Source organism: Luteimonas sp. S4-F44, assembly GCF_022637415.1.
Lineage (GTDB): Bacteria > Pseudomonadota > Gammaproteobacteria > Xanthomonadales > Xanthomonadaceae > Luteimonas.
On record NZ_CP093340.1, the window covers coordinates 963,747 to 1,075,389 of the forward strand.

The 111,643-nt window shown below is 68.9% G+C and carries 112 protein-coding genes and 1 pseudogene (2 of these 113 only partly in view); 81 read left to right on the forward strand and 32 right to left on the reverse strand.

What is annotated here, in order from left to right; all coding sequences use genetic code 11:
- The 30 genes from tuf to MNO14_RS04510 all read left to right on the forward strand — a co-directional run.
- A protein-coding gene (gene tuf, locus MNO14_RS04365; protein ID WP_241945543.1) for an elongation factor Tu crosses the window boundary here: on the forward strand, positions 1–377 show its end. It extends 814 nt beyond the left edge of the window; only the last 377 of its 1,191 coding nucleotides appear in the window; its start codon lies off the left edge, out of view; its stop codon occupies positions 375–377.
- A 448-nt stretch (positions 378–825) separates the two neighbouring features.
- Positions 826–1,137: a 30S ribosomal protein S10 gene (gene rpsJ / locus MNO14_RS04370; protein WP_047137645.1), complete on the forward strand. Its 312-nt coding sequence runs from the start codon at positions 826–828 to the stop codon at positions 1,135–1,137.
- A gap of 11 nt (positions 1,138–1,148) precedes the next feature.
- Positions 1,149–1,802 (forward strand): 50S ribosomal protein L3, encoded by a 654-nt coding sequence (gene rplC / locus MNO14_RS04375; RefSeq protein ID WP_241945547.1) that lies wholly within the window; start codon positions 1,149–1,151, stop codon positions 1,800–1,802.
- Between the two features lie 11 nt (positions 1,803–1,813).
- Positions 1,814–2,419 (forward strand): 50S ribosomal protein L4, encoded by a 606-nt coding sequence (rplD, locus tag MNO14_RS04380; protein ID WP_241945548.1) that lies wholly within the window; start codon positions 1,814–1,816, stop codon positions 2,417–2,419.
- Positions 2,416–2,715, forward strand: coding sequence for a 50S ribosomal protein L23 (gene rplW / locus MNO14_RS04385; protein WP_241945549.1), 300 nt, complete (start codon positions 2,416–2,418; stop codon positions 2,713–2,715). Before rplD ends, rplW begins: the two co-directional genes overlap by 4 nt.
- A 10-nt stretch (positions 2,716–2,725) precedes the next feature.
- Positions 2,726–3,553, forward strand: a complete 828-nt coding sequence (gene rplB / locus MNO14_RS04390; RefSeq protein ID WP_241945550.1) for a 50S ribosomal protein L2 — start codon at positions 2,726–2,728, stop codon at positions 3,551–3,553.
- 6 nt (positions 3,554–3,559) lie between these two features.
- Positions 3,560–3,832 (forward strand): 30S ribosomal protein S19, encoded by a 273-nt coding sequence (rpsS, locus tag MNO14_RS04395; RefSeq protein ID WP_047137640.1) that lies wholly within the window; start codon positions 3,560–3,562, stop codon positions 3,830–3,832.
- A gap of 10 nt (positions 3,833–3,842) precedes the next feature.
- A complete protein-coding gene (gene rplV, locus MNO14_RS04400; RefSeq protein WP_047137639.1) occupies positions 3,843–4,235 on the forward strand; it encodes a 50S ribosomal protein L22 in 393 nt (130 codons plus the stop codon).
- The gene (gene rpsC / locus MNO14_RS04405; protein WP_047137638.1) at positions 4,236–4,973 is read left to right on the forward strand and encodes a 30S ribosomal protein S3; all 738 of its coding nucleotides are present in this window, start codon (positions 4,236–4,238) and stop codon (positions 4,971–4,973) included.
- A gap of 2 nt (positions 4,974–4,975) precedes the next feature.
- A complete protein-coding gene (gene rplP, locus MNO14_RS04410; RefSeq protein ID WP_183426251.1) occupies positions 4,976–5,389 on the forward strand; it encodes a 50S ribosomal protein L16 in 414 nt (137 codons plus the stop codon).
- Positions 5,389–5,577, forward strand: a complete 189-nt coding sequence (gene rpmC / locus MNO14_RS04415; protein WP_047137636.1) for a 50S ribosomal protein L29 — start codon at positions 5,389–5,391, stop codon at positions 5,575–5,577. The genes rplP and rpmC overlap by 1 nt, the downstream gene beginning before the upstream one ends.
- A 10-nt stretch (positions 5,578–5,587) precedes the next feature.
- On the forward strand, positions 5,588–5,848 hold the full coding sequence (gene rpsQ, locus MNO14_RS04420) for a 30S ribosomal protein S17 (RefSeq protein WP_047137635.1): 261 nt from the start codon (positions 5,588–5,590) through the stop codon (positions 5,846–5,848).
- Between the two features lie 13 nt (positions 5,849–5,861).
- Positions 5,862–6,230 (forward strand): 50S ribosomal protein L14, encoded by a 369-nt coding sequence (rplN, locus tag MNO14_RS04425; RefSeq protein ID WP_047137634.1) that lies wholly within the window; start codon positions 5,862–5,864, stop codon positions 6,228–6,230.
- A 15-nt stretch (positions 6,231–6,245) separates the two neighbouring features.
- Positions 6,246–6,563 carry a 50S ribosomal protein L24 gene (rplX, locus tag MNO14_RS04430; protein ID WP_047137633.1) on the forward strand — a complete coding sequence of 106 codons (318 nt, stop codon included), beginning with the start codon at positions 6,246–6,248 and terminating at the stop codon, positions 6,561–6,563.
- Positions 6,564–6,574: 11 nt separating this feature from the next.
- On the forward strand, positions 6,575–7,117 hold the full coding sequence (gene rplE / locus MNO14_RS04435; protein WP_047137632.1) for a 50S ribosomal protein L5: 543 nt from the start codon (positions 6,575–6,577) through the stop codon (positions 7,115–7,117).
- Between the two features lie 9 nt (positions 7,118–7,126).
- Positions 7,127–7,432, forward strand: a complete 306-nt coding sequence (gene rpsN / locus MNO14_RS04440; RefSeq protein ID WP_183426250.1) for a 30S ribosomal protein S14 — start codon at positions 7,127–7,129, stop codon at positions 7,430–7,432.
- Positions 7,433–7,576: 144 nt separating this feature from the next.
- Positions 7,577–7,972, forward strand: a complete 396-nt coding sequence (rpsH, locus tag MNO14_RS04445) for a 30S ribosomal protein S8 (protein WP_047137630.1) — start codon at positions 7,577–7,579, stop codon at positions 7,970–7,972.
- Between the two features lie 15 nt (positions 7,973–7,987).
- The gene (gene rplF, locus MNO14_RS04450; protein WP_241945551.1) at positions 7,988–8,515 is read left to right on the forward strand and encodes a 50S ribosomal protein L6; all 528 of its coding nucleotides are present in this window, start codon (positions 7,988–7,990) and stop codon (positions 8,513–8,515) included.
- A gap of 134 nt (positions 8,516–8,649) precedes the next feature.
- The gene (gene rplR, locus MNO14_RS04455) at positions 8,650–9,006 is read left to right on the forward strand and encodes a 50S ribosomal protein L18 (protein WP_241945552.1); all 357 of its coding nucleotides are present in this window, start codon (positions 8,650–8,652) and stop codon (positions 9,004–9,006) included.
- 165 nt (positions 9,007–9,171) lie between these two features.
- Entirely contained in the window at positions 9,172–9,711 is a 540-nt protein-coding gene (rpsE, locus tag MNO14_RS04460; RefSeq protein ID WP_183426246.1) for a 30S ribosomal protein S5, read from the forward strand.
- On the forward strand, positions 9,704–9,901 hold the full coding sequence (rpmD, locus tag MNO14_RS04465) for a 50S ribosomal protein L30 (protein ID WP_241945553.1): 198 nt from the start codon (positions 9,704–9,706) through the stop codon (positions 9,899–9,901). The genes rpsE and rpmD overlap by 8 nt, the downstream gene beginning before the upstream one ends.
- Before the next feature lie 4 nt (positions 9,902–9,905).
- Entirely contained in the window at positions 9,906–10,340 is a 435-nt protein-coding gene (gene rplO / locus MNO14_RS04470; RefSeq protein WP_183426245.1) for a 50S ribosomal protein L15, read from the forward strand.
- A gap of 6 nt (positions 10,341–10,346) precedes the next feature.
- Complete coding sequence (gene secY, locus MNO14_RS04475) at positions 10,347–11,696, forward strand: preprotein translocase subunit SecY (protein WP_241945554.1); 1,350 nt, start codon at positions 10,347–10,349, stop codon at positions 11,694–11,696.
- A 479-nt stretch (positions 11,697–12,175) separates the two neighbouring features.
- On the forward strand, positions 12,176–12,532 hold the full coding sequence (gene rpsM / locus MNO14_RS04480) for a 30S ribosomal protein S13 (RefSeq protein ID WP_241945555.1): 357 nt from the start codon (positions 12,176–12,178) through the stop codon (positions 12,530–12,532).
- A gap of 12 nt (positions 12,533–12,544) precedes the next feature.
- Positions 12,545–12,937: a 30S ribosomal protein S11 gene (gene rpsK / locus MNO14_RS04485; RefSeq protein ID WP_047137623.1), complete on the forward strand. Its 393-nt coding sequence runs from the start codon at positions 12,545–12,547 to the stop codon at positions 12,935–12,937.
- Between the two features lie 15 nt (positions 12,938–12,952).
- On the forward strand, positions 12,953–13,585 hold the full coding sequence (rpsD, locus tag MNO14_RS04490; RefSeq protein WP_183426242.1) for a 30S ribosomal protein S4: 633 nt from the start codon (positions 12,953–12,955) through the stop codon (positions 13,583–13,585).
- A gap of 55 nt (positions 13,586–13,640) precedes the next feature.
- Positions 13,641–14,639, forward strand: coding sequence for a DNA-directed RNA polymerase subunit alpha (rpoA, locus tag MNO14_RS04495; RefSeq protein ID WP_241945556.1), 999 nt, complete (start codon positions 13,641–13,643; stop codon positions 14,637–14,639).
- A gap of 186 nt (positions 14,640–14,825) precedes the next feature.
- Positions 14,826–15,203 carry a 50S ribosomal protein L17 gene (gene rplQ / locus MNO14_RS04500; protein WP_241945557.1) on the forward strand — a complete coding sequence of 126 codons (378 nt, stop codon included), beginning with the start codon at positions 14,826–14,828 and terminating at the stop codon, positions 15,201–15,203.
- 174 nt (positions 15,204–15,377) lie between these two features.
- Positions 15,378–15,887, forward strand: coding sequence for a disulfide bond formation protein B (locus MNO14_RS04505; protein WP_241945558.1), 510 nt, complete (start codon positions 15,378–15,380; stop codon positions 15,885–15,887).
- A 48-nt stretch (positions 15,888–15,935) separates the two neighbouring features.
- Entirely contained in the window at positions 15,936–17,330 is a 1,395-nt protein-coding gene (locus tag MNO14_RS04510; protein ID WP_241945559.1) for a 3-deoxy-7-phosphoheptulonate synthase class II, read from the forward strand.
- 225 nt (positions 17,331–17,555) lie between these two features.
- On the opposite strand, the gene MNO14_RS04515 is transcribed toward MNO14_RS04510, so the two are convergent.
- The 3 genes from MNO14_RS04515 to typA are packed head-to-tail and all read right to left on the reverse strand — an operon-like array spanning position 17,556 to position 20,424.
- Positions 17,556–18,014: a DUF2127 domain-containing protein gene (locus MNO14_RS04515; protein ID WP_241945560.1), complete on the reverse strand. Its 459-nt coding sequence runs from the start codon at positions 18,012–18,014 to the stop codon at positions 17,556–17,558.
- Complete coding sequence (locus MNO14_RS04520) at positions 18,014–18,598, reverse strand: 2'-5' RNA ligase family protein (RefSeq protein ID WP_241945561.1); 585 nt, start codon at positions 18,596–18,598, stop codon at positions 18,014–18,016. Before MNO14_RS04520 ends, MNO14_RS04515 begins: the two co-directional genes overlap by 1 nt.
- Complete coding sequence (gene typA / locus MNO14_RS04525) at positions 18,595–20,424, reverse strand: translational GTPase TypA (protein ID WP_241945562.1); 1,830 nt, start codon at positions 20,422–20,424, stop codon at positions 18,595–18,597. The genes MNO14_RS04520 and typA overlap by 4 nt, the downstream gene beginning before the upstream one ends.
- 154 nt (positions 20,425–20,578) lie before the next feature.
- On the opposite strand from typA, the gene MNO14_RS04530 reads away from it, so the two are divergent.
- The 5 genes from MNO14_RS04530 (at position 20,579) to prpE (ending at position 26,418) form a co-directional block, all read left to right on the forward strand.
- Complete coding sequence (locus MNO14_RS04530) at positions 20,579–21,073, forward strand: peptidylprolyl isomerase (protein WP_183426235.1); 495 nt, start codon at positions 20,579–20,581, stop codon at positions 21,071–21,073.
- A gap of 50 nt (positions 21,074–21,123) precedes the next feature.
- A complete protein-coding gene (locus MNO14_RS04535) occupies positions 21,124–21,906 on the forward strand; it encodes a hypothetical protein (protein WP_241945563.1) in 783 nt (260 codons plus the stop codon).
- 144 nt (positions 21,907–22,050) lie between these two features.
- Complete coding sequence (locus tag MNO14_RS04540; protein WP_241945564.1) at positions 22,051–23,250, forward strand: aminotransferase class I/II-fold pyridoxal phosphate-dependent enzyme; 1,200 nt, start codon at positions 22,051–22,053, stop codon at positions 23,248–23,250.
- A gap of 69 nt (positions 23,251–23,319) precedes the next feature.
- Entirely contained in the window at positions 23,320–24,306 is a 987-nt protein-coding gene (locus tag MNO14_RS04545; RefSeq protein ID WP_241945565.1) for a malate dehydrogenase, read from the forward strand.
- Positions 24,307–24,516: 210 nt separating this feature from the next.
- On the forward strand, positions 24,517–26,418 hold the full coding sequence (gene prpE, locus MNO14_RS04550) for a propionate--CoA ligase (RefSeq protein WP_241945566.1): 1,902 nt from the start codon (positions 24,517–24,519) through the stop codon (positions 26,416–26,418).
- Between the two features lie 66 nt (positions 26,419–26,484).
- On the opposite strand, the gene MNO14_RS04555 is transcribed toward prpE, so the two are convergent.
- On the reverse strand, positions 26,485–27,699 hold the full coding sequence (locus MNO14_RS04555) for a citrate synthase family protein (protein ID WP_241945567.1): 1,215 nt from the start codon (positions 27,697–27,699) through the stop codon (positions 26,485–26,487).
- Between the two features lie 104 nt (positions 27,700–27,803).
- Here MNO14_RS04555 and prpB point away from each other — a divergent pair, with 104 nt between their 5' ends.
- The 5 genes and pseudogenes from prpB to prpF all read left to right on the forward strand — a co-directional run bounded on the left by prpB (position 27,804) and on the right by prpF (position 34,348).
- On the forward strand, positions 27,804–28,691 hold the full coding sequence (prpB, locus tag MNO14_RS04560) for a methylisocitrate lyase (RefSeq protein ID WP_241945568.1): 888 nt from the start codon (positions 27,804–27,806) through the stop codon (positions 28,689–28,691).
- Positions 28,692–28,724: 33 nt separating this feature from the next.
- Entirely contained in the window at positions 28,725–29,888 is a 1,164-nt protein-coding gene (prpC, locus tag MNO14_RS04565) for a 2-methylcitrate synthase (protein WP_241945569.1), read from the forward strand.
- 152 nt (positions 29,889–30,040) lie between these two features.
- Complete coding sequence (gene acnD / locus MNO14_RS04570; protein WP_241945570.1) at positions 30,041–32,653, forward strand: Fe/S-dependent 2-methylisocitrate dehydratase AcnD; 2,613 nt, start codon at positions 30,041–30,043, stop codon at positions 32,651–32,653.
- 66 nt (positions 32,654–32,719) lie between these two features.
- A pseudogene (locus tag MNO14_RS04575) lies at positions 32,720–33,028 on the forward strand (endonuclease domain-containing protein); the annotation flags it as partial.
- 120 nt (positions 33,029–33,148) lie between these two features.
- Positions 33,149–34,348 (forward strand): 2-methylaconitate cis-trans isomerase PrpF, encoded by a 1,200-nt coding sequence (prpF, locus tag MNO14_RS04580; RefSeq protein ID WP_241946259.1) that lies wholly within the window; start codon positions 33,149–33,151, stop codon positions 34,346–34,348.
- A gap of 25 nt (positions 34,349–34,373) precedes the next feature.
- Here prpF and MNO14_RS04585 read toward each other — a convergent pair whose 3' ends face one another.
- The 6 genes from MNO14_RS04585 to MNO14_RS04610 all read right to left on the reverse strand — a co-directional run bounded on the left by MNO14_RS04585 (position 34,374) and on the right by MNO14_RS04610 (position 41,559).
- Positions 34,374–34,988, reverse strand: coding sequence for a glutathione S-transferase N-terminal domain-containing protein (locus tag MNO14_RS04585; protein ID WP_241945571.1), 615 nt, complete (start codon positions 34,986–34,988; stop codon positions 34,374–34,376).
- Positions 34,989–35,047: 59 nt separating this feature from the next.
- Positions 35,048–35,533 carry a cell wall hydrolase gene (locus MNO14_RS04590; RefSeq protein ID WP_241945572.1) on the reverse strand — a complete coding sequence of 162 codons (486 nt, stop codon included), beginning with the start codon at positions 35,531–35,533 and terminating at the stop codon, positions 35,048–35,050.
- A 488-nt stretch (positions 35,534–36,021) separates the two neighbouring features.
- On the reverse strand, positions 36,022–38,070 hold the full coding sequence (locus MNO14_RS04595) for an NADPH-dependent 2,4-dienoyl-CoA reductase (protein ID WP_241945573.1): 2,049 nt from the start codon (positions 38,068–38,070) through the stop codon (positions 36,022–36,024).
- 148 nt (positions 38,071–38,218) lie between these two features.
- Complete coding sequence (locus tag MNO14_RS04600; protein WP_241945574.1) at positions 38,219–39,238, reverse strand: zinc-binding alcohol dehydrogenase family protein; 1,020 nt, start codon at positions 39,236–39,238, stop codon at positions 38,219–38,221.
- Entirely contained in the window at positions 39,235–40,317 is a 1,083-nt protein-coding gene (locus tag MNO14_RS04605; RefSeq protein ID WP_241945575.1) for an aldo/keto reductase, read from the reverse strand. Before MNO14_RS04605 ends, MNO14_RS04600 begins: the two co-directional genes overlap by 4 nt.
- A gap of 45 nt (positions 40,318–40,362) precedes the next feature.
- Positions 40,363–41,559: an MFS transporter gene (locus tag MNO14_RS04610; protein ID WP_241945576.1), complete on the reverse strand. Its 1,197-nt coding sequence runs from the start codon at positions 41,557–41,559 to the stop codon at positions 40,363–40,365.
- 99 nt (positions 41,560–41,658) lie between these two features.
- Between MNO14_RS04610 and MNO14_RS04615 the strand changes: the two genes are divergently transcribed.
- The 4 genes from MNO14_RS04615 to MNO14_RS04630 all read left to right on the forward strand — a co-directional run bounded on the left by MNO14_RS04615 (position 41,659) and on the right by MNO14_RS04630 (position 45,578).
- A complete protein-coding gene (locus MNO14_RS04615; protein WP_241945577.1) occupies positions 41,659–42,603 on the forward strand; it encodes a LysR family transcriptional regulator in 945 nt (314 codons plus the stop codon).
- A 244-nt stretch (positions 42,604–42,847) separates the two neighbouring features.
- Positions 42,848–43,921 carry an OmpA family protein gene (locus MNO14_RS04620; protein ID WP_241945578.1) on the forward strand — a complete coding sequence of 358 codons (1,074 nt, stop codon included), beginning with the start codon at positions 42,848–42,850 and terminating at the stop codon, positions 43,919–43,921.
- Positions 43,922–44,247: 326 nt separating this feature from the next.
- A complete protein-coding gene (locus MNO14_RS04625) occupies positions 44,248–44,727 on the forward strand; it encodes a hypothetical protein (protein WP_241945579.1) in 480 nt (159 codons plus the stop codon).
- A gap of 122 nt (positions 44,728–44,849) precedes the next feature.
- Positions 44,850–45,578 carry a pseudouridine synthase gene (locus MNO14_RS04630; RefSeq protein WP_241945580.1) on the forward strand — a complete coding sequence of 243 codons (729 nt, stop codon included), beginning with the start codon at positions 44,850–44,852 and terminating at the stop codon, positions 45,576–45,578.
- Between the two features lie 31 nt (positions 45,579–45,609).
- Here MNO14_RS04630 and kbl read toward each other — a convergent pair whose 3' ends face one another.
- From kbl to tdh, 3 genes are all read right to left on the reverse strand, one after another.
- Positions 45,610–46,803: a glycine C-acetyltransferase gene (gene kbl, locus MNO14_RS04635; protein WP_241945581.1), complete on the reverse strand. Its 1,194-nt coding sequence runs from the start codon at positions 46,801–46,803 to the stop codon at positions 45,610–45,612.
- A gap of 31 nt (positions 46,804–46,834) precedes the next feature.
- Positions 46,835–47,812 (reverse strand): hypothetical protein, encoded by a 978-nt coding sequence (locus tag MNO14_RS04640; RefSeq protein WP_241945582.1) that lies wholly within the window; start codon positions 47,810–47,812, stop codon positions 46,835–46,837.
- A 159-nt stretch (positions 47,813–47,971) separates the two neighbouring features.
- On the reverse strand, positions 47,972–49,006 hold the full coding sequence (gene tdh / locus MNO14_RS04645; protein WP_241945583.1) for an L-threonine 3-dehydrogenase: 1,035 nt from the start codon (positions 49,004–49,006) through the stop codon (positions 47,972–47,974).
- A gap of 257 nt (positions 49,007–49,263) precedes the next feature.
- Here tdh and MNO14_RS04650 point away from each other — a divergent pair, with 257 nt between their 5' ends.
- The 9 genes from MNO14_RS04650 (at position 49,264) to MNO14_RS04690 (ending at position 61,078) form a co-directional block, all read left to right on the forward strand.
- Complete coding sequence (locus MNO14_RS04650; RefSeq protein WP_241946260.1) at positions 49,264–51,348, forward strand: S46 family peptidase; 2,085 nt, start codon at positions 49,264–49,266, stop codon at positions 51,346–51,348.
- 160 nt (positions 51,349–51,508) lie between these two features.
- Entirely contained in the window at positions 51,509–52,045 is a 537-nt protein-coding gene (locus MNO14_RS04655) for a hypothetical protein (RefSeq protein ID WP_241945584.1), read from the forward strand.
- Between the two features lie 139 nt (positions 52,046–52,184).
- Complete coding sequence (locus MNO14_RS04660; RefSeq protein WP_241945585.1) at positions 52,185–52,829, forward strand: histidine phosphatase family protein; 645 nt, start codon at positions 52,185–52,187, stop codon at positions 52,827–52,829.
- Positions 52,826–54,100, forward strand: coding sequence for a bifunctional tetrahydrofolate synthase/dihydrofolate synthase (gene folC / locus MNO14_RS04665; RefSeq protein ID WP_241945586.1), 1,275 nt, complete (start codon positions 52,826–52,828; stop codon positions 54,098–54,100). Before MNO14_RS04660 ends, folC begins: the two co-directional genes overlap by 4 nt.
- A 57-nt stretch (positions 54,101–54,157) precedes the next feature.
- Positions 54,158–55,141: an SPOR domain-containing protein gene (locus MNO14_RS04670; RefSeq protein ID WP_241945587.1), complete on the forward strand. Its 984-nt coding sequence runs from the start codon at positions 54,158–54,160 to the stop codon at positions 55,139–55,141.
- Between the two features lie 75 nt (positions 55,142–55,216).
- The gene (purF, locus tag MNO14_RS04675) at positions 55,217–56,683 is read left to right on the forward strand and encodes an amidophosphoribosyltransferase (RefSeq protein ID WP_241945588.1); all 1,467 of its coding nucleotides are present in this window, start codon (positions 55,217–55,219) and stop codon (positions 56,681–56,683) included.
- Entirely contained in the window at positions 56,680–57,507 is an 828-nt protein-coding gene (locus tag MNO14_RS04680; protein ID WP_241945589.1) for a ferritin-like domain-containing protein, read from the forward strand. The genes purF and MNO14_RS04680 overlap by 4 nt, the downstream gene beginning before the upstream one ends.
- 314 nt (positions 57,508–57,821) lie before the next feature.
- Positions 57,822–58,010 carry a DUF6229 family protein gene (locus MNO14_RS04685; protein ID WP_241945590.1) on the forward strand — a complete coding sequence of 63 codons (189 nt, stop codon included), beginning with the start codon at positions 57,822–57,824 and terminating at the stop codon, positions 58,008–58,010.
- A gap of 131 nt (positions 58,011–58,141) precedes the next feature.
- Positions 58,142–61,078 (forward strand): type 2 lanthipeptide synthetase LanM family protein, encoded by a 2,937-nt coding sequence (locus MNO14_RS04690; RefSeq protein WP_241945591.1) that lies wholly within the window; start codon positions 58,142–58,144, stop codon positions 61,076–61,078.
- Between the two features lie 72 nt (positions 61,079–61,150).
- On the opposite strand, the gene lpxH is transcribed toward MNO14_RS04690, so the two are convergent.
- Positions 61,151–61,885, reverse strand: coding sequence for a UDP-2,3-diacylglucosamine diphosphatase (lpxH, locus tag MNO14_RS04695; protein WP_241945592.1), 735 nt, complete (start codon positions 61,883–61,885; stop codon positions 61,151–61,153).
- Between the two features lie 94 nt (positions 61,886–61,979).
- Here lpxH and gltX point away from each other — a divergent pair, with 94 nt between their 5' ends.
- Both gltX and MNO14_RS04705 read left to right on the forward strand, forming a co-directional pair.
- Positions 61,980–63,383, forward strand: coding sequence for a glutamate--tRNA ligase (gene gltX / locus MNO14_RS04700; RefSeq protein ID WP_241945593.1), 1,404 nt, complete (start codon positions 61,980–61,982; stop codon positions 63,381–63,383).
- Between the two features lie 126 nt (positions 63,384–63,509).
- Entirely contained in the window at positions 63,510–64,007 is a 498-nt protein-coding gene (locus tag MNO14_RS04705; protein WP_241945594.1) for a transcriptional repressor, read from the forward strand.
- A 143-nt stretch (positions 64,008–64,150) separates the two neighbouring features.
- Here the strand turns inward: MNO14_RS04705 and MNO14_RS04710 are convergent, their stop codons facing one another.
- Positions 64,151–66,385 (reverse strand): TonB-dependent receptor, encoded by a 2,235-nt coding sequence (locus MNO14_RS04710; RefSeq protein WP_241945595.1) that lies wholly within the window; start codon positions 66,383–66,385, stop codon positions 64,151–64,153.
- A gap of 73 nt (positions 66,386–66,458) precedes the next feature.
- Here MNO14_RS04710 and MNO14_RS04715 point away from each other — a divergent pair, with 73 nt between their 5' ends.
- Together MNO14_RS04715 and MNO14_RS04720 are read left to right on the forward strand one after the other, a co-directional pair.
- Positions 66,459–66,854: a MerC domain-containing protein gene (locus tag MNO14_RS04715; protein ID WP_241945596.1), complete on the forward strand. Its 396-nt coding sequence runs from the start codon at positions 66,459–66,461 to the stop codon at positions 66,852–66,854.
- 109 nt (positions 66,855–66,963) lie between these two features.
- Positions 66,964–67,146 carry a 30S ribosomal protein THX gene (locus MNO14_RS04720; RefSeq protein ID WP_241945597.1) on the forward strand — a complete coding sequence of 61 codons (183 nt, stop codon included), beginning with the start codon at positions 66,964–66,966 and terminating at the stop codon, positions 67,144–67,146.
- 130 nt (positions 67,147–67,276) lie between these two features.
- On the opposite strand, the gene MNO14_RS04725 is transcribed toward MNO14_RS04720, so the two are convergent.
- Together MNO14_RS04725 and hutI are read right to left on the reverse strand one after the other, a co-directional pair.
- On the reverse strand, positions 67,277–68,485 hold the full coding sequence (locus MNO14_RS04725) for a dipeptidase (protein WP_241945598.1): 1,209 nt from the start codon (positions 68,483–68,485) through the stop codon (positions 67,277–67,279).
- A 22-nt stretch (positions 68,486–68,507) separates the two neighbouring features.
- A complete protein-coding gene (gene hutI, locus MNO14_RS04730; RefSeq protein WP_241945599.1) occupies positions 68,508–69,731 on the reverse strand; it encodes an imidazolonepropionase in 1,224 nt (407 codons plus the stop codon).
- Between the two features lie 216 nt (positions 69,732–69,947).
- Between hutI and MNO14_RS04735 the strand changes: the two genes are divergently transcribed.
- Both MNO14_RS04735 and ubiM read left to right on the forward strand, forming a co-directional pair.
- On the forward strand, positions 69,948–71,195 hold the full coding sequence (locus MNO14_RS04735) for a formimidoylglutamate deiminase (protein ID WP_241945600.1): 1,248 nt from the start codon (positions 69,948–69,950) through the stop codon (positions 71,193–71,195).
- Positions 71,196–71,292: 97 nt separating this feature from the next.
- Positions 71,293–72,477 carry a 5-demethoxyubiquinol-8 5-hydroxylase UbiM gene (gene ubiM / locus MNO14_RS04740; protein ID WP_241945601.1) on the forward strand — a complete coding sequence of 395 codons (1,185 nt, stop codon included), beginning with the start codon at positions 71,293–71,295 and terminating at the stop codon, positions 72,475–72,477.
- 37 nt (positions 72,478–72,514) lie between these two features.
- Here ubiM and MNO14_RS04745 read toward each other — a convergent pair whose 3' ends face one another.
- From MNO14_RS04745 to MNO14_RS04755, 3 genes are all read right to left on the reverse strand, one after another.
- Positions 72,515–73,051, reverse strand: a complete 537-nt coding sequence (locus MNO14_RS04745) for a methylated-DNA--[protein]-cysteine S-methyltransferase (RefSeq protein WP_241945602.1) — start codon at positions 73,049–73,051, stop codon at positions 72,515–72,517.
- On the reverse strand, positions 73,048–74,568 hold the full coding sequence (locus MNO14_RS04750; protein ID WP_241945603.1) for an AlkA N-terminal domain-containing protein: 1,521 nt from the start codon (positions 74,566–74,568) through the stop codon (positions 73,048–73,050). The genes MNO14_RS04745 and MNO14_RS04750 overlap by 4 nt, the downstream gene beginning before the upstream one ends.
- Positions 74,569–74,657: 89 nt before the next feature.
- Complete coding sequence (locus MNO14_RS04755) at positions 74,658–75,935, reverse strand: ectonucleotide pyrophosphatase/phosphodiesterase (RefSeq protein WP_241945604.1); 1,278 nt, start codon at positions 75,933–75,935, stop codon at positions 74,658–74,660.
- A 214-nt stretch (positions 75,936–76,149) separates the two neighbouring features.
- Between MNO14_RS04755 and MNO14_RS04760 the strand changes: the two genes are divergently transcribed.
- Positions 76,150–76,467 (forward strand): hypothetical protein, encoded by a 318-nt coding sequence (locus tag MNO14_RS04760; protein WP_241945605.1) that lies wholly within the window; start codon positions 76,150–76,152, stop codon positions 76,465–76,467.
- 61 nt (positions 76,468–76,528) lie between these two features.
- Here the strand turns inward: MNO14_RS04760 and MNO14_RS04765 are convergent, their stop codons facing one another.
- Positions 76,529–77,224, reverse strand: a complete 696-nt coding sequence (locus tag MNO14_RS04765; protein WP_241945606.1) for a ThuA domain-containing protein — start codon at positions 77,222–77,224, stop codon at positions 76,529–76,531.
- Between the two features lie 171 nt (positions 77,225–77,395).
- On the opposite strand from MNO14_RS04765, the gene hutU reads away from it, so the two are divergent.
- The 8 genes from hutU (at position 77,396) to MNO14_RS04805 (ending at position 85,730) form a co-directional block, all read left to right on the forward strand.
- On the forward strand, positions 77,396–79,069 hold the full coding sequence (hutU, locus tag MNO14_RS04770; RefSeq protein WP_241945607.1) for a urocanate hydratase: 1,674 nt from the start codon (positions 77,396–77,398) through the stop codon (positions 79,067–79,069).
- 126 nt (positions 79,070–79,195) lie between these two features.
- Positions 79,196–80,908 carry a leucine-rich repeat domain-containing protein gene (locus tag MNO14_RS04775; RefSeq protein WP_241945608.1) on the forward strand — a complete coding sequence of 571 codons (1,713 nt, stop codon included), beginning with the start codon at positions 79,196–79,198 and terminating at the stop codon, positions 80,906–80,908.
- 110 nt (positions 80,909–81,018) lie between these two features.
- A complete protein-coding gene (msrB, locus tag MNO14_RS04780; RefSeq protein WP_241945609.1) occupies positions 81,019–81,483 on the forward strand; it encodes a peptide-methionine (R)-S-oxide reductase MsrB in 465 nt (154 codons plus the stop codon).
- A gap of 131 nt (positions 81,484–81,614) precedes the next feature.
- Complete coding sequence (locus tag MNO14_RS04785; protein ID WP_241945610.1) at positions 81,615–82,988, forward strand: MFS transporter; 1,374 nt, start codon at positions 81,615–81,617, stop codon at positions 82,986–82,988.
- Between the two features lie 138 nt (positions 82,989–83,126).
- Positions 83,127–83,495 carry a hypothetical protein gene (locus tag MNO14_RS04790; protein ID WP_241945611.1) on the forward strand — a complete coding sequence of 123 codons (369 nt, stop codon included), beginning with the start codon at positions 83,127–83,129 and terminating at the stop codon, positions 83,493–83,495.
- Positions 83,496–83,814: 319 nt separating this feature from the next.
- Entirely contained in the window at positions 83,815–84,330 is a 516-nt protein-coding gene (locus MNO14_RS04795; protein WP_241945612.1) for an MgtC/SapB family protein, read from the forward strand.
- A gap of 92 nt (positions 84,331–84,422) precedes the next feature.
- Positions 84,423–85,238 (forward strand): hypothetical protein, encoded by an 816-nt coding sequence (locus MNO14_RS04800; protein WP_241945613.1) that lies wholly within the window; start codon positions 84,423–84,425, stop codon positions 85,236–85,238.
- A 255-nt stretch (positions 85,239–85,493) separates the two neighbouring features.
- Positions 85,494–85,730: a hypothetical protein gene (locus MNO14_RS04805; RefSeq protein WP_241945614.1), complete on the forward strand. Its 237-nt coding sequence runs from the start codon at positions 85,494–85,496 to the stop codon at positions 85,728–85,730.
- 55 nt (positions 85,731–85,785) lie between these two features.
- Here MNO14_RS04805 and MNO14_RS04810 read toward each other — a convergent pair whose 3' ends face one another.
- The 4 genes from MNO14_RS04810 to MNO14_RS04825 form a co-directional block, all read right to left on the reverse strand.
- A complete protein-coding gene (locus MNO14_RS04810) occupies positions 85,786–86,049 on the reverse strand; it encodes a hypothetical protein (RefSeq protein WP_241945615.1) in 264 nt (87 codons plus the stop codon).
- A gap of 152 nt (positions 86,050–86,201) precedes the next feature.
- Entirely contained in the window at positions 86,202–86,450 is a 249-nt protein-coding gene (locus MNO14_RS04815) for a hypothetical protein (protein ID WP_241945616.1), read from the reverse strand.
- Positions 86,451–86,548: 98 nt separating this feature from the next.
- Positions 86,549–86,944: an MAPEG family protein gene (locus MNO14_RS04820; RefSeq protein WP_241945617.1), complete on the reverse strand. Its 396-nt coding sequence runs from the start codon at positions 86,942–86,944 to the stop codon at positions 86,549–86,551.
- Between the two features lie 70 nt (positions 86,945–87,014).
- On the reverse strand, positions 87,015–87,554 hold the full coding sequence (locus MNO14_RS04825; RefSeq protein WP_241945618.1) for a type 1 glutamine amidotransferase domain-containing protein: 540 nt from the start codon (positions 87,552–87,554) through the stop codon (positions 87,015–87,017).
- A gap of 175 nt (positions 87,555–87,729) precedes the next feature.
- Here MNO14_RS04825 and MNO14_RS04830 point away from each other — a divergent pair, with 175 nt between their 5' ends.
- The 6 genes from MNO14_RS04830 (at position 87,730) to MNO14_RS16680 (ending at position 95,818) form a co-directional block, all read left to right on the forward strand.
- Entirely contained in the window at positions 87,730–90,117 is a 2,388-nt protein-coding gene (locus MNO14_RS04830; RefSeq protein ID WP_241946261.1) for a DEAD/DEAH box helicase, read from the forward strand.
- A gap of 10 nt (positions 90,118–90,127) precedes the next feature.
- Positions 90,128–91,000, forward strand: a complete 873-nt coding sequence (locus tag MNO14_RS04835) for a ribonuclease H-like domain-containing protein (protein WP_241945619.1) — start codon at positions 90,128–90,130, stop codon at positions 90,998–91,000.
- 303 nt (positions 91,001–91,303) lie between these two features.
- Positions 91,304–92,662, forward strand: a complete 1,359-nt coding sequence (locus MNO14_RS04840; protein WP_241945620.1) for an amino acid permease — start codon at positions 91,304–91,306, stop codon at positions 92,660–92,662.
- Complete coding sequence (locus tag MNO14_RS04845) at positions 92,659–93,342, forward strand: class I SAM-dependent methyltransferase (RefSeq protein WP_241945621.1); 684 nt, start codon at positions 92,659–92,661, stop codon at positions 93,340–93,342. The genes MNO14_RS04840 and MNO14_RS04845 overlap by 4 nt, the downstream gene beginning before the upstream one ends.
- 62 nt (positions 93,343–93,404) lie before the next feature.
- Entirely contained in the window at positions 93,405–94,400 is a 996-nt protein-coding gene (locus MNO14_RS04850; RefSeq protein WP_241945622.1) for an alpha/beta hydrolase, read from the forward strand.
- Positions 94,401–94,516: 116 nt separating this feature from the next.
- Positions 94,517–95,818, forward strand: coding sequence for a hypothetical protein (locus tag MNO14_RS16680; protein ID WP_343226414.1), 1,302 nt, complete (start codon positions 94,517–94,519; stop codon positions 95,816–95,818).
- A 30-nt stretch (positions 95,819–95,848) separates the two neighbouring features.
- Here MNO14_RS16680 and MNO14_RS04860 read toward each other — a convergent pair whose 3' ends face one another.
- Together MNO14_RS04860 and MNO14_RS04865 are read right to left on the reverse strand one after the other, a co-directional pair.
- Positions 95,849–97,687: an ABC transporter ATP-binding protein gene (locus MNO14_RS04860; RefSeq protein ID WP_241945623.1), complete on the reverse strand. Its 1,839-nt coding sequence runs from the start codon at positions 97,685–97,687 to the stop codon at positions 95,849–95,851.
- 139 nt (positions 97,688–97,826) lie between these two features.
- Positions 97,827–98,855, reverse strand: a complete 1,029-nt coding sequence (locus tag MNO14_RS04865; protein WP_241945624.1) for a zinc-binding alcohol dehydrogenase family protein — start codon at positions 98,853–98,855, stop codon at positions 97,827–97,829.
- A gap of 80 nt (positions 98,856–98,935) precedes the next feature.
- Between MNO14_RS04865 and soxR the strand changes: the two genes are divergently transcribed.
- Entirely contained in the window at positions 98,936–99,391 is a 456-nt protein-coding gene (gene soxR, locus MNO14_RS04870; protein ID WP_241945625.1) for a redox-sensitive transcriptional activator SoxR, read from the forward strand.
- A gap of 59 nt (positions 99,392–99,450) precedes the next feature.
- On the opposite strand, the gene MNO14_RS04875 is transcribed toward soxR, so the two are convergent.
- Complete coding sequence (locus MNO14_RS04875; protein ID WP_241945626.1) at positions 99,451–101,127, reverse strand: DUF2207 domain-containing protein; 1,677 nt, start codon at positions 101,125–101,127, stop codon at positions 99,451–99,453.
- A gap of 295 nt (positions 101,128–101,422) precedes the next feature.
- On the opposite strand from MNO14_RS04875, the gene MNO14_RS04880 reads away from it, so the two are divergent.
- A complete protein-coding gene (locus MNO14_RS04880; RefSeq protein WP_241945627.1) occupies positions 101,423–101,947 on the forward strand; it encodes a DUF4019 domain-containing protein in 525 nt (174 codons plus the stop codon).
- A gap of 57 nt (positions 101,948–102,004) precedes the next feature.
- Here MNO14_RS04880 and MNO14_RS04885 read toward each other — a convergent pair whose 3' ends face one another.
- The 3 genes from MNO14_RS04885 to MNO14_RS04895 form a co-directional block, all read right to left on the reverse strand.
- Positions 102,005–102,226 carry an RNA-binding S4 domain-containing protein gene (locus MNO14_RS04885; protein WP_241945628.1) on the reverse strand — a complete coding sequence of 74 codons (222 nt, stop codon included), beginning with the start codon at positions 102,224–102,226 and terminating at the stop codon, positions 102,005–102,007.
- Positions 102,227–102,319: 93 nt separating this feature from the next.
- Entirely contained in the window at positions 102,320–103,261 is a 942-nt protein-coding gene (locus MNO14_RS04890) for a DMT family transporter (protein WP_241945629.1), read from the reverse strand.
- Positions 103,262–103,336: 75 nt separating this feature from the next.
- Positions 103,337–103,924 carry a Fe-Mn family superoxide dismutase gene (locus MNO14_RS04895; RefSeq protein WP_241945630.1) on the reverse strand — a complete coding sequence of 196 codons (588 nt, stop codon included), beginning with the start codon at positions 103,922–103,924 and terminating at the stop codon, positions 103,337–103,339.
- Between the two features lie 116 nt (positions 103,925–104,040).
- Between MNO14_RS04895 and grxD the strand changes: the two genes are divergently transcribed.
- The 5 genes from grxD to ppnN all read left to right on the forward strand — a co-directional run bounded on the left by grxD (position 104,041) and on the right by ppnN (position 110,736).
- Positions 104,041–104,361, forward strand: coding sequence for a Grx4 family monothiol glutaredoxin (gene grxD / locus MNO14_RS04900; protein WP_241945631.1), 321 nt, complete (start codon positions 104,041–104,043; stop codon positions 104,359–104,361).
- A gap of 2 nt (positions 104,362–104,363) precedes the next feature.
- Positions 104,364–105,116: an SDR family NAD(P)-dependent oxidoreductase gene (locus MNO14_RS04905; RefSeq protein WP_241946262.1), complete on the forward strand. Its 753-nt coding sequence runs from the start codon at positions 104,364–104,366 to the stop codon at positions 105,114–105,116.
- Positions 105,113–105,712 (forward strand): YhgN family NAAT transporter, encoded by a 600-nt coding sequence (locus MNO14_RS04910; RefSeq protein ID WP_183426170.1) that lies wholly within the window; start codon positions 105,113–105,115, stop codon positions 105,710–105,712. Before MNO14_RS04905 ends, MNO14_RS04910 begins: the two co-directional genes overlap by 4 nt.
- A gap of 259 nt (positions 105,713–105,971) precedes the next feature.
- The gene (locus MNO14_RS04915; RefSeq protein WP_241945632.1) at positions 105,972–109,232 is read left to right on the forward strand and encodes a TonB-dependent receptor; all 3,261 of its coding nucleotides are present in this window, start codon (positions 105,972–105,974) and stop codon (positions 109,230–109,232) included.
- Between the two features lie 115 nt (positions 109,233–109,347).
- Positions 109,348–110,736, forward strand: coding sequence for a nucleotide 5'-monophosphate nucleosidase PpnN (gene ppnN / locus MNO14_RS04920; RefSeq protein WP_241945633.1), 1,389 nt, complete (start codon positions 109,348–109,350; stop codon positions 110,734–110,736).
- A 24-nt stretch (positions 110,737–110,760) separates the two neighbouring features.
- On the opposite strand, the gene MNO14_RS04925 is transcribed toward ppnN, so the two are convergent.
- A protein-coding gene (locus tag MNO14_RS04925; protein WP_241945634.1) for a histidine kinase crosses the window boundary here: on the reverse strand, positions 110,761–111,643 show its 3' portion. The gene runs 137 nt beyond the window's last position; 883 of the gene's 1,020 nt are visible here — the last part of the coding sequence; its start codon lies beyond the right edge, outside the window — the gene reads right to left on this strand; its stop codon occupies positions 110,761–110,763.

Below are 111,643 nucleotides of genomic sequence, written 5' to 3' on the forward strand. Positions count from 1 at the left end.
AGGCGGGCGACAACGCCGGTCTGCTGCTGCGCGGCACCAAGCGTGACGACGTCGAGCGTGGCCAGGTGCTGGCCAAGCCGGGTTCGATCAAGCCGCACACCGACTTCGAGGCCGAGGTCTACGTGCTGTCGAAGGACGAGGGTGGCCGTCACACGCCGTTCTTCAAGGGCTACCGTCCGCAGTTCTACTTCCGCACCACCGACATCACCGGTGCGGTGGAGCTGCCGGAAGGCACCGAGATGGTGATGCCGGGCGACAACGTGAAGATGGTGGTCACGCTGATCAACCCGGTGGCGATGGACGAAGGTCTGCGCTTCGCGATCCGCGAAGGCGGCCGGACCGTCGGCGCCGGCGTGGTGGCCAAGATCCTGAAGTAAGCCCACGGCCCGCGCGCTTTTGGCGCGACGGGGCGGCGATGCAAGCGAAACGGACCGGGCTCCCCGGCCCGTTTCGCCTTTCCGCAAGGCAGGGCTTGCGCCGGTAGGGCGGGACCCGCTAGAATGCAAGACCCTCGCGGGTTGGTCGATTCAGGCCTGCCCGCGAAATCGCGAAATGAGGTGCAGGATGCCCTCGTCTTCGCCAGACACGGAAATGTCGCGAGGCTGCGCTCCACCCGTTCCGAAGGTCTTCGGAGCACGATGGGATGGAGCGGGTCATTGCGTCTGCAATTCCAGGTCTGGGCGGATCGGGCAACCGGTCTGCCTTTCGTTTTTCCAGGGAAAGGCCCCGGGGCGCGGGTGAATGCTCCGGATCGCCACGATTTCACAGGGGTTCCGCGCACCCAGCCGCGGGCCCGTCGCTCTTTTAACGAAGGATATTTCCGTCATGACGGACCAAAAGATCCGGATCCGCCTCAAGGCGTTCGATCATCGCCTGATCGACCGTTCGGCCAGCGAGATCGTCGAAACCGCGAAGCGGACGGGCGCCCAAGTGCGCGGCCCCATCCCGCTGCCGACCAAGATCGAGCGTTACACCATCCTGACGTCGCCGCACGTCGACAAGGATGCGCGTGACCAGTACGAGACCCGCACGCACAAGCGCGTGCTCGACATCGTCGACCCCAACGACAAGACCGTGGACGCGCTGATGAAGCTCGAGCTCGCGGCTGGCGTCGACGTCCAGATCAAACTGACCTGAGGGCCGCCACCATGACCGCGAAGATTCATTCGTTGGGCATCGTCGGCCGCAAGGCCGGCATGAGCCGGGTGTTCACCGAAGACGGCAAGTCCGTGCCGGTGACGCTGATCGAAGCCACCCCCAACCGTATCACCCAGGTGAAGACCCCCGAGACCGACGGCTACAGCGCCGTGCAGGTCACCGCCGGCAGCAAGCGTGCCGTGCTGGTCAACAAGCCCGAAACCGGTCACCTCGCCAAGGCGAAGGTCGAAGCCGGTCGCGGCCTGTGGGAACTGCGCGTGGCCGACGACAAGATCGCCGACTTCAGCGTCGGCGGTGAGATCCGCGCCGATATCTTCGAAGTGGGCCAGCTCGTCGACGTCCAGGGCGTCACCAAGGGCAAGGGCTTCCAGGGCACGATCAAGCGCTGGAACTTCAAGATGGGCGACGCCACGCACGGTAACTCGCTGTCGCACCGCCAGCCCGGTTCGCTGGGTCAGCGCCAGACGCCTGGCCGCGTGTTCCCGGGCAAGAAGATGTCCGGCCACATGGGTGCCGACGTCCAGACGACGCAGCGCCTGCAGATCGTCAAGGTCGACGCCGAGCGCGGCCTGATCGCGGTCAAGGGCGCCGTGCCGGGCGCGCCGGGCGGCGACGTGATCGTGCGTCCGTCGAGCAAGGCATAAGGAGTAGCACGATGGAACTCGCAATCAACAACAGCAGCAACAAGCTGTCGGTCTCCGACGCCGTGTTCGGCCGCGATTTCAGCGAGGATCTGGTCCACCAGGTCGTCGTCGCCTATCGCAACGCCGGTCGCGCCGGGACCAAGGCCCAGAAGACCCGTTCGGAAGTCAGCGGCACGACCAAGAAGTCGAAGAAGCAGAAGGGTGGCGGTGCACGTCACGGCGCCCTGACCGCTCCGATCTTCGTCGGCGGTGGCGTGACCTTCGCGGCCAAGCCGCGCAGCTTCGAGCAGAAGGTCAATCGCAAGATGTACCGCGCGGCGATGTCGGCGATCCTGTCCGAGCTCAACCGCCAGGGCCGTCTGACGATCGTCGAGACGTTCGACCTGACCGAGACCAAGACCAGCGGCATGGTCGCCAAGCTCAAAGAATTCGACCTGGGCAAGCGTCCGCTGATCGTGACCGAAGACGCGTCCGAGCACCTGTACCTGTCGGCACGCAACCTGCCGTACGTCGAGATCCGCGACGTGCAGGGCCTGGATCCGGTCGCGCTGGTCGGCGCCGATTCCGTGCTGATCACCACCGATGCGGTGAAGAAGATCGAGGAGTGGCTGGCATGAACGACGCCAAGCTCTATGAAGTGATCCGTGCGCCGCGCGTGTCCGAAAAGACCGCGCGCCTGCAGGAACTGTCCAACCAGTACGCGTTCGAAGTGTCGACGGTCGCCACCAAGGCCGACATCAAGGCCGCGATCGAGAAGCTGTTCGACGTCAAGGTCGAGGCGGTCAACGTCGTCAACGTGAAGGGCAAGAACAAGTCCTTCCGTCAGCGTCAGGGCAGCCGCGGCGACTGGCGCAAGGCCTACGTGAAGCTGGCCGACGGCCAGTCGATCGACGTCATGAACGCGAAGGTCTGAGGAAGCCCCGATGCCATTGATGAAATTCAAGCCCACGTCCGCCGGTCGCCGCTCCGCGGTCCGCGTCGTGCACCCCGAGCTGCACAAGGGTGCGCCGCATGCCGCGCTGGTCGAGAAGAAGAGCAAGTCGGGTGGTCGCAACCACCACGGCCGGATCACCACGCGCCACATCGGCGGCGGTCACAAGCAGCACTACCGCATCGTCGACTTCAAGCGCGACAAGGAAGGCATTCCGGCGCGCGTGGAGCGTATCGAGTACGACCCCAACCGCACCGCGCACATCGCGCTGCTGGTGTACGTCGACGGTGAGCGCCGCTACATCATCGCCCCCAAGGGCCTGAAGGCCGGTGACCAGGTGATCGCGGGTTCCGACGCGCCGATCAAGACCGGCAACACGTTGCCGCTGCGCAACATCCCGGTCGGTTCGACGATCCACTGCATCGAGATGAAGCCGGGCAAGGGCGCGCAGATCGCGCGTGCCGCCGGCGCCGCCGTCCAGCTGATCGCGCGCGAAGGCGTCTACGCGACCCTGCGCCTGCGTTCGGGCGAAGTGCGCCGCGTGCCGTCGGAGTGCCGCGCCACGATCGGCGAGGTCAGCAACGACGAGCACAGCCTCGAGAAGCTCGGCAAGGCTGGCGCCAAGCGCTGGCGCGGCGTCAAGCCCACCGTCCGCGGTGCGGCGATGAACCCGGTCGACCATCCGCACGGCGGTGGTGAGGCCCGCGCCGGACAAGGCAACCCGCACCCGGTCACCCCGTGGGGCGTGCCGACCAAGGGTTACAAGACCCGCCATAACAAGCGGACGCAGCAGTTCATCGTGCGCGACCGTAGGAGCTGATAGACCATGGCACGTTCACTCAAGAAGGGTCCGTTCGTCGACCACCACCTCATCAAGAAGGTCGAGGCCGCCGGCACCAACACCAAGAAGCCGATCAAGACCTGGTCGCGCCGCTCGATGGTCCTGCCGGAAATGGTCGGCTTCACGATCGCCATCCACAACGGCAAGAACCACATTCCGGTGCTCGTCAACGAGAACATGGTTGGCCACAAGCTCGGCGAGTTCGCCCTGACCCGGACGTTCAAGGGTCACGGCGGCGACAAGAAGTCGGGCAGGTAAGGAGCGCACAATGGACAAGGCAACGAAAGCCCGCCTCGAAGAGCAGAAGCGCGCTCGCACCGAGGTCAACAAGCGCACCGCGATCCTGCGGACCGCGCGCATCTCGCCCCAGAAGGCCCGTCTGGTCGCTGACCAGGTTCGCGGTCTGCCGGTCGAACGCGCCGTCGGCCTGCTGAAGTTCTCGGACAAGAAGGCCGCGCACCTGATCAAGAAGGTCGTCGAATCGGCCATCGCCAACGCCGAGAACAACGCCGGCGCCGATGTCGATGAGCTGAAGATCGCCACCATCACGGTCGACGAAGGTCCGACGCTGAAGCGCTTCATGGCGCGCGCCAAGGGACGCGGTACCCGCATCCTCAAGCGCACCAGCCACATCACCGTCGTCGTGGGAGAGGGCAAGTAAATGGGTCATAAAGTTCATCCCACCGGTATCCGCCTGGGCATCGCCAAGGACTGGAACTCCAAGTGGTACGCCGGCAAGAAGGAATACGCCGAGTACCTCGCCGCCGACCTGAAGGTCCGCGAGATGCTGCGCAAGCGCCTGGCGCAGGCCGGCATCAGCAAGATCCTGATCGAGCGTCCGGCCAAGACCGCTCGCGTGACGATCCACACCGCCCGCCCGGGCGTGGTGATCGGCAAGCGCGGCGAAGACATCGAGAAGCTGCGCAAGGACGTGAGCCAGATGATGGGCGTTCCGGCGCACATCAACGTGACCGAGGTCCGCAAGCCGGAGCTCGACGCGCAGCTGGTCGCCGAGTCGATCGCGCAGCAGCTCGAGCGCCGCATCATGTTCCGTCGCGCGATGAAGCGTGCGGTCGGTAATGCGATGCGCCTGGGCGCGCTGGGCATCAAGGTCAATGTCGCCGGCCGCCTCAACGGCGCCGAGATCGCACGTTCGGAGTGGTACCGCGAAGGTCGCGTGCCGCTGCACACGCTGCGCGCCGACGTCGACTACGGTTTCGCCGAGGCCAAGACGACCTACGGGATCATCGGCATCAAGACCTGGATCTACAAGGGCGAGATCTTCGATTTCTCCCAGGTCGGCCAGGAGAAGCAGGACGACACGCCGCGCGGCGAGCGTGGTGACCGCGGAGACCGCGAGCGCCGTGGTCCGCGTCGTGAACGCGAGGCGAGGGACTAATCATGCTGCAACCCAAGCGAACCAAGTACCGCAAGATGCACAAGGGCCGTAACGAAGGCCTGTCGTGGAGCGGCAATGCCGTCAGCTTCGGCGAGTACGGCCTGCGGGCGACCGCGACCGGCCAGCTGACCGCGCGTCAGATCGAAGCCGGCCGCCGGACCATCAGCCGTCACGTCAAGCGCGGCGGCAAGATGTGGATCCGCGTGTTCCCGGACAAGCCGATCACCAAGAAGCCGATCGAAGTCCGAATGGGCTCGGGCAAGGGCGGCGTGGAGTACTGGGTCGCCCAGATCCAGCCCGGCCGCATGATCTACGAGATCGAGGGCGTCGAGGAGACGGTGGCACGCGAAGCGTTCCGCCTGGCTGCCGCCAAGCTTTCGGTCACCACCCAATTCGTGACCCGGACGGTGCGCTGATGGCTACGACCAAGGAACTCCGCGAGAAGTCGGCAGAAGAGCTGCAGTCGCATCTGCTCGAGCTGCACAAGGAGCGTTTCTCGCTCCGCATGCAGAAGGCGACCGGTCAGCTGACCAAGACGCACGAAGCCCGTCGGGTGCGCCGCGAGATCGCGCGCGTCAACACCCTGATCGGCCAGAAGAAGTAAGGACCCGACCATGAATACCGAGAAGAAGCAGCGCACGGTCCAGGGCCGCGTGGTCAGCAACAAGATGGACAAAACCGTCACGGTGCTGGTCGAGCGTCAGGTCAAGCACGCCCTGTACGGCAAGTACATCAAGCGTTCGACCAAGCTCCACGCCCACGACGCCGAGAACGCCTGCCAGGAAGGCGATCTGGTGAAGGTCGTCGAGATCGCGCCGATGTCCAAGACCAAGAACTGGCGCGTGACGGAAATCGTCGCGCGCGCGGCCGAATAACGAGGAGCTCGAAATGATCCAGATGCAGAGCCACCTCGACGTGGCGGACAACAGCGGTGCCAAGGAAGTGATGTGCATCAAGGTGCTCGGCGGCTCCAAGCGCCGCTACGCCGCGATCGGCGACATCATCAAGGTGTCCGTGAAGGAAGCGATTCCGCGTGGCAAGGTCAAGAAGGGCGAAGTCTACGACGCCGTCGTGGTGCGTACCCGCAAGGGTGTGCGCCGTCCCGACGGTTCGCTGATCCGCTTCGATGGCAACGCCGCGGTGTTGCTCAACAACAAGCAGGAGCCGATCGGCACCCGCATCTTCGGGCCCGTGACCCGTGAGCTTCGTTCCGAGAAGTTCATGAAGATCGTGTCGCTCGCTCCCGAAGTGCTCTGAGCGGAGAGAACGAACATGGCCAATCGAATCAAGAAGGGCGACCACGTCATCGTGATCGCCGGCAAGGACAAGGGCAAGCGCGGTGATGTGGTGCGCGTGGTCGGCGACAAGGTCGTCGTCTCCAACGTCAACCTCGTCAAGCGCCACACCAAGCCCAATCCGCAAGCCGGCCAGGCCGGTGGCGTGATCGAGCGCGAAGCTCCGATCCACGCTTCGAACGTGATGCCGTTCAACCCTGCCACCGGCAAGGGCGAGCGCATCGGAACCAAGAAGCTCGAGGATGGACGCACGCTGCGCGTGTTCCGCTCGAGCGGTGAGGCGCTCGACGCCTGAGGATGCCCAAAATGACGACCCGTCTGGAACAGTTCTACAAGGATGAAGTGGTGCCGAAGCTCATGGAGCAGTTCGGTTACGACAACATCATGCAGGTCCCGCGCCTGACCAAGATCACGCTCAACATGGGCGTGGGCGAGGCAGCCGCGAACAAGAAGATCCTCGAGAACGCCACTGCCGACATGGCCAAGATCAGCGGCCAGAAGCCGCTGGTGACCAAGTCGCGCGTGTCGGTCGCCTCGTTCAAGATCCGCGACGGCTGGCCGATCGGCTGCAAGGTCACGCTGCGCCGCAACCGGATGTACGAGTTCCTCGATCGTCTGGTGAACGTCTCGCTGCCGCGCGTGCGCGACTTCCGTGGCGTGTCGGGCCGTTCGTTCGACGGCCGCGGCAACTACAACATGGGCGTGAAGGAACAGATCATCTTCCCGGAAATCGACTTCGACCAGGTCGACGCGATCCGCGGCATGGATATCGCCATCACCACCACCGCACGCACCAACGAAGAAGCCAAGGCACTGCTCGAAGCCTTCCGCTTCCCGTTCCGCAACTGAGGAAAGCACATGGCAAAGACGTCCATGGTCAACCGCGAGGTCAAGCGGACCAAGCTGGCCAAGCAGCACGCCGAGAAGCGTGCGGCGCTGAAGAAGATCATCAGCAGCCAGACCGCGAGCTACGAGGACAAGATCGAGGCCGCGACCAAGCTGCAGAAGCTGCCGCGCGACTCGTCGCCCTCGCGTCAGGTCAACCGTTGCGCCCTCACGGGCCGCCCGCGTGGCGTGTACAGCAAGTTCGGCCTGGGCCGCAACAAGCTGCGCGAAGCCACGATGCGCGGCGACGTGCCGGGTCTGCGCAAGGCCAGCTGGTAATCGAGCGGGCGGGGTACGGGTCTGGCGTTCCGGCGCCGGGCCTGTACAATACCGCCCCTCACGCTGTACCCCGGCCGGGCCACCGGTCGGTTCAAAACTAGAATTCGCGAAAGCGGATATCGGTGCACTCAGAAGGTAATCATCATGAGCATGACTGATCCCATCGCCGACATGCTGGTCCGCATCAAGAATGCGGCAGCGGTCGGCAAGCAGACGGTGAAGATGCCGTCGTCCAAGACCAAGGTCGCCATTGCCACCGTCCTCAAGGACGAGGGGTACATCGGCGATTTTCGCGTGACCGAGAACGGCGCCAAGGCCGAGCTCGAGATCGTCCTCAAGTATTACGAAGGCCGCCCGGTGATCGAGCGCCTGCAGCGCTTCTCGCGTTCGGGCCTGCGTCAGTACCGCGGCAAGGATGCGCTGCCCAAAGTCCTCAACGGGCTCGGCATCGCCATCATCTCCACCTCGAAGGGCATCATGACCGATGCGCAGGCGCGCCAGCAGGGCGTCGGCGGTGAAGTCCTGTGCTTCGTGGCCTAAGGGAGTAAGCGCACAATGTCCCGCGTCGCCAAGAAGCCCATCGCCCTGCCCAAGGGCGTCGAACTCAACATCCAGCCCGAGCTGGTCAGCGTCAAGGGCCCGAAGGGCACGCTGTCGCTCGCCAAGCCGGCGTCCATCGAGGTCAAGATCGAGGACGGCACTGCGCTGCTGTCGGCCGCCGATCCGTCGCAGATCGCCCTGACCGGCACCCTGCGCGCGATCGTCGCCAACATGGTCCACGGCGTGTCGGAAGGCTTCGAGCGCAAGCTCGAGCTCGTCGGCGTCGGTTACCGTGCGGCGGTCCAGGGCAAGGACCTGAACCTCTCGCTCGGGTTCTCGCACCCGGTCGTGTTCCAGGCGCCCGAAGGCATCACCCTCAGCACCCCCACCCAGACCGAGATCCTGGTCCAGGGCGCGGACAAGCAGATGGTCGGCCAGGTCGCCGCGAAGATCCGCGGATTCCGTCCGCCGGAGCCCTACAAGGGCAAGGGCGTGAAGTACTCCGACGAAACCATCATCCGTAAGGAAGCCAAGAAGGCGTAAAGGCCGGGAATCGGGATGGGGAAATCCGGATGCATGCGAGCCACCGTCAGGTGCGCGCCTGCCCCGCCGCGGTTTCCCGGTCCTCACCCCCGACTTCTGTGTCCAGGCCGATCCGCTTCCACGAGGTCACCATCATGAGCATCAAGAACACCGCCCGCCTGCGTCGCGCCAAGTCGACCCGTGCGCGCATCCGCGAACTGGGCGTGCCGCGCTTGTCGGTGCTGCGCACCGGTCAGCACATTTACGCCCAGTTGTTCAACTCGGACGGCTCGAAGGTCCTGGCTGCGGCCAGCACGACCCAGAGCGATGTCCGCGAGGGTCTGAAGAACGGCAAGAACGCCGACGCCGCAGCCAAGGTCGGCCGCGCCATCGCCGAGAAGGCCAAGGCCGCGGGCATCGAGCGCGTCGCGTTCGATCGTTCGGGCTACCGCTACCACGGTCGCATCAAGGCGCTGGCCGACGCGGCGCGCGAAGGCGGCCTGCAGTTCTGATTCATGCTGTCGGCGCCGCGCCTTGTGCGCGGCGTCGCCTGACGCGCCGGCACGCGATGTGTCGGGCGCCCGTGGCCTTCTGTGCCGCGTCCGCGTTCCACCGCTCCAGATCACAACTCCAAGCGGCCCAAGCCGTACATCATTTCTCCAATACAGGCATTCAAGATGGCAAACGAAAGGGAAAACCGCGGGCGCGACCGTAATCGCGACCGCGAAGAGCTTGACGACGGCATGATCGAGAAGCTGATCACGGTCAACCGCGTCAGCAAGACCGTCAAGGGCGGTCGCCAGTTCACGTTCACCGCGCTGACGGTCGTCGGCGACGGCAACGGCAAGGTCGGCTTCGGCTACGGCAAGGCGCGCGAAGTGCCGGTCGCGATCCAGAAGTCGATGGAGCAGGCCCGCAAGAACCAGAAGGCCGTCGATCTCAACGGCAGCACCCTGTGGCACACGGTCAAGTCGCGCCACGGTGCGGCGAACGTGTTCATGCAGCCCGCCTCCGAGGGTACCGGCGTGATCGCCGGTGGCGCGATGCGCGCCGTGCTCGAGGCCGTCGGCGTGAAGGACGTGCTGGCCAAGGCCGTGGGTTCGCGCAACCCGATCAACCTGGTGCGCGCGACGATCCGCGGCCTGTCGGAGATGCATTCGCCGGCGCAGATCGCGGCCAAGCGCGGCAAGAAGCTGGAGGACATCACCCATGGCTAAGAACGAAGCCGCCGGCGGCACCGTGAAGGTGCGTCTGGTGAAGGGGTTGCGCGGTGCGCAGGCCAAGCACCGTCTGTCGGTCAAGGCGTTGGGCCTCAGCAAGCTCAACGACGTGCGCGAACTGAAGGACAGCCCGCAGGTCCGTGGCCTGATCAACAAGGTCCATTATCTGGTCCGGGTCGAGGAATAATCACATGAAGCTCAATACTCTCAAGCCCGCACCGGGCGCCCGCACCGAGCGCACTCGCGTCGGTCGCGGTATCGGCTCGGGCCTCGGCAAGACCGCCGGCCGCGGCCACAAGGGTTCGTTCGCACGTTCGGGCAAGGGCAAGATCAAGGCCGGCTTCGAAGGCGGCCAGATGCCGCTGCGCAAGCGTTTGCCGAAGGTCGGCTTCCGTTCGCGCCTGAAGAACGACACCGCCGAGGTCTTCCTGTACCAGCTCGAGAAGCTCGAAGGCACGGTCGATTTCGCCGCGCTGCGCGCCGCCAAGCTGGTGCCGGCGACCGCCAAGCGCGCCAAGATCGTCAAGAACGGCGAGATCGGCAAGGCGCTGACCTTCAAGGGCCTGCTGGCCACCGCTGGCGCCCGTGCGGCGATCGAAGCGGCCGGCGGCAAGGTCGAGGAGTAATCGCCGATGTCGCGGAGCGGCAGCGCAATGGGTGGGGTTGGCGCCGGGCTCGGTAAGTTCACCGAGCTCCGCCAGCGCCTGCTGTTCGTGCTCGGGGCCCTGATCGTCTATCGCATCGGGTGCTTCATCCCGGTCCCGGGCGTCAATCCCGAGGCCATGCTGCAGCTGATGGAGCAGCAGGAAGGCACGATCGTGGACATGTTCAACATGTTCTCCGGTGGTGCGCTGTCGCGCTTCAGCCTGTTCGCGCTGAACGTGATCCCGTACATCTCCGCGTCCATTGTCATGCAGTTGCTGGTGCAGGTGGTGCCGAGCCTGAAGGCCATCCAGAAGGAAGGCGAGTCGGGCCGGCGCCGCATCACCCAGTGGTCGCGCATCGGTGCGATCCCGCTGGCGATCTTCCAGTCGGCGGGTATCGCGGTGGCGTTGCAGAGCTCGGGCGCCAACAACGGCATCCCGGTCGTCTATTCGCCGGGCATGGGCTTCGTGCTGACCGCGATCGTCGCGCTCACCGCCGGCACCATGTTCCTGGTCTGGCTGGGCGAGCAGGTCACCGAGCGCGGTATCGGCAACGGCGTGTCGCTGATCATCTTCGCGGGCATCGTCGCCGGCCTGCCAGGCGCGGTGTTCGGCACGATCGAGTCGCTGCGCAATGGCGACATGAGCCCGATCGCGGCGATCCTGCTGGTGGCGGTGGTGCTGGCGGCGACGTTCTTCGTGGTGTTCGTCGAGCGTGGCCAGCGTCGGATCACGGTCAACTACGCGCGCCGCCAGGGCGGTCGCAACGCGTACATGAACCAGACTTCGTTCCTGCCGCTGAAGCTGAACATGGCGGGTGTGATCCCGGCAATTTTCGCCTCGTCGATCATCATGTTCCCGGCGACGGTCTCGACCTGGTTCGGTGAGGCCGGATCGGCGACCTGGCTGCAGCGCCTGGCGCAGGCGATGTCGCCTGGCGAGCCGCTGTACGTGCTGCTGTTCGGTGGTCTGATCGCTGGTTTCGCGTTCTTCTACACCGCCCTGGTGTTCAACTCGCAGGAAACCGCCGACAACCTGAAGAAGTCCGGCGCGCTGATTCCGGGCATCCGCCCGGGCAAGGCGACCGCGGACTACATCGATGGCGTGCTGACCCGTCTGACCGCGGTTGGCGCCGCCTATCTGGTGCTGGTCTGTCTGCTGCCGGAGTTCATGCGCGCCGAGTTCGGCAGCTCCTTCCACTTCGGCGGCACGTCGCTGCTGATCGTGGTGGTGGTGGTGATGGACTTCATCGCCCAGGTCCAGTCGCATCTGATGTCGCACCAGTACGAGAGCCTGCTCAAGAAGGCCAATCTCAAGGGCGGCTCGCGCCCCCGCTGAGGTCCCGCGTTTCGGCGCCGCCCCTCAGGTCGGGGCGGCGTGTGGTTCCGGCCTGCGCCGACGGCGTGCGCTGGGCGCCGCTTGGTGGTATGCTGTTCTGCTGCCGCCGGTCGCTTCGTGCGCCGGCACAGAATTCTTCGCGGTCCGGGACTCTCCCCGGTATCGCACGTCTCGCCCGGCAGGGCGGGGCACGGGCTCCGGACACACGCGCCGGAACCCAGGATGGGCGACTCGCGCGGCGGTCTCGGGCGCGGGTGGTGCAGGGTGATCCGCACGCCAGAGTAGCGCGCGGGGCATCCGGGGAGTCGTCCCCGGTTGCCGCCCCGGTACCGTCGCCGGAGCATGGGCACACTCCCCATGCCGGGTCGAGCCGCTGGGTCGGGGCGCGACTGCAAGAAGGTCCGAGGCCTTGCTATCATTTCATGTTCCCTTTTGTCGGGATTGAACCCCCGGCAGCCCCAACAGTTGGAGATCCGCGCATGGCGCGTATTGCAGGCGTGAACCTGCCTGCCCAGAAGCATGTCTGGGTCGGGCTTCAGAGCATCTACGGCATCGGCCGTACCCGGTCGAAGAAGGTCTGCGAATCCGCGGGCGTCGAGGCCACCACCAAGATCCGCGACCTGTCGGAGCCGGAAGTCGAGCGCCTGCGCGCCGAAGTCGGCAAGTTCGTGGTCGAGGGCGACCTGCGTCGTGAGGTCGGTATCGCGATCAAGCGTCTGATGGACCTGTCGTGCTACCGCGGCCTGCGCCATCGTCGCGGCCTGCCGCTGCGCGGCCAGCGCACCCGGACCAATGCCCGTACCCGCAAGGGTCCGCGCAAGGCCATCAGGAAGTAAGGAACCGTACCCATGGCCAAGCCGTCCGCAACCAAAACCAAGAAGAAGATCAAGCGCGTCGTCACCGACGGCATCGCGCACGTCCACGCTTCGTTCAACAACACGATCGTCACGATCACCGACCGCCAGGGCAATGCGCTCTCGTGGGCGACCTCCGGCGGTGCCGGCTTCCGCGGTTCGCGCAAGTCGACCCCGTTCGCAGCCCAGGTGGCTGCCGAGAAGGCCGGCAAGGCCGCACTCGACTACGGCGTCAAGTCGCTGGAAGTTCGCATCAAGGGCCCGGGTCCGGGTCGTGAGTCGGCCGTGCGTTCGCTCAACAACGTGGGCTACAAGATCATCAACATCATCGACGTGACGCCAATCCCGCACAACGGGTGCCGTCCGCCGAAGAAGCGTCGCGTCTAAAGGAGCGATCAAGAAATGGCTCGTTATATCGGTCCTACCTGTAAGCTCGCGCGCCGCGAAGGCGCCGACCTGTCGCTCAAGAGCCCGACGCGTGCGTTGGATTCCAAGTGCAAGCTCGAGCAGAAGCCCGGCCAGCACGGCGCGGGCAACACCCGTCGCGGCAAGCTGTCCGACTACGCCACCCAGCTGCGCGAGAAGCAGAAGGTCAAGCGTATCTACGGTCTGCTGGAGCGTCAGTTCCGCAACTACTACAAGAAGGCCTCGACCAAGAAGGGCAACACGGGTGAGAACCTGCTGCAGCTCCTCGAGACCCGCCTCGACAACGTCGTCTATCGCATGGGCTTCGCCGTCACCCGCCCGGCCGCGCGCCAGCTGGTGTCGCACCGCGGTGTCACGGTCAACGGTCAGCCGGTCAATCTGCCGTCGTACCAGGTCAAGGCCGGCGACGCGATCGCGCTGTCGGAGAAGGCCCAGAAGCAGCTCCGCGTCCAGGAGGCTCTGACCGTCTCCTCGTCGATGGACCTGTCGCCGTCGTGGGTCGAGGTCGATTCGAAGAAGTTCAGCGGCGTGTTCAAGGCCGTGCCCGATCGTGGTGACCTGCCGGCGGACATCAACGAAGCGCTGATCGTCGAGCTGTACTCGAAGTAATTCATTCAGGCCTCCGCGCCCCCCGGCGCGGACGGTCTCCAGGAGACACACAAACATGACGGCTACCGCCAACCAGGTACTGCGTCCCCGTGGCCCGCAGATCGAACGCCTTGCCGGCAACCGTGCGAAGGTCGTGATCGAGCCGCTGGAGCGCGGTTACGGGCACACGCTGGGCAACGCCCTGCGTCGCGTGCTGCTGTCGTCGATCCCGGGCTTCGCGATCACCGAAGTCGAGATCGACGGCGTGCTGCACGAGTACAGCACCATCGAGGGCCTGCAGGAAGACGTGCTCGAAGTCCTGTTGAACCTGAAGGATGTCGCGATCCGCATGGGCACCGGCGAAAGCGCGACGCTGTCGCTGTCGAAGTCGGGTCCCGGCGTGGTGACTGCTGCCGACATCAAGACCGACCACAACGTCGAGATTCTCAACGGCGAGCATGTGATCTGCCATCTGACCAAGGATGCGTCGATCAACATGCGCCTGAAGATCGAGCGCGGTTTCGGCTACCAGCCGGCCGCCGCCCGTCGTCGTCCCGACGAGGAGACCCGTGCGATCGGTCGCCTGATGCTCGATGCGTCGTTCTCGCCCGTCCGCCGCGTCGCCTATGAGGTCGAGGCCGCTCGCGTCGAGCAGCGTACCGACCTGGACAAGCTGGTCATCGACATCGAGACCAATGGCACGATCGATGCCGAGGAAGCCGTGCGCACCGCCGCCGACATCCTCACCGAGCAGCTGTCGGTGTTCGGCGACTTCACGCACCGCGACCGCGGCGCCGCCAAGCCGCAGACCCCGGGCGTCGATCCGATCCTGCTGCGCCCGATCGATGATCTGGAGCTGACGGTGCGTTCGGCCAACTGCCTCAAGGCCGAGAGCATCTATTACATTGGCGACCTGATCCAGAAGACCGAGGTCGAGCTGCTCAAGACGCCGAACCTGGGCAAGAAGTCGCTCACCGAGATCAAGGAAGTGCTCGCGCAGCGCGGCCTGGCCCTGGGCATGAAGCTCGAGAACTGGCCGCCGGCCGGCGTCTCGGCGCACGGCATGCTTGGCTGATGCAACATGTGGAAGGCGCGTCCTCGAAGGACGCGCCTTTCGCACATCGCCAGACGGGCTTCGAGGCCCGCGGCGATCGCCGGTGACGGAGCCCCGGTTTTTCGGACCACCCGCAGTCCAAGTCACAACGCCAGGATGGCGACAACGATGTCCAACGACCCACCATTCCACTGAAGGATTCATCCCATGCGCCACCAGAAAGCCGGTCGCAAGTTCAACCGCACCAGCGCCCATCGCGAAGCGATGTTCCGCAACATGGCCGCCTCGCTGATCAAGAACGAGCTGATCAAGACCACGCTGCCCAAGGCCAAGGAACTGCGCCGTGTGGCCGAGCCGCTGATCACGCTGGCCAAGGTCGACGGCGTCGCCAACCGCCGCCTCGCTTTCGCGCGTCTGCGCGACAAGGCAGCGGTCGGCACCCTGTTCACGACGCTGGGTCCGCGCTACCAGTCGCGTCCGGGCGGTTACCTGCGCATCCTCAAGGCGGGCTTCCGCGCCGGCGACAACGCGCCGATGGCCTACGTCGAGCTGGTCGATCGCCCGCAGGCCGACGCCGCCGAGTGATCCAGGCCGATCGCGCATTGCCCGGTCCGTGTCTCCCAGAAACCCCGGCCCATGCCGGGGTTTTCTGCGTCCGGGGCGCGCGCAGGGACCCAAGGCCAGGCGCCTTGCGCAGCAGGCCTTTGGCTTTCGCCGCTGCGGCGGGATAATCGCCGTCTCCCTTTCTGGCCCATTTCCATGAATCCACTGCGCTGGTCGTTCCGCACCTTGATGCTCGTCGGCGGGGTCGCCTGCTTTGCGCTGATCGGTTTTGCGATCTATTCGCAGCTGCAGTGGGGATTGCAGCCCTGTCCGTTGTGCATCTTCCAGCGCATCGCGTTCGCGGCGCTCGGCTTGGTGCTGCTGGTCGCCGGCGCGCATGCGCCCAGGGGGCAGGGCGGACGGCGCGTCTACGGCCTGCTGGGCCTGGCGGCGGCCGCGGTCGGCATCGGCGTCGCCGGGCGGCATGTCTGGCTGCAGATGCATCCGCCGGGCTTCGTGAGCTGCGGTGCGCCGTTTGCGTTCATGCGCCAGACCATGGACACGCCGACGCTGATCCAGAAGGTCCTGACCGGCAGTGGCGACTGCGGCACGATCGACTGGACGTTCCTGGGCCTGTCGATGCCCGCCTGGAGCCTGCTGTGGTTCGTGTTGCTGGGCGCGGTCGCGGTGTATGCCGCATGGCGCCCACAGCGCGGCCGAAATTGACGCAGCGCAGCAAGCTGCGATGATGTGCGCTCGTACGAGGATGTTCCGATGCCCGCTTCCGCCGAACGCAGTCTGCGCCCTGTGACCCTGCCCGAAGACTGGGCCCCCGAAAGCTGGCGCAGCCGTCCCGCCGCGCAGCTGCCGGTCTATCCCGATGCCGAGGCGCTGGGCGAGGTGCAGACCGAATTGCGGGCGTTGCCGCCGCTGGTGACTTCCTGGGAGATCCTGAGCCTGAAGCAGCAGTTGGCCGAAGCCCAAAACGGCCAGCGCTTCGTGTTGCAGGGCGGCGATTGCGCCGAGCACTTCGGTGACTGCACCTCGGAGATCATCTCCAATCGCCTGAAGGTGCTGCTGCAGATGAGCCTGGTGCTCGTGCACGGCATGCGTCTGCCGGTAGTGCGGGTCGGCCGGTTCGCGGGCCAGTACGCCAAGCCGCGCTCGGCCGACACCGAGGTCCGCGATGGTGTGGCCCTGCCTAGCTATCGTGGCGACGTGGTCAATGCGCCGGCGTTCACCGCGCAGGCGCGGACGCCAGACCCGCGCCGCATGATCAAGGCGCATGCGCGTTCGGCGATGACGATGAACTTCGTCCGCTCGTTGATCGACGGCGGTTTCGCCGACCTGCATCACCCCGAGTACTGGGGGCTGGATTGGGTGGGGCATTCGCCGCTCGCCGAGGAGTACCAGCGCATGGTCTCGGGGCTCGGCGATGCGGTGCGTTTCATGGAAACGCTGGCCGGCACCCAGGTGCACACGCTCAAGCGTGTCGATTTCTACACCTCGCACGAAGCGCTGCTGCTGCCTTACGAGGAGGCACAGACGCGCCAGGTGCCGCGCCAGTGGGGCTGGTTCAACCTCAGCACGCATTTTCCATGGATCGGCGTGCGCACTGCGGCGCTCGACGGCGCGCATGTCGAGTACTTTCGCGGCCTGCGCAATCCGATCGGCGTCAAGGTCGGCCCGACCTCGACCCCGGACGCGCTGTTGCGCCTGGTCGAAGTGCTCAATCCCGACGACGAGCCGGGTCGACTGAGCCTGATCCACCGCATGGGCGCGACCCAGATCGCCGAGCGCCTGCCGACGCTGCTGGATGCGGTGAAGCGCTCCGGCCGCCGTGTGCTGTGGATCTGCGACCCGATGCATGGCAACACCGAGTCGACCCGCAATGGCTTCAAGACCCGGCGCTTCGACAACATCCGCAGCGAGATCGAGCAGGCATTCGACCTGCATGCCGCAGCCGGCACCCGCCTGGGAGGCGTGCATCTGGAGCTGACCGGCGAGGACGTCACCGAGTGCATGGGCGGCGCGCGGGCGCTGACCGAGGTCGATCTGGAGCGCGCCTACAAGAGCCAGGTCGACCCGCGGCTCAACTACGAGCAGGCGCTGGAGACGGCGATGCTGATCGTGCGCAAGCATGCGCAGGTTGGGCGCGCGGTGGGGTGAGTCACTTCGGCGGCTGCAAGTCGAGCTGGCTCCGGGCGGGCATCGGCCTGCCGGCCGGAAGCCGCTTTTCCCTCGGTCAAGGCATCCTGCCTTGACTCGGGCGCGCGCCATCCATGGCCCGCGGCGGCGAGTCAGGCATGGATGCCTGACCGAGCCGAGGAGTAACCCCCGGCCGGCGCAACGCTGTTTCCGAAGTCGAGCGCAGGCCGCTCCGTGCGTGCTGCTTCAGCCGCCCGCACGCCGCCGGTACAGATCGCGGGCCAGCACCAGCACGATCAGCAGATTGACCAGGAACACACCCCAGGTCATCCAGTCGGGGTGGTGCCAGAGCGCGTAGATCTCGAACGGCAGATACGCGGCCGCGCCGATGACGCCGAGCCACGAGGCCCAGGCGCGATGCCACCATAGACCCCAGGCTTCGAGCAGGCGCATGCCCGCATAGATCAGCGCGACGGCGATCGCGATGTGCAACGTCTGCGGTGTGATCGCATCGAGCAGATCCGTGCCGAAGCGATCAGCATCCGCGCCGAAGCGCGCGAGCACGTGCTCGACCCGATGCTGCAGCGCGTCGGGGCCGACCGCCGCCAGGCCGCCGGCGACAAGCAGGGCGATGGCGCCCTTGCCGGCCTCGAACAACGCGATTGCGCGCAGGCCCTTGTGTGAGGGGGTGATGTCGTCGGTCATCAGAACAACGCGTCCTGGCGCGGCGGCAGGGGAAGGGGAGCGCCGGTCAGCGGCCAGCAGTCGAGCGCTTCATAGCGGCCGCCGGGATTGAACAGCAATTCGAAGGTGTCGACCGTCAGCGGGCCGATGTCGCAATCCACGGCGTCGAGCCAGGGCTGCGTGTCGAGCCCCTTTGGCAGATAGGCCAGTGTCACGTGCGGCTGGGTCGTCACCTGCGCTGGCAGGATGCCGCAGCGGCGGATCGCATCGCGCGTCGCATCGCACAGCGCCTGCAAGGCCCGGCAGTTGTGCGGCAACGCGACGACCGCCCCCGACTGGCGCCAGTAGGCGAGACGTTCGAGGGTGCACGTGTGTGACGGGATGCCGGCCGCGGCCGCTGCGAACGCATCGCGCAGCGCCGGCGTTGCGAGATGACCCACGTCGTGGCCGATGAAGCAGAGCGTGGCGTGCCACTGGTCGGCGCGCCGCAGTTGCAAAGAAGGCGCGTCCGATGGACGCGCCTCCTGCAAGCGTTGCGACAGCGTCGCGAGCGCCGCCCGACCGACGGCGTCAGGCCGCCAGGCCGGGAACAGCGCCTGGCTCACGCGGCGCGCGAAGCGCGCTTGCGGTCGCTCTCGGTCAGCAGCTTCTTGCGCAGCCGGATTTCCTTCGGGGTGACTTCGACCAGCTCGTCGTCCTCGATGAAATCCAGGGCCTGTTCCAGCGAGTACTTCAGCGCCGGGGTCAGTTTGATCGCATCGTCCTTGCCCGAGGCGCGGACGTTGGTCAGCGGCTTGCCCTTGATGACGTTGACCGTCAGGTCGTTGTCCTTGGAGTGGATGCCGACCAGCTGCCCCTCGTAGACGTTGTCGCCTTCGGCCGCGAACAGCCGGCCGCGTTCTTCCAGCGGGCCGAGCGAGTAGGCCGGCGTCATGCCCGGCGCATTGGCGATCATCACGCCGTTGTTGCGCTTGGCGATCGGGCCGGTCTCCTTCGGGCCGTAATGGTCGAAGACGTGGAACAGCAGGCCCGAGCCCTGGGTCAGGGTCTTGAACTCGTTCTGGAAGCCGATCAGGCCGCGCGCCGGGATCATGTAGTCCAGACGCACGCGGCCCTTGCCGTCGGGCTCCATGTTCTTGAGCTGCGCCTTGCGGGTGCCGAGCTTCTCCATCACGCCGCCCTGGTGCTGCTCTTCGATGTCCACCACGAGCTGCTCGACCGGCTCCATCAGCTGGCCGTCGATCTCCTTGATGATCACCTCCGGGCGCGACACGGCCAGCTCGTAGCCTTCACGGCGCATGTTCTCGATCAGCACCGACAGGTGTAGCTCGCCGCGGCCCGAGACCAGGAACTTGTCGGCGTCGGCGGTCTCTTCGACCTTCAGCGCGACGTTGTGCAGCGTCTCGCGCTCCAGGCGCTCGCGGATCTGGCGGCTGGTGATGAACTTGCCGCCGCTGTGCTCCTTGCTGCCGGCGAACGGCGAGTTGTTGACCTGGAAGGTCATCGAGATCGTCGGCTCGTCGACGGTCAGTGCCGGCAGCGCCTCGGGGGTGTCGAGCGCGCAGACGGTGTCGGAGATCGACAGGTCCTGCACGCCGGCGATCGCGACGATGTCGCCGGCCTGCGCCTCCTCGACCTCCACGCGCTCCAGGCCCAGGAAGCCGAGCACCTGCACGACTTTGCCCTGGCGCTTCTTGCCTTCGCGGTCGACGACGCTCACCGGCATGTTCTTCTTCAGCTTGCCGCGCTGGATGCGGCCGATGCCGATCAGGCCGACGAAGTTGTTGTAGTCGAGCTGGCTGATGCGCATCTGGAACGCGCCGTCGCTGTCGACTTCGGGCGCCGGCACGTGCTGCATGATCGCTTCGTAGAGCGGGGTCATGTCGCCCGAGCGGACGCTGTCGTCCAGGCTCGCGTAACCGTGCAGCGCCGAGGCGTAGACGATCGGGAAGTCGAGCTGCTCGTTGGTCGCGCCGAGCTTGTCGAACAGGTCGAACACCTGGTCGATGACCCAGTCGGGACGCGCGCCGGGGCGGTCGATCTTGTTGACGACGACGATCGGCTTGAAGCCCATCGCGAACGCCTTCTGGGTCACGAAGCGGGTCTGCGGCATCGGCCCGTCCATCGCGTCGACCAGGATCAGCACCGAGTCGACCATCGACAGCACGCGCTCGACCTCGCCGCCGAAGTCGGCGTGGCCGGGGGTGTCGACGATGTTGATGCGGTTGCCCTGCCAGTTGATGGCGGTGTTCTTGGCCAGGATCGTGATGCCACGCTCCTTTTCCTGGTCGTTGCTGTCCATCACGCGCTCGGCGAGCACGGTGCGTTCGGACAGGGTGCCCGACTGCTTGAGCAGCTGGTCGACGAGGGTGGTCTTGCCGTGGTCGACGTGGGCGACGATGGCGATGTTGCGCAGGCGTTCGAGAGACATGGGCAAGGCCGCACCTGGCTTTGACCTGGCGCGCTAGGGCAGTGGAGGAAGCCGGCTATCATACCTTGTCGCGCGCCGCGCGCGACAGGCGGCTTGAAATCGGCCATTGGGGCCGCATCCAGCCTGTCGGACCACCCCAACCCAGGATTTACCGATGTCCCTGCACGCCGTATTCGATACCGACCGTGGCCAGATCCAGGTCGAGCTGTTCGCCGACAAGGCCCCGCTGACCGTCGCCAACTTCGTCAACCTGGCCAAGCGCGGCTTCTACGACGGGCTGAACTTCCACCGCGTCATCGCCGACTTCATGGTCCAGGGCGGCTGCCCCGAGGGCTCGGGGCGCGGCGGCCCGGGGTATCGTTTCGAAGATGAAACGAACAATGGCGTCAAGCATGAACGCGGCGTGCTGTCGATGGCCAACGCCGGTCCCAACACCAACGGCAGCCAGTTCTTCATCACCCACATCAAGACCGACTGGCTGGACGGCAAGCACACCGTGTTCGGCAAGGTCACCCAGGGCCTGGACGTGGTGGACGCGATCAAGCAGGGCGACGTCATCAAGTCGGTGAAGATCGAAGGCGACGCCGAGGCCGTGCTGGCTGCCAAGGCCGATCGCGTCGCGGAGTGGAACAAGACCCTCGCGGCGTGATGCAATCGGCAGGCCGGCGCATCGCCGGCCTGCCTGCTGCGAGGGACGCCATGACATCGCCTGTCCGCCTGCGATCCCTCGCGCTGCTACCGGCCCTGCTGCTGGGCCTGGTCGCCTGCGAGCGCCCGTCCGAGGGTGCGCAATTGGCCCCGTCCACACCGTCCCCGTCGGCATCGCAGCCCCAGGACCCGGCGTTCGAGCAGAGCCTGGAGGGCATCTGGAGCACTGGCGGCGCGCAGGGCGACGATGCGCAGACGGTCTACGCCATCCAATACCAGGCGGGCGCAGGCCTGCGGATCCTGCGCGATGGTGCCTGGCTCGACGGCACGGTTGAGGACGTGGACCTCGACAACCAGACCCTGGCCTTCCGCATCGACCGCAAAGACGGACCCAGCGAGACCGCCACACTGCGCAAGGTGCGCGATCCGACCGCTGGCGACGGCTTCACCTTGCGCCTGACCTGGGCGCAGGGGCAGACCGAGGAACTGGGCTTCGTGCGCCGCCTCACCCCGCGCGATCGCCAGGAGATCACGCTCGCCGTCTCGCAGGCCGAGCAGGTGCCCGCGGTGGCTTGCGACACCGACGCCGCCCAGGGCAGTCTGCGTGCGACGCTGGCCTGCAACCGCGACGACTTCGCCGCGCTCGACCGCAACCTGCACGCGCAACTGGTCGAACTGTCGGCGCGCTATCCCGACGGCGACCGCACCGCGGCGGTGGTGGTTCAGCAGCTCGACGCCTGCACCACGCCGGCCTGCCTGCGCGAGGTCTACGCAAAGTGGCAGGCCTACTTCGACGAGAACTACGACCTGGGCGACGTGCTGGACTATCTGTAGGCGCCAACGCCCACGCGCCGGTCGCTCGCGCAGCGGGTCGAGTGGCGAACGTGGCACGGCCCGGATGGGGCGCCGTGATACCATTTCGCGCCGGAAAAACCGCCCTCCAGCTGCCGGCCAGCCCTCCCAGAACGAGGTTGTGCGATGCTCCAGCTCGCTGCGCGCACCGGTCGCGCCAAACCCAGCGCCATCATGCAGGTGGCCGAGAAGGCCAAGCGTCTGAAGGCCGAGGGGCGGGACATCATCAGTTTCTCGATCGGCGTGCCGAACTTCCTGCCCGGCCCGCACGTCTACGCCGCCGCGCGCGACGCGCTCGAGCGCGACAGCGGCCAGTACGGCAGCAATCGTGGCGGCGATGCGCTGCTCGACGCCTTCATCGGCCATCTCGACCGCATCGGCCTGCCGGGCTATACGCGTGCCCACTGTGCGAGCGGCATCGGCGCCAAGCACATCCTTTACACGCTGGCCGAAGTGCTGCTGGACGAAGGCGATGGGTTCGCGTTCGCCACGCCGTACTGGACGACCTATCTCGACATCGCGCAGATCGTCGGCGCCGACATCCGGCTGCTGCCGTGCCCGCCGGAACAGGACTACAAGCTGACGCCGGCCCAACTCGACGCCGCACTGGCGCAACGGCCCAAGGTCTTCCTGTTCAACAACCCGTCCAACCCGACCGGCATGGTCTACACGCAGGGCGAGATCGCCGCGCTGGCGGACGTGATGGCGCGCCATCCCGACACCTGGATCGTCACCGACGACATCTACAACGCGATGGTGTTCGACGGCATCGGCTACCACCACGTCACGCAGGCCCGTCCCGAGCTGCGCGAGCGCACGATCTTCGTCGACTCCTTGTCCAAGACCTATGGCATGCCGGGCTGGCGCGTCGGCCTGCTGGCCGGCCCCGAACGCGTCGCGACTGCGTTTGCGACGATGAACTCCAACCACATCACCAATGTGCCGGAGGTCGTGACCGCGGCCGCGGTCGCCGCACTGTCCGGTCCCCAGGACGTGCCCAGGGCCAAGTGCGCCGAGTTCCAGGCGCGTCGCGACGTGGTGATGGCAGCCCTGGCGGAGATTCCGGGCGTGGTCTGCCCGAAGCCTGCCGGTGCGTTCTACGTGTTCCCCGATGTCAGCGTCGCGTTCGGCAAGTCGCATGGGGCGCTGCGCATCGAGAACGATGTCGACCTGTGCAATGCGCTGCTCGAGACCAAGGGCGTGGCCTGCGTACCCGGCTCGGCCTTCGGCGAGCCGCGGGCCCTGCGCATCAGCTACACCTGCCCGGAGGCACAACTGGTGCCTGGGCTGACCCGCATCCGCGAGTTCTTCGCGGAATTGACCTGAGCCGACGGCACCGCCGCCCGGTTCGCTTCCACCCACGTAACCGTTCGATTTGATACGAGAGGATTGACGATGAAGAAGCCCGTCCGTGTTGCCGTGACCGGCGCCGCCGGCCAGATCGGCTATGCGCTGCTGTTCCGGATCGCCTCCGGCGAGATGCTGGGCAAGGACCAGCCGGTGATCCTGCAACTGCTCGAGCTGCCGATCGACAAGGCGCAGGCCGCGCTCAAGGGCGTGATCATGGAGCTGGAGGACTGCGCGTTCCCGCTGCTGGCCGGCACCGTCGGCACCGACGATCCGGAAGTCGCGTTCAAGGACGCCGACATCGCGCTGCTGGTCGGTGCGCGTCCGCGCGGCCCGGGCATGGAGCGCAAGGACCTGCTGCTGGAGAACGCCAAGATCTTCACCGCCCAGGGCGCCGCGCTGAACAAGGTCGCCTCGCGCGACGTCAAGGTGCTGGTCGTCGGCAACCCGGCCAACACCAATGCCTACATCGCGATGAAGTCCGCGCCCGACCTGCCGGCCAAGAACTTCACCGCGATGCTGCGCCTGGACCACAACCGCGCGTTGAGCCAGCTGTCGACCAAGGCCGGCGTGGCCGTGGGTGAGATCGAGAAGCTGATCGTCTGGGGTAACCACAGCCCGACCATGTACCCCGACTACCGCTTCGCGACCGTCGGCGGCGCGTCGCTGAAGGACAAGATCGGCGACGACGCCTGGAACGCCGACACCTTCATCCCGCAGGTCGGCAAGCGCGGCGCGGCGATCATCGAGGCCCGTGGCCTGTCGTCGGCCGCTTCGGCCGCCAACGCCGCCATCGACCATGTGCGCGACTGGGTGCTCGGCTCGGGCGGCAAGTGGACCACGATGGGCATTCCCTCCGACGGGTCCTACGGCATCCCCGAGGGCGTGATCTTCGGCTTCCCGGTGACCACCGAGAACGGCGAGTACGCGATCGTCCGCGATCTGCCGATCGACGATTTCAGCCAGAAGGCCATCGACAAGACCCTGGCCGAGCTCGAGGAAGAGCGTTCGGGCGTCGCGCACCTGCTGGGCTGACCGGCACTGTCGTGTGCCTCGCAAGGCCGGCTCTCGGGCCGGCCTTGTCGTATCCGCGCAAGCGACGTCCGTCCGGTAGTGCAACGCCGCGCCATGCGTGGTCCAGGGCCGCCGCCAGGCCAGGATGCGCGCGTACTAGACCAACGTCGTAGCGCGGTCGGCGCACCGCACGGTCTAGCCTTCGAGATCCTCCCATCCGAAGGCAGGGCCATGCGTTACGACGACTTCCATCGCCGCTCCATCGACGATCCCGAAGGGTTCTGGGGCGAGCAGGCGCAGGCGATCCACTGGCACAAGGCGCCCGAGCGGATCCTTGATGATTCCAAGCCGCCATTTCGCAAGTGGTTCGTCGGCGGCCTGACCAATCTCTGCTACAACGCGGTCGACCGCCATCTCGAGACCGGCGGCGACCAGCTCGCGCTGGTGGCGATCTCGACCGAGACCGGCGAAACGCGCGAGCTCAGTTATCGCCAACTTCACCGCGAGGTCGTCGACTTCGCCGCGGTCTTGATCGCGCTCGGGGTCGGGCGCGGCGATCGCGTGGTCATCTACATGCCCAACATGGCCGAGGCGGTGTTCGCGATGCTCGCCTGCGCGCGGATCGGCGCGGTGCATTCGGTGGTCTTCGGCGGTTTTGCCGCGCACAACCTGGCGCTGCGCATCGACGACGCCAAGCCTGCGCTGCTGATCGCGGCCGACGCCGGCAGCCGCGGTGGCAAGGTCATTCCCTACAAGCCGCTGGTGGATGCCGCCCTGGCGCAGGCGACATCGCCGCCGCCGCGCGTACTGATCGTCGACCGCGGGCTCGCGCCCGGCGGGTCACGGGTCGAAGGACGCGATGTCGACTACGCCACGCTGCGCGCCGCGCATGCCGGCAGCGATGTGCCGGTCGAATGGCTGGAATCCAACGAGCCCAGTTACCTGCTCTACACCTCGGGCACGACCGGCAAGCCCAAGGGCGTGCAGCGCGATGTTGGCGGCTACGCGGTCGCGATGGCGCTGTCGATGTGGGCGATCTATGACGTGCGTCCGGGCCAGGCGATGTTCTCGACCTCCGACGTCGGCTGGGCGGTCGGCCACTCCTACAACGTCTACGGTCCGCTGATCGCCGGTGCCACCGCGATCCTCTACGAAGGTCTGCCGACGGCACCCGATGCGGGCATCTGGTGGAAGATCTGCGCCGACTATGGCGTGCGCACGATGTTTTCCTCGCCGACCGCGATCCGCGTGCTGAAGAAGCAGGACCCGAAGTTCCTGCGCCAGTACGACCTGTCGGCGCTGCGCTATCTGTTTCTGGCCGGCGAGCCGCTCGACGAGCCGACCGCGAGCTGGATCAGCGCCGGCCTGGGCGGCACGACGATCATCGACAACTACTGGCAGACCGAGACCGGATGGCCGGTGCTGGCGCTGATGCCCGGGGTCGAGATGAAGCCGGTGAAGTTCGGTTCGCCCGGACTGCCGACGCCCGGCTACGACCTGCGCGTGATCGACGAGGCAACCGGCGAGCGGGTGCCGCCGGGCACCAAGGGCGTGCTGGTGATCCAGCCGCCGCTGCCGCCGGGCTGCATGACTACAGTGTGGAACGACGACGCGCGGTTCCTGTCGAGCTACTTCTCGCACTTCAAGGCGCTGGTCTACAGCTCACTGGACTGGGCGATCCAGGACGCGGATGGCTACACCTTCATCCTCGGGCGCACCGACGATGTCATCAATGTCGCCGGCCATCGCCTGGGCACACGCGAGATCGAGGAGTCGGTGGCCAGTCACCCGGCCGTCGCCGAGGCCGCGGTGATCGGCGTGGCCGACGAGATCAAGGGACAGGTGCCGATCGTGTTCGCGACGCTTAAGCAGGCCGCGGCCGACCCCCAGGCCCAGCACGCCACCGCCGGGGAGATGATGCGCACGGTCGCCGATCAGCTCGGCGCGGTCGCGCGGCCCGCGCGGGTGTATGTCGTCAGTGCGCTGCCGAAGACACGCTCGGGCAAGCTGCTGCGGCGCTCGCTGCAGGCCTTGGCCGAATCGCGCGACCCGGGCGACCTGTCGACCCTGGACGATCCGAACGCGCTGGAAGAGGTGCGCCGGGTGCTCGCACGCGGCGCCGATGCCGGCTGAGCGTGGCCTCGTCGTGCTCGACGTTGAAGCTGCGTGCGGCCGGGGTCAGTCTCGGCCGCGGTGCGCTCACTCCGGCTCGATGCCGGTGTAGCGCGCACGGGGCCGGATCAGCCGGCCCAGCGCCTGCTGCTCCAGCGCGTGCGCCAGCCAGCCCGACAGCCGCCCGGCGGCGAACATCGCCAATGCCGGGGTCGCCGGCAGGTCGTGGACGAAGCAGATCGCCGCCAGCATGCCGTCGATGTTGGGCGGTCGACCGCTGGTCTCGGCGGCCGCGGCGATGACCGCCTCGACCTGGCGCATCCGCGGCGTGTCGCCGCGCGTGGCGCGCAGCCGCGCGAGCACATGCGCCGCGCGCGGGTCGCCGTCGGGATACAGCACATGATGGAAGCCGGGCAGGTCGTCGCCGCGCTGCCAGCGCTCGGCGATGTAGGCGGCCGGCGAGGGCGCATCGCAGGCTTCGCGGATCAACGCATGCGCGCGCGCAGTCGCGCCGCCGTGGCGCGGCCCCGACAAGGCCGCCAAGCCCGCGCAGACCGTCGCGTGCAGGTGCGCACCGGTGGACGCAACCACGCGCGCGGCGAAGGCCGAGACATTGAGCTCGTGATCGGCGCACAGCACCAGGGCGGTCCGGACCAGATCCGCGAAGACCGCATCGCCCGGACACCAGGCCTCGGCGAGCACCCCGTGGACGGGCCGCGCATCGGGCTGGCCTGCGACCAGCAGCGCCGCGTTCTGCCGCAGTAGGGTCGCCGCGATGCCGCGTTTGGCGGCCGGTGCTGCGCTCAGCGAATGCCGCAGGTCGGGCGCGAGCAGCGGCAGGACCGCCATCGCGCGCTCGATCGGCGGCAGCGTGGCATCGCCGGCAATCGCCTCGACCCGTGCCGGCCACGGGGCGACGGCGGCATCGAACGGATCGCTGTCGCCGCAGTCCCAGAGCAGCCGCGCCGTGTCCTCGAGCGTCGCCCCGGCCTCGACCATCGCCACGGCCGAATGCCCGCGGTAATAGGGGCTGTCGGGCCGGATCAGCGAGATCCGCGTCTCCATTACCGGCAGGCCGCGGTCCAGGCTCTGCGCTGCGCCGCGGGCCGCGCCGCGTCCAGCACGCTTGCGCTGGCCCAGCCGCTCGATGTCCTGGCGCAGATAGACGCGACTGCGGTGGTCGGGGCCGGGCCGCGAGGCCAGCAGCCCGCGGCTGACGTAGGCATAGAGTGTTGCGGGGCTGATGCCGAGCGCCGCGCAGGCCTCGGCGGCGGACATCAGGTCGCCTTCGTTCGCATTCACTGTGAATTCCGATGTGTTGATTGATTCGATCAAGATTGATCAACCAGTCGCAGAGTGCCAGATTGTGCGTCATCGCGGTACACCGCAGTCCCGGAGTCGCATCGATGAGCCCCCTGTCCGCTGGCGCCCGGTTCCGCGCCGCCCTGTCCGCCGAATCGCCGTTGCAGGTGATCGGCGCGATCAACGCCAACCACGCGCTGCTCGCCAAGCGCGCCGGGTTCCAGGCGATCTACCTGTCGGGCGGCGGCGTCGCCGCGGGCTCGCTCGGCCTGCCGGACCTGGGCATCAACACGCTCGAAGACGTGCTGATCGACGTGCGCCGGATCACCGACGTCTGCGACCTGCCGTTGCTGGTCGACATCGACACCGGCTTCGGGCCGAGCGCCTTCAACATCGAACGCACGGTCAAGTCGCTGATCAAGGCGGGCGCTGCGGCCTGCCATATCGAGGATCAGGTCGGTGCCAAGCGCTGCGGCCATCGGCCGGGCAAGGAGATCGTGTCGCAGAGTGAGATGGTCGACCGGGTCAAGGCGGCGGCCGATGCCAAGACCGATCCCGATTTCTTCCTGATCGCGCGCACCGATGCGATCCAGGTCGACGGCGTGGAGGCCGCGATCGAACGCGCGATCGCCTGCGTCGAGGCCGGCGCCGACGGCATCTTCGCCGAGGCGGCCTACGATCTGGAGACCTACCACCGGTTCGTCGATGCGGTGAAGGTGCCGGTGCTGGCCAACATCACCGAGTTCGGCAAGACGCCGCTGTTCACCCGCGACGAGCTGGCCTCGGCAGGCGTTGCGATCCAGTTGTTCCCGCTATCGGCGTTCCGCGCCGCCAACAAGGCCGCCGAGCTTGTCTATACCGCGGTGCGCCGCGACGGCCACCAGCAACACGTCGTCGATGCGATGCAGACCCGCGAGGAACTCTACGAGCGCATCGGCTACCACGCCTTCGAGCAGCGGCTGGACGCGCTGTTCGCATCCAACAAGCAGTAAGCGATCCATCCAGGCATTCACCGGAGATCCCAGATGAGCGAGACCACCGCTACCACCGCCCCCGGCTTCAAGCCGAAGAAGTCCGTCGCGCTGAGCGGCACTGCCGCCGGCAACACCGCGCTGTGCACGGTCGGCCGCAGCGGCAACGACCTGCACTACCGCGGCTACGACATCCTCGACCTCGCGCGTACCAGCGAGTTCGAAGAGATCGCCTATCTGCTGGTCCACGGCAAGCTGCCCAACGAGGCCGAGTTGCGCGGCTACAAGGCCAAGCTCAAGTCGCTGCGCGGCCTGCCGGCGGCGGTCAAGGCGGCGCTGGAAGAACTGCCGCCGTCGGCGCATCCGATGGACGTCATGCGCACTGGCGTGTCGGTGCTCGGTTGCGTGCTGCCGGAAAAGGACGACCACAACCATCCGGGTGCGCGCGACATCGCCGACAAGCTGATGGCCAGCCTCGGCTCGATGCTGCTGTACTGGTACCACTGGAGCCACAACGGTCGGGTCATCGACGTGGAGACCGACGACGACTCGATCGGCGGGCATTTCCTGCACCTGCTGCACGGCGTCCCGCCGCGCGAGTCGTGGGTCCGGGCGATGCACACCTCGCTGATCCTTTACGCCGAGCACGAGTTCAATGCCTCGACGTTCGCCAGCCGCGTGATCGCGGGCACCGGCAGCGACCTGTATTCGTGCATTGCTGGCGGCATCGGCGCGCTGCGCGGGCCCAAGCACGGCGGCGCCAACGAGGTCGCCTTCGAAGTGCAGAAGCGCTACGACACGCCCGACGAGGCGGAGGCCGACATTCGGGCGCGTGTGGAGAAGAAGGAAGTGATCATCGGCTTCGGCCACCCGGTCTATACCGTCAGCGATCCGCGCAACGAGGTCATCAAGGAGGTCGCGCGGGAACTGTCCGACGAGGTCGGCAGTCGCAAGATGTACGACATCGCCGAGCGCCTGGAGGCGGTGATGTGGGACATCAAGAAGATGTTCCCCAACCTCGACTGGTTCAGCGCGGTGAGCTACCACATGATGGGCGTGCCGACGGCGATGTTCACCCCGCTGTTTGTCATCGCGCGCACCGCGGGTTGGAGCGCGCACGTCATCGAGCAGCGCATCGACGGAAAGATCATCCGCCCCAGTGCGCACTACACCGGTCCGGAGGACCAGCCGTTCGTGCCGCTCGCCGAGCGTAAGTAAACGCAGATCTTCTTCTCCCGCTCGCGGGAGAAGCGGACGCGTCGCCGCGGAGGCGGGCGCGTGGTCCGCCTGGGGTGCGCCCCATCCGCCTTCGGCCCCTTCCCCGCAAGCGGGGGAGGGACTGCCACTGTCCTTCTTCGAAGTAGCCAGCCATGAACAGCCAGCACCGCAAGCCCCTTCCCGGTACCGACCTCGACTGGTTCGACGCGCGCGAGGCGGTCGAGGCGTTGTCGCCCGGCGCCTTCGATCGCATGTCCTACACGGCTCGGGTGCATGCCGAGAACCTCGTGCGGCGCTGCGATCCGGCGCTGCTCGACGATGCGCTGCGGCAGCTGATCGAGTTGCGTCGCGACCTCGACTTCCCGTGGTATCCGGCGCGCGTGGTCTGTCACGACATCCTCGGCCAGACTGCGCTGGTGGACCTGGCGGGCCTGCGCGATGCGATCGCCGAGCAGGGGGGCGATCCGGCCAAGGTCAATCCGGTGGTGCCGGTGCAGCTGATCGTCGACCACTCGCTGGCGGTGGAATGCGGCGGCTTCGACCCCGATGCGTTCACCAAGAATCGGGCGATCGAGGACCGGCGTAATGCCGACCGTTTCGACTTCATCGACTGGACCAAGCGTGCGTTCCGCAACGTTGAGGTGATTCCGCCGGGCAACGGGATCATGCACCAGATCAACCTGGAGAAGATGTCGCCGGTGATCTACACCCAGCATGCCCTCCAAGGGCGCGGCGTCGCGTTTCCCGACACCTGCGTCGGCACCGACAGCCACACGCCGCATGTCGATGCGCTGGGGGTCATCGCGATCGGGGTCGGCGGCCTGGAGGCGGAGAACGTCATGCTCGGACGCGCGTCGTGGATGCGCACGCCCGAGATCGTCGGCGTGGAGCTGGCGGGCCGGCCAGGGCCCGGCATCACCGCGACCGACGTGGTGCTGGCGCTGACCGAGTTCCTGCGCAAGTCGAAGGTGGTCGGCGCGTATCTGGAGTTCCGCGGCCCGGGTGCGGCCGCGCTGACCATCGGCGACCGCGCGACGATCTCCAACATGGCGCCCGAATATGGCGCGACCGCGGCGATGTTCTTCATCGACGACAACACGCTCGACTATCTGCGTCTGACCGGTCGCGACGACGCCCAGGTGCAACTGGTGGAGACCTACGCCAAGACGGCCGGCCTGTGGGCCGATGCGCTCGAGGGCGCGCAGTACGAGCGCACGCTGCACTTCGATCTGTCGAGCGTGGTGCGCAACATGGCCGGCCCCTCGAATCCGCACAAGCGGGTCGCGACCCGCGACCTCGCCGCCAACGGCATCGCCGGCGCGTGGGAGATGCCGCTTGAGGGCACGATGCCCGATGGCGCGGTGATCATCGCCGCGATCACCAGTTGCACCAACACCTCCAATCCGCGCAACGTGATCGCCGCCGGCCTGCTGGCGCGCAACGCGAACGCGCGCGGTCTGCTGCGCAAGCCGTGGGTCAAGACCTCGCTGGCGCCCGGGTCGAAGGCAGTCGAGCTGTATCTGCGCGAGAGCGGCCTGCTGCCCGAACTCGAGCAATTGGGCTTTGGCATCGTCGGGTTCGCCTGCACCACCTGCAACGGCATGAGTGGTGCACTGGATCCGGCGATCCAGCAGGAGATCATCGATCGCGACCTTTATGCCACCGCGGTGCTCAGCGGCAATCGCAACTTCGACGGGCGCATCCACCCTTACGCCAAGCAGGCGTTCCTGGCCTCGCCGCCGCTGGTGATCGCCTACGCGATCGCCGGCACCGTGCGCTTCGACATCGAACAGGATGCGCTCGGGATCGACGCCGACGGCCATGCGGTCACGCTCAAGGACATCTGGCCGAGCGACGAGGAGATCGACGCGGTGGTCAAGGCCAGCGTCAAGCCGGAACAATTCCGCGCCGTCTACGGCCCGATGTTCAAGCTGCACGTCGATACCGGCGAGCGCGTCGCGCCGTTGTACGACTGGCGGCCGATGAGCACCTACATCCGGCGCCCGCCGTACTGGGAAGGCGCGTTGGCCGGCGAACGCACGCTGCGCGGGATGCGTCCGCTGGCGGTGCTGGGCGACAACATCACCACCGACCATTTGTCGCCGTCGAATGCCATCCTCGCCAGCAGCGCGGCCGGCGAGTATCTGGCGAAGATGGGCGTGCCCGAAGAGGACTTCAATTCCTACGCCACCCACCGCGGCGACCACCTGACCGCGCAGCGGGCGACCTTCGCCAACCCGAAGTTGATCAACGAGATGGCCGTGGTCGATGGCGAGGTCAAGCAGGGCTCACTGGCGCGGATCGAACCCGAGGGCCAGGTCGTGCGCATGTGGGAAGCGATCGAGACCTACATGGCACGCCGCCAGCCGTTGATCATCGTCGCCGGCGCGGACTACGGCCAGGGCAGCTCGCGCGACTGGGCCGCCAAGGGCGTGCGCCTGGCCGGCGTGGAGGCGATCGTGGCCGAGGGCTTCGAGCGCATCCACCGGACCAACTTGATCGGCATGGGCGTGCTGCCGCTGGAGTTCCAGCCCGGGACCACGCGGCTGACACTGAGCATCGACGGCACCGAGACCTTCGATGTGATTGGCGAGCGCACCCCGCGCGCGATGCTGACCCTGGCGATCCACCGCAAGGACGGCACGCAGCTCGCGGTCCCGGTGACCTGCCGTCTCGACACCGCCGAAGAAGTCTCGATCTATGAGGCCGGCGGCGTGCTGCAGCGCTTCGCGCAGGATTTCCTGGAATCGTCAAAGGCCGCATGATCGAAAGCCCCTCTCCCCTTGCGGGACTAGGTGCCCGCCGGGGTAGAGGGGTTGGGGAGAGGGGGAATGGATCAACGCGCATTCGCCAAAACGCTGCGTCGAAACATGACCGACGCCGAGCATCTGCTCTGGCGTCACCTCCGTGCCCACCGCTTCGATGGACAGAAGTTCCGCCGCCAGCAGCCGATCGGTCCTTACGTGGTCGACTTCGTGCATTTCGGTGCACGCCTGATCGTCGAGGCGGACGGCAGCCAGCACGCCGATTCGCCGAAGGATGCAGGTCGCGATGCGTGGTTGAAAGAGCAGGGCTTCCAAGTACTGCGCTTCTGGAATGACGACGTCCTGCAATGCACGGAGGCGGTGCTTGAAGCCATCTGGCATACGTTGCGGGAAGCACCCCTCTCCCCCGACCCCTCTCCCGCAAGGGGAGAGGGGAGACAAGCAAAGCAGCCTTTCTCCCGTGAGGGAGACAAGCCGACGACAAGTGAGAACGCCATGACCTGCACCCCGCAACTCCGCATTCCCGCCACCTACATGCGTGGCGGCACGTCCAAAGGCGTGTTCTTCCGGCTCGAAGACCTGCCGACCGCGGCGCAGGTGCCGGGCGCGGCGCGCGATGCGCTGTTGATGCGGGTGATCGGGTCGCCCGATCCTTATGCCAAGCACACTGATGGCATGGGCGGCGCCACGTCGTCGACCAGCAAATGCGTGATCATCGCCAAGTCCACGCAGCCCGACCACGACGTCGACTACCTCTATGGCCAGGTGGCGATCGACAGCGCGTTCGTCGACTGGAGCGGCAACTGCGGCAATCTGAGCACGGCCGTCGGCCCGTTCGCGATCGCCAACGGCTTCGTCGATTCTTCGCGCATCCCAGAACACGGCACCGTCGCGGTGCGCGTGTGGCAGGCCAACATTGGCAAGACCATCGTGGTCCACGTGCCGATTGCGGGGGGGCAGGTGCAGGAGACAGGCGATTTCGAACTCGACGGGGTGACGTTCCCGGCCGCGGAGATCGTGCTGGAGTTCGTCGATCCTGCCGACGAGGGCGAAGGGGAGGGCGGCGGTGCGATGTTCCCGACCGGCCACCTCGTCGACGATCTCGAGGTCCCGGGCATCGGCACGCTGCGCGCGACGATGATCAATGCCGGCATCCCGACGATCTTCATCGACGCTGCGGCGATCGGCTACACCGGCAGCGAGCTGCAGGACGCGATCAACGGCGACGCGAAGGCGCTGGCGATGTTCGAGACGATCCGCGCGCACGGTGCGCTGCGCATGGGGCTCATCGGCGATCTCGCCGAGGCGTCCAGGCGCCAGCACACGCCCAAGGTCGCGTTCGTGGCGCCGCCGCGCGATCACGTGGTGTCGAGCGGCAAGGCGATCGCTGCGGGGGACATCGACCTGCTGGTGCGCGCGCTGTCGATGGGCAAGCTGCATCACGCGATGATGGGCACAGCAGCGGTCGCGATCGCCACGGCCGCCGCGATTCCCGGCACGCTGGTCAGCGACGCGGCCGGCGGCGGTGCGCGCACGTCGGTGCGCTTCGGGCACCCGTCGGGCACGCTGCGGGTCGGCGCCGAAGCGGTGGAGGTCGACGGCCGCTGGACCGTGGCCAGGGCGATCATGTCCCGCTCGGCGCGGGTGCTGATGGACGGTGCGGTCCGCGTGCCTGCCGACACGCTGCCCGGCTGACACCGGGCAGCGTCTGGCCTGGGGCCTAGAGAATGCCCTCGGCCGCCATGGCTGCGCGTACGCCCGGATCGGCCAGCATCCGCGCATCGAAGGCCTGCAAGCGATCGAGGCCGCCCAGGTCCAGTTTCAAGCGCTTGGCCCATTGCAGGGTCACGAACAGATAGGGGTCGGCGATCGAACGGGTGCCGGCAAGGAAGTCGCGACCGTCCAGCTGCGCGTCGAGGCGTTCAAAGAGGCCGCGGATCTTCCGCATGGCCTGCTTGCGCGTGCGCTCGATGGCGTCGGGATCGTCGAGGTACTTGGTGCTGCCAAACAGCGGGTGGAACGCGGGGTGCAGGTCGGCATTGAGCAGCCCGAGCCAGCGGTTGACCTCGGCGCGCCCTTCGAGCGTGCCGTCTCCGCCCAGCGCGGCTTCCGGAAAGCGGTCGGCCAGATAGTTCAGGATCGCCGCGTTCTGGGTCAGCGCCCAATCGCCATCGACCAACACCGGGACCGCGCCGGCGGGATTGAGCGCCAGGAAAGGCGGCGCTTTCATCGTGGTCGCGTCGACAATGCGCACGTCGAACGGCGTGCCGATCCAGCGCAGCGCAATGTGGTCGGCCAGCGAACAGGCGCCGGGCTTGGTGTAGAGCGTGAGCATGCAGCCTCCGGACTCGGGACGGGCGGCCATCATGCGCCCGACGCGAGCTGCGGAACACCTCAGCCGCGGGCGGTCGTCGTCGCGGGTGCGGCGGGCTGGGGACGCAGCCGCTGGACGCGCAGGAACGTGTGGTCGCCGATCGTCGCCACCGGCGGCGCATGGCGCCAGGCGGGGGTGGCGATGCCGTGCGCCATGAAGTGGCTCGCGCCAGGCACGATCTCGCGGCGCTCGGCGCGCGGCAGCGACCAGTTGCGCTCCGAGGCCAGGGCGACGTTGACCGCTCGGGTCCACGCGTTGGTGTTCGCCAACCGGGTCTGGGGTGACACGATGGTCGGGGCGAACTGCTTGCGCGCGGTGACCACCTCGCACATCGATTCGCCCCACAGGCCGCTTTCCTGTCGGCGCAATGCGACCTCGGCGACGGCTTCCTGTCCGCGGACCGACTGGTCGCGGGCTTCGAGATAGACCGTCGTGCTCAGACAGAGCGAATCGGCGGCCGGCGGTGGCAGCACGGAGGCCAGCCACATCACCCATTCCAGTTTCATCGTTGACTCCTTGCTCCGTTGCGCCGTGTCGCGCTGCGCAATGCCGGTCTGGCAGGCGCGGCGGCGACGTCGGCATGGCGTCTTGGGGAGGGCGGCGACTCTATGGCGCTTTCGCCCGGGCTCCGAGCCGCGGGATCGCGGCGGGGCCGGTGTTCCGCCAAAGGCGGGCGGAACGATGTGGCGGCACGGTATTGGTGGTTTTTCGAATCAAACGTGAATGCGCGGCACTTGTGCCGACCGCCGATCTGTGGCTGGAAACAGACCAAATGGGCTCGTATTCAGTCCGAGGCGGGATCGCGAGCGGGATCGCGTGGCGCCCAAGTTTATGAACTTTCGTTCAGCTTCGTGGCCATGTCGCAGTGCAGGCACGGCCCACATTCAGCCCGGCCCGTGGCTGCATCTACCTCCGGTAACGACCTGCGGTGCAACCGGTAGCGTCCGCCTGGCGGCGGCCCTGAGGGACCTGCGGCGTCATGCCGCAGGTACCGTTACAGGCGCGCCGCAAGCGCGCTGGCCTGGGCGATTGCGCGCTTGGCGTCGAGTTCGGCGGCCACGTCCGCGCCGCCGACCAGATGCACGACGCGGCCGGCCGCCTGCAGGGCGTCCAGCAGGTCCCGTCGCGGCTCCTGGCCCGCGCACACCACCACATGGTCGACCGGCAGCCGCTGTTCGGTGTCGTCCACCCGGATGCGCAGGCCCGCGTCGTCGACGCCCAGGTACGCGACGCCGCCCAGCATCCGGACACCCTTGGCCTTCAGCGTGCTGCGGTGGATCCAGCCGGTGGTCTTGCCGAGTCGGGCGCCCGGGCGGCCGGGACTGCGCTGCAGCAGCCAGACCTCGCGCGTCGGCGGCGATGGTGCGGCCGGGACCAGGCCGCCCGGGCGTTCGAAACTCGGGTCCACGCCCCATTCGCGCATCCACGCGGCCGGATCGAGACTGGGCGACGGGCCGGCGCCCTCGACCAGGAATTCACCGACATCGAAGCCGATGCCGCCGGCGCCGATGATCGCCACCCGCGCCCCTGGCACGACCCGACCCTCGAGCACATCGACATAGCCGACGACCTTGGGGTGGTCGTGTCCGGGGATATCGATCGCGCGCGGGCGCACGCCGGTCGCGAGCACGACGACATCGAAGCCGACCAGGTCGTCCGCCGTCACCGGGGTCGAGAGCCGGACCTCGACACCGGTCTCGGCGATGCGCTGGCCGAAGTAGCGCAGCGTCTCGTTGAATTCCTCCTTGCCGGGAATGCGCCGTGCCAGGTTGAACTGGCCGCCGATCGCGTCTGCCGCATCGAACAGCACCACGCGGTGACCGCGCTGCGCGGCGATGGTCGCGCACGCCAGCCCGGCCGGGCCGGCGCCGACCACCGCGATGCGCAGCGGCGCGGCCGCCGGGAAGTAATTGAGCTCGGTCTCCGCGCACGCGCGCGGATTGACCAGGCAGCTCGCAGTGCGGTTCGCGAACACGTGGTCCAGGCAGGCCTGGTTGCAGGCGATGCAGGTATTGATGCGTGCGGGTGTGCCGGCACGTGCCTTGGCGACCCACTGCGGATCGGCCAGCAGCGGCCGCGCCATCGACACCATGTCCGCGCCGCCGGCCGCGAGCACGCGCTCGGCGACGTCGGGCATGTTGATGCGGTTGGTCGCGACCAGCGGCAGCCTCACGTGCGGGCGCAGTTTGGCGGTTACCCCGGCGAAGGCTGCACGCGGGACCGAGGTCGCGATCGTCGGCACCCGTGCCTCGTGCCAGCCGATCCCGGTGTTGAGCAGCGTCGCCCCGGCGGCCTCGATCGCGCGCGCCTGCTGCACGATCTCGTCCCAGCCCGAGCCGCCTGGCACCAGCTCAAGCATCGACAGGCGGTAGATCAGGATGAAGTCGTGCCCGGCGGCTTCGCGCACGCGGCGCACGATTTCGGTCGCAAAGCGCATGCGCTGCAGCACGTCGCCGCCCCAGCGGTCCTGGCGACGATTGGTGCGCGCGCTCAGGAACTGGTTGATCAGGTAGCCCTCGCTGCCCATGATCTCGACGCCGTCATAGCCGGCCTCGCGCGCGAGCTTGGCGGCGTGGGCGTAGGCGTCGATCGTGCGTTCGACCCCGCGTGCGCCGAGCGCCCGGGGCGTGAACGGATTGATCGGAGCTTTCAGGCGGCTCGGCGCGACCTGCAGCGGGTGATAGGCGTAGCGGCCGGCATGCAGCAACTGCAGGCAGATCTTCGCGTCATGGGTGTGCACCGCGTCGGTGACCGGGCGGTGGCGCCGCGTCTCCCATCGCCACGACAGCTTGCCGCCGAACGGCTTGAGCCAGCCGGCGATGTCGGGCGAAAAGCCGCCGGTGACGATCAGCGCCACGCCGCCTTCGGCGCGCTCGGCGAAGTAGCGCGCCAGCTTCGGGAAGTCGGCGGCGCGATCCTCCAGCCCAGTGTGCATCGAGCCCATCAGCACCCGGTTGCGCAACGTCGTGAAGCCGAGGTCGAGCGGGGCGAGCAGGTGCGGATAGGGTGTGGGGTCGGCTGGCTGGCCCATGACTGGCGACATGACCTGGATACGCTGGCGTATGGATGCCGCAGGGTGCCGCGGCCGGCGCCGCGGCGCAAGCGCCGTGGTTTCTCGGTGACAGGCCACGCCGGCCGGACAAGGCCGGCCGGTCACCGGCGCGCGAGGTGTCGCGCGCCAGGGCCTGCGATCAGCGCCAGCCGGCGACGGCGACCTTGCCGATGGTCGCGCCCGACTCGAGCAGTCGATGCGCTGCGCGCAGGGTGTCGGCAGCGATCGGCGAGAGCGTGCGGCCGAGTGTGCCGCGTAGCCGTCCGGCATCGACGAGCGCGGCGACGCGCGCGAGGATGCGCCCGTGCGCAGCCATGTCGGCGGTGCGGAAGCGCGGCCGCGCGAACATGAATTCCCAATGGATGCCAATGCACTTGGCCTTGTAGGGATCGCCGATCTTCAGCGCGCCGGCCGGTTCGACGATCAGGCCGACATGCCCCTGCGGTGCGAGCAACTCGCCCAGCGGCTCCCAGTAGCGATCGGTGTCGGCGAGGTTGAGCGCCGCATCGACCTGGGTGTAACCGAGCGTCTGGAGCTGCGGCGCCAGCGCCTGGCGGTGATCGATCACATGGTCGGCGCCGAGCGCCCGGCACCAGGCGATGCTGTCCTGGCGCGAGGCGGTGGCGATCACGGTGAAACCGGCCAGCTTGGCCAACTGGATCGCGATCGAGCCCACGCCACCGGCACCGGCGATCACCAGCAGCGTTTTGCCGGCGCCACCCTCCTCGAAGGCGTAGGGCATGCGTTCGAACAGCAGTTCCCAGGCGGTGATCGCGGTCAGCGGCAGGGCGGCGGCCTGGGCGAAATCCAGCGTGTCGGGCTTGTGCGCGACCAGCCGCGCATCGACCAGTTGGAACTGCGCATTGCTGCCGGGGCGGGTCACATCACCGGCGTAGTAGACCGCGTCGCCGATCGAGAACCCGCTCACCTGATCGCCGACCGCATCGACCACGCCGGCCGCGTCGTAGCCGAGCACGCGATGCGGTGCGCCCTCGGGCAACGGGGCGCGACGCAGTTTGGTGTCGACCGGATTGACCGCGACCGCCTCGATGCGTACGCGCAGATCGTGCGGACCGGGCGCTGGGATGTCGAGCTCGATTTCGACCAGCGCGTGCGGATCGTCGATCGGCAGCGGACGGGTGGTGACAATGGCTTTCATGCGGGACGCTCCTGATCGGGGACGGGGACGGGGACGGGGACGGGGACGGGGACTGGCGCCGGGCTGCGCTCGGCGAACTGCCCGTTCCAGTAAGGGTAGTAGGGATAGGGCGTCGGCACCGCGCTCGCGGCATCCAGCCGTGTCATGTGCATCGGGTCCAGCGACCAGTCGGCCGCGCCCAGGTTCTCGCGCAACTGCGCCTCGTTGCGCGCGCCCACCAGCACCGTCGAGACGCCGGGGCGCTGCAGCAGCCAGTTCAGCGCGATCTGCGGCACGCTGTGACCGGTGTCGGCGGCGACCTCATCGAGCGCGTCGACGATCCGGTACAGCCGCGCGTCGTCGACCGGCGGGGCGAAGGCGGCGGTCGCGTGCAGCCGGCTCGTCGTCGGCAGCGGCTGGCCGCGACGGACCCGGCCGGTCAGCCGGCCCCACGCCAGCGGACTCCACACCACCGCGCCGACGCCTTGATCGAGGCCGAGCGGCATCAGCTCCCATTCGTAGTCGCGACCGGCCAGCGAGTAGTACGCCTGGTGCGCGACATAGCGCGTCAGCCCGTCGCGGTCGGCGATTGCCAGCGCCTTCATCAGCTGCCAGCCGGCGTGGTTGGACGCGCCGAGGTAGCGCACCTTGCCGGCACGGACCAGGCCGTCGAGCGTCGACAGCGTTTCCTCCAGCGGCGTCATCGCGTCGAACGCGTGCAGTTGCAGCAGGTCGATGTGGTCGGTGTCGAGCCGGCGCAAAGCGGTGTCGACGGCGTCGAGCAGATGCATGCGTGAGGCGCCGACCGCATTGACATCCTCGCCCACCCGCAGGCCGACCTTGGTCGACAGCAGCACCCGGTCGCGTCGACCGCGGATCGCCGCGCCGAGGATCGCCTCCGATGCGCCGTCGGAGTAGGCGTCTGCGGTATCGAAAAAGCAGGCGCCGGCATCGAGGCACAGGTCGACGAGGCGACGCGCCTGCACGGCGTCGGTGTCGCCCCAGGCGCCGAACAGCGGGCCGCGACCGCCGAAGGTGCCGACGCCGAAGCCGAGCACGGGAACGCGCAGGCCGGAGCGGCCGAGAAAGCGGGTGTCCATGGAAATTTCCGTCGGAGGAGAAGGGAAGGGCGATGCCGCAGGGCGTCAGCAGGGTTGGATAGCGACCGGGCGTGCGCGGCCGAGCGCGAGCACCGACACGACGACACCGGCCAGCGTGATCAGCGCCCCGGCCGTGCCCAACCGCGCCAGGCCCCCGCCATGGCCGACGACGAGGCCGCCGAGCCAGGCGCCTGCTGCATTGCCGAGGTTGAACGCGCCGATGTTGAGGCTCGAGGCGAGGTTGCGGCCGTCGTCTCCGGCGCGCTGCAGCACCCAGGCCTGCAGTGGCGCGACGGTCGCGAATGCGGCCACGCCGAGCAGACCGGTGGCGATCACCATCGCCGGCGCCTGGTGCATCGCGGCGCCGAGCAGTGCGAGTACGGCGGCGAGCGCGAGCAGCGTCGCCGGGATCGCGGCCGTCGGTGCGCGATCGGCGAACCGGCCGCCGAGCAGGTTGCCGGCGATCATGCCGACCCCGAACACCAGCAGCACCGGCGAGACCGCGCGATCGGGCAAGCCGCTCACCTGCACCAGGACCGGCTGGATGAAGGTGTAAACCGTGAACACGCCGGCATAGCCCAGCGCCGTCGTCAGCAGACCGAGCACCACCGGTGGCCGCGAGACCGCCGCGAGTGCACGACGGACGCTGCCGGTCGCGACGGCCGCGCGGTCGGCCGGAACCAGCAGCGCGATCACCACGGTCGCCAGTGCCCCGATCGCAGCGACCGCCCAGAACGTGGCGCGCCAGCCCGCATGCAGGCCCAGCCACGCGCCGGCCGGCACGCCGAGCAGGGTGGCGACGGTCAGGCCGGTGAACATTACCGAGATCGCGCGCGCGCGCCGTTCCGCCGGCACCAGGCCCGCGGCGACCACCGCGCCGACGCCGAAGAAGGTGCCGTGGGCGAGCGAGGTGATCACGCGCGCGGCCATCAGCCAGCCGTAGTCGGGCGCCAGCGCGCAGGCCAGGTTGCCGAGCGTGAACACCGCCATCAGGCCGATCAGCACCGCTTTGCGCGGCAGCCGGTCGGTCGCGAGCGTGAGCAGCGGCGCGCCGACGAACACGCCCAGCGCATAGCCGGAGATCAACAGTCCGGCTGCGGGCAGGCTCACCTGGAGATCGGCCGCGACCTGGCTGAGCAGGCCCATGATCACGAATTCGGTGGTGCCGATGCCGAATGCGCCTGCGGTCAGCGCATACAGCGCCGCTGGCGTGCGGAAGGACGGAGCGGGAGAACGGGGCATGGTCGCGACCGGTGCGGGAGGGCGGCCATTCTCGAAAGCGACGATCCGGAGGAACAGGTTTAGGATCGACAATGACTTTCAACCGAAGATTGAAAATCGATGACGCGGCTCGACGACATCGCCCTATTTCTGCGCGTGCTCGATCTGGGCTCGATCAGCGCGGCCGCGCGCGCCCTGGACCTGTCGCCGGCCGTGGCCAGCCAGCGCCTGAAGCGCCTGGAGAGCGGCCTCGGCGTGCGGCTGCTGCATCGGACCACGCGCCGGCTGCATCCCACCGCCGAGGGCCGCGCGCTGGCCGTGGGCGGGCGCGCGCTGGTCGATGATCTCGACAGCCTCGCCGCGGGGCTGCGTGAGAGCGGGGGACGCGGTGTGGCCGGCACATTGCGGGTGACGATGTCGGCCTCGTTCGGGCGCCAACATGTCTCGCCGCTGCTGCCGCGGTTTCTGGCCCGGCATCCCGAGCTGCGGCTGAGCGTGCACATGAGCGACCAACTGGTGGACCTGGTGCGGGAGGGCTTCGACCTGGCAATCCGGATCGGCGAACTGGACGACTCGCGCCTGGTCGCACGCCCGATCGCCGCCAACGAGCGCGTGCTCGTCGCCTCGCCGGACTACCTGCATCGGCGCGGTCACCCGCGCGTGCCGGCCGACCTGGCCGATCACGCGTGCCTGTTGCTGGTCGGCAGCCGCGGGCGCCAGGACCACTGGCCATTGCTCGACCGCAATGGGGTCCGCACCGAGGTCGCGGTGTCGGGGCGCATGGAAAGCACGCTGGGTGAGATCCTGCGCGACGCTGCGCTCGCAGGCGAGGGCATCGCGATGCATTCGGTGTGGCATGTCGCCGACGACCTGCGTGCGGGACGACTGGTCCGGGTGCTGCCAGGATACGCGCCGCCGACCACCGGCATCCATGCGGTCATGCCCGAGCGCCGGCTGGTGCCGCCGCGCACGCGCGCATTCGTGGATTTCCTGGTCGAGGAGTTGGGCCGATCGCCGCCCTGGGTGGCAGCCGCGGAACACGTGGCGGCCCAGAAGCCGGGGTGAGCGTTAAGCGCGTCTTGACGCCACGCCGACATCGAATGCAGACAATGCGCGCCGTTGGGAGTTCCCGCCGTAGCCCAAGGCTGGATGAACGGTAAGGTGTCGTTGTGTTGGAATCTTTCAACCGTTAGCTTAGTGTTAACGACGCCTTCACACAGCTGACTTTAGGCTATGTCCAAGGCGTGTGCGTTTGACGCCTCAAACCGATGCCATGACGCATTCCCCCTAGAACAGGAGCTGATACAACATGAATAAGAAACTCCTCTGCGCCGCTCTGCTCGGCGGCCTCGGCTTGGTGCAGGCCGCCAATGCCCAGGAGTTCGACGACCGCTGGTACTTGACCGGCTCCGTCGGCTACAACTTCCAGGCCGAAGATCGCCGCACCGACGACACCCCGTTCGGCACCATCGGTTTCGGTCGTTTCATCAGCCCGAACTGGTCGATCGACGGTGAGCTGAACTATCAGAACCCTGGTTTCGACAGCAGCGTCGAGGGTGCGAACCCTGACCTGAACTGGAGCCAGTACGGCGCCTCGATCGACTTCCGCTACCACTTCATCTCCGAAGGCCGTGGCTGGAACCCCTACCTGCTCGCAGGCGTCGGCTACCAGCGTTCGGAAGAAGAGTTCAACGCGTTCCCGAGCCCGAACTCGCCTGGCGAGCGTAAGGATGGCAACTTCGCTGCCAAGGTCGGTGCCGGTCTGCAGACCACCTTCGACAAGCGCGTCGCCGTGCGCGCCGAAATCGCCTACCGCGCTGATTTCGACGACAGCAGCATCGCCGCCAACGGTCCGCGTGACTGGGCCGGCTACCCGCACAACGCCAACGAGAGCTACTTCGGCGACGTGCTGGCCTCGGTCGGTGTCGTGGTGCCGCTCGGCCCGCCGCCGGCGCCTCCGGCTCCCCCGGCTCCGCCGCCGCCGCCGCCGGCTCCCGCCCCGGCTCCGCCGCCGCCGGCTCCGATCACCATCGATCTGAACGGCGTGAACTTCGACTTCGATCGTTCGACGCTGCGTCCTGACGCGGTGGCGATCCTGAACGAGGCCGTCGAGATCCTGCGTCGCTACCCCGAACTGCGCGTCGAAGTTGCAGGCCACACGGACTCGAAGGGTCCGGATGCCTACAACCAGCGCCTGTCGGAGCGCCGTGCGAAGGCCGTGTACGACTTCCTGACCAGCAACGGCATCACTGCCGATCGCCTGGTGGGTCCGGTCGGCTACGGCGAGAGCCGTCCGATTGCGCCGAACACCAACCCGGATGGTTCGGACAACCCGGAAGGCCGCGCGCGCAACCGCCGCACCGAGCTGAACGTCCAGAACTAATTCTGGCGCCAGCGAAGCAACACGAAGAAGCCCGGCTGATGCCGGGCTTCTTTTTGGGTCTTCTCCCCCCGACGGCGGGGATCGGAAGGTGGCTCGTGCGGCGCTGCCGCGCGACTTGACGAACGTCCAGCGTATCGCGGGGGACTGACCCGGTCCTCGAAGACGACATGGAATGACCGGATGCGGAGCAGCTCGAGGTCGACGCGGCGCAATCGCCGTACGGACAGACACTCACCGATGTGAATGCGCGAAAGAAGAATTTCCCTTGTCGGCCGGTAACTTGGCGCATACACTTCAGGCCAATTCGACTCCTGGGACCCTTGCCCATGCGCGCCATCGTATTGACGACCCTGTTGGCCCTTCCGCTCGCCGGCCAGGCGGCAGATTGTGCCGATCTCGATACCCGCGCTGCGCGCCCGCTGCAGGCTGCCGCGCTGATGCCGCTGTCCCCGGAACTGGCTGCGCCCAGCTATCGGCTCGGCACCACCGCCGTGCTCTCGCGCGCCTACGATGATGCGCAGTCGGTCGACCAGGTGCTGCTGCGCATGGAGATTGAGCGCTGCCAGAACGTCGCGATGGCCGCCGCAGCGGCCGGTGTGGTGGAGCCCGGCGATCCGGCCGCCTACGTCAAGCAGACCGAGTTCGACAACACCCCGTACCGATTCAACATGACCCAGAGCGGCAAGCGCATGACGGCCGACGACTTCGACGCCTGGCTCAAGGCCAATGGCTACAGCGTCGGGCGTCGCGTCGATCCCAACGCCCCGGTGGAAGCGGCCGCGGCACCGGCGACGCCGACCGAATGACCGACCGTCCCCGACGCGTCGATGATGACGGCCCGCGCAAGCGGGCCGTTCGTCCGTCCGGGGGCGAGGGAGGGAGCCGCGCCAGTCGAACGCCACGCGCGCAGACGGCGCCGCGCTATGGCGTGGCGCGCATCCTGTCCAAACGCGGGCTGTGCTCGCGCAGCGAAGCCGAGCGCTGGGTGCGCGAGGGGCGTGTGCGTGTGGGCGGTCGCGTGATCCGCGATCCCGAACACCCGGTCGCGCTCGACGAAGCACGCATCGTGGTCGATGGCGTGACCATGGCGGCGACGGCGCATCGCTATCTGATGCTCAACAAGCCGCGGGGCCTGGTGACGACCGCCCACGACGAGCACGGGCGCGACACCGTCTACCGGTGTTTCGACGGTGCGGGGCTGGGATGGATCGCGCCGGTCGGCCGGCTCGACAAGGCCAGCGAGGGCCTGTTGCTGTTCACCAGCGACCCGGCATGGGCAGCGGCGATCGCCGACCCCGAGCGCGGCCCCAGCAAGACCTATCACGTACAGATCGATACGCGGCCCGACGCCGCGCTGCTCGCGGGCCTGCATGCCGGCATCGAGGACGCCGGCCAGCATCTGCGTGCCGCGTCCGCGCGGGTGCTTCGCGAGGGCGGGCGCAACGCGTGGCTGGAGATCGTGCTCGACGAAGGCCGCAACCGGCAGATCCGCCGGCTGCTGGGCGCGCACGAGGTCGGCGTGCTGCGGCTGGTGCGTGTGGCGATCGGGCGCGTGGGCCTGGGCGAACTGGCCAAGGGCGCGTGGCGCGAACTGGCCCCCCACGAAGTCGAACGTCTGGCGCCGCGCTCGGCGCCGGCGACCGCCAAGCCGGCCTAGTGCCGGCGAGGCACCCGACGCGCGCCGCGGCTCAGGCCGGCAACACGCCCAGTTCGCGGCCGATGCGGGTGAACGCGTCGATCGCCTGGTCCAGATGCTCACGCGTGTGCGCGGCGCTGATCTGGGTGCGGATCCGGGCCTGGTCCTTGGGCACCACCGGGAAGAAGAACCCGATCGCGTAGATGCCTTCCTCGAGCAAGCGCTCGGCAAAGCGCTGCGCCAACTTGGCGTCGTAGAGCATGACCGGGCTGATCGGATGGGTGCCGGGGCGCAGGTCGAAGCCGGCCGCGGTCATCTGCTCGCGGAAATAGCGGGTGTTCTCCACCAGCCGTTCGCGCAGTTCGCCCGCTGCGTCCAGCATCTCGAAGGCCTTGATGCCGGCGGCGACCACGTGCGGCGGCAGCGAGTTGGAGAACAGGTAGGGACGCGAGCGCTGGCGCAGCAGTTCGATGACCTCGGCCTTGGCGGTCGTGAAGCCGCCCAGCGCACCGCCCATCGCCTTGCCGAGCGTGCCGGTGATGATGTCGATCTTCTCCAGCACGCCCTTGACCTCGGCCGAGCCGCGGCCGGTGGCGCCGAGGAAGCCGGTCGCATGGCATTCGTCGATGTGCACCAGCGCGTCGTACTTCTGCGCCAATGCGGTGATCTCGTCGAGCGGCGCGATGAAGCCGTCCATCGAGAACACGCCATCGGTGGTGATCAGGATGGTCTTCGCGCCGTCGGCGCGCGCCTGCTTGAGCTGCGCCTCCAGGTCGGCCATGTCGCAGTTGGCGTAGCGGTAGCGCTTGGCCTTGCACAGCCGCACGCCGTCGATGATCGAGGCGTGGTTGAGCGCGTCGCTGATGATCGCGTCGTCCTCGCCGAGCAGCGGCTCGAACAGCCCGCCGTTGGCATCGAAGCAGGCGGCGTAGAGGATCGTGTCCTGCTTGCCGAAGAACTCGGCGATGGTCGTCTCGAGCTGCTTGTGCAGGTCCTGCGTGCCGCAGATGAAGCGCACCGAGGCCATGCCGAAGCCATGGGTGTCGAGCGCGTCCTTGGCGGCGGCGATGATGTCCGGGTGGTCAGCCAGGCCCAGGTAGTTGTTGGCGCAGAAGTTCAGCACCGTGCGCCCGTCGGCCAGCGTGATCTGCGCCGATTGCGGGCCGGTAATCACGCGTTCGGACTTGAACAGGCCGGCCTCGCGGATCTCGTCGAGGGTGTCGGCGTAGCGGTCGGTCAGGGACATCGGGCGATCCGGAAGAGACGATGCGCGCAGTTTACCCGGCAGGCGCATGCGCGCCGCCTGGGTGCGCCATGCACCACGCGTCCCAGGCCGTCTGCAAGCCGGCGATATCGCCCGGCAGGCCGTAGGCAGCGCCTGTATCGGCCAGCCAGGATTCGAAATCCGCGCCCGCCGCGATCGCCTCACTGATGGCGCCGAGGATGTGAGGTTGGGGGCTGCTCTGCTCGAGGAAGTCGGCAAACAGCATCGATTGCGCGTAGAACAGGCCAGCGGCGAGCGCGCCGTCGCCGGACATCGTCATGACCTGGATGCCGGACGGGGTCTGGACGCCGCTCGATTGCATCAACGCTTGCCGTTGCGCAACGATCGGGTGTGTCTGTGCCAGAAACTGCGCGAGTGGCAGGATGGCCGGTGACGCTGTCCGAAGGGCAGTGAAGAAGCTGTGCTCGTACTGCGCACGCGCCGCCTGGCCTTCCATGCGCACAGCGGCCGCTTCATCCAGCCAGTCCGGTGCGGGCGTGCCGTACTGGCCATCGACGGACTCGGCATCAGCCCAGTAGGCGGCGCGGTACTGCGCGTGACCGAGCTCGTGGCGCAGGGCATTCAAATGCTGCGCTTGTAGATGGCCCAGGACCTGCGCAACACGGTCGGCATCGGGATTCGGATTGGCGCGGCGCATCACCGCTTCGACCTGGGCCCGTTTGTCGGCCGGTGACAGCCAGACCTGCCAGAATCCGAGGTTGTGATCCCGGGCGAAGCGTTTGGCCTGGTCACCGTCGAACGTGCTGCTCAGCACCAGCATGCCGGGCGGCAGCGTGCGTCCGAACGTGCCCCTGAACTGCGCTGTCGCGCTTTCGATCGCTTCTGCCGCCATCTGTGCGTCAGCCTGGGTGTCGGCGTACGCGAGTCCATGCGCGGTGGCCAGGCACACCGGCGCCGGCGGCGCGGCACCCTCAGGACAGATCGGTGTGTCGGCAGCGAAGGCGGTGGGCGCAATGAGTGCCAGCGCCAACGCTGCGAAAAGCTGAGCGCACGTGTGTCCATGCCGCATGCACCACCTCCTGTGGTTGTCGATTGCAGCGAGCCTGCAACGGATCGATGATCGTCGAACGTGCCGGACGTCATGCGGCGGCTATGCGCCCGGCCTTGCCGCGCGCGCCTCAGGTGCCGCTCAAGTCCAGTTGAGGACCACCTTGCCCGACTTGCCCGATTCCATCAGGTCGAAGCCCTTCTGGAACTCGTCGACCGGCAACTGGTGGCTCAGCACCTTGCCCAGCGGGAAGCCCGAGAGCACCAGCTGGGTCATCTTGTACCAGGTCTCGTACATCTTCCGGCCGTAGATGCCCTGGACGGTCAGGCCCTTGAAGATGATCCGGTCCCAATCGATGCCCGCGCCCTTGGGCAGCAGGCCGAGCAGGGCGACCTTGCCGCCGTGGTACATGCAGTCGAGCATGTCGTTGAACGCGCGCGGGTTGCCGCTCATCTCCAGGCCGACGTCGAAGCCCTCCATGTGCAGGTCGGCCATGACCTCCTTGAGCGAGGTATTCGACACGTTGACCACGCGCGTGGCGCCCATGTCGGCGGCCAGCTTGAGGCGGTAGTCGTTGACGTCGGTGACCACGACGTTGCGCGCACCGATGTGCTTGCAGATGCCGGCCGCCATCACCCCGATCGGGCCGGCGCCGGTGATCAGCACGTCCTCGCCGACGACGTCGAACTCCAGCGCGCAGTGCGCGGCGTTGCCGTAGGGGTCGAAGAATGCTGCCAGCTCCGACGGGATCTGGTCGGGGATCGGCCACAGGTTGGTCGCCGGCATCGCGATGTATTCGGCGAACGCGCCATCGCGGGTCACGCCGATGCCGACGGTGTTCGGGCACAGGTGCGGCTTGCCGGCACGGCAGTTGCGGCAGTGGCCGCAGACCAGGTGACCCTCGGCCGACACGCGCTGGCCGACCGTGTAGCCGGTCACCGCCGAACCCAGTTCGACGATGCGGCCGACGAACTCGTGGCCGATGACCAGGCCGGGCTTGATGGTGCGCTGGCTCCACTCGTCCCACAGGTAGATGTGCAGGTCGGTGCCGCAGATCGCGGTCTTCTCCAGCTTGATGAGCACGTCATTCGGGCCCGGGGCTGGCACCGGCACCTCGTCCATCCAGATGCCTTTGGTGGCTTCGCGCTTGACCAGCGCCTTCATCGTCCGGGTCATCGTCGTCGTGCCTGCAGGCAGAAAAAGAGCGGCGATTATACGGGCCGGACGATGACCGCCCCTGCTGCACCGCACCGTCGCGGGCCCAGCGTCGGTGCCGGGCGGGCGAGGCCTGGGGTTGGCCCCTTGGCGGCGGCACGTTCTAGACTTGGCGCCCCGACACGACCGACAGGACCACCATGCGCCATCCGCTTCTGGCCGCGACGCTGCTGGGCGTCTTTCTCAGCTGCAGTCATTCGTCCTTTGCCGGAGAGGGGATGTGGGTCCCGCAACAACTGCCGGACATCTCGCCTGCGCTGCGCAAGGCGGGCCTGCGGCTCGATCCCAACCAGTTGGCCGACCTGACCGGTGACCCGCTGGGCGCGGTGGTGTCGCTGGGCGGCTGCACAGCCAGTTTCGTTTCGCCGCAGGGGCTGGCGATCACCAATCACCACTGCGCCTATGGCGCGATCCAGCTCAATTCCACGCCCGAGAAGAACCTGATGCGCGACGGCTTCAACGCCGCAGCGCTGGGCGACGAGATATCGGCCGGCCCCAACGCCCGCATCTACGCGCTCGACAGCATCCAGGACGTCACCGCCGAGGTGCGGGCGGCGATCGACGCGGCCGCCGACGGGTTGGGGCGGACCACGGCGCTGGATGCGATCGAGAAATCGCTGGTCGCGCGCTGCGAGGCCGAGCCGGGCTATCGCTGCCGGCTCTACAGCTTCCTGGGGGGCAACAGCTACCGGCTGTTCCGCAATCTCGAAATTCGCGACGTGCGGCTGGTCTACGCGCCGGCCGGCGGCATTGGCAGCTTCGGCGGCGACGTCGACAACTGGATGTGGCCACGTCATACCGGCGACTTCGCGTTCTACCGCGCCTATGTCGGCCGCGATGGGCGCCCGGCCGAGTACGCGCCCGACAACGTGCCCTATACCCCGCGGCGCTTCCTGCGTCTGGCCGACAAGTCGCTGCGCGAGAACGACTTCGTGATGGTGGCCGGCTATCCGGGGCGCACCAGCCGGTATGCATCGGCCGGCGAGTTCGCCGAGACCGTCGCCTGGCGCTATCCGCAGGTCAGCCGTCACTACCGTGCGCTGATCGACCTGGTCGAAGCGCAGGGCAAGCAGGACCCCGAGATCGAGGTGCGCTACGCCAGCGCGGTGCGCGGTTGGCAGAACACGCTGAAGAACTATGAAGGCCAGTTGCAGGGTTTCGAGCGCATCGGCGCGCTCGCCCGCAAGCAGGCGGAAGCGGCCGCCGTGCAGGCCTGGCTGCAGGGGCGCGGGGACGCGGGGCGGCCGGCGCTCGAGGCGCAGACGCGCATCGCCGCGCTCGAGGCCCAGGCGCAGGCCACACGTGAGCGCGACCTGGTGCTGTCGCTGCTCGACAACAGCGGCGTGCTGTCGACCGCGGTGCGCCTGTACCGGCTGGCGATCGAGAAGGAACGGCCCGACGCGATGCGCGAGCAGGGTTATCAGCAGCGCGATCTGCCGGTGATCGAGGGCAGCCTGCGACAGATGGACCGGCGCTATGTGCCGGCGATGGACCGTGCACTGACCCGCTACGCCCTGCAGCAGTACGTGCAGTTGCCAGCCGGTCAGCGGGTCGCGGCGATCGACCAGTTCCTGGGCGGCCGCGACGCGGCGGCGATCGAGCGCGCGCTCGACCGGCTCGAGCGCAGTCGCCTGGGCGACAGCGAGGAGCGCCTGAAGTGGTTCGCCGCCGATCGCCATGCGTTCCTGCGCAGCACCGATCCCGCGTTGCAGTACGCAGCGGGGGTGGTGCCGGAGCTCGTGCGGATCGAACAGGAGGCCAAGGCGCGCGCCGGCGACCTGCTGGTGTTGCAGCCGACCGTCCTGCAGGCGGTTGCCGACTATCGTGCCAGTCGCGGCGAGGCGGTCTATCCGGACGCCAATTCCTCGCTGCGCATCACCTTCGGCAACGTCGTTGGCTACACCGACCGCGCCGGCCGCACGCAGACCCCGTTCACCCGGCTCGAGGAGATTCCCGCCAAGGCGACGGGAACCGAGCCGTTCGATGCGCCCAAGGCGCAGCTCGACGCGATCGCCGCCGGCCGGCATGGGGGCCTGGCCGACCGGCGCCTGCGCTCGGTGCCGGTGAATTTTCTGGCCGACCTCGATGTGACCGGCGGCAATTCCGGATCGCCCGTACTCGATGCCGACGGCCGGCTGACCGGGCTGCTGTTCGACATGACCTGGGACGCGGTGGTGTCGAACTGGGTGTTCGACCCGACGATGACGCGCACGATTTCGGTCGACCAGCGCTACATCCGCTGGGTGATGCAGGAGGTCGATCCGGCGCCGCGACTGCTCCGGGAAATGGGCGCCGCGCGCTGAGTGCGCGGGCCTGCTGACGCCGAGGGCCACCGCCCCTGGCGGTCGACCGCACCCGCGCGATCGGCACGGAAGCTTGAGGAAACGAACGATGCGATCGTCTTCGGTCATTCCCGTCAAGGCCTTCACCCGCTGGCACCAGTGGTCGACGCCGCTGGGCTTCGTGTTGGCATCGACGGCCTTCATCGGCATCGTGTTCGGGTCGAACCGGCCGCTGTTGGCGATCGGGGTGGCAGTGGTCGCGCTCGTTGCGCCGCCACTGGTCGCCTTTCTGGGCTTTCCCACCCGCGACCACGCGCGGATCGAGCCGGACGGCATCGTCTTTGCGCGTCGCGCGGCCGTGCGTTTCGCTGAGATTACCCAGTGGGGCACGGACGATTACTTGAAGTTGGTGCGACGCGATGCGCCCACGGTCCTGGTGAGCGCGCTCGACGGACCGGGCCGGGATCGCCTGCTCGCGGAGTTTCAGGCCGCCTTCGGGACCTGGCAGGCGCGCCGCCCTGTGGTCGAACGCGCGGCCGTGCGCACGCATTTCTATGGCGGCGCGCGGGGGCGGCTCGTGGGGCTGCTGATCCTGGCGCTCGGCATCACTTGCATGGTGATGGCGTTGCGCCTGCGCGAACCGAACGTCGCGCTCGCCTTCACCGGGGGCCTGGGCGGCCTGTTCGGCCTGGTCATGCTGCTCGGACGACGCGGCTGAGCGCTGCACGGCGCTCGGTGCCTCTGACGGGTCGCCCACGCATTCCCAGTGCCGGGCGTGCGCGTGGCGCCTGCCTCGGCAGGTAGACTGTCGCGCCGCGCCCAGCCGTGCAGGCGCGCCGCATTGTCGAGGACCGCGCATGAGAATCCTGCTTGCCCGTCATGGCGAAACGCCGTGGAACGCCGAAGGCCGCTACCAGGGGCAGGAGGACATCCCGCTTTCGCCGGTCGGTGAGCGCCAGGCGACCTTGCTCGGTGCGCGGCTGGCGGATGTCCGCATCGATCGCGCGGTCAGCTCGCCGCTGTCGCGTGCCAATCGCACCGCACGTCTGGCCCTGGGCGTGGATCGCGAAGCCCTGCTGACGACCGATCCCGGCCTGGCCGAAATCGCGCACGGCACCTGGGAAGGCCTGCTCGCGGCCGAGATCGGCGAGCGCGACCCCGAGCGTCTGGCGGCGTGGCGCGACGCCCCCGACACGGTGCAGATGCCCGGCGGCGAATCGCTGCAGCAGGTGCTCGATCGCGCATGGCCGGCCTTCGCGCGCTCGCTCGCGGGCCTGGGCCCGGACGACACCGCGCTGATCGTCGCGCACGATGCGATCAACCGCGTGATCCTGTGCCGTGTGCTCGGCCTGCCGCTCGCGCGGCTGTGGACCTTCCGCCAGGCGCCGACCACGCTCAATCTGCTCGAAGGGCCCGATGTCGATCGTCTCGACGTGGTCCGGTTGAACGATTGCGCGCATCACACCGCGTTCTTCGGCGAGGCGGTCCACCGCGCGCTATGACCGCATCCGCATCGCTCGCGGACTGGCTGGCGCGCCTCGAAGCGCGGCATCCGGTCGAGGTAGAACTGGGGCTGGAGCGCGTCGCTGCGGTCCATGCGCGACTCGACTGCGGCCGGCCGGCCACGCATGTCATCACCGTGGCCGGGACCAACGGCAAGGGCTCGACCGTCGCCTTGATCGAGGCCGCGGCGCGCGCGGCCGGTTGGCGCGTGGGCGCCTACACCTCGCCGCACCTGTTGGCCTACAACGAGCGCGTGCGCATCGATGGCGCCGATGCCGACGATGCCGCGCTGGTGGCGGCGTTCGAGGCGATCGAGGCGGTGCGCGGCGACACGCCGCTGACCTATTTCGAGACCGGCACGCTGGCCGCGATGTGGCTGTTCGCGCGCGCGGAGCTGGACCTGGCGATCCTCGAGGTCGGACTCGGCGGCCGCCTGGATGCGGTCAACCTCGTCGATGCCGATGTCGCGGTCGTCACCACGGTCGATCTCGATCATCAGGACTGGCTGGGCAATGACCGCGAGGCGATCGGCCTGGAGAAGGCCGGCATCGCGCGCCCCTGGCGTCCCCTGGTGCTCGGCGACGACGACCCGCCGGCGAGCGTGCTACAGCATGCCTACCGGATCGGCGCGGTCGCGATCCGCGCCGGCAGCGATTTTCTGTTCGCGCCTGCGGGCGAGGGGCGCTGGATCTGGCGCGAGGTCGGCTACGAAATCGACCTGCCGCTGCCGGCGTTGGCCGCGCCCGTGCAACTGCGCAACGCCGCTGTCGCGGTAGCGGCCCTGCGCGCGCTCGACGCCGACCTGCCCGATGCCGCCCTCGCGACGGGGATCGCCGACGCGCACGTTGCCGCGCGCTTGCAACGGTTCGAGCAGGACGGGGTCGAGCTTGTCGTCGATGTCGCGCATAACCCGCAGGCCGCCCAGGCGCTGGCGCAGTGGCTGGGCGCCGCGCCCGCCGAAGGTCGGACCTGGGCGGTCTATGCCGCATTGGCCGACAAGGATGCGACCGGCGTCGTCGCGGCGCTGGCGCCTGCGGTCGACGGCTGGTGGCTGGCGGGGCTGGCCGATGCCGGCGCGCGCAGCCAATCGGCCGAGGCCCTGCGTGCACGGCTGGCGGGCTCCGCCGCCGAGTGCGCCCCGGTGGCGGCTGACGTAGGCGGCGCACTGGCGGCGGTTCTGGCGCAGGCGCGCCCGGGCGATCGGGTCCTGGTGTTCGGCTCGTTCCATACCGCTGCGGCCGCGCTCGCGCGGTTGCAGGGCCCGGGTTAAGGCCGTGCCGGCCTCAGTGCGTATAATCATCGCGTCCCCTTCGCCTGCGCCCTCTGCATGACGCCTGGACTCAAACAGCGCCTGATCGGTGCCGCCGTGTTGATCGCGTTGGCGGTGATCTTCCTGCCGATGCTGGTCAAGGGCCCGGCGCCCGCGAGCGGCCTGCCCGACATGCCGCTCGAGCTGCCGGACGCGCCGGACGGGCAGTACAAGACGGTCGACCTGCCGTTGGTCGCGCCGTCGCCGGCCCCGGCAGGCGGCGTGCTCGCCGAGGGCGCCCCGCGGACGTCCGCCACGCCGGCGACAGGCGCCGCGCCGAACTCGGGCGACGCGCTGCCGACCGTGGAGACCGGTGCGCAGACCGAAGCACTGCCGCCGACCACGGCCGGCGGCGGCTACGCCGTGCACTACGGCGCATTCGCCAGCGAGGCCGATGCCGAGGCGATCCTGCGCCAGCTCCGCCAGTCGTCGCTGACCGGCTATCGCGAGGCGTTCACGCTCAATGGGCGGCCGGCGCAACGCGTGCGGCTGGGGCCGTACGCGAGCCGCGCCGAAGCCGAGATCGTGCGGCTGCGCGCGGCCCAGGTGCGCGACGACGTCAACCCGCGCGTGGTCGCGCTCGACGCCGCCGCTGCCGCTCCGGCGAAGACGCAGGCGCCTGCATCGACACCGCCGCCGGTGCGCCCCAAGCCTGCGACGCCGCCGCCGGCCGAGCCGACGCGCACTGCGCAGACGCCGCCCCCGGCGGCCAAGCCGGCGCCTGCTCCAACTCCGACTCCGACTCCGACTCCGACTCGCACGGCCGATGTGGGCTTCGTGGTGCAGCTTGGCGCCTTCAGCCAGGCCGCCGAGGCCGAGCGTCTGCGCGATCGCCTGCGCAGCGCCGGCATCACCGCGTTCACCGACAGCGTCACCACCGACAAGGGACGGCTGACCCGGGTCAAGGCCGGTCCGGTCGCCAGCCGCGGCGAGGCCGACCAACTCAAGGCGCAGGTGCGCGCCAAAGTGGGGATCGACGGCCTGGTGCGGTCGCATCCCTGAGGCCAGGGCGCAACGGGGTCTCCCCCTCTTCTTTTCAATGGCGCGCGCCGCGCGCCCAGCAGGACTGGAATCGCCATGTGCGGGATCGTCGGGATCGTCGGAACCTCCGAAGTCGCGGGTGCGTTGTATGACGGCCTGACCGTGCTGCAGCACCGCGGGCAAGATGCGGCAGGCATCGCCACCGCCAATGGCACTGCGCTGCGCGTGCACAAGGGCAACGGCCTGGTGCGCGACGTGTTCGACGCCAAGACGATGGCGCTGTTGCGCGGTCGTGTCGGTATCGCCCATTGCCGCTATCCGACCGCGGGTAGCGAGGGCAGCGATGAGGCGCAGCCGTTCTACGTCAATTCGCCATTTGGTATCGCGCTCGCGCACAACGGCAATCTGGTCAACACCGACCAGTTGCGCCAGCAGGTGTTCGAGACCGATCGCCGCAACGTCAATACCGAGTCCGATTCGGAAGTGCTGCTCAACGTGTTCGCGCACGAGCTCGATCGCGAAAAAGCGTTGACCCCCGAGGCCGCGTTCCGCGCGATCGAGGGCGTCAACCGGCGTGCGCGCGGTGGCTACGCGGTCGTGGCGACCGTGCTGGGCCTGGGCCTGGTCGCGTTCCGCGATCCGCACGGCATCCGTCCGCTGGTGCTCGGCCGCCGGCAGAGCGAGGAGGGCACCGAGTACGCGGTGGCGTCCGAATCGGTCGCGCTCGACATCCTCGGCTTCGAAAGGCTGCGCGATGTCGAGCCCGGCGAGGGCATCGTCGTCACCGCGCGCGGGGAACTGCACCATCGCCAGTGCGCGCCGCAACAGGCGCACGCGCCGTGCATCTTCGAGTACGTCTACTTCGCGCGCCCCGATTCGATGATCGAGAACATTTCGGTGCACAAGGCGCGCATGCGCATGGGCGTGACCCTGGGCGAGAAGATCCTGCGGCTGCGTCCGGACCACGGCATCGACACCGTGATCCCGATCCCCGATACCTCGCGCGACTCCGCGCTGGAGATCGCCAACGTGCTGGGCGTGAAGTACCGCGAGGGCTTCATCAAGAATCGCTACGTCGGCCGCACCTTCATCATGCCGGGGCAGGGCGAACGCGCGAAGTCGGTCAAGCGCAAGCTCAACCCGATCCCGCTCGAATTTCGCAACCGTGTCGTGCTGCTGGTCGACGATTCGATCGTGCGCGGCACCACGTCCAAGCAGATCGTGCAGATGGCGCGCGATGCCGGCGCCAAGAAGGTCTACCTGGCCTCCGCGGCGCCGCCGGTCCGTTACCCCAACATCTACGGCATCGACATGCCGTCGGTCGACGAACTGGTCGCGCACAACCGCACCGAGGCCGAGATCGAGGCCTTCCTGGGCTGCGACTGGCTGATCTACCAGGATCTGGCCGATCTCGAGGCCGCCGTCGCCGGACCCAAGTTCCCCGATCTGCGCTTCGACAGCTCCTGCTTCAGCGGTGAGTACGTCACCGGTATCGAGCCGGGCTATTTCGAACGGCTGCGCCAGCTGCGCTCCGACGAGGCCAAGAACAAGCGCCGCGCGTGAGTGCGGCGGTGGCCGACGCGCTCGACCTGCTGGCCGCGGCGCGCCAGTGCCTGGACGCGCGTGATCCCGACACCAAGGTCGCGCTGACCCGGCACCATGCCGCGCAGCAACGCGCCGGGCGGTTGTTGCTGCCCGCCTCGCCACCGCCGCCCGAGCCGATCCGCATGCCCGGCCGGCCGCCGCGTCCGCGGCTGGTGCATCCGCGCGAGTTGCCGCGGCGTGGGCTGGGCAGCGATGAAGGACGCGCGGCGTTTCTCCACGCGATCGCGCACATCGAGCTCAACGCGATCGACCTGGCCTGGGATGCGGTCTACCGCTTCCGCGGCCTGCCGGATGCGTTCTACGCCGACTGGGTCGCGATCGCCGACGACGAAGCCCGGCATTTCGTGCTACTGCGCGACCGCTTGCGGGCGTTCGGGCGCGACTACGGCGATTTCGACGCGCACAACGGCCTGTGGGAGATGTGCGAGAAGACCGCGCACGACGGCCTGGCGCGCATGGCGTTGGTGCCGCGCGTGCTCGAAGCCCGCGGCCTCGACGTGACCCCAGGGATGATCGTCAAACTGCGCGCGCTGGGCGACGACGCGACCGCCGACATCCTCGAGATCATTCTGCGCGAGGAAATCCCGCACGTCGCGGCCGGCAGCCGGTGGTTCCGCTGGTACTGCGCGCGCGATGGCATCGACCCCGAGCCCAGGTTCCGCGCACTGTTGGCCGACTACGCGCGCACGGTCCTGCACGGTCCGTTCAACCTCGACGCCCGCGCCGCCGCCGGATTCAGCGCCGAGGAACTCGCGGCCTTGCAGGCGGTCGCGCAAGGCTAGGGCTAGGCCGCAGGTCTGCGCATCCAGTTAGGGCTCGCTGCGAGGGCAAGGACGCCGACTGCATGGCAATCATGAGCCGCCAAGCCCCGCGTCTGGTGCCGTAGCACGCAGGGTGGACTGTGACGTTCATCAAAGACGGCCTGTCCGCACAGGGCCAGTATCCCCCTGGGGCAGGACGTCCGTAGGCCGGAGTGCTACAACGCCGACGCCCCGTCCAGGTACCGCGCGTGCGTTCGACTGGAATGTCGAGCATGTGTTCCGGCGGACGTGCAAGCGGCATTCGCAAGTTGATGCAATCGACAAGGAGAGACGACATGCAGCACGACGAAATCGTTGGCGGCTGGCTGAGTGGGGCCGACACCGTAGATGGCTACGAGAACCCGGCGGGGGCATTGTATGTGGAGGGCATTGCCGCGACCGAAGCGGCGATGACCGACAAGAGTTTCTTGCTGCTGACGCAATGCAGTTCCTGTACGGCGTCGATCCCGGCGCACTGCTGTTGATAGGACGCGGAAGCGGGCTCGCCGAGTGCGGGTCCGCTTCCGCGGCGGAGCCGGTCGCGGTCCTCGTCTCGCCGGGATGATCCGGAACACGGCTCGGAAGTGGCGATGCGCGTCATGCAGATCGGGATGCAATGGCCATCGTGCTCGCAGGAGCGGAGACCGGCATGGATGACAGAGTGGCAGGTACAGAGTTCGATCGCGCGATCGACGTGATCATTTCGGATGCACGCCAGGATTTGGAGGCTCGACTGGCAGCCGTTTCGCAAAGGCTCGCACCGGAGGAACGCGGCGTCGTGTCCACCGCGGCGCATCGCGCGCTGTTGGCAAATGCGAGGCGCAAGCTCAACCGGGTGTTGTTGTTGGAACTGCACGCGGCGCAATTGGCCGGTCACCTGCAGCAGGATGGCGAGCGTGGGCGCTTTGATGAGTTCATCGAGCGCTCCAGCCAACCGGCGTTCGTCGCCCATCTCACATGGCGATATCCTGCGCTGCGCCCCCGGCTTGAGCGGGCATTGCGCCAGCAGGCATCGGCGCTGGCCTCAATGGTGCAGCGATTGGGCAACGATCGCACCCAATTGCGCGCCCTCATCGGGGGTCAGGAGGGCATGCTGCGCGCTCTTCACCTGGGGCAGGGGGACGTGCATAACGGTGGGCAGGCGGTCGCGCACCTGGAGTTCGAGGGCGGCAGCGTGATGTACAAGCCGCGCTCAGTGGCGATCGACATGGCGCTGGAGCGCTTTCTCGAACGGGTGCTCGGGGACGACCCGCTGCGTATCCGTGTGCCGGCGGCGCTTCTGGGGGCAGGTTATGGGTGGTCGGCATTCGCCACGCACCACTACTGCAAGGACGACGAAGAGCTGGCCGCCTTTTATCGCAACATCGGCCATTGGCTGGCCGTGATGCGTCTTTTGGGCGGCACCGACCTGCACCACGAGAACATCATCGCGGTTGGGCCGGTGCCGGTGGCGGTGGACGTCGAAAGCCTGTTCGCACCCGAGGTTGACGTGCCGTCGACGGGACTGGGCGCGGCGATGGATGCGGCGAGCCGACTGATCACCACTTCGGTATTGCGTACCGGCTTGGTGCCGTTTCGCGCACCGATGCTCGGCCTGCACGGGGTGGACATTTCGGCGGCAGGCGCGCTTCCCGACGAGCAGCCGAAGATTCGGGTCCCGCTGATCATCGACGCCGGTACGACCTCGGCCCGCATGCAGGTTGCGGATGTCGAACTGCCACCTGCACGCAATCATCCTTGTGCCCGCCCGGACATCTCCCAGTACTGGAATCATGTCGTCGATGGATTTTCCGAGCTGACCGCACGCTTTCAGGCCCTCGACCGCACTAAGGAGCTGCGCCCCTTGCTCGCGCCCTTCTTCGGTTGCGAGGCCAGGCGGATCCGGCGTCCGACGCAGGCGTACTCCGAAGTGATGCGCATGCTCTGGCATCCCGCATCGCTACACAACGAACCTCCGGCGCTCGAGCGCGCTCGGGATATTCTGCAACGCAATGCCGCCGTATTGCCGGTCGCGCCACGCGACTCGGACACGATCGCCGGCGAAGTCGAAGACATGCGCTACGGCGACATCCCCGTCTTTTCCGAAATGCTGTCTGCTGTCGACATCGACGCGGCCTTGGATAGCTGGCGCGGCATGCGTCTCGAGATGGAAGAACTGACGATCCGGGGTGCGCTGGTGACGGCCTACCTTAATGGCAAGCTCGCCAATCGCGAAAGTGCGCCGCGCGATGTCGTGGCTCGCCGCCCGCATGCCGACGGACTGGATCGCCGGCGCCGCGTGCTCGCGAGGGAGACGGTTGAGAAGTTACTGCGGCTGTCGGTGTCCGGCGAGGACGGGACGTCGGCGTGGATCAGTCCCGTGCTCGGCGCGGAGGGCTGGACGATGCGCACGCTCCAGTCCGATCTCTACATCGGGTTAGGAGGAATCGCTGTCGCGCTGGCTGGTTACCGGCATGAAGTCAGGTTGGGACGCGCTGATCCTGTGGACGGCCTGGACAGCGCCATCGCGGGCGCAATCCGGGTCGCGGAGACGCTCGAACAGCAAGAGCCGATCGATGCGGTCGGCGGGTTCATCGGCCTGGGGTCGCAGGTGCTGACTTGGACGACCCTGTACCACCTGGATAGCGATCCCGCGATGCTCGAGCGTGCGCGCCGAAGCGCGACCACACTGGCCCGACGAGGGTTCCGCCCAGACGACAATCTGGATCTGCTCGAAGGCGTCAGCGGCGCGATCGTACCGTTGCTGCAACTGGCCCAGTTGGACGAAGACGATGCGTGGCTGGAAGTGGCCGCCGAGGCTGGGCGCCACCTGGAGGCGGCCGCGATCGTCGATGCCCAGGGGGCGCGCTGGCCGAGTGCCATCTTCGATCGGCCGCTGGGAGGCTTCGCGCACGGCGCCACGGGGAGCGGATGGGCGCTCGCGAGGCTCGCATCGAGCACCGCGGGGACGCAGCATGAGCGTGATCGATGGGCAGCGCTGGCCGAGCAGGCTTTCGTTTTTGAAGATGGTCTCTACGACCATTCAGCGGGGGATTGGATCGACGTCCGCAAGCCGGAGTCCAAGGACTTTCCCGACACGTGGTGCCACGGCAGCGTCGGCATCGGACTCGCTGCTTGCGATCTCTATGCGCGCACCGGCGGAGTGCGTCACCTCGACACGTTGCGGCGGGCGGTCCGTGCGGCTGAGCGACGCGGCTGGGGCATCAGCCACACGCTTTGCCATGGCGATCTGAGCCTGTGGGAGCTGCTCGAGCGCGCTTCAGCGCTGGATCCGGGCTTGCGACGCGATGACGGATTGCCGGCCGGCGCCCGTATCGTCTCGGCGATGGAGGAGTGCAGTGGGGCAGTCGGCGGGCTGGCGCGCGATACCTACACGCCGGGGCTGATGAGCGGCGTGTCGGGATCGCTGCACTTCCTCAATCGCTTGCATCCCGACTGTCGGTTGCCTTCGCCCCTGCTGTTGGAGTGCGGGCTCGACACACCGACGCTGGCGTCGTGCGCCGCGCCCGATCGCGTGGACGTGGCAGCGGAGACGGAGGTCACTCCCGGCTAGGCGGTGCTCCGGGGCGCGGGCGTGACGTGCCGCCACGTCCCGCAGATGGGTGGAGTTGTGGATGTCGGCCGTCTACAGCGCCGAAAGGTCGAAGCGGCCGTCGGCGCTCGCGCGCAGTACCGAGCCCTGTTCGAACCAGTCGCCGAGCACAATGCGGCGGCAGGCGCGGCCGGCCACCTGCAGCTCGTGGATCGCGGGGCGGTGGGTGTGGCCGTGGATCATCGTATCGATGCCGTAGCGGACGAACCATTCGGCGACCGTGGTCGGCGCGACATCGGTCACGGTCTCCATCGTCCCGGCCTCGCGCAGCGTGGCTGCGCGCGCCTGGCTGGCATTGCGCGCCTGCTGCGCGAACGCCAGCCGCGCGGCCAGCGGCTGGGCGAGCATCTGCGCCTGCCAACGCGGGTCGCGGGTCTGTGCGCGGATCGCCTGGTATTGGACATCGTCGGTGCACAGCAGATCACCGTGGGTCAGCAGCACCGGGCGGCCGTAGAGCAGGATCACCGCCGGGTCGGGCAGGATCCGCAGGCCCGCGCGCCGCGCCCAGGCGTCGCCAACGAGGAAGTCGCGGTTGCCATGCATGAAGGCCACCGGCACACCCGCGTCCGACAGCGCGCGCAGGCGGTCTGCGACCAGCGCGCCGGCCTCGGATGGGTCGTCGTCGCCGACCCACGATTCGAACAGATCACCGAGCACGTACAGGGCCTGCGCCTGTCGCGCCTCGCCATCGAGGAAGGCCACGAACAGCTCGGTGATCGCCGGTCGCGCCGGGTCAAGGTGCAGATCGGACAGGAAGTAGGTCGTCATCGCGCCATTGTAGAAGCCCGCCCGCCCCCCGGCGCGTCCCGGCGGCGGGGGCGGCACGAGTAGAATGCGAGGTTTCCCGTTTCGAGCGTTCCGCATGAGCTGCCGTACCCGCTTCGCGCCCAGTCCCACCGGCTACCTGCACATTGGCGGCGCACGCACCGCGCTGTACTGCTGGCTGGAAGCGCGCCGCCGCGGCGGACAGTTCGTGCTTCGCATCGAGGACACCGATCGCGAACGCAGCACGCAGGCCGCGATCGACGCGATTCTGGAGGCGATGGACTGGCTCGGCCTGGACTACGACGAAGGCCCGATCTACCAGACCCAGCGCCTCGACCGCTATCGCGAGGTCGCAGAGCAACTCGTCGCCGACGGCAAGGCCTACTACGCCTACGAGTCGAAGGACGAGCTCGATGCCATGCGCGAGGCGGCGATGGCCCGCGGCGACAAGCCGCGCTACGACGGCGCCTATCGCGAGCGCGGCGAACCGCGCCGCGAGGACCCGAACCGGGTGATCCGCCTGAAGAATCCGCTCGAAGGCACGGTCGTGTGGGACGACAAGGTCAAGGGCCGGATCGAGATCGCCAACAGCGAGCTGGACGATCTGGTGCTGTTCCGCCCGGACGGCTACGCGACCTACAACTTCGCCGTCGTCGTCGACGATCTCGATATGGGCATCACCGATGTCGTGCGCGGCGACGACCACGTCAACAACACCCCGCGGCAGATCAACATCTACCGCGCACTCGGCGCGCAGCCGCCGGCGTTCTCGCACCTGCCGATGATCCTCGACGAGCACGGCGCCAAGCTGTCCAAGCGCACCGGCGCGGCCGATGTCATGCAGTACCGCGATGCCGGCTACCTGCCGCACGCGCTGCTCAACTACCTGGTGCGGCTGGGCTGGTCGCACGGCGACCAGGAGATCTTCTCGATCGACGAGATGCGCGCGCTGTTCGACCTCAAGGACGTCAACGCCAAGGCCTCGCGCCTGGATCCGGCCAAGCTCGGTTGGCTCAATCAGCAGTATCTGAAGTCCGACGATCCAGCCGCGGTCGCCGCGCATCTGGTCTGGCACCTGCGCCGCGACGGCTACGACCTGTCGACGGGCCCAGCGCCGGCCGATGTGGTGGTCGCGCTGCGCGATCGGGTGCAAACGCTCAAGGACATGTCCGAGCGCGCGGCGGTCTGGTACCGCCCATTGACCGAGTACGACGACAAGGCCGTGGCCAAGCATCTCAAGGCCGATGCGCGCGCGCCGTTGGCCGATGCGCGTACGCGCCTGGCGGCGCTGCCGGACTGGACGGCAGAAGCGATCGGCGCGGCCTTGCACGAGACCGCCGAGGTGCTCGGCTTAGGGATGGGCAAGGTCGCCCAACCGATGCGGGTGGCGATCACCGGTACCCAGGTCAGCCCCGACATCGGGCACACGGTGTACCTGGCCGGCCGCAATGAGGCGCTGCGGAGGATCGAGGCCGCGATCGCGATGACGCCCGACGCCTGAGGTGTCCAGGCGTTCGTCACGAAGCTGCACGCGCTGCGAATCGCCTGCGGATGCGCGATGTGGACGGCGCGATGAAGGCGGCTGGGCCCGCTTGAGTCCGCGTCCCGACGCCTCCATCATCTAACGATGGGACAGATCAACGCCTGCACCGATCCGCATCATCACGTCGACGACGCTGCCGGTTTCGTCCGGGCGGTCGAACGCGCCTGCAGTGAACGCGGGCTGCGGCTGACCCCGATCCGCGGCCACGTGCTGGCCTTGATCGCCAAGGCCGGCAAGCCGCTGAAGGCCTACGACCTGCTCGATCAGGTGCGCGATGGCGGGGGACCGGGCGCTGCGGCGCCGCCGACCGTCTACCGCGCGCTGGACTTCCTGCTGGCCAACGGCTTCATCCATAAGCTGCAGTCGGTCAATGCCTTTGTCGCCTGCCATCATCCGAGCACCGCGCAGCATTCGGTGCCGTTCCTGATCTGCGATCAGTGCCACAGCGCAGTGGAACTGGAAGACGAGGCGGTGGTCGCCTCGCTCGATGCGCGCGCCCGCACGCTGGGGTTCATGCCGCAGGCGCAGACGCTGGAAGTGCACGGCCTGTGCGCCCAGTGCGTGAACGGCGGCGCCCACTGAGCCACGACGGCCGATAAGCCGCCTGCCTGCATGCGCGGGCGCGATGCAGGGCTGCGATGGGCTGCAGCGGGCCGACGCGACGTCCCGCCCCGGCGAGCCGGGACGGGACCTGGGCACAAGGTGCCGGGTGGCTCAGGACCGCATCAGAAGAACACGCGGATGCCGCCGGCGATCGTGCGGCCGGGCAATGGCGCGTAGTCGCGCAGCAACGAGGTGTGCGCACGCGCTTCCTGGTCGGTCAGGTTGCGACCGTCGAGGAACAGTTCCCACTGCGTGCCGTCGGCCTCGCCGACACGCCAGGCGACCCCGGCGTTGACCAGGGTGTAGCCCGGGCTCGGGTCCTCCAGCGCGGCCACGCGGTCCTGCTTCTGGTAGCGCACCGCGCCGATGTTCGCACGCCAGCCGCCGAGGCTCCAGTTGAGATCGGCGCCGATCCGCGCCGGTGCGATGCGCGGCAGGTTGCCGCCGAGCGGGATGTCGGCGTGGTAGTGATGCGCATGGTCGCCGTGGGGCACGTCGAAGTGCACGTGACGGGTCCCGCTGCCGTCGAGCTCGGCGCGCACGACGTCGCCGAAGACGCGCAGGTCGAAGTCGCCCGCGTCCGATTCGACCAGGTGGAACTTCGCCTCGGCTTCGGCGCCACGGAACGTCGCATCGCCCTGGGTCCACAAGCGCACCGGGAAACCCTGCTCGGCGACGCCGGTATCGGCCAGATAGGTGTAGCGATCGAACCGCGTCTGGTAGACCGCGGCCTTGAGCTCGACCCGGTCGGTATGCGCATGCAGTCCGATCTCCAGACGCTGTCCGCGCTCGGTGCCCAGGTCCGCATCGCCGATCTCGATCGAGCGGGTGGCGATATGCGGGCCGGCGGCGAACAGTTCCTCGTTGGTCGGTGCGCGCTCGGACAGGTCGGCGCCCAGGCGCAGGTCGAAGACTTCCGACAGGTGCCAGATCGCCGCGCCCGACAGGCTGCTGGCGTCGAACTTGCGCGATGTCCCAGCCGCCGGATCGATCTCGACACGTTCGTGGCGGCCGCCGAACTCGAGCTTCACCGGCCCGAACTCTTTCTCCTGTACGACGAACAGGCCCAGCGTGTCGGTGACGCTCGGCGGTACGAACGCCTCCTCGCCGACGGCACCGAAATCGACGTGGCCGACCTGCAGCCCAAATGCGCCGCGCCAGCCGGCGATTTCGTTCTGGATCGCTTCCAAGCGGGCCTCGGTGCCCTTGTTGGTGAAGCGCGTGGCCGCCAGGCCGCCCTCGAGCTCGACGTGCTCGTAATCGTTGTAGGCCGCGCGCAGGTTCACTGCGCTCAGGAACGGCAGCGGATCGTAAAGGCCGCCTTTCAGGTCGATGCGGTTCTGCACCATGTCGATGCGCACCGAGCCGTGGTCGTGCCCGTCCTCGCCGTGGTCGTGATCGTGGTCGTCATGGCCGTGGTCATGATCGTGGTCGTCGTCGTGCCCATGCCCGTGGTCGTCCTCGGCATGTACGTGCGCGCCGTCGGGCAGCCCGTAGTTGGTGCGATAGGTGCTGACCGCGAGCCCCAGGTGGCCGCGTGTGCCGAACCAGGTCGCGCCGAGCGCGCCGGCGCGCGTGCGGATCGAGCTGTTGGGCAGCCGCCCGTAAGCGTTTTCGGCCTCGTGGTCGTGATCATGGTCGTCGTGGTCGCCATGATCATGGTCGCCCGGCACCTGCGCGTAGCCTGGAATGTCGAAGTCGCCGGTGTTGCGGACCAGGCCGTCGACATGCAGCACCAGATTGTCGCCGTTGACGCCATCGAGCCGGAACATGCCGCTGCGCTCACCATTGCCGCTGGCCGCACGCAGTTCCGCGCGGCCGCTGACCGGCCGGTCGGGCACGGCGCGCGCGATGCGGCCGTCGACGACATTGACCGCGCCGCCGACCGCGCCGCTGCCGTAGAGCAGGTTGGCCGGCCCCTTGAGCACTTCGATCTGGTCGGCAAGGAAGGGCTCGATGCTGACCGCGTGGTCGGCGCTGACGGTCGAGGCATCCATGCTGCCGATGCCGCCGGACAGGATCTGCACGCGCGGGCCTTCCTGTCCGCGGATAATCGGCCGGCCGACGCCGGTGCCAAAGAAGCCGCTCTGCACGCCGGGCAGCGTGGACACGGTGTCGCCCAGGTTGCCGGCCTTGCGGTCATCCAGCGCGTCGCCGTAAAGCATTTCAATGGGGTGGGCGAGGTCTTCGGCGTCGCCGCCGAGCGGGGTCGCGGTCACCTGGACACGGTCGAGCGTGGTCGGGTGGGCATGCGTCTGGTTCTGCGCGACCGCCGCGGTGGCGGGCAGCAACAGGGCGATGGCGACGGTCAGGCGGGCGCGACGCGGCAGGCGGGGGGAAGTGCGGAGATCGTTCATACGGTTGAGGTACACTGGTGGCCAAGACACGGATGTTATAATGTTACATCGACCTTCGTATCCCCCAAAAGACATGCCTGCACACGATTCCGCCCTCCGTCGGGCCGACCGCGTCGGTTTTGCTGCCTCGTTCCTGTGCGCGATCCATTGCGCCCTGCTGCCGCTGGCGCTTGCGTTGCTGCCCGCGCTCGGGCTGAACCTGGGCGGCTGGGTCGATATCGACCAGGCCTTCGTCGTGTTCGCCACCCTGTTGGGCCTGACCACGCTGACACTGGGCTATCGCCGGCATCGCGCGTTCCGCGCGTGGTTCCTGCTGCTGCCCGGTCTGGCACTGGTATGGGCGGGCGCGTTCACCCACCTGCACGACCACACGCTCACCCATGTGGTGGTGATGACGATCGGCGGGCTGTTGCTGGCCGGGGCGCACCTGCTGAACCTGCGGCTGACCCATCTTCACGAGGCACGCTGACGCGTCGCGCGGCTCCGGCCGCATGCTAGAATCCGCGGTCTTGTGCGCCCGCCGGGCGCACATTCGCGTCTACCGCATTCAATACACGCAGGACATCAGGAGCAGATTCATGGGCAAGGGCGACCGCAGGACCCTCAAGGGCAAGCGCTACAACGCGAGCTACGGCAATTCCCGTTCGAAGGGCGTCGTCAAGGCCGCAGGCACCGCGACCGCACCGGTTGCGAAGAAGGCCGGCACCAAGACCGTGGCCAAGGCCCCGGCCAAGAAGGCCGTCGCCAAGAAGGCCTCCTGACGTCGAGGCCCAGGTCCGGCGCTTGGCGCCGGGACCGGGCCGATGGCAGGACGCGACCGGTGGCGACGCCGGTCATGCCGAAAGCCCCGCCCAGGCGGGGCTTTCGCGTGTCACGGGCTGGCCTGCCGCTTCAGCGGCCGGCGCCGGCCTCGACCTCGGTCCAGACCCGCAGCAGGTTGCCGCCGATGATCTTGCGGATGTCCGCTTCGGCATAGCCGCGCGCCTGCAGTCCGGCCACCAGGTTGGGGAAATCGGACACGTCGTGCAGGCCTTGCGCCAGGGCGCCGTCGACGCCGTCGAAATCAGAGCCGAGGCCGACGTGGTCGACGCCGAGCAGGCGCACGCCGTGGTCGATCTGCTGCAGCACCGATTCGAGCGGCGTCTCACGTGCGGGATGCGCGGCGGCCCAGTCGCGCTGGAACTGGGCAGCATCGAGCGCCGGTTCCCCGGCGGCGACGCGCTGGGCATTGTCCGCGTCGAAGGCCGCGACCGCGTCGAACCAGGCCTGGGTGTCGGCGGCGGTCTGTGCATCGACGAACGCGGTGCCGAACGGAATCTGCACCACGCCGCCCTTGGCGGCGATCGCGCGGGCGAGCGCATCGCTGATGTTGCGCTCGAAGCCGGGCGTGAAGTGCCGGAATGCCGAATGGCTTGCGATCACCGGCACCGTGCTCAGCGCGATCGCCTGTTCGGCAGACGCGTCAGAGATGTGCGAGACATCGACCATGATCCCGAGCCGGTTCATCTCGGCGATGACCTGGCGCCCGAACGGGCTCAGGCCGTTCCAGCGGCGCGCTTTGCCATAGGACGAGTCGGCGACCCGGTTGGCGGCGCTGTGCGCAAGCGTGATGTAGCGCACGCCGCGATCGAAGAAGGCCGTGAGTTGCGACAGGTCGTCGCCGATTGGCGCGGCGTTCTCCATGCCCAGCGGCAACAGCACGCGTTGGCTGCCGTCCGCTGCGGTGCGCAGGCGCTCGACATCGCGGGGCGAGCGCAGGATCGCGAAGCGGTCGGGATGGCGCGCGGTCAGCGCCTCGACCGCGTCGATCTGTCGGTGCGCGATCTCGCGCGCGGTGCCGGCAGCGTCCTGTCCGGCCGAGGTGTAGATCGACATGAAGGCCACATCCAGGCCGCCGGCGCGCGCGCGCGGGTAGTCGAATTCTCGGTCGGGCGCGGTCTCGCCGAGGTCGGCCCAGCGCTCGAGCAGCACGCCGGGCGCATCGATGTGGGTGTCGACGATGATCGCGTTCTGGGCCAGTGTGCGTGCGGCCTCGTCGGCCTGGGCAGCGGCCACGGTCAGCAGCGGGGCGAGAGCGAGGGCGAGCGGAAGCAGGCGCATACGGATGGGTCCTTGAGGAGGGTCAGGGCAGACGGTGGCCGGCGGCGAAGGCCATCTCGAGCATCGGGCCGCCGAGCCAATAGACGAGTTCTGCTGGCTGTGCGAGGCGCCAGCAGGCGAAGTCTGCGCGCAGGCCCGGCATCAGGCGCCCGCGATCGGTCAGCCCCAGCGCGCGTGCCGCGTGCACGGTCGCCCCGCGCAGGGCTTCTTCGGGGGTGAGGCGGAAATGGGTGACTGCCAACTGCATCGCCTGGCGCAGCGACAGCAGCGGCGAGGTGCCGGGGTTGCAGTCGGTCGCTACGGCCATCGGTACGCCCGCGGCGCGGAAGGCGTCGAGCGGCGGCAGCCGGGTTTCGCGCAGCACGTGGAAGGCCCCGGGCAACAGCACTGCGACCGTGCCGGCCGCCGCCATCGCGTCGACGCCGGCCTGCGAAGTGTGCTCGACATGGTCGGCCGACAGGCCGCCGAACGCGGCCACCAGCGCGGCGCCGTCACCATCGCTGAGCTGGTCGGCGTGCAGTTTGACCGGCACGCCGAGCGCGCGCGCGACCTCGAACACCCGGCGCGTCTGCGTCGCATCGAAGGCGATGCGCTCGGCGAACGCATCGACCGCGTCCACCAGGCCTTCCTCGTGCAGGCGCGGCAGCCAATCGCAGACCGCGTCGATGTAGGCGTCGCTGCGCCCGACGTACTCAGGCGGCAGGGCATGCGCGCCAAGGAACGTCGTGCGCACGGTGATGCCCAGCGCCTGACCGATGCGCCGCGCGACGCGCAGCATCTTGCGTTCGTGGTCGAAGTCCAGGCCGTAGCCGGACTTGATCTCCAGCGTCGTCGCACCATCGGCGATCAGCGCACGCGCACGCGGCAACGACTGCACGAGCAGCGCGTCCTCGTCGGCGGCGCGGGTTGCGCGTACGGTGGAGACGATGCCGCCGCCGCTGCGCGCGATGGCCTCGTAGCTCACGCCCTGCAGGCGCTGTTCGAACTCCGCGGCGCGGTCGCCGCCGAACACCAGGTGGGTGTGGCAGTCGACGAGACCCGGCGTGAGCAGGCCCTCGGCCTCGATCACCCGCTCGGCCAACTGCGCCGCCGGCGCCGGCAGCGCGGCGCGGGGGCCGACGTGCACGATCGTGCCGTCGCGCCAACCCAGTGCGCCGTCTTCGATCAGCCCATAGCCGGTGTCTTCGGCGAGCGTGACCAGGGTTGGCCCGATGATCAGCCCATCCCAGCGTTCAGTCGCTCCCATCGTCGCCTCCGTCGTTGTCGTCGCGCCCGTTGAAGCCATGGCCCATCGCCGTCGCCCGCGCCGCGGCCGTCGCGTCGCGGGCGGCGCCTGCGCCATCATCACGAGAACGCGCAGGACGTGGCGAGCACGAGCAGCAGCACCCCCACGACGCGTGCCTGCGATGCTCCCCCCGGACAGACAGGCTAGCCTATCGCACTCGCTTCCGGAGTCGCCCCAATGTCAGACCTTCCGCCGGTTCCGATCCAGCGCACGTCCGCAGGCTGGCGCCTGCCGGGCATCGCCAATCTGCACTCGCACGCGTTCCAGCGCGCGATGGCCGGTCTGGCCGAGGTGCAGACCGATCCGGCCGATTCGTTCTGGACCTGGCGCGAGACGATGTACCGGATGGCCGCGCGCTTCGATCCCGACACGCTGCGCGCGGTCGCCACCCAGCTCTACGTCGAGATGCTCGAAGCCGGCTATACGGCCGTCTGCGAGTTCCACTATGTGCACCATGCGCCCGACGGCCGACCGTATGCGCCGGTATCGGCAATGGCCGATGCGCTGATCGAGGCGGCCGAGACGACTGGCATCCGGCTGACGCTGTTGCCGGTGCTGTACATGACGGGCGGCTTCGACGGGCGGCCGCTGGGCCCGCGTCAGCAGCGCTTCGGCCACGACATCGATGGCTATCTGCGGCTGTTCACGGATCTGCACGCGCGCCAGGGGGCAGGCCTGCGCGTGGGCTGCGCGCTGCACAGCCTGCGAGCGGTCCCGCGCGATGCGATGGCGGCGGTGCTCGCCGCGCTGCCGCCGCAGGCGCGCGTGCATCTCCACATCGCCGAACAGACCGCCGAGGTCGAGGACTGCATCGCGCTGCGCGGGGCGCGCCCGGTGGCCTGGCTGCTCGATCACGCGCCGGTCGATGCGCGCTGGACGCTGGTGCACGCGACCCACCTGGACGCGGACGAGATCGCCGGCATCGCGCGCAGCGGTGCGACCGTCGCGCTGTGCCCGACGACCGAGGCCAATCTCGGCGACGGTCTGTTCCCGCTGCGCGCCTATCTCGATGCGGGGGGGGCCTGGGGCATCGGCTCTGACTCCCACATCTCGGTGTCGCCGGTCGAGGAACTGCGCTGGCTGGAGTACGGCCAGCGTCTGGCCGGGCGGCGACGTAACGTCGCGGTTGGGTCGGCATCGCCGAGCGTCGGTGCGACGCTGCTCGCCGGCGTGGCGGCCAGCGCCTCGGCGGCGACCGGGTTCGCGCAGCGCGACGATGCCGTTGTGCTCGACGCCGATGCACCGTTGCTCGCCGGTGCCACGCCGGCCGACGTCGCCGACCGCTGGCTGTTCGCCGGCAACCGGCCGCTGGTGCGCGAGGTCGAGGTCGCCGGCAATCGGCTGGTCGTCGACGGACGCCACCGGCTGCACGCGCAGGCAGCGCAGGGCCATGCCGACGCGATGCGCCGGCTGCTGGCGCTGTGACGGTGGCGCGCTGCCGCAGCGCTTGATTCAGGTCAACGCGGGGTGCCGGCCGACGTCGGTATCCTGCCCGTATTGTTCGTTTGCTGGAGGCGTGCGCATGCAGGTCGACATCGCCATCGTCGGGGCCGGACCGGCCGGCTTGTGCTTCGCCCGCGCGCTGGCCGGCACGGGGTTGAAGATCGCGCTGATCGAGCGCCAGTCGCACGAGGCGATCGCCAAGCCCGCGTTCGACGGTCGCGAGATCGCGTTGACCCACGGCTCCCGCCGGATCATGGAGACCCTGGGGCTGTGGGCCCGGCTCGATCCGGCGCAGATCTTCGACCTGCGCGATGCCCGCATCCTCAACGGCGACGCCGACACCGGCCTGACGATCACCGCCGGCGACGGCAACGGCCGCCAGCTCGGCTGGCTGGTCCCCAATCACCAGATCCGACAGGCGGCGTTCGATGCCGTCGACGGCCTGGCGAACGTGGAATTGATCTGCGACACCGCGGTGCGTGGCGTCACCCGCCGCGGCGACAGCGTCGAGCTCGCCCTCGATGACGACAAGACCGTGTCGGCGCGCCTGTTGGTCGCCGCTGACAGCCGGTTCTCGGACGTGCGCCGCATGCTCGGCATCGGCGCGCGCATGCGCGATTTCGGCAAGCGGATGCTGGTGTGCCGCGTCGCGCACGAGCGCCCGCACGACCACGTCGCCTGGGAATGGTTCGGGCATGGCCAGACGATGGCGCTGCTGCCGCTCGACGCCGGCCGGGCATCGGTGGTGCTGACCTTGGCGCCGGAGGCGATGGCGCAGGTCGAGGCGATGGACGATGTCGCGTTCGCGGCCGACATCCAGCGCCGGTTCCTCGACCGGCTGGGCACGATGACCACGGTCGGCACGCGCCATGTCTATCCGCTGGTCGGCGTCTATGCCGACCGTTTCGTCGCCGAGCGTGCGGCGCTGATCGGCGATGCCGCCGTCGGCATGCATCCGGTCACCGCGCACGGTTTCAACCTCGGCCTGCAGGGCGCCGAGCGCCTGGCCAACGGCATCCGCCGGGCACAGGACGCGGGCCGCGACATTGCCGGACGCGCGGTGCTCGCACGTTTTCAACGACAGCACCGGCTGGCGACGTGGCCGCTGTTCGCCGCGACCGGCATCGTCGCCAGCCTCTATACCGACGACCGCGCGCCGGCGCGCCTGGTCCGCAGCGCCACGCTGCGCATCGCGCAGCGGCTCACGCCGTTCCGGCGCCTGATCGCCGCGCATCTCACCCAGGAACGACCGGCCCTGCGTTGAGTCGCACGTCGCGACAGGTCGATGCCAGGCAGGTCGGCTACGCGGCCGGCGCCGCCGTGTGCGCGGCGAACAGGCGGTTGGCGGCAGGCAGTGCGCCTTCGAGCTCGAGCAGGAATTGCTTCGTCGGCACGCCACCGGCGAAACCGGTCAGTGCGCCGCTGGCGCCGATCACCCGGTGGCAGGGCACGACGATCGGGATCGGGTTGCGCCCGTTCGCGGCGCCGACCGCGCGGCTGGCGGTCGGCCGGCCGAGCTCGCGTGCCAGTCCCACGTAGCTGGTTGTGGTGCCGTAGGGAATGCGCGCGAGCGCCCGCCAGACCTCGCGCTGGAACGCGGTGCCGTCGGCGGCCAGCGGCAGGTCGAAGGTCCGCAGCCGATGATCGAAGTAGGCGCGAAGTTGCGCCGCAGTCTCGCGCAGCAGCGGGTGGTCGCCGGCCTGCCAGTGCGCGCGTCCACGCAGCGGCGGCCGCGATTGCGCGAAGTCGATCGCGTGCAGGCCGGCATCGGAAGCGGCGAGCTGCAGCGGGCCGATCGGGGTGTCGAGCGAGGTGGTGAAGACGGTCGGGAGGGTCATCGGGGGCTCCGGGAGCGAGAGGCGGCGGGTGAGGCCGATAGCGCGGCATCGCGCCACAGGTGGAAGACCGCGTAGCCGCGCCAGGGTCGCCAGGCCTGTGCGCGTGCCTGCAGCGCGCGCGCATCGAGCCGGCTGCCATCGGTGGGCACGGCCTTCTGCAGCACCAGGTCCTGGGCGGGAAACGCATCGGGATGGCCGAGCGCGCGCAGCGCGATGTACTGCGCGGTCCAGGGGCCGATGCCGGGCAGGGCAGTCCAGCGGGCGACCGTCTCGTCGAGCGTGCGCGCCGGGTCGAAATCCACGCGGCCGTCGAGCAGAGCCGCGGCGATCGCGCGGATCGTCGCGATGCGGCTGCCGATCAGGCCGAGGCCGTCGAAGTCGCCGTCGACCAGTGCCTCGGGCGTCGGGAAAAGATGGGCGAATCCCTGGGCGGCCAGCATCTCGGGCAGGGGCTGGCCGAAGCGCTGCGACAGCCGTGCGGTCAGCGTGCGCGCGGCGGCCACGCTGACCTGCTGGCCGATCACCGCGCGGACCGCGATCTCGAACCCGTCCCAGCCGCTGGGCAGGCGCAGGCCCGGCCGCGCGCGCAGCAGCGGCGCCAACCGTGGATCCTGCGCCAGGTGCGTGGCGATTGCGGTTGGCTCGGCGTCGAGATCGAACATTCGCCGCACGCGCCGCACCGTGTCCTGCAGCCGCGTCGGCGCGATGCCGTGCAGTTCGAGCCGCAAGGCATGCGCCGGCCCGGCCGCCGTGGCCGGCCAGTGCGACACGCGCAGCCAACCCGCCGCCGCCGCGTCGCCAACGACCCGGGTGTAACTGGACTCATCGATGCGTTCAATGCCCGGCAGCGCGCGGCTGCGCAGGAAGTCCAGCATCGCGGGGAAGTCGTACGGGGGCCGATAGCCGAGCCGGAGCACCAGCCCGTCGCTCGCAACAGCCGTCCCGGGTTGCCGACGCAGATCGCGCGGCGCCATGCGGTAGGCCTCGCGGAATGCGGTGTTGAACCGGCGCAGGCTGGCGAAGCCGGCGGCCAGCGCGACTTCGGTGACCGGCAGCGCGGTCTCGGTCAGCAGTTGCTTGGCGAACAGCAGGCGGCGCGTCCCGCGTACGCCGATCGGCGCTGCGCCCAGGCGCTCGACGAATAACCGCCGCAACTGGCGTTCGCCCAAGTGCAGCTGTGCCGCCAGCGACGCCAGCGGCGCGTCGTCGAGCGCGCCGCGATCGATCAGCGCCAGCGCACGTGCCACGACATCGTCGCCGCGGTGCCAGTGTCCGTCACCCGGTGCCAGTTCCGGGCGGCAGCGCAGGCAGGGCCGGAAGCCGTCGGCCTGGGCTGCGGCCGCATTGGCGTAATAGGTCACGTTTTCGGCCCGCGGTGGCGGTGCCGGGCACACCGGGCGGCAGTAGATGCCGGTGGTGCGCACCGCGGTGAAGAACAGCCCGTCGAAGCGGGCGTCGCGGCTCAGGCGTGCCTGCTCGCAGACGGCGGGATCGGGCAGGGCGGGGAACGACGACATGCCCGCAGGCTAGCACCGCGCCCGGCGCAGGACTGGCCGTTTTCGGACATGAATGCAGTCCGCCCCCGCAGGGCGCGCCGCCGCCGCGCTCAGCGGCGATCGCCGGACCGCAGGGCTGGCAGCAGTGTCGCGGCGTCGCCATCGTGATCGGCCGGCGCCACGCCGATCAGCCGGGCCAACAACGGATAGACGTCGACGTTGTCGAAACCGTTCAGAACGACGCCTTCGCGGAACGCCGGCCCGTGCGCGATGAACACCGCCCGCATCGATGGCAGTGCCGGATCGAAGCCGTGCGAGCCGCGTGGCCCGGCATCGCGCGTGGCGACGGTCTCGCGCGGCAGCGCGTCCCAGCCCTCGTGCATCTGGCAGACGATGGGCGGCACGCGTGGATGGCGGCCGTAGGCCCAGCGCGCCGGCAATGCCTCTTTGCGCCAGCAGTCGTAGCGCGGGTGCGCGCCGAGCAGGCGTGCAGCGACCGCGGCCTCGTGACCGGGAAGCGGCGCGATGCCCACGACTTGGCCGATCGAGACCACACGCGCTTCCTCGGGCGCCACCATGTCCTCGACCGCGATCGCGTGACCGGGCGCAACCTCGGCCATGCCGTGGTCGGAGACGACGACGATGCTTGTGCGATCGAACACGCCGCGCGCGCGCAGGCCGGCGACGAGCCGGCCGATCGCCGCGTCGACCTCGCGCAACGCCGCATGCGTCTGCGGGGCATTGGGGCCATCGTGGTGACCGGCCGAGTCCACATGCTCGAAGTACAGCGTCGCCAGCCGTGGGCGGGTGGCATCGGGTTCGGACAGCCAACCGAGCATCGTGTCCACGCGCGTGTCGAGCGGGCGGGTCTTGTCGAACGGCAGCCAGCGCGTCGGCCGCACGCCGCGCACCGGCGCCTCGCTGCCGGGCCACGACAGTGTGGCGGTCGCCAGCCCGGCGTTCTCGGCGGTCACCCACAGCGGCTCGCCATCGTTCCACCAGGCCGCGTTCTCGACGGCGCTGCGGTCGGACAGTTTGAAGTCGCCCAGCGCGGTGTCATGCATCGAGTTGTGCACGATGCCGTGGCGGTCGGGGCGCAGCCCGGTGACCAGCGTGTAGTGGTTGGGAAAGGTCAGCGACGGATACGACGGCCGCATCCAGCCATGCACGCCGCCGCGCGCGAGCGCGTCGAGATGCGGCGTTTCCCCGCGGCCCAGATAGTCGGGGCGCACGCCGTCGAGCGAAATCAGCAGCAGCGTGGGCCGCGGGTTTGTCGCAGCGGGCGACGCGGCGCGGCTCGCGCAGCCCACCAGCACGAGCACGCTGCAAAGCACCACGGAGACAAGAACAGACGGCGCCATCCGGCGCACAAACGCGACATCGATCATCCACACAGGATACCGAGCCCAGATGACAGTCCAAAGCCAACACCGGGGTCAGAGTGCAATTTCAGTGGCATGGCACTGTGATCCCGTTGGCTGGAAAATTGCACTCTGACCCCGGTTTTTGCGCTCTGGAAAGCTGAACGTTCAGCGGGCGCAGACCACGGGGTGGAGCGGGGAGCGTATCGTGCGCAGCAGGATCAGCAACCGGGAGTGCGCGATGAACAGCAGATGGTGGATGGCGGCGCTGTGCGCCGGCCTGGCGCTCGGTGCGGTGTCGCATGTCGCACAGGCGCAGCAGCACGAGGAAGAGGAAGAGGCGGTGCGCGAGCGCGGCCAGCGTGCCAGCCCGTCGGATCGTTTCTGCATCCGCGAGACCGGGTCGCGCGTGACCGCGGCGCGCAACGCGCGCTCCAAGCGCGCCGAGCAGGAATGTGTCAACGGTGGCGGCCGGGTCTACACCCGCAGCGACATCGAGCGCACCGGCTCGGTGGACGTCAAGGACGCCCTGCGCCGGCTGGACCCGTCGGTGTTCTGAGCGCCGTCCAGGTGTGTGTTCGCGAAACGCCCGGCCTGTCCGGGCGTTTCCATGTCCGGGCTCAGCAGTCGTCGGCCTGGCCGGTCGTCCAGCGCAGCCCCTGCAACAGATGCGCGCGGAACACCGGGTCGGCGTACAGCGCCGGGTCGTGGCCGAGCCCGGTGTACCAGGCGCGGCCGCCGGCGCGTGTGTGGCACCACGCGATGGGATGGTCGTCGCCCATGCCGCCGGCGGCATGCGAGTGCGGATCGACCGACGCGATCACCCGCACGTCCGCACGCGGGTTGCGGCGGTAGTCGTAGATCTCGTCGACGACCCGCCAGTCGCGTCGGCCCAGTGGTGCAGGGTCCTGTTCGAACACCACGCGCACCGCCTGCAGTCCCTCCGGGTGGCGCGCGAACCAGGCGCCGACCAGGTCGCCGTACCACGGCCAGGTGTAGCCGCTGTCGGCGGCGGCGTGGATGCCCAGGTAGCCGCCGCCGTGGCCGACATAGCGTTCGAAGGCCGCTTGCTGGTCTCCATCAAGCACTTCGCGCGTGGTGTGCGCGAACACGACTGCGCGGTAACCGGCCAGCGTCGCATCGTCGAAATGCGTGGGGTCTTCGCTCTCCTCGATCTCGACGCCGGCCTGTGCGCCGAGTGCGCGCAAGGTCGCGATTGTGGTGGGGATCGCCTCGTGGCGGTAGCCCGCGGTGCGGGTGAACACCAGCACGCGCGGGGCGTCGGTCTTGGCGGGGGTCGCAGCGGGGGCAGGCAAGGGTGACGCGCCGACGGCGGCGGACGCAGCAAGCACGGCGGCGATGGCGAGCGAGACGGGGCGCATGCGCGCGAGCATAGCGGCCGGCGGCCGCGGCATTCACGCCGCAGCGCGTCAGGCCGTCCGCTGCGCCGGTGCGATAATCGGGCCATCGCCCTATCGAGTGCCGCCATGACCGACGCCTCGCGCCACGACCCGTCCCGCACGATCCGCGCGCCCCGCGGCAGCGCCCTGACCTGCCGCTCGTGGCTGACCGAAGCGCCGTTCCGCATGCTGCAGAACAATCTCGATCCCGAGGTCGCCGAACGCCCGGAGGATCTCGTGGTCTACGGCGGCATCGGCCGCGCCGCGCGCGACTGGGCCTGCTACGACGCCATCCTCGAGACGCTCAAGACGCTCGAGGACGATCAGACGTTGCTGGTGCAGTCGGGCAAACCGGTCGGGGTGTTCCGCACGCATGCCGACGCGCCGCGCGTGCTGATCGCCAATTCCAATCTCGTGCCGCACTGGGCGACGTGGGAACACTTCCACGAACTCGACCGCAAGGGCCTGGCGATGTACGGCCAGATGACCGCCGGCAGTTGGATCTACATCGGCAGCCAGGGCATTGTGCAGGGCACCTACGAAACCTTCGTCGAGATGGGCCGCCAGCATTACGGCGGCGACTTGACCGGCAAATGGATCCTGACCGCGGGCCTGGGCGGCATGGGCGGGGCGCAGCCGCTGGCCGCGAGCCTGGCCGGCGCGTGCTCGCTGACGATCGAGTGCCAGCAGAGCCGGATCGACTTCCGGCTCAAGACCCGCTACGTCGACGAGCAGGCCGCCGACCTGGACGACGCCCTGACGCGCATCGCGCGCTACACGCAGGCAGGCGAGGCGAAATCGATCGCGCTGCTCGGCAATGCGGCCGAGGTCCTGCCCGAACTGGTGCGGCGCGGCGTGCGTCCGGACTGCGTGACCGACCAGACCAGCGCGCACGACCCGGTGCACGGCTACCTGCCGATCGGCTGGACGGTCGAGCACTGGCTGGCCGAGCAGTCCGCCCATCCCGACGCAGTGCGCGACGCGGCGAAGGCCTCCATGCGCGTCCATGTCGAGGCGATGCTGGCCTTCCACGCACAAGGCATCCCGACCGTCGACTACGGCAACAACATCCGCCAGATGGCCAAGGACGAGGGGCTGGAAAACGCCTTCGATTTTCCCGGCTTCGTGCCCGCCTATGTGCGTCCGCTGTTCTGTCGCGGCATCGGCCCGTTCCGCTGGGTCGCGCTGAGCGGCGATCCGGAGGACATCGCCAGGACCGATGCCAAGGTCAAGGCGCTGATTCCCGACGACCCCCATCTGCATCGCTGGCTGGACATGGCCGCCGAGCGCATCGCCTTCCAGGGCCTGCCGGCACGGATCTGCTGGGTCGGGCTGGGCCTGCGCCACAAGCTGGGCCTGGCGTTCAACGAGATGGTGCGCAATGGCGAACTCAAGGCGCCGATCGTGATCGGCCGCGATCACCTCGATTCGGGCTCGGTCGCCTCCCCGAACCGCGAGACCGAGGCGATGCGCGACGGCAGCGATGCGGTCAGCGACTGGCCGCTGCTCAACGCGATGCTCAACGTCGCCGGTGGGGCGACCTGGGTGTCGCTGCATCACGGTGGCGGCGTCGGCATGGGCTACTCGCAGCATTCGGGCGTGGTGATCGTCTGCGACGGCAGCGAGGCCGCCGACCGGCGCATCGAGCGCGTGCTGTGGAACGACCCGGCGACCGGCGTGATGCGGCATGCGGATGCCGGCTACGCCATCGCTGCCGAGTGCGCGAAGGCGCAGGGCCTGGACCTGCCGATGCTCGGCTGACTGTGTCACCCTGACGCGCGGGTCGCGCGGCGCGGGCAGCGGCTACACGAGGGGGGCGTGCGCCGGGCGTATCGTGCGTGCGGCGGGTCTGAGTACCAGGTCAGGTCCAAGCAAGGGGGCGCGGCAATGAAGCGAATCGATCGTCTGGCCGCCTGCGCGGCGTGGCTGGTGGGCGTGGCGCCGGTGGCCCTGGCGGCGCCGGTCGAGCGTGGGACGTTCGTGCAGGTCTGCAACACCGCCAGTGCCTACACCCATCTGCGCGACGGGCCGAGCGCGCGCCAGTATCCGGCGACGGCGCGGATGCCCAACGGGCAACGCCTGCGCGTCGAGGACACCATCACCACGCCGGAGGGGCACGGCTACCATCGCGTGAGTCTGTTGGACGCGGGTGGCGGCGCACTGCGCAGCGGCTATGTGCACGACCAGACGGTGCGGGCGCGATGCGACCTGCCGGCAGCACCGGATACAGCGCTCGCGCGGCTCGCGGCCGCCCTGGCGGCCGACAATCCCGGCATCGCCGCCGCCGACATCATGGCGGTCAATGCCGGCTTCGACGGCAAGACGCTCGATCTGATGCACCTGCCGCAGTTGCATGATCTGTCTGCCCTGGCGCCCTGGGACGGACTCGAGTCGATCGACCTCAGTCGCTCCGGGGTGGTCGATGTCGCGCCGCTGGCGGGCCTGCCGTCGCTCAAGACCCTCAGCTTGTACGAGACCGCGGTGCACGATATCGCGCCGCTCTCGGCGCTGCGCACCCTGGAAACGCTCAATCTCCATGGCACGCGAATCGGCGACCTGGATGCGCTGTCGGGCTTGCCCGCGCTGCGTACGCTGTACCTGACGAGCAGTCTGGTGCGTGACATCTCCGCGCTCGCCACGTTGCCGGATCTGCGCGTGCTGACGCTGTCGCAGACCGAGGTGCAGGACTTCTCGTCGCTGGGCTCGCTCGGCGAACTGCGCCTGCTCAATCTCGCCAGCGCAGGCGTGCGCGATATCGCGTTCCTGCGCGACAAGCCCGCGCTCAGGACGCTGGACCTGGGAGACAACGCGATCGACGACCTGTCGCCGATCGCCGATCTGCCCGCGCTTGAGAGCGCCTTGCTCAACAACAATCCGTTCACCGATATCGCGCCGTTGGCCAGGCTCTCGACGCTCAGAACCTTGTCGCTGGCCAACAGCCAGGTCGCGGACTATCGGCCGCTGGCCGGCTTGACCAGGCTGACCGAGCTCGGGCTCGCCGGCAGCACGATCGCCGATCTGACGCCGCTGGCCGGGATGCGGCAGCTCGAATCACTGGCGCTGGGGTCGACCCGGGTCGCACGCATCGATGTGGTCGCCGGGATGCCGGCTCTGCGTCTGTTGCATCTGCACGACACCCGGGTCGCCGCGCTCGCGCCGGTCGCGGGCCTGCGCCGGCTCGAGCGGCTGTCGCTGACCAACGCACCGGTGCAGGATCTCTCGGCGCTGGCCGGCCATGCCCACCTCATCGACCTGGGCCTGCGCGGAACGTCGGTGACCGATTTCTCGGTCATCGCGGAATTGACCGCACTCCAGACGCTGGACCTGGCCGATACTGCGTTCGACGACATGGCCGTGCTCGCCCCGTTGCGGTTGCTCGAAACCCTGGACCTGTCACGCACCCCCGTCGACGATGTCTCGGTGCTGGCCGGGTTGCCCAGGCTGCGCTGGCTGACGATGGAAGAGACGCGGGTGCGCGATGTATCGCCACTGCGCGCGATGCACGGTCTGCGCACGCTGCGGCTGGCGAAGTCGCCGGTCGAGGAGGTCGGGGTGCTGACACCGCTGGTGGACGCGGGACTCGATCTGCGAACGGAGTAGCGCGCGCCGTATCGGGCCGCCAGGCGGCGGGACGCGGCGGGCTGGCCGGGGCTTGCAATGCGGTCTGTGCATCGCCAGTTGTTGAGGGTCGATCGCCACCGGAGCATGCCGTGTCCTCGTTTGATCTGCGTCCGCCCAGCGCCGCCGAGCGCACAGCCCTGGAAGCCGGCCTGTCCGCCGACGAACGCCGCGTGCTGCTGCAACACGGCACCGAGGCGCCGTTCTGCGGTGTGTTCCTCGACAACAAGCGCGAAGGCACCTACTGCTGCCGGCTGTGCGGCCTGCCGCTGTTCCGCTCCAGCGCCAAGTTTGACTCGGGCACCGGCTGGCCGAGCTTCTTCGCGCCGATCGACGACGCGCATATCGGCCGCATCCGCGACACCAGCCACGGCATGATCCGCGTCGAGGAGGTCTGCGCGCGCTGCGGCAGCCACCTGGGGCACGTGTTCCCGGACGGGCCGCCGCCGACCTATGAGCGGCATTGTCTCAACTCGGTGTCGCTGTCGTTCGTCGCGACCGGCGCGCCGCTGCCCGACCCGCTGGCGCGCGGCGGTGCGGAGGCATCGCCGGCCTGATTGCGTACGCATCGGCGCGGGCGGATGCGCCGGGCGCGCACGCGCGTCCGGCAGGGTGCATCGCGATCGCCGACATGGCCTTCCGCGCGGACCTCTATACTCGCGGGTCCCTGACCCGGCGAGCCTTGCCCATGCGTGTGTCCAGCAATTCCGCGTCTTCCGCCGCGCCCAGCGCGACCCATCCCGCCAGCTTGCGCCGGTCGGTATCGAATACGCTGAAGGGCTCGGCCGGCAACCTCGTCGAATGGTTCGACGTCTATGTCTACTCGGTATTCGCGGCGTACTTCGAGTCGCAGTTCTTCTCGCCCGAGGACAAGAACGCCACGCTCTACGTGTGGGGCATCTTCGCGATGACCTTCCTGATGCGCCCGATCGGCGCCTGGTACTTCGGCCGCTTCGCCGACCGCTACGGCCGGCGCTTGGCGCTGACGGTCTCGGTGTCAATGATGGCCGGCTGCTCGTTCGTGATCGCCATCACCCCGACTGTCGCCACGATCGGCATCGCCGCGCCGATCATCCTGTTGCTCGCGCGCCTGGTGCAGGGCTTCGCGACCGGCGGCGAGTACGGTGCCAGCGCGACCTACATGTCCGAGGCCGCGATTCCCGGTCGCCGCGGCTTTCTGTCCTCGTTCCATTACGTGACCCTGGTCGGTGGCCATGTGCTGGCTCAGGCCACGTTGCTGGCGATGCTGTTGTCGCTCGACACCGCGCAGATTTCCGAGTGGGGCTGGCGCCTGGCCTTCGCGCTGGGCGGCGTCGCGGCGATCGTGGTGTTCTGGCTGCGGCGCACGATGGACGAGTCGCTGGAGACCGAATCGATCGAGGCCGCCAAGACGGGCGGCGCACGCGCATCGGGGTCGCTGCGCGAGCTCTTCGTCAACCAGTGGCGTCCGCTGCTGCTGTGCTTCCTGATCACCGCGGGCGGCACGATCGCGTTCTACACGTACTCGGTCAACGGCCCGAAGATGATCCAAACCGCGTTCGCCGGCGGCGATGCAATCACCGGCACCTGGATCAATCTGGCGCTGCTGGCCTTTTTGATGGTGCTTCAGCCGGTCGGCGGCTGGTTGTCGGACATCATCGGGCGCAAGTCGCTGCTGGTGTTCTTCGGCATCGGCGGCGTGCTCTATACCGGTTACATGGTCACCGCGCTGCCGCAGCAGACCAGCGCACTGTCGGCGTTCCTGATCCTGGGCGCCGGCTTCGTGATCCTGACCGGCTACACGTCGATCAACGCGGTGGTGAAGGCCGAACTGTTCCCCACCCACGTGCGCGCGCTGGGCGTCGGCCTGGGCTACGCGCTGGCCAACTCGGCCTTCGGCGGGACCGCGCCGGTGCTCTACCAGGCCGCGCTCAAGTCCGACCAGGTGACCGCGTTCGTGATCTACGCGACGACGGTGATCGCTGTGTCGCTGGTGGTCTACGTGTTCTTCCTCAAGAACAAGGGCGCGAACTGGCTCGACGACGCGCACGTGATGCGCGAACGCGGGCAGGGCCGACGCTGAGGCGAACGCACGCCGTCACCCGGCCCTCTCCCGCAAGCGGGGGAGGGCGCGGGACGAGGCGGCCGGCGGGCGCTCTGCTGCCGGATTCACATCCTCGGTTCTAGACTCGTCCTTCCTTCGTCTGGCGAGAGCCCACCCATGTTCAAGCGCATCGTTCCCGTCCTGCTCATCGCGCTGCTGGCCGCCTGCAGCGCGCCTGCCGAGCGCGACACCGTCCGGCCCAAGGCCGGTCCCGCGGTCGCGTCGGTGACCAACGAGACCGACTGCCTGCGACGCGGCGGCGAGTGGAAACAACTGGGACGGGCGCCGGTCCCACAGTGTCTGCTGCAGACCGTCGATGCCGGCAAGGCCTGCACCGACAGCCAGCAGTGCCAGGGCCAGTGCCTGGCGCCGGAAGGCACCGTCGACAGCGCGCGCGTGCAGGGCCAGTGCAGCGTCGACACCAACCCGTTCGGCTGCCAGCAGCGGGTGCGCGACGGCGTGGCGTGGACGATCTGCGTCGACTGACCCGGCGCGACCGGATCGATGCAGTGTGACCGACGGGGACGGCGGAAGCCGTCCCCGTTTGCATGCCGGCCGCCGCAATCGGGACAGGGCCGCGGGCGATCGCGCTGCGTGCTCGGGTCGCTGCATTCGCCTTGCCCGGCGTGCGGCGATCGGAACCCCGGCCCGATGCGCGAGGGGCGACGCGGTCGCAAGGCGCAGCCTGCGCCATCACCGCGACCAGACCGGCCGCGCGCTAGCGTCCTGCGCACATCCCATGACGGAGTGCTCCGATGCCGATCGCGACCCACCTCGCTGACCTTGCCGCTGGAGTTCCTGCGCGATGAGCGTGCTCGACCAAGTGCTCGATGCCGTGGCGCGCGAACTGGCGTTGCCCGATCCCGACACCTTGACCACCATCGTGGTCCGCGTGCTGGTGGCCGCGCTGCTCGGCGGCTTGGTCGGCTGGGAGCGCGAGCACAAGGGACGCGCTGCGGGATTGAAGACGCATATCCTGGTGTCGATCGGCTCGGCGCTGTTCGTGCTCGCGCCGTTGCTGTCGGACATCGACGGCGCTGACGTGACTCGGGTGATGCAGGGCATCGTGTCGGGTATCGGCTTTCTGGGGGCGGGCGCGATCCTCAAGCTGGACAAGGGCGAGCGCATCGAAGGCCTGACGACCGCGGCTGGAGTCTGGATGACCGCGGCGATCGGCATGGCCGCCGGCATGGGCCAGGAAATGGTGGCGCTGGCGACCACGCTCGTCGCGTTGCTGGTCGTCGGCGCGCTGCCGCGGCTGCAGCGTCCACGTGCGCGGGCGCGCCGGCGGAGCATCGATCTGGCAGGCCGCGACAGCTGAACGCAACGGGCGCGCATTCCCGATTCCGCCACGGCGGCTTCATCCCGGACTCCGCACGGTGATCGCACATTTCGATCAACGGAGCCAAGCAGATGACCAAGCACAACGACATCCGAGACGGCGGCCGCGACCTCAATCGCGATCCGATCACCAAGACGCCCGGCGCCCATCCGATCGGCGTCGGTGTCGGCGGCGCGGCAGGCGGCATGGCCGCCGGCGCTGCGGCCGGGACCGTTTTCGGACCGGTCGGGACCCTGATCGGCGCGGCGGTCGGCGTGGTCGCCGGTGCGGCGATCGGCAAGGGCGTGGCCGAGCGCATCGATCCGACCGGCGAAGTGGAGTACTGGCGTGATGCGCATCGCGACCGCCCCTACGTCAAGCCCGAACACGACTACGACCGCGACTACGCGCCGGCATACGGCTTCGGCCTGCAGGCGCGCGAGGCGGACCGGACCCGCAGTTGGGACGAGTCGGAGGCGCAGCTGCGCCGCGATTGGGAATCGGCCAGGGCCGAGTCGAAGCTGGCGTGGGAAGACGCACAACCGGCGGTTCGCGATGCCTGGGAGCGCACGGATCGGACCTACGACCTGTACCAGCGCAGCGACGACTACCATGCCAAGGCGTTCGAGAATGCGCCGTACCGCAGCGCAGACGACCGCTACGAGGACTACCAGCCGGCGTACCGCTACGGCGCCTACGCGCGCTCGCGCCATGCCAATCGCGACTGGGACGACGCGCTGGCAGGCGAACTCGCGCGCGACTGGGCGACGCGACGCGGCAACTCGCGTCTGGAGTGGGACCGCGCCAAGGCCGCGGTGGAGGATGCCTACATCTCGCACGACCGCTATACGAGCGGCGAGTACACCGGCAGCGGCCGCGACGACAACGACCGTTTCCGGGTCGGGTGACATCGTCGATCGACAAGCACGACGCAACGGGCGCATTCTTGGTCGAATGCGCCCGTTGTCGTTGCGGCTCCCCCGCGTTCGGCCAAGGGCGCCAGCTTGGGGGCGATATCACGCGCTGACGGCATGCCCGCATTGCGATCGGGTCACCAGCCTAATGACAGGCGGGCCGTCGCGGGTCCCGCAAGGCGCATTCACATCGCGCCGCGCGCCCGTCGTGGACCATCGTGGCTATTCCAACGTGCAGGAGATCGCTTCATGAGTGGACAGGGTTCGGCTGGCAATGTCATCGCCGCCATCTGCAGTTTCATCGTGCCCGGCCTCGGGCAATTGGTTCAGGGCCGGCTGCTGTCGGCGGTGCTGTGGTTTCTGGCCGGCTGCATCGCATTCGCGATCACCTGGCTGCTGACGGTCTCGCTGCTGCCGTTCGGCTGGTTCATCGTCAGCGTGTTCTCGTGCATCAACGCAGCTCTGTATCGCCGTCCTGGGGTCTGACTACGCACTCTGCGCTGTGCCCGGGGCCGACGACGGCCACCGGGCACAGGCGCGTTCACTTCGGTTCGCCGTTCTCCACGCCGGTATCGCTGCGCACGTCGTCGGCGAACGAATGCCCGCTTGCGTCGCGATCGCCGATTTGATCGTCGAGTTCGGGATCGAGCAGGTCAGCCTGGTCGTCGAGACCAATGTTGTCGAGCGCCGACTGCGAACGCGGGTCCTTTAACGCCGGCCCGCGCGTTGGCGGCAGATCCTCGCGGTCGCGTATCGACGATTCCTCGCTCGGGGCGTTGGGGCGGGTGGGGTTGGCTTTGCTCATGGCGGTCTCCGGTCTGCGGTGCGGACACTATCGGCGCGACCGCGTCACGCGGGCGGCAAGCGCCTGTGAGCGCCGTGTCGTGACCCGGTCATGCCTGCGTCGCGCGTGATTGCGTGCCGCCCCACTGCCGTCGAGGCGACATCGAGCAGGCGTCAAACCGCGCGGCTGACCTGGCCCGCGGCCGCCGCGCGACGGTGTTCGCGGCGCGGGCGCGTGTCATGCGCATGCCAGGCCGCCTGCACTTGGGCGCGGACGTCGTGCCAGGCACGCAAGCGGCCATCGAACTCCCAGACCCGCCGCAGCACCGGCTCGATCTCTTCCCAGGGACGCTCGGGATACGACGCACGTCCATTGCGACCCAGCGAGAGCACCAGCATCTGATCGGATTCGGAACGGGCCATCTGCGTGTTGCCGGGAACTTGGGAGCGCGCAGGCTACGGCGCGGATCGTCTGTTTTCCGTGAATCCAATGTTGGATTTCAATGACAACGCGGCCGCGTTCAGAACAGCCCCGCCAGCACCATCACCAACCCCACCGTCGCGACCGTCCAGATGGCGCTGCGCAGGTAGGGGATACCGATGCCGTACACCGGCAGATAGGCCACACGCGCCCACAGGTACACCTGGGCGCCCAGTGCGGTGGTGGCGTCGGCGCGACCGGCCAGCACCACCGCCAGCACCGCAGCCGCGAAGAACGGAAAGGTCTCGAGGAAGTTGCGGCTCGCCGCCGACAACCGCTGCGCGGCGCCGGTGAGCGGTGGCACCGCGCCGTCGCGGTTGCTCGCGTTCCAGGCCAGGCCGCGTTGCGCGGTCGAGAACCCGGCTGCGATCAGCACGTGGACCAAGCCGAGGACGATCGACCCGGCCAGCATCTGCAATTCGATCGTCATCGGCATGGCCTCCAGCGCATCATGTTCAGAGCAGGGCTTTTTATTTCAGAGTCCGGCGTTCAGGGCATGACCTTCATCAGCCTGCGACGGCCTTGGCGATCGCGGCGTTGAAAGCCGGGATGTCGTCGGGCTTGCGGCTGGTGATCAGATTGCCGTCGACGACGACTTCCGCGTCCTGCCAGTCAGCGCCGGCATTGATCAGGTCGGTCTTGATCGACGCCCAGGACGTGACCTTGCGGCCCTTGGCCAGGCCGCTTTCGACCAGCAGCCAGGGGCCGTGGCAGATCGCGGCGACCGGCTTGCCGCTCTGGCCGAAGCTGCGCACGAACGCGACCGCATCGGCGTCTTTGCGCAAGTTGTCGGGGTTGATCTGCCCGCCGGGCAGCACCAGCGCGTCGTAGCGGCCGGGATCGGCCTTGGACAGCGACACGTCGACATCGACGCTGCGGCCCCAGTCTTTCTGGTCCCAGCCCTTGATCGACTTGGCATCGCCGGGCGATACGACGTCGACGCGGGCGCCGGCCTCGCGCAGCGCCTGCAGGGGTTTTTCGAGCTCCGATTGCTCGAAGCCGTCAGTGGCGAGAATGGCGATCGTCTTGCCGTCCAGGGTCTGCATCGGGGTCTCCAACGGGGGAAAGGAGCGCCCGATGCTAGGGCGCGGGCGGTCCTGCGCCCGTGAACGGTGGCGTCTGCGGCCGCAGTCTCGCGTTGTGAGACGGGGCGCGGGCACGCTCGCGCCCCGCCTGCCGCCCGGAGCGTGCTGTCTGAACGCGATTCTCAAACCCGACACGCTGCCCGCGACCCCGGCCGGCACCGCGCCCGGCACTGCGCTTGCGACCAAGTTGTCGGCCAAGTATCCCGGGCGCATCACCGGCAGCCTGCTGTTGCCCGGCCAGCCAGGACGCTACGCGCCGATGCCCGCCGACGTGCCCGAGGCGCTGGCGGGCGCGCTGCGCAGCCGCGGCATCGACCGACTCTACAGCCACCAGGCGCAGGCCTGGGCCGCGACCCAGGCCGGGCGGCACGTCGTCGTCGCCACCCCGACCGCGTCGGGCAAGTCGCTGTGCTACACGCTGCCGGTGCTGTCGGCGGCGATCACCGCGCGCAGCAAGGCGCTGTACCTGTTCCCGACCAAGGCACTGGCGCAGGACCAGGTGGCCGAGTTGCTGGAACTCAATGCTGCCGGCGAGCTCGGCCTGCGCGCGGCGACCTTCGACGGCGACACGCCCGGGGACGCGCGCCAGGCGATCCGCATCAATGGCGACATCGTTGTCAGCAACCCCGACATGCTGCACCAGGCGATCCTGCCGCATCACACCAAGTGGGCGCAGTTCTTCGAGAACCTGCGCTATGTGGTGATCGACGAGATCCACACCTACCGCGGCGTGTTCGGTTCGCACGTGGCCAATGTGATCCGCCGGCTCAAGCGCGTGTGCGCGTTCTACGGCGTGACCCCGCAGTTCATCCTGTGCTCGGCGACGATCGGCAATGCCCGCGAACACGGGCGCGCGCTGATCGAGGTCGACGACGCGCAGCTCGAGGCGATCGACGACGGCGGGGCGCCGCGCGGCGACAAGCACGTGCTGCTGTGGAACCCGCCGGTGGTCAATCCGGACCTGGGCCTGCGCGCATCGGCGCGCTCGCAGTCCAACCGCATCGCGCGGCTGGCGATCCGCTCGGGCCTCAAGACGCTGGTGTTCTGTCAGACCCGGCTGATGGTCGAGGTGTTGACCAAGTATCTCAAGGAGGTCTTCGACCACGACCCGCGCAAGCCGCGCCGCATCCGCGCCTACCGCGGCGGCTATCTGCCGACCGAACGCCGGGCGGCCGAGCGCGAGATGCGCGCCGGCACCATCGACGGCATCGTCAGCACCTCGGCGCTGGAACTGGGGGTCGACATCGGCAGCCTCGATGTGGTCGTGCTCAACGGCTATCCGGGCAGCATCTCGGCGACCTGGCAGCGCTTCGGTCGCGCAGGCCGCCGGCAGCAGCCCTCGGTCGGCGTGCTGGTCGCCAGCTCCGAGCCGATGGACCAGTACGTGGTGCGGCATCCGGAGTTCTTCGCCCAGGCCAACCCCGAGCACGCGCGCATCGAGCCCGACCAGCCGCTGATCCTGCTCGACCACATCCGCTGCGCCGCGTTCGAGCTGCCGTTCGTCGACGGCGATATGTTCGGCCCCATCGCGCCGCTGCCGTGGCTGGAGGTGCTGGCCGAGTCGGGCGTGCTGCACCACGAGGGCGACCGCTGGGAGTGGATCGCCGACAGCTACCCGGCGCAGGCGGTGAATCTGCGCTCGGTCGCCGACGGCAACTTCGTGGTCGTCGACCGCACCGACGGCCGGCAGACGATCATCGCCGAGGTCGATTACTCGGCGGCCGCACTCACGCTCTACGAGGGCGCGATCCACATGATCCAGTCCGAGCCGTTCCAGGTCGAACGCCTGGACTGGGACGGCCGCAAGGCCTATGTGCAGCGCACCCATGTCGATTACTACACCGACGCGATCGACTACACCAAGCTCAAGGTGCTCGACGACGCCGAGCAGGCCGATGCCGGGCAAGGCAGCGCGCACCTGGGCGAGGTGCACGTGGTGCGGCGGGTGTCGGGCTACAAGAAGATCCGCTTCCATACCCACGAGAACATCGGCTACGGGCCGGTCAACTTGCCCGACCAGGAACTGCACACCAGCGCGGTGTGGTGGCAGTTGCCGCAGCGTGCGCTCGATGCCGCGTTCGACGCGCGGCATGAGGCGCTCGACGGATTCCTCGGCGCCTCGTACGCGCTGCACTTGGTGGCGCAGGTCGCGGTGATGGCCGAGAGCCGCGACCTGCAGAAAGCCGTGGGCAGCGGCGATGGCACGTGGTTTGCGACCGCCGACCAGCGCGGGCGCGGACAGTTGCGCGACGGCGAGGGCGCGGCGATCGACATCGCCCACATCGGCCGCTTCGCGCCGACGCTGTATCTCTACGACAACTACCCCGGCGGCGTCGGCCTGTCTTCGCCGTTGTTCGAACGTCGCGACGAATTGCTCGCGCAAGCCGCGGCGCTGATCGGCGGCTGCGGTTGTCGCGCCGGCTGCCCGGCCTGCGTCGGGCCGATTCTCGCGTCCGAGGAGGACGCCGAGCGCACGCCGCGGCAACTGGCCGCGCGCGTGATCGACCTGCTGGTGGCCGCTTGAGCGCGCGTCCATGAGCGCGCTGGCCAAGCGGCTGGGATTGCTGCGCAACCAGGCCGGCACCGCGCTGCCGAGCGTCGCGCCGGCCCGGCCGATGGGTCCCGCGCTGCCGCCGCGCGCGCAGTGGCCGCGCGCCGATGCACAGCGTTCGCCGGAGGTCGTCGCCGAGCAGCTGCGCAAGCTGATGAAGCTGCGCACGCCGGCGATGGCGCCGCGCCCGGCCGCGCCGGTCGATCGCAGGCTACCGGGCGAGGAGATCGCGCCGGGCCTGCGCTATCTCGAGCAGGTCGCGGCCTGGTCGCACGACGATGCCGAACTGGCGCTGCACGACATTCGCCACGACACCGCGCGGCGCGGCGACCTGCTTGCGTTCGACACCGAGACCACCGGCCTGGCCGGCGGCACCGGCACCCGCGCCTTCATGATCGGCGCGGCGGACTTCGTCGACGGCCGGCTGCGGATCCGTCAGCTGTGCATCACCACCCTTGGCGCCGAACGCGAGATGCTGAAGGTCTTCGCCAGCTGGCTGCGGCGGCAGACCGTGCTGGTGAGCTACAACGGGCGCTGCTACGACCGTCCGCTGCTGACCACGCGCTACCGTCTGGCGCGGATGCGCGATCCGCTGATCGATCTGCGTCACGTCGACCTGCTGCACCCGGTGCGGCGGCGCTATCGCGGCGTCTGGGCCAATTGCCGGCTGGCGACCGTCGAGCGCGAACTGCTCGGCGTGCTGCGCGAGGACGACCTGCCCGGCAGCGAGGCGCCGGCGGCGTGGCTGGGCTATCTGCGCGGCGGCAGCGCCGACAAGCTGCGGCGCGTCGGCCTGCACAATGCGCAGGATCTGCGAAGCCTGTTCGGGGTGCTCGAGGCGATGCGCGACCGCTGACGCGCGCGATCGCCTTTGGCGGCTCGCCCCCACCCCGGTCCGCCCCCGCAAGCGGGGGAGGGGAAACGCGCACCGATCCGAAAGCGGTCCTCAGTCCGCCGCCACAACGCGCGTCGCCGCTTCCGTGGGCGATGCCTGTGCGTGCGATCGCGCGTCGCGCCTCAATGCGCGCGCGTCGTCAGCGGCGTGCAGTGCGGCGGCCGCGTTCACATGACTGCCATCGAGGCAGTGGTTGAATCGGATGGCCCAGCAGTCCCGCGCCGCCGGTTCGCCGTCGGCGACCTCCCGTCACTCTGGAGCCTCATGGACGCAAGCGAACGCCGGCCCGAGATGGCCGACCCTGCGCCCCCGCGCGCCACATTACGTGCGCGCGATGCGTTCGCGATCACGATCGGCATCGTCGTCGGCGCCGGCATCTTCCGGACCCCCTCGCTGGTGGCCGGCGCCTCCAGCAGCGAAGTGGCGCTGCTGCTCGCCTGGATCGCCGGCGGTGCCCTGTCGATCGTCGGGGCGCTGTGCTACGCCGAACTGGCCACGACTTACCCGCAGGCGGGCGGCGACTACGCCTACCTGCGCCGCGCCTACGGGCCGCGCATGGCCTTCCTGTTCGCGTGGGCGCGGATGGCGGTGATCCAGACCGGATCGATCGCGTTGCTGTGCTTCATCGTCGGCGACTACATGGCGCAGCTGTTCGACCTGGGCGGCGGCGCATCGGCGCTGGTTGCGGCCGCGGCGGTGATCGCGCTATCGGCGATCAACTGGATCGGTACGCGCCAGAGTGCGGCGGTGCAGACGTGGCTGACGATCGTCGAGATCGCCGGCGTGCTGTTGATCGTCGTCGCGGGGCTGGCGTTCGCGCCCACCGGCATCGCACCGGTGCCCGGCAGCGACGGCGACAGCGCGATCGGCCTGGTCCTGGTGTTCGTACTGCTGACCTACGGCGGCTGGAACGAGGCGGTCTACATCACCGCCGAGGTCCGCGACGCGCGCCGCTGGATGCCGCGTGTGCTGGTGCTCAGCCTGATCGCGATCGCCGCGCTGTACGTGCTGGTCAACCTGGCTTATCTGCGCGTGCTCGGCCTGGGCGGCATGGCGGAGCACAACGCCGTCGCGGCCGAGGTGATGGGCCGGGTCTTCGGGCCGAGCGGCGCGGCGTTGATGAGCGCGATCGTGGTCGCCGCGGCACTGACCTCGGCCAATGCGACGCTGATCACCGGCGCGCGCAGCGTGTATGCGGTGGGGCGCGATTTCCCGGCGCTGGGCGTCATCGGCCGCTGGGATGCACGCAGCGGCGCGCCGCGCGCGGCGATCCTGGTCCAAGGCGTGCTGGCACTGGCGCTGGTCGTGCTGGGCGCGTTCGCGCGCGATGGCTTCGAGGTCGCGGTGGAGTACACCGCGCCGGTGTTCTGGCTGTTCTTCCTGCTGGTGGGCATCGCACTGTTCGTGCTGCGCCGGCGCGACCCCGACCAGCCACGCCCATTCCGGGTACCGCTGTATCCCGCGCTGCCGCTGCTGTTCTGCGCGACCAGCGCCTACCTGCTGTATGCGAGCCTGGCCTACACCGGGCGCGGCGCGCTGGTCGGCGTCGTCGTGCTCGCCATCGGCGGGCTGCTGTTGCTCCGGCTTCGACCGTCCACCCGTCCTGAGGAGACCTCGCCATGATCCGATCGACCTCGTCCCGTCCCGCGCTCGCGCTGTGCGTGCTGGTGCCCGCTTTGATGACGGCCTGCACGCGGGATCCGCAGCCATCGCAGGCCACGGCCGATGCCGGCGTCCCCGCAGCGACGAGCGCAGACGGCGCGCCCACCGCGGTGCCGACGGTCACCGCGCAGATCGGTCCGGACTCGCCGTTCGCCGAAGGCGCGCCGCCGCCGTCGCGCGAGCCCGATGTGATCTACGTGCCGACACCCGAACCGGTGGTCGATGCGATGCTCAATCTGGCCAAGGTCGGCGAGGGCGACGTGCTCTACGACCTGGGCTCGGGCGATGGCCGCATCCCGATCGCGGCGGCGCAACGCTTCGGCGTGCGCGCGGTCGGCATCGACATCAACCCGGTGCGCGTACGCGAGGCGAACGCCAACGCCGAAGCGGCCGGCGTCACCGACCTGGTCACGTTCAAAGAGGCCGACCTGTTCCAGGAGGACATCAGCGAGGCCAGCGTCGTCACGCTGTATCTGCTGCAGAGCCTCAATGTGAAACTGCGCCCGAAACTGCTCGCCGAGCTCAAGCCCGGCACACGGATCGTCAGCCACGCCTTCGACATGGCCGACCAGTGGACGCCCGAGGCCACGCAGGAGGTCGACGGCACGCGCATCTATCTGTGGACGGTGCCCGAACGCTGAGCCGGTCGCACCGCCGGCCGCCGATGGCATCATCGTCGATGCACGCCTGTACGAGGTTTCCCATGCCGCGCTTGTGTTCGCTCTTCCTGTCGCTCGCCGCACTGTCGGCCGCGTCCGCATCCGCCTCGCCCGACGGTGGCGAGTTGCAGGACTTCGAGTCCCCGTACCCGCGCCAGGCGCATGCGCTGACCTCGCAGGGCCAGGCGCTGTCGATGGCCTACCTGGACGTGCGGCCGGAAGGGCCGGGTAATGGGCGCACGGCCGTGCTGCTGCACGGCAAGAACTTCTGCGCGGAGACCTGGGAGGACACGATCGCGGCGCTGGTCGGCGCCGGCTGGCGGGTCGTCGCGCCCGACCAGGTCGGCTTCTGCGGATCGAGCAAGCCGCGCGGCTACCAGTTCTCGTTCGCCCAGCTCGCCGCCAACACCCACGGCTTGCTGCAGGCGTTGGGGGTCGAGCGCCCGGTGCTGATCGGCCACTCGATGGGCGGCATGCTGGCGACCCGCTACGCGCTGCAGTATCCCGATGCGGTCGCGCGGCTGGTGCTGGTCAATCCGATCGGGCTCGAGGACTGGCAGGCCGAGGGCGTGCCGTACGCGACGGTCGATCAGTTGATGGAAGGCGAGCGCAGGACGACCGCCGAGAGCATCCGGGCCTATCAGCGCAAGTTCTATTACGACGGTCGCTGGGACCCGCGCTACGACCGCTGGGTCGAGATGCTGGCCGGCCTGTACGCCGGCCCCGACGGCGAGCTCGTGGCCTGGAACCAAGCCCAGACGTCGGAGATGGTGTTCACGCAGCCGGTGGTGCATGAGTTCCCGAAGCTGCGCGTGCCGACGCTGCTGATGATCGGCGGCAAGGACCGCACCGCGCCGGGCGCCCACCGCGCGCCGCCGCAGATCGCCGCGCGGCTGGGTGACTACCCGGCGCTCGGTCGACGCACGGTCCAGGCGATCCCCGATGCCGAACTGGTCGAGTTCCCGGCGCTGGGGCACTCACCGCAGGTCGAGGCGCCCGAGCAGTTCCACGCGGCGCTGCTGCCGCGGCTGGCGCGCTGAGCACGCCTTCGGCGCGGACGGTCCGGCGGCATTCACATCGCATTCGGACGGTCGCCGGCCAAGTCCCTACACTGGACGGATCATTTCGCGCCCCCTAGCCGGAGTCCGTTGCGTCCATGTCGTCCTGGCGTTCGTGCCTGCCGTTGATCCTGTGTCTGGCCGTGGTCGGCTGCCAGCGCGCGCCCGCCCCGGTCGACCAGGCGGTGGAGACCGTCGAGGTGTCCAGTCCGGAGGAGGGCGGCGCGGTCAGCACCGCACCGCTCGCGACGGAGGACTTGCCCGATGTGGCGCCGCCGCCTGTCGAAACGGCCGATCCGGCCGAAGTCGACTGGTCGCCGATGACGCTCGAGGGCGCGACCGCGTCGCTGAGCTGCGAACTGGACTACGCCACGGCCGGCGATGGCGACGTGCTGAAGGCGTTCGACCGCGCGGCGCTGCGCGAGGCAATGGCGCCGTGCGCCGAACGCGGGGTGTTCCGGCTGCGCTTCAAGGGCCGCGTGACCCAGGACTTCACCCGGTTGATGCAGCGCCTGGCCGCGGTCGCCGATGAGTTGAAGATCGACAAGCGGGTGCTCGATCTTGACTCGAGTGGCGGCATGGTCGAGGAAGCGATCCGTGCCGGCGACGTGATCGCCGAGTCGCGCTGGACGATCTGGGTGCGCGAGGGCGCAGCCTGCCACAGTTCCTGCGTGTTCCTGCTCGCCGGCGGCGACACCCGGCTGATCGGCGGACGGGTCGGCATCCACCGGATCATCCGCATGAGCTCGAGCGCGTCGACCCGGGCCGAGCTCAACCGTGAGCTGCGGGCGGTCTACGGCCGGGTACGCGATTACCTGGAGCGCAATGGCGCCGCAGTCGCGGTCGCCGACCTGATGATGGCCGTGCCCAACCGCAGCCTGCGCATCCTCACCCCCGACGAGCTCAAGCTCTATGGTCTGGACGGGGTGAATCCGGCGCAGGACGATCTCGACCGGCTGCGGCTGATGCGCAAGTGCGGACAGGACTTCGTCGCGCGCCGCGATTCCTACATCCGCGCCTTCGACGCGACCTGCAATGCGCCCGACCGCGACGTCGAGGCGATGACCGCCTGCGGCCTGGAACTGCGCGGGCGCTTCGGCTTCCCGGACGCGCAGTGCCCATCGGAGAGTCCGCTGTCGGAGTTCGACCTGGTCGGGGAGATGACGGCGGCTGCGGGCATCGCCAGCCGGCTGCGCATCCTCGGCGTGCCCACCGGGACGGCCCGCCGCGCCACCGAGCCGGCGCCCGCCGCGCCAGCGCCGCGCGATGCGCGCACGCCGACCGCGCAGGGCGGCGACACGCCCGCCCGGCCGTCCGAGACCTCGGCCGACGACAGCGAGGCGGCCGCGCCGACCGACGGTGCCGATCGCACCGAGACCCCGGCGCCGACGCCAGGTTGAGCGACGGGCGCGGCCCGTCGCGGCGTGGGCTCAGGGCGCGTCGTCCTGCAGGAAACCGCCCGACTGCCGCCGCCACAGTTGCGCGTAGATGCCGTTGGCTGCGATCAGCGCCTCGTGCGTGCCCTGTTCGACGATCCGGCCGCGCTCCATGATGATCAGACGGTCCATCGCTGCGATCGTCGACAGCCGATGTGCGATCGCGATCACCGTCTTGCCTTCCATCAGCCGGTAGAGATTCTCCTGGATCGCGGCTTCGGCCTCGGAGTCGAGCGCCGAGGTGGCCTCGTCGAGCACCAGGATCGGGGCGTTCTTCAGCAGCACGCGTGCGATCGCGATGCGCTGGCGCTGGCCGCCCGACAACTTGACGCCGCGTTCGCCGACCTGGGCGTCGTAACCGGTGCGGCCCTTGGCATCGCTCAGGCCGAGGATGAATTCATGCGCTTCGGCGCGCCGCGCGGCCTCGATCATCTCCGCCTCGCTCGCGTCCGGGCGGCCGTAGAGGATGTTCTCGCGCACAGAGCGGTGCAGCAGCGAGGTGTCCTGGGTCACCATGCCGATCTGCGCACGCAGCGAGTCCTGAGTGACGCTGGCGATGTCGATGCCGTCGATGCGGATCGCACCCGCCTCGCGGTCGTAGAAGCGCAGCAGCAGGTTGACCAGGGTCGATTTGCCCGCGCCAGAGCGCCCGACCAAGCCGATCTTCTCGCCGGGCCGCACGTGCAGATCCAGGCCCTCGATGACGCTGCGCTCGGCCTGGCCGTAGTGGAAGTTGACGCCCTCGAAGCGGATGTCGCCGCGCACCGGCGGCAGCACCTGCGCGGCGGGCGCATCGTCGACGGTGGGCGCCAGCGAGATCGAGTTGATGCCGTCGCGCACCGTGCCGATGTTCTCGAACAGCGCCGAAAGCTCCCACATGATCCATTGCGACATGCCGAGCATGCGCAGTGCCAGCGCGATCGCCACCGCGATCGCGCCGGTGCTGATCGCCCCGCCATGCCACAGCCACAGGCCGAGCCCGCCGACCGAAGCGACCAGCAGCATGTTGAGCACGTAGTTGCAGACGTTGATGATCGTCACCAGCCGCATCTGCCCGTGCACGGTGTCGAGGAAGCCGTCCATCGCCTCGTAGGCGTAGGACTGCTCGCGCGAGGAATGCGAGAACAGCTTGACCGTGGCGATGTTGGTGTAGCTGTCGACGATGCGCCCGGTCATCACTGCGCGCGCATCGGCCTGCTTTTCGGAGATCTTGCTCAGCCGCGGCACGAAGACGCGCATCAGCGCCGCGTAGCACAGCACCCAGCCCAGGAACGGCAGCATCATCCGCCAGTCGGCCGAGGCCGCGACCACCAGCGCGCCGGTCAGGTAGACCAGCACGTAGTTGCCGACATCCAGCAGCTTGATGACCGTCTCGCGCACCGCCAGCGAGGTCTGCATCAGCTTGGTCGCGATGCGGCCGGCGAACTCTTCCTGGAAGTAGGTCATCGACTGCCGCAGCAGGTAGCGATGCACGTTCCAGCGGATCCGCATCGGGAAATTGCCGAGCAGCGTCTGATGGATGATCAACGAGCTGAACAGCGTCATCACCGGCAGGCCGATGAGCACCAGCACGGCCATCGCCGCGAGCCGGCCGCCCTCGGCATCGAGGAACGACGCGGGCGTGTGCGACGCCAGGCGATCGACCAGCGAGCCGACGTAGGCGTAGAGCACAACCTCGGAGATCGCGATGGCCGCGGTGAACAGGGCCATCAGCAGCAGCCAGCGGCCGCTGCCGCGCACGTAGTGCATGCAGAACGCGAACAGCGTCCGCGGCGGCTGCTCGGGCGGGGCGGAGGGGAACGGGGCGATGCGGTTTTCGAACCAGCGGAGCATGGGCGATCCAGTGCGGCGCGCGAGCGCGCGCGGGGTGTCGTCGGGGAGAGCGGGCATTGTCGGCGATGCGCCTGCGGCTGTCGCGGCGCGGGCGGCCGTTTGCGTTCAGCCGGCGTGCGCAACGGTCCGGGTGCGCCGTCTAGGGGATGTCGAGCACGACACGACCCAGATGATGCGCGGTGAGCGCGCGCTCGGCATCGGCGATCCGCGACAGCGGCAGGCGTGCGCCGACGTGCAGATGGAACGGCCCGCGCTCGATCGCGCGGCAGGCCGCCTGCACCGAGGTCGCGCCGGCATGTGCGCCGAAGCCGGTCGCGGCGATGTCCGCGCGCACCGGCGGCGGCGTCACGCCATGCGGCCAGGCGATGCGGCCGCCGGGCTGCAGGGCATCGACCACGCACCGGGCGAGCGCGGCATCGCTCGCGGTCAACAAGGCTGCGGTCGGGCGCTCGGGGGCGAAAATGCGCAGCGCCGCGGCGAGGTCGTGGCGCCGTCCATCGATCGCCATGTCCGCGCCGAGCCGCTCGGCCAGCGCGATGCCATCGGAGCCCGAGACCACCGCCAGCACCCGCGCGCCGCGCTGGCGGGCGAACTGCAGCGCCATATGCCCGATGCCACCGCTCGCGCCCAGCAGCACCAGCGTATCGCCAGCGCCCAGCCCCAGCACCTGGGCGACGGCGTGCATCGCCAGACCGCCATCGACCGGCAGCGCGGCGGCATGCGGCAACGGCAGGCGCGCCGGAATGCGCCATGCACGGTCGGCATCGACGAGCGCGAATTGCGCGTGGAAGCCGTGGCGCGGGGCGCGCGGCAGCGTCAGGCCGCAGACCCGATCGCCCTCGCGCAGCCGCTGCACGCCCGCGCCGACCTCGACCACCGTCCCGGCGCCTTCCGCGCCGCCGATCCAGGGGCCGGGGGGCCGCAACTCCGCGCCGGGCAGGCGGCCATCGCGTTCGAGGATGTCCCAATGGCCGAAACCCGCCGACAGCACGCGGATCAGCACCTGGTCGGGGCCGGGCAACGGAATCGGCGTCTCCACCGGGCGCCAGGCGCCGCGTGCGCCCGGTGCGCAGGCGATTGCCTGCATCGTCTCCGGCTCGGCATCGGCCTGCGACCAGGCGCAGGCCGATGCCTGGATCGAGGGCGAGGAGAGAGTCTCGAGTGTCATGCGGGCTCCTGTCGGATTGCGGGGGCGATACCGGGCAGGGTAAAACCTCAATAAATGTTGAGGTCAAGAGGGCGGAGGCGATGGGCCAGAACGGTGTGGGGACGCACGAGACGTTGTCGGTCGGCGAACTGGCCGCGCGCAGCGGGGTCGCGATCTCGGCCCTACATTTCTACGAACGCCAGGGCCTGCTGCGCAGCACGCGCAACGCCGGCAACCAGCGTCGGTATCGGCGCGACGCGCTGCGGCGGGTCGCGGTGATCCGGGTCGCGCAGCGGGCCGGCATCCCGCTGGCCGCGATCGGCGAGGCGCTGGCGACCCTGCCCGACGGACGGACGCCGACCCAGGCCGACTGGACGCGCCTGTCGCGCCGCTGGCGGGCCGACCTCGATGCCCGCATCGCCCAGCTCACGCGATTGCGCGACCAGCTCGACGGCTGCATCGGTTGCGGATGTCTGTCGCTGCGGGTCTGCCCCCTGCGCAATCCGGGCGATGTGGCCCGCGCGCGCGGTCCCGGGGCGCCGTATCTCGAGCCGTGATCCAGTGGCCGGGCGCGCGTCGGTGCGTCGGCCGCGCGGGCGGCGGGCGCCCGCTGCGATCAGCGCGACGCGTCGCCCTCGGCCTGACGGCGACGCCGCCTGGTTCGGCGCGCGGCGGGCGTGCGCGCAGCGGCGATGCGCCGGGCCAGGCCTTGGCCGACCGAGCGGCAGAAGCGCTCCAGATCGGTGACGACCACGCCCCGGTACCAGGGCAGATCGGCGACTGAGGCGCTCGCGGCCGCAGGCCCGGCCGCCGCGACGAACCTGCGCGTCCAGGCCGCCTCGACGTCGAGCGCGACGGCGTACGGCAAGAGGTGCTCGTAGTGGTGGACATCGAGCAATGGCGGTGCGGCCTCGGCGCCGGACATCCGGGGGTCGCCGGCCAGATAGCGGCGCAGGCCCTGGACGTGCGCGAGCAGGCGATCGCCCTCGGCCGTGGGCGATCGCGCGCGCATCGCGAAGGCCACCAGCACCAGGCCCATCGCCGCGACGATCGCGAGCGTCGGCGCCCAGAGGCCGGCATCGGCGGACAGCCACAGCGCGGCCGCCGCTGAGACCAGCGCGACCGCGAGCGCCGCCAGCAAGCGGCCGCCGCGGGCGCCGAACAATGCCGGCTGGAAGCGGCGGCGCAGGGCGCGCTCGTGCGCCCGCCAGGTCGCGCCGACGGCCTCGGCCTGCGCCGGCTCCAGCACGATCGCGTCCTGCGTGCCGGGCAGCAGTGCGGTCAGCAGCGCGCGCTGCTCCAGCGTGGGCAGGCGGTGTGCGCCGGTGCGGGTGCGCAGCACGCGCCAGTGCATCCCCTCGCTCGTGCGCTCGCGGACCAGGTGGACGTGGTCGTCGACCGCGGCCGCCAGCAGGTCCGACGACAGACAGCGCGCGTCGTAGCGCATGCGCTGCAGGTAGCGCAGCCCGCCCGGCGAGAATCCAGGTGGGGGGACATCACGCAGCGTCGTATCGTCGGTGGCATGGCCGCGGTGGTGCCGGCGTCTTTGCAGGGTGTACAGGACGAGCAGCGTCGCCAGTCCGGCGAGCGCGACCAGCGGGCCGCGGTGGTCGTGCAGCCACCAGGCCAGGCGTTGCTGCCGGCTGGGTGGCGCGATCAGGCCCTTGGGGAAGGCCAGCGAGACCGTCCAGCCCGCCTCCGGCGGCAGCGGCCGCGCAAGCGTCCAGCGCGCGGTCCCGGCGGCCGACAGTGCGACGTGGAAGTCCCGTCCCGGTGCGCCCGCGGTGCCGGTGGCGCCATCGGCGTGCAGCGTCTCGACCGGCACCGCGTCCGGCAGCGCGATGGCGATGCTGCCGCGTGCGATCTCCACGTCCCGGGCAGGCGCCAGCGCCGGCAGATACACCGTATCGTGATCGTCGAAGAAGCCGAGCTGGCGCGTGGTCCGGTAGCGCAGGGTGTAGACCGGCGTGGACGGGGTCGGCAGGCGGCGAGCGTCGCCGACGCGCACGCGCATGCGGTTGCCGGCGCGCTCGACCGTCCAGGGGGCCGGTCGGCCGTCGCGCAGCACCTCGTACACGTCCAGGTCGACCATGACCCGGGTGCCCGCCGGGTCGCGATAGCGGACCGGGATGTCGCGCACGACGCCATGGCGGAAGATCCGGCCTTCGGCGCGGATCGCGATGCGTTCGGTGACATCGAGACGGCCGTCGGCCAGGACCCGGACTTCGATGTCGTCCGACAGGATGCGTTCCTGTGCCCAGGCGGTCGGCACCGCGAGTAGCCACGCCAGCATCTGCCATCGCAGTGCCCAATCCCACCCGCGCTTAGGCGGCCGGCCGCCGGACGTGGCCAACGGCGGCCCAGGCATCGCGGTCCGCTCGCTCCGGCAGGCAGCGTCTCGGTGCACGCGAGCACGCAACATGGTGTCGGCGGCAGGGCACGGTCGGCGGGTGCTGCAGGGCATGGCGGGCAGGGTGGTCAAACCCCGAGCATACCCGCGCCAGGCGTCGCCCGGCCCGGTTGCCGGCCCCGGCCCGAGGCGTACACTCGAGCCCTTCGACCCGTCTGCCGCCTGGAGCGTCACGCCCATGAACAAGCTGCGCCTGTCTCTGTCGATCGCCATGCTCGCCGCGGCCGTGTCCGCCGCCTATGCCCAGCAGCCCGCCCCGACGGCGCGGCCGGCAGTGGCGCAACAGCCCGCGCAACAACCCGCGCAGCAGCCGGCGCTTACCGCCGAACAGCAGGCGCAGATCGCGCGACAGGATGCCGAGATCAGCGCCGCCGCACTGCAGATCATGCAGATGATCGATGCCAACCGCGCCGGCGAGGTCTGGGACGGCGCCTCGGCGACGATGAAGGGTCTGGTGTCGCGCGAGGACTTCGTGCGTCAAGTCGCCGCCGACCGCAGCCGGCTGGGCGCACCGGCCTCGCGCGACCGTCCGGTGGTGAGCCGGTCGAGGTTCGGCGCCGGCGAGTCCGTGCCCGAAGGGATCTATCTCAACGTCGCCTCGCCGACCAAGTTCGCCAACAACGCGCAGCCGATCCGCGAACTGGTGTCGTTCCGCTTCGACGACGACCGCACCTGGCGCGTATCGGGCTACAGCGTGCGCTGAAGCTGGCCTGCTGCGGCGATTGTGCAGCCTGATCGATCGCGCGCGCGGCGCGCGCGATCAGCCCGCGACCACGCGGATCGTGTGGTCGCCGACTTGCACGGTCTGGCCTGCACGGATCTTGCAGGTCTTGCGCAGTTCGACTGCGCCATCCACGCGCACCGCGCCGCTGGCGACCAGGGCCTTGCCCGCGCCGCCGCTCTCGCACAGCCCCTCGAGCTTGAGCAACTGATTGAGTTCGACATGCTCGCCTTCGAGCTGGAATTCGACGGGTGCGGGCATCGGGGTCCTCCGGGCGGGCGGTCATTATCGTCGTGCGCGGGCAGGCTTGCGAGCAGCGATCGGCGGCGTGAGCGCCGAGCGGCGCAGCCGCGCTCAGCGGGTAATCGACTTCGCCTCGCCGGTGCCGATGTTCTCGGCATGCACGATCCGGCGCGGGCGCGCCAGCACCGGATACACCAGCACTGCCGCCAGGATGATCGCAACCCCGGCGTAGAAGCCCGGTGCGAGTTCGCGCTGCTCGCCCAGCAGCACGATCGCCAGCGCGATCGCGTAGACCGGTTCGAGATTGACCGCCAGTTGCGCGGCGAACGCGCTCATGTGGCGCAGCGCGACCAGCGACAGCGCGAACGGCAGCAGGGTGCAGGCGAAGGCGAGCAGCAGCAGCCAGGCGCCGTCCTGGGCGCCGGGCAGGGTCAGCAGGCTGCCGGCGAACGCCGGAAACAGCAGCGGCATCAGCGGCGCGAGCAGGGTCAGCGTCAAGGTGCCGGCGCCCAGTTCGAGTGCGGTGACCGTGAGCGGATCGGCGCGTTCGACCAGGCGCTTGTTCATCGCGCCGAAGCAGGCCACGAACAGCGCCGACAGCGCACCGACCGCGATGCCCACCCGCATGCCGTCCGGCACGCCGCCCACGACGAGCGCCACGCCGGGCAGCACCGCCAGGCCCAGGGCCAGCTCGCGCCACGAAAAGCGGCTGCGTGCGACCAGCGGTTCGATCAGCGCCACGAACACCGTCGCCAGCGCCATGCAGGTCGCCGCGACCGAGGCATTGGCCAGCTTGACCGCGCCGTAGAAGGTCAGCCAATGCAACGCGACCAGCGCGCCGACGCCCGAATAAGCCAGCAGCAGGCGGCGGGGCAGCGCGCGCAGCCCGCGCCAGACCCGGGGCAGCAACAGCAGGGTGCTGGCAACCAGCAGCATCCGCCACCACACCAGCGGCAGCGCGGGCAGGCTGATCAGCTTGCCGAGGATCGCGGTGAAGCCCCACAGCAACACACACAGATGGATCTGCCACTGGGCTCTGGCGGTGGGTGTCATCGGGGCGTCTCGGCAAGGAGGCGCATTATCCGCGAGTTGCCCGCGAGCGGAAGGCGCTGGGGCCGAGGCGTGGCGCTAGCTGCGCAACCGCGCTGCGACGCTGTCCCAGCTGACGAGCTGCCAGAACGCGTCGAGGTAGCGCTGGCGGTTGTCGCGGTAATCGAGATACCAGGCGTGCTCCCACAGCGAGGCAGCCAGCAGCGGCGTGTCCTCGCCGGTCAGTGGCGTCGCCGCATTGGCGGTGACGGCCAGGCCCAGCCGGCCGTCGCGACGCTGCAGCAACCAAGCCCAGCCGGCGCCGAAGTGGCGTTGGGCCAGCGCATCGAAGCGACTGCGCAGCGTGGCGACATCGCCGAAGTCGCGCGCGATCGCCTCGGCCAGCTTGCCCTTGGGCGCGCCGCCGCCGGCTGCCGCGGGCTTGAGCGAATGCCAGTAGAAGGCGTTGTTCCAGGCCTGGGCGGCATGGTCGAACAACTCGCCATGCGCCTTGCGCACGATCGCCTCCAACGGGGCCTCGGCCAGATCGGTGCCCGCCACCAGCGCGTTGACGCGCTCGATGTGCGCGAGCTGATGCCGGCCGTGATGCTGGTCCAGCGTCTCGCCGGACAGATGCGGCTCGAGCGCGGTGCGATCGTAGGGCAGGGCGGCGAATTCGACAGGCATGGGGCGCGCAGATCTCCGTGGGACGATGGCGTCGGGTGCGACGCGATAGAATGGCCGAATTCTAACCCCGACCGTCGCTGCCACCGCTGGCGACGCGCCCCTTTCGGAGTCGCCTCGTGTCGATCCTCGAACGCATCCAGGCCGAAATCGACGGCCATGCCGTCGTGCTGTTCATGAAAGGGACCCCGCAGTTCCCGATGTGCGGCCATTCCGCGCGCACCGCCGAGGCCCTGGCTGCGGCCGGCGCGCGCGATTTCCGCACCATCAACGTGCTCGAAGAGCCGGAAATCCGCGCCAATCTGCCCCGGTTCTCGAATTGGCCGACGTTTCCGCAGTTGTTCGTCCACGGTGAGCTGATCGGCGGCTGCGACATCACCCTGGAACTGCACGAATCGGGCGAATTGGCCCGCATCCTGGCCGAGGTGCTGAAGCCGTGAGTGTGCCGGTGCTCGACATTCCCGTGCGCCCCGCCGGGCTCGCCGGTCGCACGATCCTGATCGTTGGCGCCCACGGTGGTCTGGGCGAGGCCGCAGCGATGGCGTGTGCGCAGGCCGGTGCCTCGCTGGTGCTGCTCGGCCGCAAGGTGCCGCGCCTGAACCGGCTGCACGACCGGTTGCAGGCGCACGGCCAGGCACCGGCGCTGTATCCGCTCGATCTCGAGGGCGCGGGCCCGGACGACTACGCGCAGATGGCCGAGCGCATCGAGGCCGACACCGGCCGCCTGGACGGCGTGCTGCACGTGGCGGCCCAGTTCTCCGGGCTGACCCCGCTCGAGCACACCGACCCGGCCGCGTTCGCGCGTGCGCTGCACGTCAACCTCACCGCGCGCTGGTGGCTGACCCAGGCCTGCCTGCCGCTGCTGCGCCGTGCGGCCGACAGTGCGGTGGTGTTCGCGATTGATTCGCCGACCCGCACCGGCGGCGCCTACTGGGGCGGCTATGGCGTCGCCCAGGCGGGGCTGGAGACGCTGGTGCGCATGCTCCATGCCGAACTCGCCAATTCGCCGGTGCGTGTCAGCGGCCTGTACCCACCGCCCATGCGCACCGGCTTGCGCAGCCGCGCGCATGTGGAAGAGGACGACCGGCTGGCGCAGGACCCGGCGCGGGTCGCACCGCATTGCGTCACGCTGCTGGCGGCGGCCGGCGCCGCCCATCGCGGCCAGGTCTGGTCGCCCGACGGAGTCGCGGCATGACCGTCGCTTCGGCCGCACTGCTGCTGTTCCTGATCCTCGATCCGCTGGGCAATATCCCGGTGTTTTTGAGCATGCTGCGGCGACTCACGCCGCAGCGCCAGCGCGTGGTGCTCGCGCGCGAACTGCTGATCGCGCTGCTGGTGCTGATGCTGTTCCTGTGGGGCGGCAAGTACGCGCTGGAGATCATGCACCTGCGCCAGGAATCGGTCGCGATCGCCGGCGGCATCGTGCTGTTCCTGATCGGCATCCGCATGATCTTTCCGCCAACCGGCGGATTGATGGGCGAGATCCCCGACGGCGAGCCCTTCATCGTGCCGATGGCGATCCCGCTGGTCGCCGGCCCCTCGGGTATGGCCGCGGTGATGCTGATGGGCAGCAACGAGCCGGACCGGTTGGGCGAATGGAGCCTGGCGCTGCTGATCGCCTGGGGCGCGACCGCCGCGATCCTGTTCTCGGCCACCTACCTCTACAAGCTGCTCGGCGCCCGCGCGCTGACCGCGCTCGAGCGGCTGATGGGCATGTTGCTGGTGGCGATCTCGGTGCAGATGCTGCTCGACGGCATCGTCGGCTTCCTGCGCGACGCACCGGCGGTCTGATATCTCGGCGATGTGACCGGATCGCGACGGGCGGTCCGGCGCGTCGTGCCGTGCCCAGAGAAAAGCCAACGGATTCAGCTGGTTGCGGAACCGGGCCAGTGTCATGGCACTGTCACCACGCCCCGCTACCGTGTTAACCTGTTCTTAACCACTCGCGCGGTAGCGCGCGCCGTGGCAGGGGACCCCACTCGCTTACCGACCTGACTTTCGCCGCGCCGTGAGGCGCGCGCCGCTATCCACGCATCGAGGCTAACCACCCATGAAACACCCGAATCGCGCCCGACTTTCCAAATTGTCGCTTGGCCTGATCGTCGCACTCGCCGCTGCGCCTGCCTTCGCGCAGAGCACCTCCGCCGGCGTCGGCGGCCAGGTCACGGGCGCTGGCGGCCAGCCTGTCACGGGCGCCGAAGTGACCATCGTCCATACCGAGTCGGGCACGGTCAGCCGCGCCACCACCGATGCCAGCGGCCGCTACAACGCGCGCGGCCTGCGCGTCGGCGGTCCCTACACGATCACGATCACCAAGGCGGGCGAGGGCACTAAGACCGAAGACAACGTCTACCTGTCGCTGAGCCAGATCAGCACGGTCAACGCCTCGCTGGACAACGACATGACGACGCTCGGCACCGTGGTCGCCACGGCGATCGGCGGCGGCTCGGAAGTCTTCAGCGCCACCAAGATGGGCACCGGCACCAACGTCAACCGCGACGTCATCGAGGCGCTGCCCTCGGTCGGCGGCAACATCCAGGACTACATCCGTCTCGACCCCCGCGTCGCCCAGGTCAACAAGGCGGACGGCCAGATCTCGGTGGGCGGCCAGAACCCGCGCTACAACGCGATCCGCGTCGACGGCGTGTCGGTCAGTGACACTTTCGGCCTGGAAGACAACAACCTGCCGACGCGCCGCCAGCCCGTCGCCATGGACGCGCTCGAAGCGATCAACGTCGACATCTCCAACTACGACGTGACCATCGCCGGCGCGACCGGCGCGGTGATCGATGCGGTCACCAAGTCGGGCACCAACGAGTTCAGCGGTTCGGTCTACGGCGCCTATCGCGACGGCGACTGGTTCGGCAAGGACCCCGAAGGCTTCAAGTTCGACGGCTTCGAGAAGGAGCAGACCTACGGCGTGACGTTTGGCGGCCCGATCGTGAAGGATCGCCTGTTCTTCTTCGCCAACTACGAGAAGCAGGAATGGAAGGCACCGGGCTCGAGCCTGGCCGACAGCGCCGTGGGTACCGGTGCGATCTCGCAGGCGCAGGTCGACGAGGCGGTCCGGATCGCCCGTGACGTGCACGGCTTCGACGCCGGCGGCCTGGGCGACACCGACGGCAGCACGACGATGGAAGAGCGTGCAGTCAAGATTGACTGGAACATCACCGACAACCATCGCGCCAGCTTCCGCTACAGCGAGGTCGACCAGAGCCAGCTGCGGACCCCGTCAACCAGCGGCACGATCATCAACCTCAGCTCGACGCACTACCAGCAGGAAAAGTCGATCAAGAACTACGTCGCGCAGATGTTCAGCGACTGGAGCGAGAATTTCTCGACCGAGTTCAAGGTGTCCTACCGCGACTACGTCTCCGAGCGCGTGAGCCCGAACACACTCGCCAACATCAAGATCTACTTCGAAGGTGACGAGGCCAACCCGACCGGGCGCTTCATCCAGATGGGCCAGGACGTCAGCACCCCGCTCAACCTGCTCACGACCGAGACCTGGACCGGCTACGGCGCCGGCGTGCTCTCGTTCGCCGATCACGAACTGAAGTTCGGCGTCGACTACAGCACCAACGACGTCTACAACATGTTCGTCCAGAACGCCTACGGTACCTACGAGTTCTACGAGAGCGGTCTGCTCGCCGAGGGCAACTTCGCCAGCGGTCGCTGGAGCACCTACCAGCTGCACGCCCCGCAGCCGGGCGCGAGCATCGACTCGGTCGGCGCGGCGTTCAAGTACAAGGAACTCGGCCTGTTCGTGCAGGACACCTGGTTCGTCAACAACAACCTGACCCTGACCTTCGGCCTGCGCGCCGACAAGCCCAGCGTCGGCGGCCGCCCGGGCTTCAACCAGGCCGCGCTCGACGCCTTCGGCTACGACAACAGCTACGCGCTGGGCAAGGACGAGTGGCTGGTGCAGCCGCGCTTCGGCTTCAACTACACCTTCGACAGCGAGCGTCCGACGCAGCTGCGCGGCGGCATCGGCCTGTTCCGCGGCACCTCGCCGCAGGTGTGGTTCGGCAACGCCTACAGCAACACCGGCCTGAACTACGTCCGCTACGACCTCGAGCTCGGCGACGATGTCGACTGGCGCACGCTGCCGTTCGAGCCCAACGGTCTCGACCAGACCCGTCCGTCGGGCGCGGCCGCTGGCGGCGAGATGAACGTCAACTTCGTCGGCCCCGATTTCGAGCAGCCTTCGGTGTGGAAGGCCAACCTCGCCATCGATCACGAACTGCCGTGGTACGGATTGGTCGCGTCGGCCGAATTGCTGGCCACGCAGGTCAAGAGCGCGCTGTTCTACCGCAGCATCAACATCGGCGAGTCGGTCTTCAAGGGCCCCGATGGGCGCGACATGTACTACGACCCGGCACGCATCGGCCGCAGCTGGACCTCGGGCTCGAACCGCTATCGTCGCAACACCGATTTCGGCCAGGTGTTCTTCCTGGACAACACCGACAAGGGCGAGAGCCAGCAGTTCACGCTGTCGCTGGAAAAGCCCTGGTCGCCTGACGGTCACTGGTCCTGGAACGTGGGTTACACGTTCACCAATTCGAACTCGGTCAGCGACATGACCAGCTCGACCGCCGGCTCGACCTGGAACTACAACTACATCTTCAACGCCAACGAAGACGTGGCCTCGACCTCGCGCTACGAGATCCGGGATCGCTTCTCGGCGTCGTTGAACTGGCGTCACAACTTCTTCGGTGACTACAAGACCTCGGTTGGCGTGTTCTACGAGGGCCGCACCGGTCGTCCCTTCAGCTACGTCTTCACCAACGACGCGAACGGCGACGGCCGTGCCGGAAACGACCTGTTCTACGTCCCCAACGCACCGGGCGACGTGCTATTCGGCAGCCTGAGCGCGACGGGTGTGTTCACGCCGGATCCGGCGATGGAAAGCCGGTTCTTCGAGTGGCTGGAGCAGAACCAGGATCTGCAGCGTTACCGCGGCGGTCATGTCGACAAGAACGGCGGTCGCGCCAGCTGGGTCAACAGCTTCGACATCCGTGTGAGCCAGGAACTGCCGGGCTTCTTCAACGGCCACAAGTCGGAGATTTGGCTGGATATCATGAACGTCGGCAACCTGATCAATTCCGATTGGGGTCACATCTACGACTACGGCTTCTTTGCCAACCGTCGTGTGCTGACCGCCGCCGGGATCTACGACGGCAAGTACGTCTACAGCAACTTCGATCCCAGCCGCGTCGAGCCGCCGACCATCGCCAACAACTCCAACAGCATCGGCAACACCGGCGTGTCGCAGTGGTCGCTGCAGTTGGGCTTCCGCTACAAGTTCTGATCCGACGCGCTGTCAGGCGTCAAGGGAAACGGCCGGGGAAACCCGGCCGTTTCCGTTTGTGCGGGCGGCTGCGCTACAGTGCCGCACCTGTGAAAACAAGACGAAGAAGACGCAGATGAGCGAGACGAGCGTGGCGGCGACGGGGCTGCCGGTGGTGAATGCCTACGTGTACCCGCGCGGCGGGCTGGATGTGCTGTCCCGCGACGAGGTCGCGCGCCTGAAGGACGCCTCCAGCGGCGGCATGCACGACCTGCTGCGGCGCTGCGCCCTGGCGGTGCTGACCAGCGGCAGCGCGTCCGACGACCCGCGCGCGGCGCAGGAGCTCTACCCCGATTTCGACATCCAGGTGCTGCAGCAGGACCGCGGCATCAGGATTGAACTGATCAATGCGCCCGGCATGGCCTTCGTCGACGGCCAGATCATCCTCGGCGTGGCCGAACTGCTGTTCGCGGTGGTCCGCGACCTGGCCTACACCGCGATCGAGCTCGGTCCCGAGTACGCGGCCGACCTCGAGTCGTCGTCTGGCATCACCAATGCGGTGTTCGGCCTGCTGCGCAATGCGCGCCTGCTGCAGCCCGGCGACCCGAACATGGTCGTGTGCTGGGGCGGCCACTCGATCAGCCGCGCCGAGTACGACTACACCAAACTGGTCGGCTACCAGCTCGGCCTGCGCGGCATGGACATCTGCACCGGTTGCGGCCCGGGGGCGATGAAGGGCCCGATGAAGGGCGCCAACGTCGCCCACGCCAAGCAGCGCCAGTACCCGGCGCGCTACATCGGTATCACCGAGCCGGGCATCATCGCCGCCGAGTCGCCCAATCCGATCGTCAACCAGCTGGTGATCATGCCTGACATCGAGAAGCGCCTCGAGTCGTTCGTGCGCCTGGGTCACGGCATCATCGTGTTCCCCGGCGGCGTGGGCACCGCCGAGGAAATCCTCTACCTGCTGGGCCTGCTGCTGCAGGAGGAGAACCGTGACATCCCGTTCCCCTTCATCCTGACCGGGCCGACGGCGTCGGCGCCGTACTTCGAGCAGATCGACCAGTTCATCCGCCTGACGCTGGGCGAAGAGGCCGCGTCGCGCTACGAGATCATCGTCGCCGACCCGGAGAAGGTCGCCAAGCGTATGTCGGCCGGCATCCGCAAGGTCAAGGAGTACCGGGTCGCGCACAAGGACTCGTTCTACTTCAACTGGTCGCTGACGATCCCGCTGGACCTGCAGCGCCCGTTCGTGCCGACCCACGAGGCGATGGCCGCGCTGGACCTGCACCACGGCCGGCGCCCGCACGAGCTGGCGGCGGACCTGCGCCGGGCGTTCTCGGGGATCGTGGCCGGCAACGTCAAGGAAGACGGCCTGCGTCGCGTCGAGGAGTACGGCCCGTTCCAGATCCACGGCGACAGCGACATCATGCAGTCGCTCGACGCGCTGCTGCGCGCATTCGTCGAGCAGCGGCGCATGAAGATCTCCGGCGAGTACCACCCCTGCTACGAAGTCATCGCCTGAGCCTGACGGCCGCCGTCCGGCGCGTCAGGCGCCGGTCGGCAGCGTGACCGTCGCACTGAAGCCGTCGGCCTCGGGACGGGTCACCAGCGAGGCCCCCGGTGCCAGCGCGGTGAGCCGCGCGCGCACCGCATCCAGTCCGATGCCGTGGCCGCTCGACGCGGTCTGCGCCTGCGCCGCGCGCGGATTGCCGATCCGGATCGTGACCTGACCCGGCTGCACCGACACCTCGATCTCGACCGTGCCGCCTTCCAGACGCGGCTCGACGCCATGCTTGATCGCGTTCTCGACCAGCGGCTGGATCGCCAGCGCCGGGACGGGCGTGGCAGCGACCACGGCCGTCGTCTCGGGCAGCGTCCAGCGCACGTCCAGCCGATTGCCGAAGCGCAGCGATTCGATCTCCAGGTAGCGCCGCACGAGCGCCAGTTCCTCCGAGAGCGGGATCACGCCCGGGCCGCTGAAGGCAGCGCGGAACAGGTCGGCCAGGTCGAGCAGCAGGCGCTCGGCTTCCTCCGGGCGGTCGTGGACCAGTGCCGCACCGGTGTTGAGCGTGTTGAACAGGAAATGCGGATGCAGACGCGCGCGCAGCAGTTCGAGTTCGGCGGCATCGGCGCGTGCCGACGACTGCAGCGCCCGCCAATAGTTCTGGTAGATCAGCAGCGCCAGCAGCCCCGCGATCGCGGCCAAGGCCACGACCCGCGCCAGAAACCGCAGCGGCGGCTCGGCGGCCATCGGCCCACCGGCAAGCTGCCAGCCGGCCCAGGCGACGCTCGAGGCGACGACCACCAGCAGCGCGAGCATCGCCCAGGACCAGGACTGTGGCGGCAGACGCAGCAGCAGCGGGCGCGCGAGCCGCACCGCGCCGAGCAGCATCAGCACGATCCACAGCACCGCCAGCGACGTGAGCCCG

Coding starts and splice junctions, on each gene's coding strand:
- rpsJ (WP_047137645.1), top strand. CDS start 826: ATGACGGACCAAAAGATCCGGATCCGCCTCAAGGCGTTCGATCATCGC.
- rplC (WP_241945547.1), top strand. CDS start 1,149: ATGACCGCGAAGATTCATTCGTTGGGCATCGTCGGCCGCAAGGCCGGC.
- rplD (WP_241945548.1), top strand. CDS start 1,814: ATGGAACTCGCAATCAACAACAGCAGCAACAAGCTGTCGGTCTCCGAC.
- rplW (WP_241945549.1), top strand. CDS start 2,416: ATGAACGACGCCAAGCTCTATGAAGTGATCCGTGCGCCGCGCGTGTCC.
- rplB (WP_241945550.1), top strand. CDS start 2,726: ATGCCATTGATGAAATTCAAGCCCACGTCCGCCGGTCGCCGCTCCGCG.
- rpsS (WP_047137640.1), top strand. CDS start 3,560: ATGGCACGTTCACTCAAGAAGGGTCCGTTCGTCGACCACCACCTCATC.
- rplV (WP_047137639.1), top strand. CDS start 3,843: ATGGACAAGGCAACGAAAGCCCGCCTCGAAGAGCAGAAGCGCGCTCGC.
- rpsC (WP_047137638.1), top strand. CDS start 4,236: ATGGGTCATAAAGTTCATCCCACCGGTATCCGCCTGGGCATCGCCAAG.
- rplP (WP_183426251.1), top strand. CDS start 4,976: ATGCTGCAACCCAAGCGAACCAAGTACCGCAAGATGCACAAGGGCCGT.
- rpmC (WP_047137636.1), top strand. CDS start 5,389: ATGGCTACGACCAAGGAACTCCGCGAGAAGTCGGCAGAAGAGCTGCAG.
- rpsQ (WP_047137635.1), top strand. CDS start 5,588: ATGAATACCGAGAAGAAGCAGCGCACGGTCCAGGGCCGCGTGGTCAGC.
- rplN (WP_047137634.1), top strand. CDS start 5,862: ATGATCCAGATGCAGAGCCACCTCGACGTGGCGGACAACAGCGGTGCC.
- rplX (WP_047137633.1), top strand. CDS start 6,246: ATGGCCAATCGAATCAAGAAGGGCGACCACGTCATCGTGATCGCCGGC.
- rplE (WP_047137632.1), top strand. CDS start 6,575: ATGACGACCCGTCTGGAACAGTTCTACAAGGATGAAGTGGTGCCGAAG.
- rpsN (WP_183426250.1), top strand. CDS start 7,127: ATGGCAAAGACGTCCATGGTCAACCGCGAGGTCAAGCGGACCAAGCTG.
- rpsH (WP_047137630.1), top strand. CDS start 7,577: ATGAGCATGACTGATCCCATCGCCGACATGCTGGTCCGCATCAAGAAT.
- rplF (WP_241945551.1), top strand. CDS start 7,988: ATGTCCCGCGTCGCCAAGAAGCCCATCGCCCTGCCCAAGGGCGTCGAA.
- rplR (WP_241945552.1), top strand. CDS start 8,650: ATGAGCATCAAGAACACCGCCCGCCTGCGTCGCGCCAAGTCGACCCGT.
- rpsE (WP_183426246.1), top strand. CDS start 9,172: ATGGCAAACGAAAGGGAAAACCGCGGGCGCGACCGTAATCGCGACCGC.
- rpmD (WP_241945553.1), top strand. CDS start 9,704: ATGGCTAAGAACGAAGCCGCCGGCGGCACCGTGAAGGTGCGTCTGGTG.
- rplO (WP_183426245.1), top strand. CDS start 9,906: ATGAAGCTCAATACTCTCAAGCCCGCACCGGGCGCCCGCACCGAGCGC.
- secY (WP_241945554.1), top strand. CDS start 10,347: ATGTCGCGGAGCGGCAGCGCAATGGGTGGGGTTGGCGCCGGGCTCGGT.
- rpsM (WP_241945555.1), top strand. CDS start 12,176: ATGGCGCGTATTGCAGGCGTGAACCTGCCTGCCCAGAAGCATGTCTGG.
- rpsK (WP_047137623.1), top strand. CDS start 12,545: ATGGCCAAGCCGTCCGCAACCAAAACCAAGAAGAAGATCAAGCGCGTC.
- rpsD (WP_183426242.1), top strand. CDS start 12,953: ATGGCTCGTTATATCGGTCCTACCTGTAAGCTCGCGCGCCGCGAAGGC.
- rpoA (WP_241945556.1), top strand. CDS start 13,641: ATGACGGCTACCGCCAACCAGGTACTGCGTCCCCGTGGCCCGCAGATC.
- rplQ (WP_241945557.1), top strand. CDS start 14,826: ATGCGCCACCAGAAAGCCGGTCGCAAGTTCAACCGCACCAGCGCCCAT.
- MNO14_RS04505 (WP_241945558.1), top strand. CDS start 15,378: ATGAATCCACTGCGCTGGTCGTTCCGCACCTTGATGCTCGTCGGCGGG.
- MNO14_RS04510 (WP_241945559.1), top strand. CDS start 15,936: ATGCCCGCTTCCGCCGAACGCAGTCTGCGCCCTGTGACCCTGCCCGAA.
- MNO14_RS04515 (WP_241945560.1), bottom strand. CDS start 18,014: ATGACCGACGACATCACCCCCTCACACAAGGGCCTGCGCGCAATCGCG.
- typA (WP_241945562.1), bottom strand. CDS start 20,424: ATGTCTCTCGAACGCCTGCGCAACATCGCCATCGTCGCCCACGTCGAC.
- MNO14_RS04530 (WP_183426235.1), top strand. CDS start 20,579: ATGTCCCTGCACGCCGTATTCGATACCGACCGTGGCCAGATCCAGGTC.
- MNO14_RS04535 (WP_241945563.1), top strand. CDS start 21,124: ATGACATCGCCTGTCCGCCTGCGATCCCTCGCGCTGCTACCGGCCCTG.
- MNO14_RS04540 (WP_241945564.1), top strand. CDS start 22,051: ATGCTCCAGCTCGCTGCGCGCACCGGTCGCGCCAAACCCAGCGCCATC.
- MNO14_RS04545 (WP_241945565.1), top strand. CDS start 23,320: ATGAAGAAGCCCGTCCGTGTTGCCGTGACCGGCGCCGCCGGCCAGATC.
- prpE (WP_241945566.1), top strand. CDS start 24,517: ATGCGTTACGACGACTTCCATCGCCGCTCCATCGACGATCCCGAAGGG.
- prpB (WP_241945568.1), top strand. CDS start 27,804: ATGAGCCCCCTGTCCGCTGGCGCCCGGTTCCGCGCCGCCCTGTCCGCC.
- prpC (WP_241945569.1), top strand. CDS start 28,725: ATGAGCGAGACCACCGCTACCACCGCCCCCGGCTTCAAGCCGAAGAAG.
- acnD (WP_241945570.1), top strand. CDS start 30,041: ATGAACAGCCAGCACCGCAAGCCCCTTCCCGGTACCGACCTCGACTGG.
- prpF (WP_241946259.1), top strand. CDS start 33,149: ATGACCTGCACCCCGCAACTCCGCATTCCCGCCACCTACATGCGTGGC.
- MNO14_RS04585 (WP_241945571.1), bottom strand. CDS start 34,988: ATGCTCACGCTCTACACCAAGCCCGGCGCCTGTTCGCTGGCCGACCAC.
- MNO14_RS04590 (WP_241945572.1), bottom strand. CDS start 35,533: ATGAAACTGGAATGGGTGATGTGGCTGGCCTCCGTGCTGCCACCGCCG.
- MNO14_RS04595 (WP_241945573.1), bottom strand. CDS start 38,070: ATGTCGCCAGTCATGGGCCAGCCAGCCGACCCCACACCCTATCCGCAC.
- MNO14_RS04600 (WP_241945574.1), bottom strand. CDS start 39,238: ATGAAAGCCATTGTCACCACCCGTCCGCTGCCGATCGACGATCCGCAC.
- MNO14_RS04605 (WP_241945575.1), bottom strand. CDS start 40,317: ATGGACACCCGCTTTCTCGGCCGCTCCGGCCTGCGCGTTCCCGTGCTC.
- MNO14_RS04610 (WP_241945576.1), bottom strand. CDS start 41,559: ATGCCCCGTTCTCCCGCTCCGTCCTTCCGCACGCCAGCGGCGCTGTAT.
- MNO14_RS04615 (WP_241945577.1), top strand. CDS start 41,659: ATGACGCGGCTCGACGACATCGCCCTATTTCTGCGCGTGCTCGATCTG.
- MNO14_RS04620 (WP_241945578.1), top strand. CDS start 42,848: ATGAATAAGAAACTCCTCTGCGCCGCTCTGCTCGGCGGCCTCGGCTTG.
- MNO14_RS04625 (WP_241945579.1), top strand. CDS start 44,248: ATGCGCGCCATCGTATTGACGACCCTGTTGGCCCTTCCGCTCGCCGGC.
- kbl (WP_241945581.1), bottom strand. CDS start 46,803: ATGTCCCTGACCGACCGCTACGCCGACACCCTCGACGAGATCCGCGAG.
- tdh (WP_241945583.1), bottom strand. CDS start 49,006: ATGACCCGGACGATGAAGGCGCTGGTCAAGCGCGAAGCCACCAAAGGC.
- MNO14_RS04650 (WP_241946260.1), top strand. CDS start 49,264: ATGTGGGTCCCGCAACAACTGCCGGACATCTCGCCTGCGCTGCGCAAG.
- MNO14_RS04660 (WP_241945585.1), top strand. CDS start 52,185: ATGAGAATCCTGCTTGCCCGTCATGGCGAAACGCCGTGGAACGCCGAA.
- folC (WP_241945586.1), top strand. CDS start 52,826: ATGACCGCATCCGCATCGCTCGCGGACTGGCTGGCGCGCCTCGAAGCG.
- MNO14_RS04670 (WP_241945587.1), top strand. CDS start 54,158: ATGACGCCTGGACTCAAACAGCGCCTGATCGGTGCCGCCGTGTTGATC.
- purF (WP_241945588.1), top strand. CDS start 55,217: ATGTGCGGGATCGTCGGGATCGTCGGAACCTCCGAAGTCGCGGGTGCG.
- MNO14_RS04685 (WP_241945590.1), top strand. CDS start 57,822: ATGCAGCACGACGAAATCGTTGGCGGCTGGCTGAGTGGGGCCGACACC.
- MNO14_RS04690 (WP_241945591.1), top strand. CDS start 58,142: ATGGCCATCGTGCTCGCAGGAGCGGAGACCGGCATGGATGACAGAGTG.
- lpxH (WP_241945592.1), bottom strand. CDS start 61,885: ATGACGACCTACTTCCTGTCCGATCTGCACCTTGACCCGGCGCGACCG.
- gltX (WP_241945593.1), top strand. CDS start 61,980: ATGAGCTGCCGTACCCGCTTCGCGCCCAGTCCCACCGGCTACCTGCAC.
- MNO14_RS04705 (WP_241945594.1), top strand. CDS start 63,510: ATGGGACAGATCAACGCCTGCACCGATCCGCATCATCACGTCGACGAC.
- MNO14_RS04710 (WP_241945595.1), bottom strand. CDS start 66,385: ATGAACGATCTCCGCACTTCCCCCCGCCTGCCGCGTCGCGCCCGCCTG.
- MNO14_RS04715 (WP_241945596.1), top strand. CDS start 66,459: ATGCCTGCACACGATTCCGCCCTCCGTCGGGCCGACCGCGTCGGTTTT.
- MNO14_RS04720 (WP_241945597.1), top strand. CDS start 66,964: ATGGGCAAGGGCGACCGCAGGACCCTCAAGGGCAAGCGCTACAACGCG.
- MNO14_RS04725 (WP_241945598.1), bottom strand. CDS start 68,485: ATGCGCCTGCTTCCGCTCGCCCTCGCTCTCGCCCCGCTGCTGACCGTG.
- hutI (WP_241945599.1), bottom strand. CDS start 69,731: ATGGGAGCGACTGAACGCTGGGATGGGCTGATCATCGGGCCAACCCTG.
- MNO14_RS04735 (WP_241945600.1), top strand. CDS start 69,948: ATGTCAGACCTTCCGCCGGTTCCGATCCAGCGCACGTCCGCAGGCTGG.
- ubiM (WP_241945601.1), top strand. CDS start 71,293: ATGCAGGTCGACATCGCCATCGTCGGGGCCGGACCGGCCGGCTTGTGC.
- MNO14_RS04745 (WP_241945602.1), bottom strand. CDS start 73,051: ATGACCCTCCCGACCGTCTTCACCACCTCGCTCGACACCCCGATCGGC.
- MNO14_RS04750 (WP_241945603.1), bottom strand. CDS start 74,568: ATGTCGTCGTTCCCCGCCCTGCCCGATCCCGCCGTCTGCGAGCAGGCA.
- MNO14_RS04755 (WP_241945604.1), bottom strand. CDS start 75,935: ATGATCGATGTCGCGTTTGTGCGCCGGATGGCGCCGTCTGTTCTTGTC.
- MNO14_RS04760 (WP_241945605.1), top strand. CDS start 76,150: ATGAACAGCAGATGGTGGATGGCGGCGCTGTGCGCCGGCCTGGCGCTC.
- hutU (WP_241945607.1), top strand. CDS start 77,396: ATGACCGACGCCTCGCGCCACGACCCGTCCCGCACGATCCGCGCGCCC.
- MNO14_RS04775 (WP_241945608.1), top strand. CDS start 79,196: ATGAAGCGAATCGATCGTCTGGCCGCCTGCGCGGCGTGGCTGGTGGGC.
- MNO14_RS04785 (WP_241945610.1), top strand. CDS start 81,615: ATGCGTGTGTCCAGCAATTCCGCGTCTTCCGCCGCGCCCAGCGCGACC.
- MNO14_RS04790 (WP_241945611.1), top strand. CDS start 83,127: ATGTTCAAGCGCATCGTTCCCGTCCTGCTCATCGCGCTGCTGGCCGCC.
- MNO14_RS04795 (WP_241945612.1), top strand. CDS start 83,815: ATGAGCGTGCTCGACCAAGTGCTCGATGCCGTGGCGCGCGAACTGGCG.
- MNO14_RS04800 (WP_241945613.1), top strand. CDS start 84,423: ATGACCAAGCACAACGACATCCGAGACGGCGGCCGCGACCTCAATCGC.
- MNO14_RS04805 (WP_241945614.1), top strand. CDS start 85,494: ATGAGTGGACAGGGTTCGGCTGGCAATGTCATCGCCGCCATCTGCAGT.
- MNO14_RS04810 (WP_241945615.1), bottom strand. CDS start 86,049: ATGAGCAAAGCCAACCCCACCCGCCCCAACGCCCCGAGCGAGGAATCG.
- MNO14_RS04815 (WP_241945616.1), bottom strand. CDS start 86,450: ATGGCCCGTTCCGAATCCGATCAGATGCTGGTGCTCTCGCTGGGTCGC.
- MNO14_RS04820 (WP_241945617.1), bottom strand. CDS start 86,944: ATGCCGATGACGATCGAATTGCAGATGCTGGCCGGGTCGATCGTCCTC.
- MNO14_RS04825 (WP_241945618.1), bottom strand. CDS start 87,554: ATGCAGACCCTGGACGGCAAGACGATCGCCATTCTCGCCACTGACGGC.
- MNO14_RS04835 (WP_241945619.1), top strand. CDS start 90,128: ATGAGCGCGCTGGCCAAGCGGCTGGGATTGCTGCGCAACCAGGCCGGC.
- MNO14_RS04840 (WP_241945620.1), top strand. CDS start 91,304: ATGGACGCAAGCGAACGCCGGCCCGAGATGGCCGACCCTGCGCCCCCG.
- MNO14_RS04845 (WP_241945621.1), top strand. CDS start 92,659: ATGATCCGATCGACCTCGTCCCGTCCCGCGCTCGCGCTGTGCGTGCTG.
- MNO14_RS04850 (WP_241945622.1), top strand. CDS start 93,405: ATGCCGCGCTTGTGTTCGCTCTTCCTGTCGCTCGCCGCACTGTCGGCC.
- MNO14_RS16680 (WP_343226414.1), top strand. CDS start 94,517: ATGTCGTCCTGGCGTTCGTGCCTGCCGTTGATCCTGTGTCTGGCCGTG.
- MNO14_RS04860 (WP_241945623.1), bottom strand. CDS start 97,687: ATGCTCCGCTGGTTCGAAAACCGCATCGCCCCGTTCCCCTCCGCCCCG.
- MNO14_RS04865 (WP_241945624.1), bottom strand. CDS start 98,855: ATGACACTCGAGACTCTCTCCTCGCCCTCGATCCAGGCATCGGCCTGC.
- soxR (WP_241945625.1), top strand. CDS start 98,936: ATGGGCCAGAACGGTGTGGGGACGCACGAGACGTTGTCGGTCGGCGAA.
- MNO14_RS04875 (WP_241945626.1), bottom strand. CDS start 101,127: ATGCTGGCGTGGCTACTCGCGGTGCCGACCGCCTGGGCACAGGAACGC.
- MNO14_RS04880 (WP_241945627.1), top strand. CDS start 101,423: ATGAACAAGCTGCGCCTGTCTCTGTCGATCGCCATGCTCGCCGCGGCC.
- MNO14_RS04885 (WP_241945628.1), bottom strand. CDS start 102,226: ATGCCCGCACCCGTCGAATTCCAGCTCGAAGGCGAGCATGTCGAACTC.
- MNO14_RS04890 (WP_241945629.1), bottom strand. CDS start 103,261: ATGACACCCACCGCCAGAGCCCAGTGGCAGATCCATCTGTGTGTGTTG.
- MNO14_RS04895 (WP_241945630.1), bottom strand. CDS start 103,924: ATGCCTGTCGAATTCGCCGCCCTGCCCTACGATCGCACCGCGCTCGAG.
- MNO14_RS04910 (WP_183426170.1), top strand. CDS start 105,113: ATGACCGTCGCTTCGGCCGCACTGCTGCTGTTCCTGATCCTCGATCCG.
- MNO14_RS04915 (WP_241945632.1), top strand. CDS start 105,972: ATGAAACACCCGAATCGCGCCCGACTTTCCAAATTGTCGCTTGGCCTG.
- ppnN (WP_241945633.1), top strand. CDS start 109,348: ATGAGCGAGACGAGCGTGGCGGCGACGGGGCTGCCGGTGGTGAATGCC.